The 92,021-nt window shown below is 61.1% G+C and carries 71 protein-coding genes and 1 riboswitch; of the genes, 34 read left to right on the top strand and 37 right to left on the bottom strand.

Annotation, left to right across the window (positions count from 1 at the left end; all coding sequences use genetic code 11):
• From U9R61_RS00815 to U9R61_RS00805, 3 genes are all read right to left on the bottom strand, one after another.
• On the bottom strand, positions 1 to 332 hold a 332-nt coding region (locus U9R61_RS00815; protein ID WP_322486927.1), incomplete at its 3' end, for an NAD-dependent epimerase/dehydratase family protein.
• Between the two features lie 79 nt (positions 333 to 411).
• The gene (locus U9R61_RS00810) at positions 412 to 1,428 is read right to left on the bottom strand and encodes an NAD-dependent epimerase/dehydratase family protein (protein ID WP_322486926.1); all 1,017 of its coding nucleotides are present in this window, start codon (positions 1,426 to 1,428) and stop codon (positions 412 to 414) included.
• Positions 1,425 to 2,558: a DegT/DnrJ/EryC1/StrS family aminotransferase gene (locus U9R61_RS00805; protein WP_322486925.1), complete on the bottom strand. Its 1,134-nt coding sequence runs from the start codon at positions 2,556 to 2,558 to the stop codon at positions 1,425 to 1,427. Before U9R61_RS00805 ends, U9R61_RS00810 begins: the two co-directional genes overlap by 4 nt.
• 170 nt (positions 2,559 to 2,728) lie before the next feature.
• On the opposite strand from U9R61_RS00805, the gene U9R61_RS00800 reads away from it, so the two are divergent.
• A complete protein-coding gene (locus tag U9R61_RS00800) occupies positions 2,729 to 2,911 on the top strand; it encodes a hypothetical protein (protein WP_322486924.1) in 183 nt (60 codons plus the stop codon).
• 62 nt (positions 2,912 to 2,973) lie between these two features.
• Here the strand turns inward: U9R61_RS00800 and U9R61_RS00795 are convergent, their stop codons facing one another.
• Positions 2,974 to 3,624, bottom strand: coding sequence for a Crp/Fnr family transcriptional regulator (locus U9R61_RS00795; RefSeq protein ID WP_322486923.1), 651 nt, complete (start codon positions 3,622 to 3,624; stop codon positions 2,974 to 2,976).
• 69 nt (positions 3,625 to 3,693) lie between these two features.
• Between U9R61_RS00795 and U9R61_RS00790 the strand changes: the two genes are divergently transcribed.
• On the top strand, positions 3,694 to 4,458 hold the full coding sequence (locus U9R61_RS00790; protein ID WP_322486922.1) for an alpha/beta hydrolase: 765 nt from the start codon (positions 3,694 to 3,696) through the stop codon (positions 4,456 to 4,458).
• On the opposite strand, the gene U9R61_RS00785 is transcribed toward U9R61_RS00790, so the two are convergent.
• From U9R61_RS00785 to U9R61_RS00775, 3 genes are all read right to left on the bottom strand, one after another.
• Entirely contained in the window at positions 4,432 to 5,727 is a 1,296-nt protein-coding gene (locus tag U9R61_RS00785) for a PQQ-dependent sugar dehydrogenase (RefSeq protein ID WP_322486921.1), read from the bottom strand. The two genes, U9R61_RS00790 and U9R61_RS00785, sit on opposite strands and share 27 nt — an antisense overlap.
• A 488-nt stretch (positions 5,728 to 6,215) precedes the next feature.
• The gene (locus U9R61_RS00780; RefSeq protein ID WP_322486920.1) at positions 6,216 to 9,029 is read right to left on the bottom strand and encodes a helicase C-terminal domain-containing protein; all 2,814 of its coding nucleotides are present in this window, start codon (positions 9,027 to 9,029) and stop codon (positions 6,216 to 6,218) included.
• Positions 9,030 to 9,094: 65 nt separating this feature from the next.
• Positions 9,095 to 9,958 (bottom strand): alpha/beta hydrolase, encoded by an 864-nt coding sequence (locus tag U9R61_RS00775; RefSeq protein ID WP_322486919.1) that lies wholly within the window; start codon positions 9,956 to 9,958, stop codon positions 9,095 to 9,097.
• Between the two features lie 303 nt (positions 9,959 to 10,261).
• Between U9R61_RS00775 and U9R61_RS00770 the strand changes: the two genes are divergently transcribed.
• Complete coding sequence (locus U9R61_RS00770; protein ID WP_322486918.1) at positions 10,262 to 10,843, top strand: PH domain-containing protein; 582 nt, start codon at positions 10,262 to 10,264, stop codon at positions 10,841 to 10,843.
• Entirely contained in the window at positions 10,833 to 11,426 is a 594-nt protein-coding gene (locus tag U9R61_RS00765; RefSeq protein ID WP_322486917.1) for a hypothetical protein, read from the top strand. The genes U9R61_RS00770 and U9R61_RS00765 overlap by 11 nt, the downstream gene beginning before the upstream one ends.
• Positions 11,427 to 11,435: 9 nt before the next feature.
• On the opposite strand, the gene U9R61_RS00760 is transcribed toward U9R61_RS00765, so the two are convergent.
• Entirely contained in the window at positions 11,436 to 12,575 is a 1,140-nt protein-coding gene (locus U9R61_RS00760) for a glycosyltransferase family 1 protein (protein WP_322486916.1), read from the bottom strand.
• A gap of 268 nt (positions 12,576 to 12,843) precedes the next feature.
• Here U9R61_RS00760 and U9R61_RS00755 point away from each other — a divergent pair, with 268 nt between their 5' ends.
• The 10 genes from U9R61_RS00755 to U9R61_RS00710 all read left to right on the top strand — a co-directional run bounded on the left by U9R61_RS00755 (position 12,844) and on the right by U9R61_RS00710 (position 22,573).
• Positions 12,844 to 13,149, top strand: coding sequence for a hypothetical protein (locus tag U9R61_RS00755; protein WP_322486915.1), 306 nt, complete (start codon positions 12,844 to 12,846; stop codon positions 13,147 to 13,149).
• Positions 13,146 to 14,066, top strand: coding sequence for a cytochrome c biogenesis CcdA family protein (locus tag U9R61_RS00750; protein WP_322486914.1), 921 nt, complete (start codon positions 13,146 to 13,148; stop codon positions 14,064 to 14,066). The genes U9R61_RS00755 and U9R61_RS00750 overlap by 4 nt, the downstream gene beginning before the upstream one ends.
• Before the next feature lie 6 nt (positions 14,067 to 14,072).
• Positions 14,073 to 14,513 carry an NUDIX hydrolase gene (locus U9R61_RS00745; protein WP_322486913.1) on the top strand — a complete coding sequence of 147 codons (441 nt, stop codon included), beginning with the start codon at positions 14,073 to 14,075 and terminating at the stop codon, positions 14,511 to 14,513.
• 211 nt (positions 14,514 to 14,724) lie between these two features.
• The gene (gene tig, locus U9R61_RS00740; protein WP_322486912.1) at positions 14,725 to 16,122 is read left to right on the top strand and encodes a trigger factor; all 1,398 of its coding nucleotides are present in this window, start codon (positions 14,725 to 14,727) and stop codon (positions 16,120 to 16,122) included.
• 10 nt (positions 16,123 to 16,132) lie between these two features.
• Positions 16,133 to 16,795, top strand: a complete 663-nt coding sequence (locus U9R61_RS00735) for an ATP-dependent Clp protease proteolytic subunit (RefSeq protein ID WP_066790546.1) — start codon at positions 16,133 to 16,135, stop codon at positions 16,793 to 16,795.
• A gap of 56 nt (positions 16,796 to 16,851) precedes the next feature.
• Entirely contained in the window at positions 16,852 to 18,141 is a 1,290-nt protein-coding gene (clpX, locus tag U9R61_RS00730) for an ATP-dependent Clp protease ATP-binding subunit ClpX (protein ID WP_322486911.1), read from the top strand.
• 67 nt (positions 18,142 to 18,208) lie between these two features.
• Positions 18,209 to 18,946 carry a response regulator transcription factor gene (locus tag U9R61_RS00725; protein ID WP_322486910.1) on the top strand — a complete coding sequence of 246 codons (738 nt, stop codon included), beginning with the start codon at positions 18,209 to 18,211 and terminating at the stop codon, positions 18,944 to 18,946.
• Between the two features lie 134 nt (positions 18,947 to 19,080).
• Entirely contained in the window at positions 19,081 to 19,713 is a 633-nt protein-coding gene (gene upp, locus U9R61_RS00720) for a uracil phosphoribosyltransferase (protein ID WP_322486909.1), read from the top strand.
• Between the two features lie 418 nt (positions 19,714 to 20,131).
• Complete coding sequence (locus tag U9R61_RS00715) at positions 20,132 to 21,247, top strand: MraY family glycosyltransferase (RefSeq protein WP_322486908.1); 1,116 nt, start codon at positions 20,132 to 20,134, stop codon at positions 21,245 to 21,247.
• A 510-nt stretch (positions 21,248 to 21,757) separates the two neighbouring features.
• A complete protein-coding gene (locus tag U9R61_RS00710; RefSeq protein ID WP_322486907.1) occupies positions 21,758 to 22,573 on the top strand; it encodes a hypothetical protein in 816 nt (271 codons plus the stop codon).
• A gap of 52 nt (positions 22,574 to 22,625) precedes the next feature.
• Here U9R61_RS00710 and U9R61_RS00705 read toward each other — a convergent pair whose 3' ends face one another.
• The 7 genes from U9R61_RS00705 to U9R61_RS00675 form a co-directional block, all read right to left on the bottom strand.
• Positions 22,626 to 25,307, bottom strand: coding sequence for a cation-translocating P-type ATPase (locus U9R61_RS00705; protein WP_322486906.1), 2,682 nt, complete (start codon positions 25,305 to 25,307; stop codon positions 22,626 to 22,628).
• 320 nt (positions 25,308 to 25,627) lie between these two features.
• Positions 25,628 to 26,755: an energy-coupling factor transporter transmembrane component T gene (locus U9R61_RS00700; protein ID WP_322486905.1), complete on the bottom strand. Its 1,128-nt coding sequence runs from the start codon at positions 26,753 to 26,755 to the stop codon at positions 25,628 to 25,630.
• 89 nt (positions 26,756 to 26,844) lie between these two features.
• Positions 26,845 to 27,597 (bottom strand): adenosylcobinamide-GDP ribazoletransferase, encoded by a 753-nt coding sequence (gene cobS / locus U9R61_RS00695; protein ID WP_322486904.1) that lies wholly within the window; start codon positions 27,595 to 27,597, stop codon positions 26,845 to 26,847.
• Positions 27,594 to 28,211 (bottom strand): histidine phosphatase family protein, encoded by a 618-nt coding sequence (locus tag U9R61_RS00690; protein ID WP_322486903.1) that lies wholly within the window; start codon positions 28,209 to 28,211, stop codon positions 27,594 to 27,596. Before U9R61_RS00690 ends, cobS begins: the two co-directional genes overlap by 4 nt.
• 150 nt (positions 28,212 to 28,361) lie before the next feature.
• Positions 28,362 to 29,132, bottom strand: coding sequence for a hypothetical protein (locus U9R61_RS00685; RefSeq protein WP_322486902.1), 771 nt, complete (start codon positions 29,130 to 29,132; stop codon positions 28,362 to 28,364).
• Positions 29,133 to 29,176: 44 nt separating this feature from the next.
• Positions 29,177 to 30,238, bottom strand: coding sequence for a prenyltransferase/squalene oxidase repeat-containing protein (locus U9R61_RS00680; RefSeq protein ID WP_322486901.1), 1,062 nt, complete (start codon positions 30,236 to 30,238; stop codon positions 29,177 to 29,179).
• 151 nt (positions 30,239 to 30,389) lie between these two features.
• A riboswitch (cobalamin riboswitch) is annotated at positions 30,390 to 30,531 on the bottom strand.
• Positions 30,532 to 30,653: 122 nt separating this feature from the next.
• Positions 30,654 to 31,700 (bottom strand): [LysW]-lysine hydrolase, encoded by a 1,047-nt coding sequence (locus tag U9R61_RS00675; protein WP_322486900.1) that lies wholly within the window; start codon positions 31,698 to 31,700, stop codon positions 30,654 to 30,656.
• A gap of 114 nt (positions 31,701 to 31,814) precedes the next feature.
• Between U9R61_RS00675 and U9R61_RS00670 the strand changes: the two genes are divergently transcribed.
• The 3 genes from U9R61_RS00670 to U9R61_RS00660 are packed head-to-tail and all read left to right on the top strand — an operon-like array spanning position 31,815 to position 36,960.
• Positions 31,815 to 32,228 carry an ATP-binding protein gene (locus tag U9R61_RS00670; protein ID WP_322486899.1) on the top strand — a complete coding sequence of 138 codons (414 nt, stop codon included), beginning with the start codon at positions 31,815 to 31,817 and terminating at the stop codon, positions 32,226 to 32,228.
• Between the two features lie 12 nt (positions 32,229 to 32,240).
• Positions 32,241 to 32,744 (top strand): YcxB family protein, encoded by a 504-nt coding sequence (locus U9R61_RS00665; protein WP_322486898.1) that lies wholly within the window; start codon positions 32,241 to 32,243, stop codon positions 32,742 to 32,744.
• Positions 32,728 to 36,960, top strand: a complete 4,233-nt coding sequence (locus U9R61_RS00660; RefSeq protein WP_322486897.1) for a DEAD/DEAH box helicase — start codon at positions 32,728 to 32,730, stop codon at positions 36,958 to 36,960. The genes U9R61_RS00665 and U9R61_RS00660 overlap by 17 nt, the downstream gene beginning before the upstream one ends.
• 239 nt (positions 36,961 to 37,199) lie before the next feature.
• Here the strand turns inward: U9R61_RS00660 and U9R61_RS00655 are convergent, their stop codons facing one another.
• Together U9R61_RS00655 and U9R61_RS00650 are read right to left on the bottom strand one after the other, a co-directional pair.
• Positions 37,200 to 37,634, bottom strand: coding sequence for a Uma2 family endonuclease (locus U9R61_RS00655; RefSeq protein ID WP_322486896.1), 435 nt, complete (start codon positions 37,632 to 37,634; stop codon positions 37,200 to 37,202).
• Positions 37,635 to 37,644: 10 nt separating this feature from the next.
• Positions 37,645 to 37,806, bottom strand: coding sequence for a hypothetical protein (locus U9R61_RS00650; protein WP_322486895.1), 162 nt, complete (start codon positions 37,804 to 37,806; stop codon positions 37,645 to 37,647).
• A gap of 410 nt (positions 37,807 to 38,216) precedes the next feature.
• Between U9R61_RS00650 and U9R61_RS00645 the strand changes: the two genes are divergently transcribed.
• The 6 genes from U9R61_RS00645 (at position 38,217) to U9R61_RS00620 (ending at position 53,205) form a co-directional block, all read left to right on the top strand.
• Positions 38,217 to 39,953, top strand: a complete 1,737-nt coding sequence (locus tag U9R61_RS00645; RefSeq protein WP_322486894.1) for a 2-oxoacid:acceptor oxidoreductase subunit alpha — start codon at positions 38,217 to 38,219, stop codon at positions 39,951 to 39,953.
• A gap of 75 nt (positions 39,954 to 40,028) precedes the next feature.
• Positions 40,029 to 40,877 (top strand): 2-oxoacid:ferredoxin oxidoreductase subunit beta, encoded by an 849-nt coding sequence (locus U9R61_RS00640; RefSeq protein ID WP_322486893.1) that lies wholly within the window; start codon positions 40,029 to 40,031, stop codon positions 40,875 to 40,877.
• A 231-nt stretch (positions 40,878 to 41,108) separates the two neighbouring features.
• Entirely contained in the window at positions 41,109 to 41,360 is a 252-nt protein-coding gene (locus U9R61_RS00635) for a (2Fe-2S) ferredoxin domain-containing protein (protein WP_322486892.1), read from the top strand.
• Between the two features lie 91 nt (positions 41,361 to 41,451).
• On the top strand, positions 41,452 to 48,933 hold the full coding sequence (locus tag U9R61_RS00630) for a DUF2298 domain-containing protein (protein WP_322486891.1): 7,482 nt from the start codon (positions 41,452 to 41,454) through the stop codon (positions 48,931 to 48,933).
• Entirely contained in the window at positions 48,930 to 51,401 is a 2,472-nt protein-coding gene (locus U9R61_RS00625; RefSeq protein ID WP_322486890.1) for a DUF2298 domain-containing protein, read from the top strand. The genes U9R61_RS00630 and U9R61_RS00625 overlap by 4 nt, the downstream gene beginning before the upstream one ends.
• Positions 51,402 to 51,543: 142 nt before the next feature.
• Positions 51,544 to 53,205: an NAD(P)/FAD-dependent oxidoreductase gene (locus U9R61_RS00620; protein WP_322486889.1), complete on the top strand. Its 1,662-nt coding sequence runs from the start codon at positions 51,544 to 51,546 to the stop codon at positions 53,203 to 53,205.
• Positions 53,206 to 53,391: 186 nt separating this feature from the next.
• On the opposite strand, the gene U9R61_RS00615 is transcribed toward U9R61_RS00620, so the two are convergent.
• Positions 53,392 to 54,399, bottom strand: a complete 1,008-nt coding sequence (locus U9R61_RS00615) for a glycosyltransferase family 2 protein (protein ID WP_322486928.1) — start codon at positions 54,397 to 54,399, stop codon at positions 53,392 to 53,394.
• A gap of 86 nt (positions 54,400 to 54,485) precedes the next feature.
• On the opposite strand from U9R61_RS00615, the gene U9R61_RS00610 reads away from it, so the two are divergent.
• Positions 54,486 to 55,229, top strand: coding sequence for a metalloregulator ArsR/SmtB family transcription factor (locus tag U9R61_RS00610; RefSeq protein ID WP_322486888.1), 744 nt, complete (start codon positions 54,486 to 54,488; stop codon positions 55,227 to 55,229).
• Positions 55,230 to 55,247: 18 nt separating this feature from the next.
• On the opposite strand, the gene U9R61_RS00605 is transcribed toward U9R61_RS00610, so the two are convergent.
• From U9R61_RS00605 to U9R61_RS00585, 5 genes are all read right to left on the bottom strand, one after another.
• Positions 55,248 to 55,574: a cupin domain-containing protein gene (locus U9R61_RS00605; RefSeq protein WP_322486887.1), complete on the bottom strand. Its 327-nt coding sequence runs from the start codon at positions 55,572 to 55,574 to the stop codon at positions 55,248 to 55,250.
• 145 nt (positions 55,575 to 55,719) lie between these two features.
• A complete protein-coding gene (accC, locus tag U9R61_RS00600; RefSeq protein ID WP_322486886.1) occupies positions 55,720 to 57,501 on the bottom strand; it encodes an acetyl-CoA carboxylase biotin carboxylase subunit in 1,782 nt (593 codons plus the stop codon).
• A 78-nt stretch (positions 57,502 to 57,579) separates the two neighbouring features.
• Positions 57,580 to 59,166, bottom strand: coding sequence for an amidase (locus U9R61_RS00595; RefSeq protein ID WP_322486885.1), 1,587 nt, complete (start codon positions 59,164 to 59,166; stop codon positions 57,580 to 57,582).
• A gap of 74 nt (positions 59,167 to 59,240) precedes the next feature.
• The gene (locus tag U9R61_RS00590; protein WP_322486884.1) at positions 59,241 to 60,527 is read right to left on the bottom strand and encodes an NAD(P)/FAD-dependent oxidoreductase; all 1,287 of its coding nucleotides are present in this window, start codon (positions 60,525 to 60,527) and stop codon (positions 59,241 to 59,243) included.
• A gap of 82 nt (positions 60,528 to 60,609) precedes the next feature.
• Entirely contained in the window at positions 60,610 to 62,070 is a 1,461-nt protein-coding gene (locus U9R61_RS00585) for an NAD-dependent succinate-semialdehyde dehydrogenase (RefSeq protein ID WP_322486883.1), read from the bottom strand.
• A gap of 612 nt (positions 62,071 to 62,682) precedes the next feature.
• Here U9R61_RS00585 and U9R61_RS00580 point away from each other — a divergent pair.
• Positions 62,683 to 64,770: an NAD(+) synthase gene (locus U9R61_RS00580; protein WP_322486882.1), complete on the top strand. Its 2,088-nt coding sequence runs from the start codon at positions 62,683 to 62,685 to the stop codon at positions 64,768 to 64,770.
• Positions 64,752 to 65,183 (top strand): cytochrome c, encoded by a 432-nt coding sequence (locus tag U9R61_RS00575; protein WP_322486881.1) that lies wholly within the window; start codon positions 64,752 to 64,754, stop codon positions 65,181 to 65,183. The genes U9R61_RS00580 and U9R61_RS00575 overlap by 19 nt, the downstream gene beginning before the upstream one ends.
• A gap of 382 nt (positions 65,184 to 65,565) precedes the next feature.
• Here U9R61_RS00575 and U9R61_RS00570 read toward each other — a convergent pair whose 3' ends face one another.
• From U9R61_RS00570 to U9R61_RS00545, 6 genes are all read right to left on the bottom strand, one after another.
• Positions 65,566 to 67,236 carry an alkaline phosphatase family protein gene (locus tag U9R61_RS00570; protein WP_322486880.1) on the bottom strand — a complete coding sequence of 557 codons (1,671 nt, stop codon included), beginning with the start codon at positions 67,234 to 67,236 and terminating at the stop codon, positions 65,566 to 65,568.
• Positions 67,233 to 68,708 carry a polysaccharide biosynthesis C-terminal domain-containing protein gene (locus U9R61_RS00565; RefSeq protein ID WP_322486879.1) on the bottom strand — a complete coding sequence of 492 codons (1,476 nt, stop codon included), beginning with the start codon at positions 68,706 to 68,708 and terminating at the stop codon, positions 67,233 to 67,235. The genes U9R61_RS00570 and U9R61_RS00565 overlap by 4 nt, the downstream gene beginning before the upstream one ends.
• A gap of 28 nt (positions 68,709 to 68,736) precedes the next feature.
• Positions 68,737 to 69,741: a glycosyltransferase family 2 protein gene (locus U9R61_RS00560; protein WP_322486878.1), complete on the bottom strand. Its 1,005-nt coding sequence runs from the start codon at positions 69,739 to 69,741 to the stop codon at positions 68,737 to 68,739.
• 1 nt (position 69,742) lies between these two features.
• Positions 69,743 to 70,861 carry a UDP-galactopyranose mutase gene (gene glf / locus U9R61_RS00555; RefSeq protein WP_322486877.1) on the bottom strand — a complete coding sequence of 373 codons (1,119 nt, stop codon included), beginning with the start codon at positions 70,859 to 70,861 and terminating at the stop codon, positions 69,743 to 69,745.
• A 98-nt stretch (positions 70,862 to 70,959) separates the two neighbouring features.
• Positions 70,960 to 72,351: an alkaline phosphatase family protein gene (locus U9R61_RS00550; protein ID WP_322486876.1), complete on the bottom strand. Its 1,392-nt coding sequence runs from the start codon at positions 72,349 to 72,351 to the stop codon at positions 70,960 to 70,962.
• Between the two features lie 37 nt (positions 72,352 to 72,388).
• Positions 72,389 to 73,273, bottom strand: coding sequence for a glycosyltransferase family 2 protein (locus U9R61_RS00545; RefSeq protein WP_322486875.1), 885 nt, complete (start codon positions 73,271 to 73,273; stop codon positions 72,389 to 72,391).
• Between the two features lie 228 nt (positions 73,274 to 73,501).
• On the opposite strand from U9R61_RS00545, the gene U9R61_RS00540 reads away from it, so the two are divergent.
• Both U9R61_RS00540 and U9R61_RS00535 read left to right on the top strand, forming a co-directional pair.
• Entirely contained in the window at positions 73,502 to 75,049 is a 1,548-nt protein-coding gene (locus tag U9R61_RS00540) for a hypothetical protein (protein WP_322486874.1), read from the top strand.
• A gap of 242 nt (positions 75,050 to 75,291) precedes the next feature.
• Complete coding sequence (locus tag U9R61_RS00535; RefSeq protein ID WP_322486873.1) at positions 75,292 to 75,855, top strand: hypothetical protein; 564 nt, start codon at positions 75,292 to 75,294, stop codon at positions 75,853 to 75,855.
• Between the two features lie 14 nt (positions 75,856 to 75,869).
• Here U9R61_RS00535 and U9R61_RS00530 read toward each other — a convergent pair whose 3' ends face one another.
• The gene (locus tag U9R61_RS00530; protein WP_322486872.1) at positions 75,870 to 77,387 is read right to left on the bottom strand and encodes a YifB family Mg chelatase-like AAA ATPase; all 1,518 of its coding nucleotides are present in this window, start codon (positions 77,385 to 77,387) and stop codon (positions 75,870 to 75,872) included.
• Between the two features lie 264 nt (positions 77,388 to 77,651).
• Between U9R61_RS00530 and U9R61_RS00525 the strand changes: the two genes are divergently transcribed.
• On the top strand, positions 77,652 to 78,353 hold the full coding sequence (locus tag U9R61_RS00525) for a hypothetical protein (protein ID WP_322486871.1): 702 nt from the start codon (positions 77,652 to 77,654) through the stop codon (positions 78,351 to 78,353).
• A 48-nt stretch (positions 78,354 to 78,401) separates the two neighbouring features.
• Here U9R61_RS00525 and U9R61_RS00520 read toward each other — a convergent pair whose 3' ends face one another.
• The 5 genes from U9R61_RS00520 to U9R61_RS00500 all read right to left on the bottom strand — a co-directional run bounded on the left by U9R61_RS00520 (position 78,402) and on the right by U9R61_RS00500 (position 83,169).
• On the bottom strand, positions 78,402 to 79,445 hold the full coding sequence (locus U9R61_RS00520) for an ATP-binding protein (RefSeq protein WP_322486870.1): 1,044 nt from the start codon (positions 79,443 to 79,445) through the stop codon (positions 78,402 to 78,404).
• A 330-nt stretch (positions 79,446 to 79,775) separates the two neighbouring features.
• Complete coding sequence (locus tag U9R61_RS00515; RefSeq protein WP_066783544.1) at positions 79,776 to 80,060, bottom strand: DUF503 domain-containing protein; 285 nt, start codon at positions 80,058 to 80,060, stop codon at positions 79,776 to 79,778.
• Positions 80,061 to 80,066: 6 nt separating this feature from the next.
• Positions 80,067 to 80,735, bottom strand: a complete 669-nt coding sequence (locus tag U9R61_RS00510) for an LON peptidase substrate-binding domain-containing protein (protein WP_322486869.1) — start codon at positions 80,733 to 80,735, stop codon at positions 80,067 to 80,069.
• Between the two features lie 2 nt (positions 80,736 to 80,737).
• Positions 80,738 to 81,934, bottom strand: a complete 1,197-nt coding sequence (argJ, locus tag U9R61_RS00505; protein WP_322486868.1) for a bifunctional glutamate N-acetyltransferase/amino-acid acetyltransferase ArgJ — start codon at positions 81,932 to 81,934, stop codon at positions 80,738 to 80,740.
• 32 nt (positions 81,935 to 81,966) lie between these two features.
• A complete protein-coding gene (locus U9R61_RS00500) occupies positions 81,967 to 83,169 on the bottom strand; it encodes a class I SAM-dependent rRNA methyltransferase (RefSeq protein ID WP_322486867.1) in 1,203 nt (400 codons plus the stop codon).
• 473 nt (positions 83,170 to 83,642) lie between these two features.
• Between U9R61_RS00500 and U9R61_RS00495 the strand changes: the two genes are divergently transcribed.
• The 5 genes from U9R61_RS00495 (at position 83,643) to U9R61_RS00475 (ending at position 87,960) form a co-directional block, all read left to right on the top strand.
• Complete coding sequence (locus U9R61_RS00495) at positions 83,643 to 84,623, top strand: aldo/keto reductase (protein WP_322486866.1); 981 nt, start codon at positions 83,643 to 83,645, stop codon at positions 84,621 to 84,623.
• Between the two features lie 52 nt (positions 84,624 to 84,675).
• Complete coding sequence (locus U9R61_RS00490) at positions 84,676 to 85,638, top strand: threonine/serine dehydratase (RefSeq protein ID WP_322486865.1); 963 nt, start codon at positions 84,676 to 84,678, stop codon at positions 85,636 to 85,638.
• 490 nt (positions 85,639 to 86,128) lie between these two features.
• A complete protein-coding gene (locus U9R61_RS00485) occupies positions 86,129 to 86,392 on the top strand; it encodes a hypothetical protein (RefSeq protein ID WP_322486864.1) in 264 nt (87 codons plus the stop codon).
• Positions 86,382 to 87,350 (top strand): ribosome small subunit-dependent GTPase A, encoded by a 969-nt coding sequence (gene rsgA / locus U9R61_RS00480; protein WP_322486863.1) that lies wholly within the window; start codon positions 86,382 to 86,384, stop codon positions 87,348 to 87,350. Before U9R61_RS00485 ends, rsgA begins: the two co-directional genes overlap by 11 nt.
• A gap of 61 nt (positions 87,351 to 87,411) precedes the next feature.
• A complete protein-coding gene (locus U9R61_RS00475) occupies positions 87,412 to 87,960 on the top strand; it encodes a GNAT family protein (RefSeq protein WP_322486862.1) in 549 nt (182 codons plus the stop codon).
• A gap of 333 nt (positions 87,961 to 88,293) precedes the next feature.
• Here U9R61_RS00475 and U9R61_RS00470 read toward each other — a convergent pair whose 3' ends face one another.
• Complete coding sequence (locus tag U9R61_RS00470; protein WP_322486861.1) at positions 88,294 to 89,565, bottom strand: glycosyltransferase family 4 protein; 1,272 nt, start codon at positions 89,563 to 89,565, stop codon at positions 88,294 to 88,296.
• A 242-nt stretch (positions 89,566 to 89,807) separates the two neighbouring features.
• Positions 89,808 to 91,901 (bottom strand): thioredoxin domain-containing protein, encoded by a 2,094-nt coding sequence (locus U9R61_RS00465; protein WP_322486860.1) that lies wholly within the window; start codon positions 91,899 to 91,901, stop codon positions 89,808 to 89,810.
• Between the last annotated feature and the right edge of the window lie 120 nt (positions 91,902 to 92,021).

The following is a 92,021-nucleotide window of genomic DNA, read 5'->3' as shown; positions in this document are numbered from 1 at the left end:
AAGCGCGCGCCCTGGGCGCGCGCTAAGCCCAACGCTTTGTGCGTGCCCAGAGCTCCCACCTTAAGGGTCTGGATTGGCAATTCGAGATAGTCAATCGGCGATGCCGGCGAGGCAAAGTGGAGGACAGCGTCAATCGAGCCTTCGATGTAAATATAGTTAGTCACATCGTGATGAATGAAGAGAAAGCGGGGATGACCAGCCAGATGGGCAATATTATCGGTGTTGCCGGTGATCAGATTATCCATCGCGATCACCGTATGCCCTTCGGCCAAAAAGCGATCGCATAGGTGCGATCCCAAAAACCCTGCCCCGCCAGTAATTAGTACGCGCATAGTTGACGTTCTCCTCTATTGGTATCGGCTTGCATTGTAGTAGTTGATCGTGAAGGTTTGATGAACATCCGGCTGCTATTTATTCACTTCCCGCAGCAGATGACTCCCAATAGTGTTGGTGATGCTCGCGATAGAAGGCAATGGTGCGCGCCAATCCGGTGCGCAGATCGATCCGCGGCTGCCAGCCAAGCATGCTCCGAATGCGGCGATCATCGGCGTAGTAGTCACCAATATCGATCGGCTTGCGATCGGGGGGATAGGGAATGATCTCAAAACTGCCGCTGCCCGTCACTTCGACCGTCAGCGCCGCCAGATCGCGCAGATTGATCACCTCAAGCCCGCCCAGATTGAAAATCTGGCCGGCTGCTGCCGGATGGACGGCGGCCAGCAACAGCGCCTCCACACAATCATCCACATAGGTAAAATCGCGCAATTGTCTGCCATCGCCCCACACCTGTATCGGCTTACCTTCAATGACATTCTTGATCCAAATGCCAAGGAAAGTTTGGCGCGCATCTTTCACCCGCATCCGCGGGCCGTAGGTGTTGGTCAGGCGCAAGGCGCAGGCGCGAATGCCGTAGACATTGTTGTAGAGGATGTGGTACCACTCGCCGGCCATCTTGTTGATCCCATTGACATCAACCGGGTGGAGGAGATGGCGCTCATCGACCGGCAGATAGTCGGGTTTGCCGTAGATCTGGCGAGTAGAAGCGTATACGATCGTAATCCGTGGATTGTTCTTGCGGCAAGCTTCGAGAATCGAAAGTTGCGCTCGACAATTAATATCAAGATCGACATACGGATTGCGCATCGAGTCGAGATGGCTGGTCTGACCGGCCAGATTAAAGAGAAAATCGTGCCCCTGCACCAGATAATCCATCGAGTATTCATCGCGCACATCGGCAATATTCACCCGCACCCGATCCTCGATCCCGGCGATATTATAGAGATTACCGCCGTATTCCGGGATTAGCGAGTCGACTAACGTCACTTGCGCGCCCAAATCAACCAAGCGATGGGCTAAATTTGAACCAATAAACCCCAACCCGCCGGTAATCAATACCCGCGCGCCGGCAAATGTCGTGCGATCAATCATACGAACCCCATGCGTATTGTTTCGGCGACAAGCATTACGTCGTCGTAGTTCAATTCCGGATACATTGGCAGCGAGAGAATCCGCCCGGCCAAATCTTCAGTGATCGGCAAACTACCCGGATGATAGCCAAGATCGGCATAAGCCGGTTGGAGATGGGTTGGCGCCGGATAATGAATATCGCACCCAATCCCGTGCGCTGACAGGTGTTCGCGCAAGCGATTGCGGGTCGCCCGATCGGCAAGCGTGATCACGTAGAGATGATAGACGTGCCCCGGCTCATCAACCGGCAATCCTACCGGCAGATCGGCTAGCGCGGCGGCGTACCAAGCGGCCCGTTCACGCCGCGCCGAATTAGCGGCGGCAAGATGCGGCAGTTTCACCCGCAGCAGCGCCGCCTGCAACTCATCGAGCCGTGAATTACGGCCACCCGCTTCGGTCGTATAGTATTTGCGCTCCCAGCCATACATCCGCAGCCGGCGCAGCCGTTCGGCAAATGCCGGATTGTTAGTAACAACCGCACCGCCATCACCCAACGCACCGAGATTTTTGCTGGGGTAGAAGCTAAATGCAGCCAAATGCCCCCACTGCCCGGCCATGCGCGGCGCACCGCCGGTGTCAGGCCGCCATGCGCCGTGCGCCTGCGCCGCGTCTTCGATCACGGTCAAACCATGCTGTTCGGCAATCGCCATAATCGCCGGCATATCGGCCAGCCGCCCAAACAAATGCACTGGGATGACGGCTTTGGTGCGCGAGGTGATCGCCGCTGACAACGCCGCCGGATCCATGGTTTGCGTCACCGGATCGACATCCACTAACACTGGCCGCGCGCCGGCTTGGAGGATCGCCGCGACATCGTACATACAAGCGTTTGCTACCGTGATCACCTCGTCACCCGGCCCGACCCCAGCCGTGGCTAACGCCAAATAGAGCGCTTCGGCACCGCTGGCGACGCCTACACAGTGCTCAACACCGCACAGCATGGCAAATTCGCGTTCGAAGCCGGCCACTTCGGCGCCCAAAATATACCAACCGCTTGCAATCACTCGCTCGGCAGCAGCAAGCAACTCGGCTTGCAAGGCTTGATGGCTGCGCTGCAAATCGCCAAACGGCACCCGCCACGTGATGGTCATACGCTTACTCCTGAGATGCAAACGGCGGCCTTTTCCTCGCATGCATCAGATTGCCACTTCTCAATCAGCCGGTACCATAGCGCAATAGTACCCGATTCTGGTTGCACGTTGCCAACTTTCTCAGTACAGTGGAGACATGCATCATTATGTAGAAAGGAGGTGAGAAAGAAATGAGTATCAACCATTGGCTCAAAGCCGTGCGCGTGGCTGTTACTCACCACGAGCGCGGACAAGGATTAGTCGAGTATAGTCTGATCATCATGTTAATTGCACTAGTTGTTGTTGCAGCAGTTAGCACTCTCGGCATTTCGCTGTCGGATATGTATAACATCGTCGTCGACATCTTCCGGTAAGGGTTTTAGCCGGCGCAAAGGGGTGAATGTCTCGCTTTGGTGCATGTACGCCTTTGCGTCAGCTATTCTTCCGCCACCTTAGCCAACCGCGCCCGATCAAGCACGATCACCCGCCCCCGCTCCAGCTTCACCAATCGCTCTTCAGCCATCTGGCGCAACGCTCGCCCAGCGATCTCGCGCACGGTACCGGTGCGCTCGGCCAGTTCTTGATGTGTCACTTCGGCAGCGCCTTCCGCCGCCTCGGCCAACAACAACCGCGCCAGCCGCGCCCGTACCGAACGAAAGGCGAGGTCTTCGACCAAGGTGACTAACTCGCGCAATTGGCCGGCCAAATCCGAAAGCGCGGCCAGTGCCAGATCAGGATGCTTGCGAATCAAGGCCAGCAGATCGTCACGGTCCAACAACAAACAGGTTACATGACTCATGGCCCGCGCTGTCGCCGGGCTCAAGCCACCATCAAAGATCGGCACTGCATTGAAATATTCCCCCGGCCCGGCCATCGCCAATACTTGCTCGCGCCCATCAGTCGCTGTGCGTGAGAGACGCACCCGCCCGCGCACCACAAAAAAGATGGCATGCGCCGGCTGATCTTCGTGTATGATATGTTGGCCGGGCCGGTAATGGCAAATATGGACGCGCCGCGCCGTGTCGGCCAGCGTCGTTTCATCAAGGCTGGCAAACAACGGAATGGCGCGCAGGTCTTCAATTGTCATTGCGCCGCTCTCAATCTTCGATCGTCGTTGGCTCCGGCATTGGTTCTCATCACCATTATAGAGACTTTTATGCTGCACAATGTTACGCTCCACGATGGCGCTCTTTTGGCGTATCACGATCTTGGCAGCGGCCCGCCGTTACTGCTCCTCCACGGCTTCACCGACACCGCTCGCTCGCACATGGGGTTGCTAATCGACGACCTCAGCCACGATTATCGCGTGATTGCGCCCGATTTGCGCGGCTATGGCGCTAGCCGCCCGCCCAACCGCACCTTCCCGCCCGATTTTTACCAGCGCGATGCCGCTGATATGGCCGAACTGCTCGATAGTATTCAGCCGGGGCCGGTGGTGGTGTTGGGCTTTAGCGACGGCGCCGAGAGCGCGCTGGTGCTGGCGGCGCGCCGGCCCGATCTGGTGCGCGGCGTGGTGGCGTGGGGGGTGGCCGGCGTGATGAGCCAAGCGATGGTTGATGCCGTGCAAGATTGGTTGCCGGTGTCGGCATGGGATGAGCGGCGCGCCGCGTGGCGGCAAGAGATTATCGAGCTGCACGGGCGCGAGCAGCTTGAACCGATGATTGAGGGGTGGGTGCGGGCGGCAGAGGCGATTGTCGCTGCCGGCGGCGATATTTGCTTGCGCGAAGCGCCGCAGATCCGTTGCCCGACGCTGCTGATCAACGGCGATGGCGAGCAGAATAATCTGCCGGAAGATGTACGACGGCTGGCCGCCGCCATTCCCAACTGCCGCCTTGAGTTTGTTACCAATAGTGGCCATAGCATTCAAGATGATCAACCGGCGGTGTTGATCCGGTTAATCCGGCAGTTTTTGACTAGCTAACCGGTAGACTCCACCCGCCCGATCCAGCAGATAAATCTCGCCCTCCTCATCCACCCCAAATGAGGTGGTCTGAATGGTGAGCCGCGCCACCAGCGCATGCTGCCATTCACCGGCATTCTCCCACAAGGCCCACAAGTTGCCGGTGCAGAAGTCGGCATAGAAATAGACGCCGGCCAGCGCCGGTTGGCGCGTTCCACGATAGACCTCGCCCCCAGTCACCGAGCACCCGCCGGTGGCGTTGTCGTGGCCGTACACCGCTGCCGGCAGCACTAACCCGCTTGGATCGCAATTGGTTGGCCGGTAGCATTGATCGCCCTCCATCAAGCGCCAGCCGTAATTGAGACCGGCCGCGTCTACCGGCGCGACATTCACCTCTTCCCGCGCATTTTGGCCCACGTCGGCGATGAAGAGCATGCCAGCCGCCGGATCAAAGGCAAAGCGCCATGGGTTGCGCAAACCGTAGGCCCAAATCTCCGGCAATGCGCCAGCGCGGTTGATGAACGGGTTATCAGGGGGAATAGCATACGGCTGGCCATTATCAACATCGATCCGCAACAGTTTGCCCAAGAGGGTATCAAGTCGCTGCCCGGCGTCGAGCGGGTCGCCGGCGCTGCCGCCGTCACCGGTGCCGATGTAGAGGTAGCCGTCAGGGCCAAACAACAGCAGGCCGCCATTATGATTCGCCGCCGGCTGCGCGATCTGCAACAGCACGCGCGCACTGGTCGGATCGGCCCGGTTGGGATCGGCGCTGACCCGATATTCAGCGACCACCGTATCGCCGCCGGTATCGGTATAGTTGACGAAGAAGCGGCCATTGGCGGCAAACTGCGGGTGAAACGCGATGCTCAGTAAGCCCTGCTCGTTGCCGCGCGATCCCACCAGTGTGCGAATATCGAGAAACGGTTCAGCCAGCCGCTGCCCATCCCGGAGAATCCATACTCGTCCTGCCTGTTCAACCACAAACAAGCGCCCGCTGCCATCGCCGGCGTGGGTCAGATGGGTGGGCCGGTTATAACCATCGGCAATCTGTTCGAGCGCGTAAGTCAGGCGAGTCGGGTCAACCATTGTTGCCGGCGTGGTTGGCGCCGGCGATGGTGACGGCACTAGGGTGGCAGGCGGCGTGGGCCGGGTCGTTGGCGTGAGTGGCGCCGGTGTGATCACCGGCGCTGTGGGGGGCGACGGCGCTTGCGCAGCCGGATTGCCGGTTGTGCTGGTGCAGGCCGCCAAACTTACGAGACCGATCAAGACGATCCATATCCACCGTGGCATGAGTTTCCTGTCTAGTTTAAGCATCGCCACAAAACGCAAAAAGCTTACTACTTTAATTCTTACCACACCTTGCCGGCGGCGCGCTACCTTGTGGCGAATGGAGGCGTGGGGCCAACGTTAAGGCGCAAAGTGAGCAAAGGCGCTAAGGGTCGCAGAGGGCGCAAAGGATGTGAACGCAAAGACGCCAAGAATGCAGAGGTCGCAAAGTGGGTTGAGCTGACTCTCATCCTCCGTGTCCTCTGCGCTCTCTACGGTAAACAACCTACTCCCTCCCCCAGCGGGGGAGGGTTGGGGTGGGGGGAACGATCACGCCGCCAAGCCAGCCAAGACGCAGTAAGGCCAGACAGCCGGCCGGCTCCGCAGCGGGCGCAAAGAGATTGTGGGAACAGCCACTAAAAGACACAAGAGTTTAGCATCATCCTTTTGTGCCTTTTGCGCGTTTTTGCGGCAATTTCTTTCCTTTGCGCCCTCGGCGGTAAACACACAGCTTACGCCCCGCCATTCTTCGCCTGCAAAAAGCGCGCGATCAACCCCGGCAGGTTGACCAGCGGCCCGGTGCGCACCCGCGTGTGCGGCAGCGAGTCGAGGAATTGCTGGCCGTACTTCTTGGTCAGCAGCCGGCGATCGAGCACCACCACGATCCCGCGATCGTCACGCGACCGGATCAGGCGGCCAAAGCCTTGCTTAAAGCGCAGAATGCTCTGCGGGACGCTGTACTCGCTGAAGGGGTCGGCGAATTGTTCGCTGCGCGCCGCTACAATCGGGTCAGTCGGCACGGCAAAGGGCAGTTTGGTAATCACCAGCACCGACAGCGCATCGCCAACCACATCCACCCCTTCCCAGAAGCTGTTGGTGCCGAGCAAGACCGAGCGGGGAAACTCTTTCAGCCGGTCTACCAGCGCCCGCCGCGACCCGTCGATCCCCTGCGCCATGACGCCGATCCCGTGATCTTCGAGCGTCTCTTGGATCGCGGTGTAGGTCTGGCGCAGCGCGTTCGAGGCGGTAAACAGCGCCAGCATCCTCCCGCCGGAAGCCAGCGCTAGATCGATGATCGCCTGTTCGATCATCTGCTGATAACCACGCTGGTTAGGTTCGGGAATATCGTTGGGAATGTACACCAACGCCTGCTGCTCGTAATTGAACGGCGAATCGAGCATCAGTTCTTGGCCCTCGGTGAGACCGATCCGGCTCTTGACAAACGCGAAATCGCCGGCGATGCTCAAGGTTGCCGAAGCGAGAATACTGGTCTGTTTCTGAGTAAAGAGCTGGCTTTGCAAGATTTCAGCCACGCTCAGCGGCGCAGCGGTCAGAGTGACCGTATCGCGCTGGCGGTCATACGTCAGCCAACAGATGCTGTCGTCATCGCCGAAAATCACGTGGCCGCTGCGCACGCGGGCATCGGTGGCAAACCGACGCAGCACCTCGGTGCGCACCAATACATCGTCAAGTTCGCCGCTCGTCTCGTTCAGCTCGCGCACCTGCTCTTCGATCACGGCCAGCTCGTTGCCGATTGCCGCCAGCATATCGCTCAAGTTCTGCCATGCCCGCTCGATCTCTTGCCATTCGGGCCGCTGCCGCACCCCCTTGGTCAACCGCAGCCGCGGGTCGTACTGGCCCCCAGCTTCGGTATCGAGCTGGACAAAACGGGTGAGCAGGTTAAAGCACTCGTACACTGCCGTACGGGCGCGGATCAAAGTCGGGCGCATACGCTCAATTGCCGCCGCAATCCGCTCGCCGGCTGCGCCCCCGCCTCCCAACTCGGTCAAGACCACCGGCAACTCACTGAGCAGGCCGCTCACCACCTGCGCGCCGCCGCTCTGGAACAGATCATCGAGAAACTTGAGCAAGCCGGCTTGATCGAGATTAAAACTGAGCTGGTCGGTGGCGACATCCTCTACATTGTGCGCCTCGTCGATCACCAGATGGTCGTAGGGTGGCAAGACTTGCGAAGCGGCGGCCAGATCGGCGATCAGCAAGGCATGGTTCACCACCACCATATGGGCCGCTTCGGCGGCGCGACGGGCGCGGAAGAAGTAACACTCGCGGAAGTGGGGGCAACGCGCGCCGGTGCAAGTCTCAACCGAAACATTTACCTTATTCCATGCCGCCTGCTCGCGATCAACCAGTGGCAGCTCGGTGCGATCGCCGCTGGCGGTCGTCGGCAGCCAGAGTTGAATCTTGAGCAGCGCGCGCACCTCTTCGATCGCCAGATTCTCGCTGCGGTGTAGCTCGTGATACCGCTTGAGACAGAGATAATTGCTGCGCCCCTTCAGCAACGCCGCCCGAAAGGCGGGCAAGCTAGCGGCGGCAAAAATGCGCTGCAAATCGGGAATGTCTTTGTTGTAGAGCTGATCTTGCAGGTTGATCGTGTTGGTCGAGATGACCACCCGCTCACCGCGTTGCACCGCGTACATCGTCGCCGGCGCCAGATAAGCCATGCTCTTGCCAGTGCCGGTGCCGGCCTCAACGATCAGCGGCTCGCTGCAGTTAAACGCCTTCGCCACGGCACGGGCCATCTCAACCTGCGGCGGGCGCGGTTCGTAACCGGGAAAAGCGCGGCCAAAGGGGCCATCGGGGCTGAAAAATGCGCCAATCGCCTCAAGGTCGAGCGGGCGGGCATCGCCGGTCGGGCGCAACGGCGGCAGATCAGGGGCGAGCGCCTCTGCCGGTTCGGGCGGAGCGGCGATCGGCTCATGGAACGCATTGCGCGCCTTCTGGCGCAACGCTTCTTCAAACAGATCGCGCAACGGCAAGCCAATCTTGCCCATCAACCGCACCATCTCGCCCAACGTTGCCAAATCGAGCTGCAGCATGCGCTCGGTCAATTCAGCAAAGAGCTGTGCCGTTACCTCAGCGTCGTTGAGGGCGCGATGGGCATCGGGATGGGGAATGCCGAGCCGGGCGGCCAGCGCCGACAATTTATAGCTCGTCGCCTGCGGCAAGAGCAGCGTTGCCAGATCGAAGGTATCGTACACCGGCTGGTTAAAACTCATGCCTTGCGCCCGCAGCATGGTCAGGTCGAAGCCAATCGAATGGCCGACAATCGGGCGATTGCCAATAAAACGGGCCAGTTCGGCGCCGATCTCGTTAAAGCGGGGCGCTTTCACCAACGCCGCCGGATCAATCCTGGTCAAGCGGGTAATCTTCAGCGGCACCGATTGGCGTGGGCGCACCAGCCGCTCGAAGCGGTCGAGAATCTCGCGCCCGCGAAACGTGACCGCAGCGACCTCAATAATTTCATCGAGGCCGCTCTGCAAGCCGGTCGTTTCGACATCGATCGCAACGTAAATGCGGTTATTCATGGGTACATCGCTCGTCTACCGGACAGATGATTGCCGGTCGGTTTAGAGCAATTGTACCACGAGGGTTACGGCGACGCTAAAAACGGCCCGACCTGCGCCATAAACGCTTCCGGCTGCTCGTCTTGCACCAGCAGGCTGGCTTGATTGATCGTGACCACCTTGGTCGCCACCCGCGTCCGTACAAAGTTGCTGGCTAACGCTAGCGGGCTGGTCTTCGCGTCACTCCCCCACACCACCAGCGTGGGTTGCGTCAGCGTCGCAAACGTAGGCGCGATATTGCAATTGAGCAGGCTGCTGAGAAAGCAGATCGGCGCATAGTACGCACCGGGGCTGCGACACGTCTGGTAGAAGCCTTCCAGCCGGTCAGGAGTGATGTTATCTGGGTTAGCGTAGGCTTGGTTGGCAAGGAAGATGCGGATACTGGTGCGAGTAGTGAGCGCCTCGTAGAGCACCCGCCCGAATGGGCTGCGCAACAACTGGTAGACTGTGTACGCCGCGATGCCGGGGCCGCGATCGAGCTGGCCGATCCCGGTCGGGCAAATCAGCACCAACCGACTCACCAACTGGGGCCGGCGAGCGGCGGCCAGCACCGCATAGGCCGCGCCGAGCGAACTGGCTACCAGCGCCGTTGGTTCGCCGATCCGGTCAAGCATTGCCGTGATCAGATCGACATATATCGCAGCGCGGTACCGCCACGGCGGGCGGCTCGAATTGCCATACCCGAGCAGATCAATCGCATGGACGGCAAACTGCCGGCTCAGCCGTTGAAACGGCTCGCGCATCTCGAATGTCGATGCCGCCGCATTGATGCTATGGATCAGCAGCACTGGTCTGCCAGCGCCCGCTTGATACGTAGCAATCTGTTGATCGCGCCAGCCGAAGTAGGTGGGGGCCACCGGTAACAGGGGTAACGCAGTATCTTGCGCCATAAAGTATCTTCCTGTCTGTTGGCTGCCGGGAGGCAAGAGTGCGGATCCCGCTTGCTATTATGCGCTGAAATCAAATGAAATGCAATGATTTGTTTTATATGCAAAGACTGTACAGGAAAGAAAGGCGGGGTATAATGCAGAGAGATGTAGCGATGTATGTTCACAACATAGAGGGTGGGCGTTGTTGGCGACCTGTATGCCGGCGAGCGGGGAGCGCGGGCCGCTGGCCCGCCTATCAGTCTGAACCGTCGCAAAACGATTCGCGCACGCAGGTCATAGACGAGTAAGATAAGGATTCGGGGTATGTCTTCGCCCACGCGCTTCGCGCCAGCGCCGCTCGACTCGTATGCCGTCAAAGTCACCTACGGTCTTGCGTATGTAGGCGGCTTGCTGGTATTGCCGCAATTATTCGCGTATCTCGCTAATCTCCGCTGGAACGGTTTGCAGGTGCCGCTGGGGTTAGCGTCGGCGCTGGCCTTGTTTCTCTTGCTGAGTTACGCCTTCCAACCCAAAGCGTACCGGATCGACCCCGATGCGCTGGTGATTGAGCGGCGCTGGGCGCCGGCAGTGCGCATCCGGTTTGATCAGATCAGCGGTGTGTCGCCGGCCACTGCTCTGGCCGATATGCCACGGTTTGGGTTGCGTTTCGCCTTCAACGCCGGTGTGTTCGGTTATCAGGGGCCGTTTCATCTTGACCCGTATGGCCGCGTGGCGCTTTTTGCCACCAACCGGCAGCGGCTGGTCGCGATTTCACGCTACGATGCGTCGGTGGTGATCATTAGCCCTGACCGGCCCCGCGATTTTATCGCTGCCCTCAATGAGCAACGGCTTGCTTCAGCCACTAAACGCTTGCAAGAGTTGGCGGAGGTGAGCAATGCGCTTTAGCGCTCTGAGCCAACTCCATCTGCGTTGCCGCTACGAGCAATTCATTCCCGGCGCGCTGCACCCCGATGGCCGGCGGTATCTGCCGCAGGTAGTGGTAACGCCGCTAGACGCCGGGCCTGACACTGCTTCAGACACCACGCTGTGGCTAGTCGATCGCCATCATCGCGTCGATCCGGAGCTAGCAGGTCAAGTGATCATTGCCCGCCTGCTCTGCGCGCTAAGCACGGTGCAACTGCAAACCCCGCCGTTCCGCGCCGGGTTCACGCCGCCGCCACACATTGCCCCGGCAGTGCCGTTACGCGAACCCATCGTCTATGGCCGGGTCGCTGCGGTCTTGGCATGGGAAGTGCAGCGCGAACATCTGCCGTTCGAGACGCTCTACACCGAGTTAGTGATTGCCTTGGCTGATGACACGGCGATCGGCTTGCGCACGACGCTCAGCGCGCCGCGGATCGCCGATCTGATCGGCAGTGATCACCTCACGATTGGCGATTGGATCGAGGTGCGCCGGTCACGGATCGACATTTTGGCGTTGGAACCTATCAGCGTCGCTGCTTCACGCCTGCCGCACACCCCGTCGTAGGAAACCTCATCACCGTACCGTTGCGCGCGCCACTCCACGCCGGCGCCGCATCGCATAGCCGTAATACCCCATCAACTCTTCCATCACGCTGGGCCACGAGCGGCGTTCGGCGGCGGCCCGGCCCGCCAACCCCTGCTCCATCCGGCGGGTATCATCGGCCAGCAACTCGCGCAGGCGAGCGCGCAAATCGGTCGCAACGCCGGGAGTAAACAGATAGCCATTCTGGCCGTGCTGCACCAGATCAATCGCACCGCCGGCCCGCGCCGCCACCACCGGCAGCGCCGAAGCCATCGCCTCTTGAATGACCTGACCAAAGGTGTCGGTGTCGGACGGGAAGACGAACGCATCGGCGCTGGCATACGCCGCCGCCAACGCTTCTCCCTTCAGATAGCCGGTAAAATGCACCGGCAGGCCGGCGCAGCGTCGCTGCAATTCGGGCCGGAAGGGGCCATCGCCGACGATCACCAGCCGCGTATCGGGCAGGCCGCGAATCGCTTCGGGCAGCAGTTCGACCCGCTTTTCGGCGGCGACGCGGCCAACGTACAGCACGATGCGCTCACCGGGTTGCGCGCCGACCGCTGCACGCCATGCCTCGCTGCGGTGGCGGGGATGGAACCGCTCCACATCAACTCCTCGTCCCCAAATCCGCAAGCGGCGGAAGCCGGCTGAGCGGAGGACGCGCAGCGTAAAGCTCGACGGGCAGAGGTTGATCCGGCAGCGGTTGTGGATCCAGCGCAGCCACGCATTGACGCCGTGCTGCAAAAAGCCGAAACCATAATGTCGGCTATACGCGCCGAAGTCGGTATGGTACGAGGCGATCAGCGGCAAGCCGAGGCGACGCACAATGCCGGGCACAATCGCCCCCAACACCACCGGCCCCACTAAATGCACCACATCGGGCTGAAAACTGCGCAGGCGGGCCGTCAAGCCGGGTTGGGGTGGCGTCAGTTTCACTTCGGGGTACATCGGCAGCGGCATCCCGCTCAACGGCACAATCTCAGCGCCGGCATAGCTCTCTGGCGCACCCTGCGGCGCAAACAGCACCGCCTCATAGCCGGCGCGCTGCACATGTTCCAGCAGCCGGCAGAGGGTAGTTGTCACGCCATTCACGTCAGGCAGAAACGTTTCCGCGATCAGCGCCACACGCATGGCATCAGCTCCAGACGAAGAGCGGACATCCTACAATGTTGCTGACATAATACAATGCGGGTGTTAAGCGGGTATGCGCTCAGGGTTAAGCGTGCGCTAACCGCCGGCTAAATCTCGTGCAGAGATAGCCATCCATGCCATCACCGGTTACGATAAGCCGGTATAATATGTAGGGGCGCATCATCCCTCGCCCCAGAGATACAGACACTCAACCGGCGAGGCTTCGCTCGCTCCTAAGTATGGTAGATTGGATGGAGGACACACCACTATGGCCGACGCGATGGCGGCTAGCCGCGACGCTTGCCACCAACGGCTGGCAACGATCTTTCCGGCCGGGGCGCTGGTCTGGATTGAAGCCGAAGAATATGATGCTGACGGCATGTTCTGGCGTGTAACCTTGCTCGCCCGGAATACATCTGGTCAATGGGAACGCCAGCGTTACCGTTACGACATACCGACCGAAGTGGTCTTCTTTATGGGTTCGACCCCCATCAGCGAGGAAGAAGCAGCTCGCATTCGACGCACTGCGCCGCGGCTGCCCACCGGTCGCACCCTGCAAGCGAGGGCCGTATGACCTTACAACCAATGGACTCACCGCGCCGGTTTGGCAAGCGCAGCCTGATCGTGCTCGCGGTACTGGGAGTGTTGCTCTTACTCATTTTGCTGGCGCTGAGTATGGATGCCGGCGAGCAGACCCGCTTCCTCACCGGCGGCGGCAGTGTGCTGGTGCTGGCGCTGCCCGCTTTTCTGGCCGGCGTGCTCAGCTTTCTCTCGCCATGTACGCTGCCCATCTTGCCGGCCTACTTTGCCTTCACCTTTCAGGCCAGCGGCCACGGGCGGGCGCGGGTCGCCACTATGGGCATCGCCTTCTTCCTCGGCCTTGCCACCACCATGACGTTGCTCGGCGCTAGCGCCACCGCCCTCAGCGGCTTGCTCTTCGCCAACCGCAGCACCCTCACGTTCTGGGGTGGGCTGGTTATCATCGCCTTCGGCATCATGGGCATGCTCGGCAAAGGCTTCGCCGGCCCGCAACTGCAAGAGCGTCCAGCCGCCACCTTCGCCGGTTCGTATCTCTATGGCGCGACTTTCGCCCTTGGCTGGACGGCATGCGTCGGGCCGATTTTGGGCGCGTTGTTGACCCTGCTGGCCGCCACAAGTGACGTTGCTATCTTGCAAGGAGCCGTGCTGGCGTTCATCTACTCGCTGGGGCTTGGGCTACCGCTCATTCTGATCGCCACCTTCTTCCAGCGGCTCGGCGCCGGTTCGCGCGTATGGCAATTCCTGCGCGGGCGCGGTTTCACCGTCAACCTGTTCGGACGCGAACTCTTCTTGCATACGACTAGCTTGCTCAGCGGTGCGCTGATGGTCGTTATGGGCCTGCTCTTGGCGACCGGGCGGCTGGAATGGATTTCTCAGCAAGCAAACGCCACCCCTATGGCGCAGTGGTGGGTCGAAATTGAAGCAGCGATTGGCCGGCTGTTTGGGCTTTGAGGACGTATGACAGATACACCCATTCGCGCTGCCGGTTGTGTTGTGCTGGCCCGTGATGAAACGGGCCGGCATCTTGTCTTATTGATTCAAGATCAACAAGGCGTCTGGACATTGCCCAAAGGCCACGTTGACAATGGCGAGAGTGATGAAGCAGCCGCAGTGCGTGAAGTCGCCGAAGAGACCGGGATCCATTGCTCGCTGGCCGAGCGGCTCGAACGGGTGACGTATCCGGTGTACCGGCGCGGGCGCTGGCGCGACAAGCAAGTCACCTTCTTTCTAGCCAGCGCCTCGCCCGAACCGCCGACCCCGGCGTTGGCTGAAGGGATTCGCGCCGCAGCATGGGTGCCGCTCAACGACGCCATCCGCCAGATCGGCTATCGCCAGTTGCGCGTGTTGCTCCAGCGTGTGGCGCGCCGGTTAGGGCAGGGAATGGGGAGTGATAAGTAGGGAGGAACGCATCCATCCATAATAGAGATAACCGTCTCTAACAACCGGTGAGCAATGTCGCCCTGCGAAATCATCTCACCCCCGCCCCTTCTCGCATCCCGCAAGCAGACGTGCTATAATGCAACATACAGCGCGCCAGCATGCCAGCGCTCAACGTTGAGCGCCAGCGCCTTGATTGTTGCGCAAAGCGAATTGTGTTAAGGATACCACCGTGAAAGTTACGACCGAAAAACTGCCAAAGAGTCTCATCTCATTGCAGATTGAAATCGACCAAGATCAGTTCGAGCGCGGCCTCGATCAGGCAGCGCGCCGTCTGTCGCAGAAGTTTCCCATTCACGGCTTCCGTCCCGGCAAAGCGCCGCGCTTTATTATTGAACGCACCTTCGGGCGTGCGGCGCTGATCGAAGAGGCCACCGAGGATCTGATCAATAACGCCTACAAGAAGGCAATCCAGCAAGAGCAGATCGAAGTGATCGGCCCGCCCTCCCTCGAACGGATCGACTCGCTGGAGCCGTTCATCTTTACGGTCAAGGTGCCGGTGCCGCCGACGGTTACGCTCGCCGATTACCGCAGCATCCGCGTGCCGCTGAACGTCGAGCCGGTGACCGATCAGATGGTCGAGCTTGAGCTTGAGCGCATGCGCGAAGAACACGTCATCTTGCAAGAGCTCGACGAGCCGCGTCCGACCCAGCAAGGCGACCGGCTGCGGGTGCTGCTCAGCACCAAGGTCGAAGGCGACGAGGATGAAGCCGAGGCCGGTGACGAATCTGAAGCTGAGTCTGAGGCTTCCGGCTCGGAAGAGCAGCTCGACCTTGAGCCGAACCGGTTGGTAGACGAGCTGTACCAAGGGCTGATCGGCATGAACGTGGGCGAGAAGAAAGAGATCGTTGCGACGATGCCCGACGATCATGCCGAAGAGTCGATCCGCGGCAAGAAAGTGACGTTCAAGGTTGAGGTGCTGGGTGTTCAGCGCCGGATCGTGCCGGCATGGGAAGAGCTGCCGGGGTTGGTGAATTTCACCGGCACGCTCGATGAACTCAAGGCCAAGGTGAGGGCTGATCTCGAAGAGGCCGAGCGCCGCCGCGCCGAGCAAGCGTTGCTTAACGCCTACCTTGAGCAATTGGTCGAGCAGACCACCTTCGATATTCCCGATGTGATGATCCGCGATCTGGCGCACTCGATGCTGCACGACCAAGAGCAGCAGTATGCGCGCTACGGCATCACCCTCGAGCAGGTGTTGCAGTATCGCGGCATTACCCACGATCAGGCGGTTGATGAACTGCTACCCGAAGCCGAGCGTCAGACCAAGGTGACGCTGGCGCTCAGTGAGGTGATTAAGCAGGAAGGGTTGACCGTCACCGACGACGCGATCGCAGCCGAGATCGAGCGCATTCTGGCCGACTACGAGGAGGAGCGGCGGCCGCAACTCAAAGAGATGCTCAACTCTCAACTGCGCTCCTCGGTCGCGAATGTGGTGCTTGATAAGAAACTTCGCGCTCGCCTCGCCGAGATTGCCCGCGGCGAACCGAGCGCAGCGCCGGACGCTGAACCGGCCACCGAAGCCACTGCAACGGATGATCAATCCAGCCGTGCAACAACTGAATCGTGAGGAGTACCCTATGAATTGGTCAACGCGCTATAGTCACGACTGGCGCAGCATGCCGAGCCCGGAATGGCTCTCGCAACGGCCGGAATTGCTGATTCCGATGGTGGTCGAGAGCACTAGCCGCGGCGAACGCGCCTTTGATATCTATTCGCGCTTGTTGAAAGAGCGGATCGTAATTTTGGGCACGCCAATTGACGATCAGATCGCTAATCTGATCGTCGCCCAATTGCTCTTCCTTGAGAGCGAAGATCCCGATCGCGACATTTGGCTCTACATCAACAGTCCGGGCGGGTCGGTCACAGCCGGTCTGGGAATTTACGACACGATGCACCACATCCGCCCGGATGTGGCGACGGTCTGTGTCGGCATGGCCGGCAGCATGGCGACGCCAATTCTAGCCGGCGGGGCCAAAGGCAAGCGCTACAGCCTGCCCCACTCGACTATTCACATGCACCCGGCCGGCGGCGGCGCCCGCGGCTACGCGCCCGATGTCGAGATCATGGCCCGCGAGCTGCTCCGGCTGCAACAGGTGGTGCGCGAATTGCTGGCCAAAGATACCGGCCAACCCATCGAACGGATCGCGAAGGACTTCGACCGCGACCTGTTCATGACGCCGGAGCAAGCCAAAGAGTACGGCATTATCGACGAAATCCTCACCCGCGAGGAAAAGAAGTAACGACGCCCGGGCGGGTGCGACCGCCAGTGCCCGCCCGCTCGTCTGGAGAATCCCCCATGACTCGTACCCGTAATCCCGGCCGTGATCCGTATGCCTGCTCATTCTGCGGGCGCGGACAGGATGAAGTGCAACGCTTGATCGCCGGCCCCGGCAATGTCTTCATCTGCGATGAGTGCGTCGCGCTGTGCAGCGCCATCATCGCCGAAGAGAGTGATCAGAAGACGCCGGCGTCGCGGCGCACGCCGCCCCCCGGACCCGCTCGCTTGCCGACGCCGCGCAAGCTCCGCGAAAAGCTCGATCAGTATGTGATCGGGCAGGATCGGGCGAAAGTCGCCTTGTCGGTGGCGGTGTATAACCACTACAAGCGCGTGCGGGCCGGCGCCCGGATCGATGATGTCGAAATCAGCAAGAGCAATATTTTGCTGATTGGGCCGACCGGCAGCGGCAAAACCTTGCTGGCCCAAACCATGGCTCGCATCCTCGACGTGCCGTTCGCGATCGCCGATGCAACTGCTCTGACCGAAGCCGGGTACGTAGGGGAAGATGTCGAGAATATCCTGCTGCGCTTGATCCAAGCTGCCGATGGCGATGTCGAACGCGCACAGACCGGCATTATCTACATCGACGAGATCGACAAGATTGCGCGCAAGTCGGATAACCCCTCGATCACGCGCGATGTGTCGGGCGAAGGGGTGCAGCAGGCGCTGCTCAAGATCCTCGAAGGCGGCGTTGCTCACGTGCCGCCGCTGCCCGGACGCAAGCATCCGCAGCAAGAGTATATTCCGTTTGACACCACGAATGTGCTCTTCATCTGCGGTGGTGCGTTTGAGGGGATTACCAACATTATCGCCAAACGGCTGCGGGGCAAGCAGGCGATCGGCTTTGGCAGCAATCCGGTGAAGACGATCGATGAAGAGGGGGCGTTGCTGGCCCAGATCACGCCCGACGATTTGATGCGTTTCGGTTTCATCCCCGAATTTGTCGGGCGGTTGCCGGTGATCGTCGCTCTCGATCCGCTCAGCCGCGAGGCTATGCTGCGCATCTTGACCGAGCCGCGTAATGCAATTATTAAGCAGTATCAAAAGCTGTTCGCGCTCGACCATTGTGAGCTGGAGTTTACGCCCGACAGCCTTGAAGCGATTGTCGATCGCGCTATGAATGCTCGCACCGGCGCCCGCGCCTTGCGCAGCATTGTCGAAGAGATCTTGCTTGAGGTGATGTTCGAGATCCCGTCGCAAGAGCATATCGGGCGTTGCATCGTCAACGCCGAGGTGATTCAAGGCCGGGGCCGGCCCATTCTAGTGCCGCGCGCCGATTATCGCCGCCGGCTAGATGAAGCCGTCTAGTGGAGAGCCGTATGGCGTGCGGCTCCTGCACGGCGTGCGGCCCAACGTGAACGAACGAAGTATCCGTATGCCATTATTTCATCGCACATCACAACGCGCAGCTGATCAACCGCCACCTAAACGTCGGATCTTAGTGGCCGACGACGATCCCTCGATTGGCCGCCTGATCCAGACGGCCTTGCCGGTGCAACAGTATGAAACGGTGGTGGTGGCAAATGGCATGGAGGCGCTGAACGCCTTCGAGAAAGACCAGTTCGATCTGGTCTTTCTCGATGTCATGATGCCCTTCGTTGACGGGTTCGATGCCTGCGAGCGCATTCGCGCCAAGAGCGATGTGCCGATCGTGATCATCACTGCCCGCGACGGCACCGATGATATTGTGCAAGGGTTCCGGCGCGGGGCCGACGAGTATATCACCAAGCCGTTCAAAGTGGCCGAGTTTGTCGCTCGCGTGGAAGCGATTTTGCGCCGGGTAGACATGCAAAAGGCGCGCACGGCGCCAACCTTCGTGCAAGTGGGTGATCTCGCTATTGATGCCATCGCGCACAAAGTATCGGTGCGCGGCGCCGAGATTAAACTGACGCCGATGGAGTTTGAGCTGCTCTATTTCCTCGCCGCCAACGCCGGGCAGGTCTTCACCCGCGAGGTGCTGTTCCGCGAGGTGTGGGGCTATGAATACGTCGGCGAGACCAATCTGGTCGATGTGTGCGTGCGCCGTTTGCGCGAAAAAGTTGAGGTGGAGCCGTCCAAACCGAAGGTCATTCTGACGGTGCGCGGCGTTGGTTACAAGCTCGAACGAGCATAGACCGGAGTGCGGGTTTATTCAAAGACGCCGAAGTGCAAAGAGGTTGATGGGCAAGCGCAGCGATCCTTTGGCCCGCAACACTCTTCGCAGCTTCGCGTTTTTGCGTCATCTGTATATGAAGGCAGGAACTGAATATGCCCTCCTCACATGTGTTTGTTTCGCGCCATCCGCTGGTGCAACACAAACTGGCGCTCTTGCGCAGCAAGTGGACTGAGCCGAAGAAGTTTCGCGAATTGGTGCGCGAGATTGCCCAGTTGCTGTTTTACGAAGCGACGCAAGATCTGGCGCTAGCGCCGCTGACCGTCGAGACGCCGCTGGCCAATTGCGAAGGGTTTGAAGTGGCCGAGCGGATCGGCATTATCCCGATTCTGCGCGCCGGCCTCGGCATGGCCGAAGCGATTGTTGACATTCTGCCGACGGTGCATGTCTGGCACCTCGGCCTCTACCGCGACCACGAGACCTTGCAGCCGGTGACGTACTACAACAAGCTGCCCAGTAAGCCGGATATTGACCTCTCCATTATCGTTGACCCGATGCTCGCAACCGGCGGCTCGGCAGTCGCAGCGGTGGATATTCTCAAGCGGTGGGGCGCTCAGCGGATCAAATTCCTCGGCCTGATCGCCGCCCCGGAAGGGGTGCGCGCGCTGTCGGAAGCCCATCCCGATGTAGCCATCCATCTGGCCGCAATTGACAACCACCTCAACGAGCGCGGCTACATCGTGCCCGGCCTTGGCGATGCCGGCGACCGCCAATTCGGAACGGGGTAGCGACCCTTGCCCCTGCCCCCTCTCCCGCGCTGGGGTGCCCCCTTGTCATTGCGAAAGGGCGCACCCATTTGTCATTGCGAGGGCGCGCAGCGCCCGAAGCAATCTCCCGCTGTAGCGAGCGGAATGCCTGCGCGCACCACTCCCGAGCTCGGAGGCGATTGGGTCGCCGCCTTGCGGCGGCTCACCATGACAGACAGGGGGTGGGGCGTGCGTAGCCCCCACTCCAACCCTCCCCCGCTGGGGAGGGAGCCGCATTGTCATTGCGAAGGGGCGCACCCATTTGTCATTGCGAGGGCGCGCAGCGCCCGAAGGAATCTCCCGCTGTAGCGAAGGCGCCTGTCGTTGCGACGTTGCATTTAGACGGCTTTCCTCATATCATAAGCGGGAGTTTCGCATTTTGAGGTAAAGCGACTATTGCATGCTTGTCACATTGGCCCTGCTCGGCGCGCCGCTGATCGCCTTCGCCGTCACGGCGCTGCTCACCCCGCCGCTGATCCGGTTGGCGCGCCGTGAAAGCTGGGTAGCCAAACCCGGCCCGCGCCACGTTCATCGCGAGCCTACGCCGGTGGTGGGTGGGTTGGCAATGATCGCTGGCTTAGTCGCTGCGATCGTCGCCAGTCTCGCCTTTGAATCGCTCGATCCTGCTTTGCGGCGCTCGCCATTTGAGCATCTGCGCATTGGGTTGCTCTTGATCGGGCTGTCCATCATTGCGTTTGTGAGCTTGCTTGACGACCTCTACGACCTGCCGGCGTTGCCGCGCCTCGGTGTGCATATCATCGCGGCGCTGGTGGCGGTTGGGCCGTATCTGTGGGATCACACCCTCTACCCCGATGCGCTCGGCCAGCCGACAGAGGCGCGCGGGATTATTCTGACCGCGTTCAACTTTCCCTTTGTGAACCAGATTCATCTTCATAACCTGAGCCCATGGCTGGCGATCGCCGCTACCGTTTTCTGGATTGTGGGTATGCAGAATATGGTGAACTGGATCGATGGCCTCGATGGGCTGGCAGCGGGAGTGACGTTGATCGCCGGGTTGGTGCTGGCGCTGCACACGCTCACCCTCGACCCGCCGCAACTGACGGTTGCGCTGCTGCCGCTGGCGCTGAGCGGTGCGTGTGCGGCGTTCCTGCTCTACAATACCCATCCGGCCCGCATTTTTATGGGTGATGTGGGGGCGATGACGATCGGCTACACGCTAGGCATCTGTGCGCTGATTGGCGGGGCTAAGCTGGCGACGGTCTTGCTGGTGCTGGGGGTGCCGATCGTGGACATGGTGTGGCTGATTCTGACCCGCACGCTGCGGGGTCGTTCGGCGGCGCAAGCTGGACGTGATCATCTGCACCATCGTCTGCTTGACCTTGGCCTCAGCCAGCGACAGGTGGTAGCCTGTTATTACGGCTTAAGCATCGCTTTTGGCGCGATTGGGTTGCTTGATTTCTTTACCCCGCTGATGAAATTGGTGGCGTTGCTAGTGCTGGCTGGGATGGTGCTGGTGGTGTTGCTGGTGTTGCAGCCGAAGCGCGGGCTGGCGTGATAGCGGAGAGGTTTTTTACCGCCGAGGGCGCGGAGGACGCAGGGGTACCTTACCAACTCTTTGCGCGACTTGGCGTATAGCCCCTCACCCCCAGCCCCTCTCCCACCTCACGACGGGCGAGGGGGAGCCGCATGGTTTGTGGGAAAGGCATGGGCGAGCGTCAGCAGCGCTTAGCTTCTGCGCTAGTGGGGATGGACTAGGGGGGAGAGGAACCGGTGTTTGCCGTTGAGAACGCCGAGGACTCAGGGGATGTCACCGGACGAACCCTTTGCGCCCCTTGACGTTCGCTGCGCCTTTGCGGTTCCCCCTCTGTGCCTTTGCTCGCTTTGCGGCTTAATAGTTGCCCCCCTTTCCCCTCCCCGCTGAGGGAGGGGTTTGCGGTAAGGGGATATACATCCGCCCTTAGCCGGTTGCTGCGCTTACCACAGCAGGTATCATACAGAGGGAAGCAGCGGTGATATCGCAGCAACCCATACGTAAACTATGCGCTAACCCAGACAGGCACTGCCTATGCGACGCTTTCTGGTGCTCGTCATTGCGCTCTGCCTGATCAGTGTGGATCATGCAGTCTTAGCCGTCTCGCCGCCAACGCGCGCGACGATGCCGCAGGCGCGCACGGCGCCGCCAACTCGCCCCGGCCCGACGATCGAAGCCTATGTGCGCCCCGAATTTGCGGCGCGGATGCGCCGTTTGCGCGGCTCGATCCTAGCAGCGGCGGCGCGGCATAATCACCCACAGTTGTCAGGGATGAGCAACCGCGAATTTGCTGAAGTGATGGCTACGATCCTCTACAACGAGAATTTCGGGTGGGCAGAGGAGCTGGCACCGCCGTTGCGCATGGTGACGCCGTGGTACCAAGTTGCCCAACAGCAAGCCAATTTGAGCGGCATGGGGGCCAATTTTAGCGTCTGGCCGGCCAATCTGCGGCCCTCGGTGGCCGCCGAAATACTGGCCGGCGAGGTGCCGCTGGCCGATGGCAGCGTGCTGCGGGTGCCGTTGCGGGTGGAAGGCAGCCGGATCGATCCGGCGCAGTTTGCCGATCAGCGTGCGCTGTTTGCCGCGATCACCGCTGAGATTAGCGACGATGAGCTGGCGATTAACTACCTTGCCGCCAACCTCGAACGCGGCATCTTGCGCGCGGTGATCGAAGGCCAGCCGATCTCGTGGCGCACGTTGGCGGCGTGGCACAATCAGGGCATCGTTGATCCGGTGGCGATCCGGGCCAACCTGACCGCTCGCGACTATGTGCGCCGCGCGTCGACCTACCTGCCGCTGGCGCGGGCGTTGTTCGCTGCCACTAGCCGGGCCGAAGCGCGGGCGGTGTGAGAACGTAGAGACGGACAACCGTCCGTCTCCATACCACGACGCCAAGCAGGCTCTACATTTTTTGCCGCAACACCCATTTCGCCGCTTCCAGCACCGGCACGACGGTCAGCGCTACCAGCACGACAATCAGCCAGTCATTCAGCGAGAGCGGGAAGGTGCCGAACGGTTCGTGCAGGAAGGGCAGGTAGACGACTCCTGCTAGTAGCAGCAGCTCCCAGAGGATGGCGAGGTTGAGCCAGCGGTTGGCGAAGGGTCGGTGGAAAACCGAGAGGTGATCGGAACGGAAGTTGTAGGCTTTGAAGAATTGGATGAGCACCAACGAGACGAAGGTCATGGTCATCGCCTCAACCATACCGCGCCCGCTCTGCAAGGCCCACACGAAGAGCGCGATGTTGACCAGCGCCGACCAGAAGCCGCCGATCATCATGAGGCCGACTACCGGGCGGGTGAAGATGCCGCGGCGCGGATCGCGCGGCGGTTGGCGCATGAGATCGTCGTTGGGCGGATCGACGGCGAGCGCTAGCGCCGGTAGGCCGTCGGTGGCGAGGTTGACGTAGAGGATTTGCACGGCGGTGAGCGGCAACGGCAAGCCCGCTAGCGTCGCGCCGGCCATCAACGTGATCTCGCCGATATTCGACGAAAGCAGGTACATCAGGTATTTCTTGATGTTGCCAAAAATGCGCCGCCCCTCTTCAACCGCGGCCACGATCGAGGCGAAGTTGTCGTCGGTAATGGTCATCGCCGCCGCTTCTTTGGTGACATCGGTGCCGGTGATGCCCATGGCAATGCCAATGTCGGCCTTCTTGAGCGCCGGTGCGTCATTGACGCCATCGCCGGTCATTGCGACGACGTAGCCTTTGCGTTGCAGCGCCGCCACGACGCGCAGCTTGTGCGCCGGCGCCACGCGAGCATAGACATCCACCGTCTCGACGATGCGGGCAAAGTCGTCGTCGCTGAGCGCGTCGAGTTCGCTGCCGGTCATGACCCTGCCGTGGCGCAGTAAGCCCAATTCGCGCGCGATCGCAGTCGCGGTTAAGGGATGATCGCCGGTGATCATCACCACCCGGATGCCGGCCTGCTGGCAGGTAGCGATGGCAATCTTCGCTTCGGGACGGGGCGGATCAATCATGCCCACCAGACCGAGCAGGGTGAGTTCATGCTCGGCATCGTCTAAGGTGGCCGGGGTTTTGATGGCGATGGCCAGCACACGCAGGGCAGCGCCAGCCATCTCTTGCGCCGCATTCAGCACTCTTGCCCGATCGGATGGGGTGAGCGGAGCGGGGCCAGTTGGCGCTAGCCAGTGGCTGCACGCCGGCACAATCACCTCCGGCGCCCCCTTCGTATACGCTACCGTGACGCCACCCATATCGTGGAGCGTCGTCATGCGCTTGGTTTCGGAGGAAAACGGGATTTCGGCCACTCGTGGCGCTTGGGCAACCAGTTCGTCAACTGCCAACCCGGCCTTGGCCGCCGCCACCACTAAGGCCGCTTCGGTCGGATCGCCCTGCGCTTGCCAGCGTTCGTCGCGATACACGATGCGGGCGTCGGAAGCGAGCGCCGCGCCGCGCAAGAGCTGGCGGACGGCTTCATCAGGCGGCGTAGGTCGATCATTCAGCCGGAACTCTCCCAACGGCGCATACCCCGACCCGGTGATGTCCCACCACTGGCCGGCCACAGACAACCGTCGCGCGGTCATCTCGTCTTTGGTCAAGGTGCCGGTCTTGTCGGTGCAGATCACTGACGTGCTGCCAAGCGTCTCGACGGCTGGCAAACGCCGCATGAGCGCATTACGCTTGACCATGCGTTGCACGCCAATCGCCAACGAGATGGTGACGACGGCGGGCAACGCTTCGGGCACCACCGCTACCGCCAGCGCAATCCCAAAGATAATCATCTCGACCAGCGGCTGGCCGCGCCAGAGACCGAGCACGGTAATCACAGCAACAATTACCAGCGCCGCGCGCGCCAGTGTATGCCCCACCCGGTCGAGATTCTCTTGCAACGGCGTGCGCCCGGTCTCGATCGTCTGCAACATGGTCGCAATCGTGCCGAACTCGGTCTGCATACCGGTCGCGACCACGATCCCGCGCCCGCGGCCATAGCTCACCGACGTGCCGGCATAGACCATATTCCGCCGTTCGGCGACCGGCGCCGTAGCCGGCACGAGCAGATCAATCGTCTTCTCGACTGGCAGCGACTCGCCGGTCAGCGCGGCCTCTTCGATCTGGAGATTCACCGCCTCGATCAGGCGCAGGTCGGCGGGCACCCGATCGCCGGCGCGCAACAGCACCACATCGCCGGGCACCAGATCGCGCGCCGGAATCGCTTGTTCGACGCCATCGCGCAGCACCGTCGCGTTGGGTGCAGCCAAGCGACGCAACGCCTCAATCGCCCGCTCGGCGCGGTATTCTTGGATAAAACCGAGCAGCACGGCGAAGAGCACAATCACCACAATCGCAATCGACTCGATGCCGTGGCCGAGCAGCAATGAGAGACCGGTGGCGATGAGCAGAATGATAATCAGCACATTCTGGAACTGGGCCAGCAACATCGCCCACGGCGACACCCGCGTCGCCGCCTGCAACTCGTTGGGGCCGTACTGGGCCAAGCGGCGGTCAGCTTCAGCGCTGGTCAAACCGGCAGGTGAACTGTCCAACTCAGTATAGATTTCGGCGAGGTCACGGCCATGCCACGGCAAGCGTGACTCGGTGCGAGACGGGGCAATGATGACCATAACGGACGCTCCTTCGGCAAACGCAAAGGTGCCTGAGGTGAGGATAGCACATCGTTGCAAACAAAACAATGATGAGGGGATAGCGGAAGGTTAATGAACTGCTCCCGCTTGGCGCCTTGTGTCGTTGCCCCCACCCCAACCCTGCCCCGCTGGGGGAGGGAATAGGTTGTGTACCGCCGAAGACGCCGAGGGCGCAGAGGATGAGAATCAGTTCAAACCGCTTTGCGCCCTCTGCGGTCTTGGCGTTAAGAATCTCTGCACCTTTGCTTGCTTTGCGGCTTGAGGGTGGCAGGAGATGGGCAATAGAGTGTGGCGAGTTCCTAATCAGCGAACGCGCCCTGTTGCGCGGCGGCGCGGCGGGCAGCGCGCCGATCGGCGACAATCCGGCGGGCGCGGCGCGGCAGGGGCGCGCGTAGCGGTAGGGCAGGTACGGCCAACAACACGATGGCGGCGCCCACCCGCAGATCAAAGGTGGGAACGGAAATGGTCGGGAAGGGGTAATAGACCAGCGCGGCTGGTTCGATCAGGCGCAACGCGGCGATGGCGATCAACGCAGTGCCGGCAGCGATGCAGGCGATGGTGTCGTGGCGGCGCCAGCGTTCACGCCGGTACGTGGTGCGCGGCACACTCCGGCTGAGTTGGCGAGCGGCCCAGCCGGTAAGCAGCAGACCGGCGCCGGCGAGCGGCGCCATCAGCGGAAATGCTGCCGAGCCGGTCCAGAGCCAGCCAATCAATGCACCGGCTAGACTGCTGAGGCCGGCCAGCAGCATCAGCATCCGGCCGGTGGCTGGGGTTGTAGCGAGCGTGCGCCCATAACCGCGCGCCTCAAGCGCCTCGGCCAATTGCAGCGCCCGTTCGAGGCTGCCGGCCAGCAGTGGCCCAGCCAGCGCCCACCAACTGCGTAAGCTGCCAAAGCGGTGACCACGCGCGCGTTGGGCAGCGGTGATGGTTTGGATGGAGCGCACTAACCCCGGCGCAAAGGCAATCGCGATCGTAACCGCTAACCCGGCGTGGAAGAGTGAGCGCGGTGCCAGTCGCAACAGCCGGTGGTGATCGACCAGTGCATTAAACGCGCCAAAGATCAGCAGCAAGGCCCACAACCCCAACCCGCGCGTCGCCCCCCACGCCAGCGCTTCGGCAGTGATCGGCCCACCCAACACAATCCCGCCCAACCAGACCGGCAATTGCAAGGCGGGCAACGCAACCAGCACCGTCACACCCCGCGGTCCGCCCACCGTCACCACGGCGAAGATGACATAGCCGAGCCAGATGATCGCTCCGGCGCGGGCAAAGAGTGAAAAGCTGCGCGCCAACGGGCGATCGTCGCGTCGGGCGGCAGCGACGTACGTTACCGCCAGCATCAACAAGATATGGTAGAGCGGGTGTGGGGCCAGTGTCGCGATCGCAGCGGCGGCGACCAACCACCAAAGCCAGGTGCGGGTATGCATAGCGAGCCTTTCTGCCACGCTGAGGCGCAACGCGGTTGGTTGAGAATGCCCGACGAGGCTATGACTCAACCGTGTGTTTTGATTCCCGTTTACATCCTGATCGTCAACGCCGCTAATGCCACAACTTCGCCGATCTCGCACAGCGCGCCGTAGGTATCGCCGGTCAGACCACCGAGATCCCGCACCCACCAGCGCGCCAGCAGATGCGCGACCGCCAGCACCAACGCCGCCGCGATGATCCCGGCCAGACCAGCGATCAGCCATGCGCTGCCCAGTATCAGCACTGACGAAAGCCAGAGATCGCGCTGCTGGACGTGTGAGTTAAACATCCGGCCCAAGCCGCCCTCGCGAGCGGGGGGGAAGCGATAGATGCCGTAGCAATCGGCCCAGCGGCCAAGCATCGGCGCTAATAGCAATGCCGGCCATGCCACGGTTGCGCTGGCGATGAACGCCACCTTCAGCAAGATGATCATAATCAGCGCAATCGCCCCCATCGCGCCGATCCGGCTGTCTTTCATAATCTCTAGCTTGCGCTCACGCGAACGCCAGCTCATCACCGCATCAAACGTATCGCTGACGCCATCGAGGTGCAAGCCGCCGGTGACAATCCCCCACGTCGCGACGACCAACACTGCCGCCACCAGATCACCCCAAAGCGGGCGGGCAACCGTATCAACGGCGACCATTGCGCTACCGATGATCAATCCGGCAGCCGGGAACCACGGGATCGCCCGCGCTACGCTCTGCTCATTCATCGGCGGTAGACCGGGTAGCGGAATAATGGTGAGAAAGCGGATAGCTTCGAGCAGGCCATTGGCGGGTCGAGCCGGCGATTCGCTCATAGTCGTCCTCCAAGAGGAGGCACGGTATTGACCGTGCGGATAATGATTGACGCACCGTAGACATCAAGCGCAGTGATACTACCCAAATCGATCCGCCAGCGCCAATGATCGGCGATCGGGGTATTGCAGCACAAACAGAGCACGAGCTGAATAGGCGTGGCATGCGTCGCCACCAGAATCCTGCCGCCGCGATAGGTCGCCAACAGCTCCTGCCACGCCGCCGCCACTCGTGCCACCGCCTCAGTCAGACTCTCGCCGCCGGTAGGCCGCCCGTTGACCCCTAGCGCCCAACGCGCTTGGGCATCGGCAGGAAAACGTCGCGTCACTTCGCGGTACGTCAACCCCTCCCACAACCCCTGATCAACCTCAATCCAGCGCGGGTCCTCCAGCAAGGGGGTAGAACGATGTTGCAGCAGGGCCTCGGCCAACGCGCGCGTGCGCTGGGTAGGGCTGGCAATGGCGTGCGTAAAGGGCAACGGGCGCAGCCGGTTCGCCGCCGCTGTGTGCTGGCGCAGGCCGTACTCGGTCAGCGGGCTATCACCGCGCCCTAGATACCGGCGCGCGCGGTTGGCTTCGGTTTGGCCATGGCGAACGAACCAGATACTGGTGCGCATAGTGGTGCAAACTCCTCAATCCTCGCCGTATGCCTAGAGCCGCACCGCCGTGCGGATCTCCTCCCGACCGTGCCATCGCTGCCGGCTTGACCGACCGGCACCCGTGCCGCATAGGTCCCGCTGCTGTAGGAAGCCACACGGCCTGCGGCTTTACTGTTGTGCGCCGGGATGGCGTCGTCTGACCGCCACGACAATACCGCCGATCAACAACGCCGCCAGCGCCGCAAAGCCGAGCCATTGCCCGGCATTGCCGGTCGCCGCCGGTGGATTGGATGCTGCTCCACCCGCTGGTGCTGCTGTCATTGTGGGCGCTGCCGTTGCCGTAAGTACTGCTGTCGCGGTAGACGCTGCGGTCGCTGCGGGCAATGGCGTCGCGGTAGGCGCTGCGGTCGCTGCGGGCAATGGCGTCGCGGTAGGCTCAGCCGTCGCGACCGGTTCCGCTGCTGCACTCCGGCACACATCGGCAAGTTCTAGACTAGGCGGCGCCGCGCCGCCGCTGGCGTCACCCGGCCCCCATGCCCACCCGTGCAGATCGCCATCGCTGACCCGCACGCTGCTCGCGCCGAGATTAGAGTAGCGCCACGCACCCGCTTCGCGCCGGTAGAAGGCCCAATACACTGCCCGGCCCTGCTGATCGCGGGCGCAGAAGCAACTGGTGGCCGGATAATCGCACCCTTCGCGCCCGATCTTGCACACCGCCGCGCCGATACTACTTTGCTGGCTAATCACCGGCAGGCCACTGCGTTCGAGCAGCTCTAACCCGCTAATCGACGGCTCGCTAAACTCGACGCACGCGGTGACGACTTCGCCATTGCCAAACCGCACGACCACCCCGGCGCGGTTCACCGCCGGTTGGGCGGCAGCCACGCCGGAGAGGAGCGCGATCGCAACCAAGACAATAAGTTGAAAAATCTGCTTCATCGCTGTACGGGCACAGCACTGCTGTGCCCTGAACGTCTTCTTCCTTATCCCGCCTGCGCCCGCCGCACCGCGACCCCTGCCGCAAGCGCCAGCAAGCCGGCCAACGCCAGCAGCGGCAACAGCGGCTGCGCTTCGCCTGCGGTGCGCGGCAACGTCGTCGCCGGCGCAATCAGGCTTTGCGCCGCCGGGATCGAGGCCGTCACCACCGGCAATGCCTTCCCGGCCAGCGCCGGAATGGCCTGATACGTTGCCAGCGCATTATCATCGGGCATCGCGTTCTGATAGCGGAACGCGCCGCTGCTGTTTTGGAAGGCGGCCAACGCGCTGAGCGGCGTTGCGTCGCCTTGCTTCCACGCTGCGCCGCTGGGATCTTCGCCGAGGGCAATGATCGCCATGACCACCGCTGCCGTCGAGTTGGCATCGCTGGCGTTGCCGAATGGCGACGCCTGCGAGTAGGGGAAGCCGCCGTCGGGGTTTTGCTGGCCGCGCAGGTAGGCGCGCGCTGCATTCAAGGCATCGGCGGCGCGGGCCCGGCCAGCCAGCGCCATCACTGCTAACGCTGTGGTATTCGTATCGCTGCCGGTCGCCGCGGCGCCGTCGAAGCTCCAACCGCCATCGCGCAGTTGCAACGCGATCAGCCGGTCAATCGCCGCCGCCGGCGGCTGCACTCCCATGGCCTTGATCGCCAGCAACGCTAGCGCATGGCCGTAGACATCGCTGCCGTACTGGCCGGTGGCTGAATTGTAAGCAACACCGAGCTGTTGGGCCAGATTACTCCCGCCAAAGTTGAGCGGATCGCTCTGAGCGGCGACGGCGGCCAAAATCAGTTTGGCCGTTGCGCCGGCGGTTGACATGCCGTAAGTAGCTGACTGTCCGGCAAGGTAGCTCACGGCATTGGCCGGCGGTTGCTGGCCGCCGGCGACAAAAGCGACGATCGCGTCAGCGGTATCGCCCGGCCCAAAACCGGCAAAGCTGCCGTCAGCCTGTTGTTGGCCGGCCACCCACTTCAGCGCCGATTCGACCGCCGTACCCTGCGCGGCGACCGGCAGCCAAGTGGCGATGCTCAACACGATAGCAAGGAATAGTGCAAGAACCCGGCGCATCATGCAGATCCCTTTCGTTCAAAACAACATTACCAAGACGATCGTTTGATGGTCCCAACAACAAAAACCCCTTCCACGGCTGTGGAAGGGTGTAACGACGAAAGCAAGACGGATGCCGATCTTGCGCGCGCCTCACCCCCTTTCCAGCGCGGGCGTGATAGCGAACAAGTAGGGACGGGCATTCTGGCTCGTCGCCAACGGCGACCTACAGTAGCGTGGACTGCGCCGGCCTTTGACCGGACTTCCCCCAATTAAGCCCTTCGCTTCCTCCGGGCTCCCTACTGGCGGGGTTGTTGCCCCGCAATTGCTTATATTCAATTGCGGCGATAGTACCACAATTGCTGCTGCGCGTCAACGAAGGCGGGAGTAGTGAGTAGGGATTGGGAATTGTCAATCTCCCCATCTCCCTACCTCCCCATCATCGCAATTGCCCCAGCACCTCGGCCAATACCGCAATCGCCCGCTCGTACTCGGCCAGCTCAACGTGCTCGTCGGGGGTGTGGTCAAGGCGCGAATCGCCCGGACCGTAGGCGACGATCGGGCATTGCCACGCTGGCCCGACCACATTCATATCGGCGGTGCCGGTCTTGTGCAAGAAAGCGGGTTGGCCGCCGTGTTGGCGAATGGCGCGCACAAAGGCGCTGGCCAGTGGCGTGGTGCGCGGGCTTTGGAAGGCCGGGCATGCCCCTTCAAACGTCACCTCAGCCGGGCCGGCCAGCTCACGCAGCCTCCCGGCCAGTGCGTCCGGATCGACGCCGGGCGGCAGGCGCAGGCCAACCGTCGCCTCGACCCATTCGGTGATGCCATCGCTGCCACTCTGCACCCGGCGCAACGAAGGGATTAATTGCTCGAACAACCGCTCGCGCCCGGCATTGACTGTCTGGCAATGGTGTTCAACCGCGTACCAAAAGTCGACCATCTGTTCCGGCGCGGCCCGCTGCTCGCCGGCGCTGTGAGCTGCCGGCTGGGCGTAGCGGTAGTGGGCAAGCAGACGACCTTTGTAGCCAAGCGTAATCCGATCCCAGCCGCTCGGCTCGCCGATCACGCAGAACGCCGGGCAATAGCGGTCGCGGGCGGCATGGGCGCCGCGCGAACTGGCCGCCTCTTCCTCGGTCGCGCCAACGATCGCGAGCCGGCAGTTGAGCGTGCCGGCCAATTCGGCCTGCCGCGCGGCCCACACAAATGTCGCTAGCGGCCCTTTGGCATCAACCGCCCCTCTTCCGTACAGTTTGCCATCTTCAATCCGCACCGGCACCTCACCCGGCACCGTGTCGATATGGCCGAGCAACACCACCAGCGGCCCGCTCGTACCCACATGCCCCACTGCGCTGCCCGAATCATCGACGAACGCCTCCCAGCCGAATGCCGCCATCTGCTCGACCATCACCTGCACCGCCGCCGCTTCGTGGCCTGACAACGACGGCGTGTGCAAGAGGCGAATGAGAAATTCAACAGACTCATGCATTATTTCGCACTCCTCAATCTTACGCCGATATACATTGCGCTATTCCCTATTTATTTCACCCTATGGTATTATGCACGATGTGTTTGCCGAGTTCCCAACTAGACCGGAGATGATATGTCCGCATCATTCGCTTTTAACGCCGATTTACGTACTCTCAAACAGATCCGGCGTTTCATAGCTGATGCGGCCGACAATATCGGCGCTCGCCGGGATAGCATCGACGATATTGTGTATGCGGCCAACGAGCTGATTTCCAATGCGATCACCTATGGCTACGGCGGCCAAGCTGGCCCCATTTGGGTCGATGTCTGGAACGATGGTGGTTCGCTGTGTGTGCGCATTTGCGATGCCGCGCCGGCTTTCAACCCGCTCAATGTGCCGCTGCCGCGCAATCTGATCGGGCGCGGCCAGCAACGCGCCGGCGGGTTGGGGCTGTTTTTGTCGCGCCATTTGCTCGATGATTTACAATATCGAGTATTGCCTGAGGGCGGAAATGAATTAATATTGGTGAAGTGGAATGCCTTTTAGCGGTAACTGGCTATGATTATCGAGAGCACGATTAGCCAACGCGAGTTTACTCGCCATGCACTGAGCCGTTATTTTCGCCGGCCGATTTTCTATGTGTTTGCGTTTGTCGCTGCTATCTTGACCGCATTCGTGATCTACGATTCGAGCATCCCGCAAGTGCCGGCCTTGCTCGGTGGCTGGATCCCGTTTTTGGTCTACGCCATCACCGGTTTCGTGCTCATCCAACGCCAGAGCCGTAACCGCGATCTGCCGATGTACCAGCCAACGCGCTACGAATTGGGCCGCGAGACGTTGATCGTCAGCGCGCGCAGCGGGCGCAGCGAAATCCCGTGGTCGAAGGTGCGTGCGTGGCGCAAGTTCGGCGGTGTGTACGAGCTGCAATTGATCAATGGGCAGGTGTTGCTGATCTCGGCCCGCGCGATCGGCCCGCGCCAAGTGGGCGCTTTCGAGCGCATGCTGCGTAACCGGATCGAGCCCAAGCCAGAACCGGGGGTGTTCGATGAACCGGCGGCTTGAGACGATCGACGATCACTTGCCGCCGTTGGCGCTTGATCCGGCCCAACCGCAGGCGATTTCTCCCACCGACCTCGCCCAGTATCTACGGCTCGATCAGTGCTGGCGCTATCTGCGCTTGCGCCTGCACGAACGCCGGAAGGAACTGAATTGGTTGCCTCGCTATGGCATGGCGCTTCAGCCTATCCCGCCGATGCTGACCATCGCCGGACGCCGGTTCGAGCAGGCGATCGAGGCGCAGGTGCGCGAGCGGTTTCCGCAGGCAATTCACTGCGCGCAGCGCCGCCAGCAGGGTGATCCGGCGTTTGTGACCGTTGATCACAATCACATTGTGCTTGCCCAAATCCAACAGCTCGCGCCGAACACGGCCCAAGTGCTGTTTCAACCGCGTTTGGCCTCCCAGTTGCACGGTTGGGCCATGAGCGGCGATGTCGATCTGCTGTTCCTATCCTGCGATGATGCCGGCGCTTGCCACGCCGTCATTATTGACGCCAAAAGTTCGGCGGCGGCCAAGATCGAGCACCGCTTGCAGTTGGCCTGTTACCAGCGCCTGCTCGAACAGATAACCGGCGCTGCCGGCGTGACGCTGGCCTCCATCCGGCTCGGCGTGCTCTACCGCGGTGAGTTACCGTCACCGCAGCAAACTCCTGCCGAACGGCGGCGGATCGAAAGTGAACGGCAACAGGCGTTCGATCTGCTCGGCGTGACCACGGCCCAGCTTGAGCTGCTTGCCGATCCGGTCCCCTATCTGGCCGAGATCGAGACCCTGCTGGCCGGGCCAGATTCGATCTTGGCCACGACCGCCGCCGCGCCGTTTGCCGAGCTGCCGTTTCACCTCACCGCCAAGTGCGATGGCTGTCTCTATAACGAGGTCTGTATGCGCTGGGCCGCCACCCATGATGACCTCTCGCTCATCCCGTCGCTCACTGAGCCAGAGAAGTCAGCCCTGCGCGCGCACGGCATCACCACCGCGAACCAACTTGCTCTGCTTAAAGAGGTTGCCGGCGAGCGGTTGATCACGCCGGAAAGCTATCGGTCCTTAGTCAGCCGGCTGCTCAGCCATCCCACGCTGGCCCCGCGCCTCGATGAGCTGATCCACCGTGCCCGCGCGTTTCGCCGCTGGCTTGGCAACCAGATCGCCACCACCTCCTATTTGCCCTATAAAGGCCATAGCTCGCTGCCCGCGGTAAATGCCGATCTGCATCCCAACCTGATCGCCATCTATATCGACCCGCTTTATGACCATACGCAGGGGATGCTGGTGTTGCTCGGCGCGCTAGTGGTGGGGTATGAGAACGGCGTGCCGGCCCGGCGTGAAACGGTGATCAAGCTGCTCGATCAGCCGCCGCAGTCGCCGGCTGATGAGGGTCGTTTGTTGGCAGAGTGGATCAGCGCGCTGTTGCAGGCGATCGTCAAGGTGGCCGCGCCTGACGCCGAGGGTCTCTTGCGTGCGCCCATCCATCTCATCGTGCCCGATTCGTTCAGTTTGCAAAACCTGCTCGACGGGCTGGCCCGCCAGCCGCACGTTTTCGGCTCGACCCCACTCTACGATCTGGCGGCGCAGAGCGCCGGTTTTGAAGCGCCCATGGTCACGGTGCTGATCAGCGAGCGCCGCCGTTTCCGCAACGACCCGCTGGCCTACGATTCGCTGGCGCGGCTGGCGCAGATGCAGCGGTTTGATTGGGGCGAGTATCGCCGGCTCTTTTACCGGCGCGTCTTCGACGATCTGAGCAATAACAAGCATTTGGGCTGGTATACGCGGCGGGTACGCTTCTACAATCAGATTCCGCTCGAGTATCTTTACGCAGCGTGGCAAGCGCTGCCGCCGCCGCCCGATCGCGGCGACGACGACCTGATCGATTACCGGCAGGTCAAACGCACGCATGTAATCGGCTTTGTCGAGCAGCGGCTGCACGCGCTCGAGCTGCTGGCCAATAAGCTGCCGCGCAACTCGCGCACCACCAAGCCGCCGTTCGATCTGTCGTGCATTGTTGGGTATTCCCGCCAAGCACGCACACTGGCCGATGCGCTGGCTGAGTTTCTGCTCATCGAGCGGTACGTGGCGCTGGTGACGTGGGGCCAGCAGCATCTACCGCCGCCTGAACAGCGGGTGCTGGCCGGCATGAGTTTGATCGTACGCTATGAGCTGGCCGATCAAGACCCGGCTTTGCTTGAGACGCTGGCCGAAAACGAGCGCCGGCAGGCGTTGAAGGCGGAATTAACCGGCGGGCGGAAAGGGGTGCGGTTGAAGGCTGAGCAGAAAAAACAGGTTGAGCCATTGCCGCCGCCCGATGTGCCGCTGCGCCTGCGGATTGATCTCAGCGAGGTTGAGTGCGACTTGGAAACGGCGTTGCGCCTGACCAGCCTCTCGCCCGGCGATAAGGTTATTCTCGCCCCGCGCTGGAGTGTTGATGAACGGTTGCCGCCTGATCAGCGCGAGCCTTTCACTACCACTGCCCGCCAACTGCTTTATCAGTCACGGGCGACGCTGGTGGCGATTGAACGGGAAGGATTGGTGTTGCTGAAGCCAGACACCCGCTACAGTAAAGGCGACCGGCGGTTCACCTTTGACAGCAATTGGCGATGGCCGCAAGCCGGCGAGATGTACACGATCGAATCCGATCCCAACGATATCTACGGCCAGCGCTGTATGGAGGTGGTGCAGGAATTGCGTCAAGGGGCCGCTAATGCGCTCTATATGCGCTTGATCGATCCCGCTGGGGGGCAGGTTGCGCTGCCGGCGGCGGCGCAGGCTGGCCATGCCCAGTTCGTCGCAGGGTTGCGCGCGCTGGCCGAGGCCGGCGTGCTGCACCCGTTCGATGAACACCAGATGGATTACATCGCTAACCATGGCGATGCTCCCACGCTGTTGGTACAAGGCCCTCCCGGCACCGGCAAGAGCTACACGTCGGCCTTTGCCCTGCTGGCTCGCATGCAAGGCTTGCTGGCCGCCGGCCAACCTTGCCGGGTGCTGCTCAGTTGCAAAACCCACGCCGCCACCGATGTGCTCTTGCGCAAGATTGCCGAGGTGCAAGCCAAACTGGCCGCTATCCGCGCCCAACAGCCCGATCTCTTTGCCGCCTATTTTGACGAACGATTGCTGGCCGTACACCTCTTCCGCGTCCGGCCCAAAGAGAGCACCGATTTGTCACCGGCGGCGCAGGTGATCGATAACATCGGCCCGATTGCCAACGCACCGGCCTGCTTCGTCGCCGCTACCCCCTTCGCCGTTGCGTCATTGCTCAAACGCGAGCAGCGCTACCACACCGAACCCTTCGCCGATCTGCTGCTGCTCGATGAAGCATCACAGATGAACCTGCCCGAAGCCTGTATGGCGGCGATGGCCCTCACCCCTGGCGGCAGGCTGATCGTAGTCGGCGATCACCGCCAGATGCCGCCGATCGTGCAGCACGAATGGCGCGGCGAACGCCGGCGCACCTTTCAAGCCTACCGCGTCTACGCCTCGCTGTTCGAGACGCTGCTTAACCTCGATCCGCCGCCGCCGCTGGTGCGGTTGGCCGAAAGCTTCCGGCTCCACCGCGATCTGGCCGCGTTTCTGCGCCGTGCCATCTACGAACAAGACGGCATTCCCTACTTCTCGCGCCGCAACACCACCTTGGCCGCTGCGCCGATCAGCGACCCTATGGTTGCTGCTGCGCTCAACCCGCGCCACCCGCTGGTGGTCATCGTCCACGACGAAGCGCAAAGCCAAGACAGCAATCCGTTCGAGGCCAGCCTGATCCGGCCCTTGATCGAAACGCTGGTGGGCCAGCTTGGCCTCGATGCCGCCACCGGCATCGGCATTGTGGTGCCGCACCGCGCCCAACGGCTGGCGCTGCGCGAACAACTGCCTGAGATCATGCAGGCGCTCTTGATCGAGCACGACGGCGCGACTGTCGATACCGTCGAGCGCTTTCAAGGTGACGAGCGCGACGTGATTATCGTCTCGGCCACCGAAAGCGACCCCGACTACCTGCGCGCTGCCAGCGGCTTCTTGCTCGATCCGCGCCGGCTCAATGTCGCCCTCAGCCGCGCGCGCCACAAGCTGATCTTAATCGCCGCCCGCACCGTCTTCCAGCTCTTCGCCACCGACGAAGAGATCTTTCAGCACGCCCAACTCTGGAAACGGCTGTTGCGCGACACCTGCCGCGTGCCGCTCTGGCAAGGCCAACGTGACGGCATTACGATTGAGGTTTGGGGGAATGAGGCGGAAACTTGATTTAGGGTGGGGAATAGCCACAAAAAGACGCAAGAAAGTTAACGGCGCATTATATGGTGTTCCATCAAGTTTTGTGCCGTTTGGATCTTTTTTGGCTATTCTAGACTTCCATCTGATTGAAACACGCTCTGGTGTGATCTACACTGTAGTGTAAGCGAGACCTCAACCACCGTGAGCCAGCTCAACCGTCTGATGCGCCGGATGATGCTTGAGGAACGCTACCGGCGCACCATATCGGATCAAGGTTCGGCCAAGATTGCTTGCAGCGGGATTGCTAGTTCCGGCAGTAATACCGACCGCACCGGTTCGCTCTGTGGGTAGACACCCGCTTCGTGATACCTGCCATCACGGAGCGCCAGCACCATGACGCGCTCGGCATCCGGTTCAACAATCCAGTATTCAGGAATGCCAGTCTCGGCGTAATCCGCTCGCTTGACCACAGTATCGCATTCTGGGTCGTCAGGATTGACGATTTCAACCACCAAATCGGCGCCCACCCAGTAGTGCGGTTGCCGGCGCGGATCATCACGTCGCTGCACTAGCACGAGGTCGGGTTCGCGAAATGTACCGTCCCGAAGCCGTAGCCGGAGCGGTGCGTATAGCACAATGCGGATGTAAGCGTGCAAGGCCAGAAAGAGCGTCTGCGAGATGACTTGATGACGGTCAGAAGGCATTGGCAAGACCTCAATCGTGCCATCCAACATACTCGACCAAGCGATGGCTCTGATCGGTGATGGCGAGGTATCGCTCGACCGTCCAGGGGTCTTGCAATGGCGCGAGTTCAACAATGGTTTCATCATCCTCCGTCGCAATACGGAGGCGCGGTGCCGACAATCCAGCGCTCATCGTAGGATTCCTGATCTCGTGTGGGTCAACCGTGCCATCAGTATACCGGCGTAATGCGCACATCGCAAGGGAATGCTGGTCTTCGCGAGCGGGCTAACAACCTTACATATAGTCTATCCAAAACGGACACATTCTGTAGTAAGTTCAACGTTTTTGCCACTATCTGGAGTGCGGTAGTTTGGCTGCCGCACTCCACAGCTTCTCTCAAGCCTCCCACCAATTCACTGCTACGACCAACCCTCGTTCCAACCCGATTGGCAACGCAACATTTTTGCACAAATATCGCACCGTCTATCACAAGAAAAAAGGCGTTGCAGTGACTGCACGCCAGTGCTATGATACCTTCACCATTCTCGTGTCGTTCTAGCGCCAACGGCGGCGCAGAGCAACGCAGCTACGGCGAGGTCGCCATGATCCAAAAAGAAGATGTCGTCATTCGCGTCGCTGGCGAAAGCGGCGACGGCAGCAGCGCCACCGGCGAGATGCTGGCGCAAGCGGCTGCCCGTTCTGGCCTGCACGTCTTTACCTTCCGCACCACTCCGGCTGAAATTAAGGGCGGGCCGGTGATGTTTCAGGTGCGCGCGTCCAACAGCCCCGTCCGCTCGATGGGTGATGCGGTTGATGTGCTGTTCGCCTTTAACCGCGAAGCGTGGGATCTCCACCACGCCGATATGGCTCCCAATGCCGTCTTGCTCTACGATCCCGAAGAGTTTGACCTCCCTGCCGAGTTTACCGGCATTGCGTACCCGACCCCGATTGGCCAGATCGCGCAATCTGCCGGCAACCGGCGCGGCAAGAATGTGACTGCGCTCGGTGTGGTAGCGATGTTGTTTGGTCTCGGCCTGAATAAACTCGAAGATATTGTGCGAGCCAAGCTAGGCAAGAAGGCCGAACTGCTCGAGTCGAATCTGGCCGCGCTGCGGGCCGGGATCGAGTATGCCCACCAGCTTGACAAACGCGATCCGTTCTGGATGGAATCGACCGGCGAGCACGATCGCTACGTGATGACCGGCAATCAGGCAATTGTGGCCGGCGCATTGCATGCCGGAGTCGAATTCTTTGCCGGCTATCCAATTACCCCTGCCTCTGACATTATGGAGGGCATGGCGGCGATATTGCCCCAGATCGGCGGCGGCTATATGCAGGCCGAAGATGAGATTGCATCGATTATGGCATGCATCGGCGCGTCGTATGGCGGCAAGCGCGCGATGACCGCCACCTCCGGGCCGGGCTTGTCGCTGATGAGCGAGGCGATTGGCTACGCCAGCATGACCGAGATTCCGGTGGTGATCGTTGATGCGCAGCGCGGCGGCCCTAGCACCGGCCTGCCCACCAAGATGGAGCAGTCAGACCTAAATATCGCTCTCCACGGCGGCCACGGCGATAGCCCGCGCATTGTGCTGGCGCCAGCCAGCGTCGCCGAGTGTTTCCATCTGGCGGTGTGGGCCTTTAATCTGGCTGAACAATATCAAACGCCAGTTATTGTGCTGAGCGACTATTCGCTCTCGTTCCGCACCGAGACGGTGGAACCGTTCGATCTGAGCAAATATCCGCGCATCGACCGGCTGCATCCCAACGGCGAGTTGGCTGCCAAACAGTATCGCCGCTACGAGCTGACTGCTCATCTGGTATCGCCAATGGTCGCTCCCGGCGTGGCCTATGCCCAGTACACCGCGACTGGCCTCGAACATAATGAGTTTGGCAACCCCGATTATACACCGGCGAACCATGCCATCATGACCGAAAAGCGTTGGGGCAAGCTGGCCCCGTTGCAGCAATCACGCGAGTATGTGCGCCGGTTCGGCGCCGAGCGGGCCAAAGTCGGGCTAATCTGTTGGGGCACCACCGCCGGCCCATGCCGCGGCGCAGTCTATTTGGCCGGCCAAGAGGATTTGCCGGTGGCGATGTTGCAAGTGCAGATGCTCTCGCCGCTGCCGGTTGACGCCATTAACGAGTTTCTCGAACAGGTTGAGATTGTCCTGGTGCCGGAGGTCAATTTCCAAGGCCAGTTCGCCAAACTCTTGCAGGCCGAACTCGGCATCAAGGTGCGCTCATTGACCAAGTATACCGGTATGCCCTTCTCGCGGCTTGAGATTCTGCGCCAGATTCACGCTCTGCACGGCCTCGCCGAGCCAGTGCAGGCTTGATTAGGCTTTGCCGCATTCAGTACGGGCAACACATCATGTTGCCCCAACAACATCAGACTCAACAAGGTCACGCTTATGACAGCCGTACCGATCACCACAACACCCGTCGTCTACAAACCATCCGATTACCGCAGCGACCTCAAACCGATCTGGTGTCCGGGTTGCGGCGATTTCGGCGTGTTAGCCGCGATTCAGCAGGCCCTTGCCGCCGCCCAGATCAACCCCAAAGATCTGGCCGTGGTCTCAGGCATCGGTTGTAGCTCACGCTTGCCCGGCTTTTTGCAGACCTACGGCCTGCATACGGTGCATGGCCGGGCGCTGCCGGCAGCAATTGGCCTCAAAACTGCCCGCCCCGATCTGACCGTGATGGCCGTCGGCGGTGATGGCGACTTCTTCAGCATTGGGTTGGGCCATCTGCCCCACGCGGCGCGGCGCGATCTCGATATCACCGTGGTAGTGATGGATAACGCGATCTATGGTTTGACCAAGGGCCAAACCTCACCGACCTCGCCGCGCGGCCACGTCACCAAGAGCACTCCCTACGGCCAGTCGGCCCAACCGCTGCATCCGCTAGCCATCGTACTCGCCAGCGGCGCGTCGTTCGTGGCCCGCGGCTTCTCGAGCCAGCCCAAGCAGTTGGCCGAGCTGATCAAGGCCGGTCTCGACCATCGCGGCTTCGCCTTTATTCACGTGCTCAGCCCGTGCGTCACCTTCTACGACACCTACAAGCTGTACAAGGAGCTAGTCTACAACCTGCCCGACACGCACGATCCTTCCAATCTCGATGCGGCAATGCACTACGCGCTGGAGAGCGAACGGCTGCCGCTCGGCATCTTCTACCGCCGCCCGCCGCTCGAACCGTTGCCACGCCCAACGTCTAAACCGTTCGATACCCAAGCCTATTTGAACCGGTTCCGGGCGTGAAACCGCAAGCAGGCAAAGGGGCGGGCCGCTGGCCCGCCTCTTGTCATTGCGAGCCGTCGTAGGGTCAATGCAGCGCATTGCTCAACGCGGCGAAGCAATCTCCCACGAGCACGGATAGAACCTGCACAGGGTTCGTTCTCGCTGAAGCGGGAGATTGCTGCGAGAGCTTTTAGGGCACGAACGTGTATAATGGTGAGTGCTTGCATTGCCCAATGTTCACGTGACACCTCTATGCCACGCCTTTATCTCTGCATGGGACCGCGTTGCCGCAGCCGCGGCGCGTCCGATGTGTACGCGGCGCTGGAACAAGCCCTCTGGCAAGCCGGTTTGTCAGGACAAGTAGAGTGTATTGCCAGCGGTTGCCAAGACCGTTGCCAACTCGGGCCGAACCTGCTCGTCCAACCGGGTGGACGGCGCTGGCACGGTCTCACCCCACGCCAGATCAGTGCCATCATCGCCCTTCTGCCCGATACGGGTGTATAATGCCAACGCACACAGCGTGATGATCGCAAACTATCACGCTCGCACGTTCATTCAAACAACATCGGGTTGCAACACATTCGTGAGAATCGCCGTGCGACAGGCTCTAACTCGACACCGCGCATGGGTCGTCCGCCTTGGGCTGGCGGCCACTTTACTGTTGGCACTCTATGTCCGCACCCTCAACCTGTTTGGTTGGGATTCCGGCACCGGCCAGCATCCCGACGAACGGTTCTTTACCTACGTGGCCTCAACGGTGCGTCTGCCGGGCACTCTTGGCGAATTCTACGATTCGAGTCGCTCGCCGATCAATCCGCGCAGCTACGAACAGTTTCCGCTCTACGTCTACGGGCCACTGCCCATTATACTGACGCGAGCGGTGGCGGTGATACTCACCCCGCCGGAAGCGTTGCCGGTGCAGGTGCTCTCGATCGAAGGGCCGCCCCGGGTAGGCGCTGATCCAACGGCGCCGAATGAACGGCGCACTGACTACGGCCCGCCTGTGCCAAACCCCGAATATCATTGGCCGCGCTTGCTCCCATTGATGCCGTGGCTTAACCCTGATGGCGTGAATCTGACCAGCTACGGCGAGATTGTGAAGGTCGGGCGTGGGCTGGCAGTGTTGTTCGATCTCGGTAGCGTTCTGCTCGTCTACCTGATCGGGCGCCGGCTGTTTGGCCGGCGCGTTGGGCTGCTCGCCGCGTTGTTCGCCGCGCTTACCGTGATGCACATCCAGCAGAGCCATTTCTTCGTTGATCCGGCCTTTTCCACCTTTTTCTGCTTGCTTGCACTCTATTGGACAGTGCGGGCGGCGCAGGGCGGCGGTGTGGCAGTCTATACCGCGCTGGGCCTCAGCATTGGTGCGGCTACGGCTAACCGGATCACGATGGCGACGATCGGCGGGCTGGCGATTGTCGCGGCGCTGATTGCCGCCCAACGCGCGCTACGCGGGCAGCCGTGGTCAGCCGTCTTCGACCGCTTCTTCCGCCGCGAGATTTGGCTGCTTATCTTGGCTGGAACGCTCACCATCCTAAGCTTCCGCACCCTTGCCCCCGACTCGTTCATCGGCTCGCGCACCGATTCGCCGCTGATCGAGGGGCCTTCGATCTTGCATGGCGCAGGCTTCTTTGATGTCAGACTTGACCCGCGTTTTCGCGAAAATCTCACCACCGTGCGCGCATTGGTGACGGGTGAATACGACTTTCCTCCCGGCCAGCAATGGGTAGGCCGCCCAGCCTACCTCTTCCCATGGAGCAATATGGTGCTGTGGGGGATGGGACCACTGTTAGGGCTTGCGGCATGGGGCGGTTGGTTGCTCTTTGCTGCCCGCTATGCCCGGCGCGGCTGGCAGTGGGCGCTTCAACCGTCACCCGTCGTTGGCCGGCCATGGCATCCGGCATGGGTCTTGTGGGCGTGGGTCGCTTTCTACTTCGGGTGGCAAGGTAATCAGTTTGCCGTCACCATGCGTTACCTGTTGCCGATCTACGGCGCATTAATCGTACTGGCGGCATGGGCGCTAATAACGGCAGCACGCTGGGGGCGGCGCTGGTTACAGGGCAACCCGCTTGCCCTACGGTACACAGGGTTATGGCCGGTATGGCGCGCGCGGCTAGGGCGCGGCCTGGCATGGGCGGCCCGGCTAGCGCTGCCGGCGGCGCTGATTGCGACCGCAGCTTGGGCCTACGCCTTCTCGCGCATTTATACCGTTCCCCACTCGCGGGTGCAAGCGGCCCAATGGCTGGCCGAGCACGCTTCACCCGGCAGTTATGTCATTTCAGAGCGGTGGGATGATCCGTTGCCGTTGCAGGCAACGACTACCGCGGCGTGGAATATCTCCTTCTTTGGCATCGACTCGTCGCCTTACGCCGAAGATGAGCCGGCTAAGTATTTTGGCAGCGGTGGCGAACCCGGTTTGCTCGATCAGCTCGACCGTGCCGATTACATTACCCTGACCAGCAACCGCGTCTACGATAGCACCTCGCGCTTGCGCATGCGCTATCCGGCGCTGATGCGGTATTACCACAGCCTGTTTACCGGCGAGCTGGGCTTTGAGCTGGCGGCAGAGATCACGTCCTACCCAACGATCCTTGGCATTCGCATTCCCGACTGGATGGCTGAAGAGGCATTTAGCGTCTACGACCATCCGCGGGTGTTGATCTTCCGCAAGACGTCGTTGTACAGCCGCGAACGGGCCGAACGCCTTATTACCAACGATATCGAATGGGGCGAGGTCTACAAGTCGCCGGTGCAGTTCGCCGATCGCAACCCGACCGCCCTCCGTATCACCGAGAGCGTCTGGCCACAGTACGCTGCCGGCGGCGAATGGTGGTCGTGGTTAGGCACAAACCCCTTCTCGCCGCTGCTCTGGGTGCTCTGGCTCGAGGCGCTGGGGCTGGCGGTGTTTGCCGTGATCGGCCCGCGACTGCGCGGTTTGCCCGACCGTGGCTTTACGCTGGCCAAAATCGTTGGCCTGTTGCTAGTCGCCTACCTTGCATGGCTGGCCGGCAGCCTGCGCCTTGCCCCCTTTGCGCCGGCCACCCTCTGGACGATCGGGTTGATAGTGTTGGGGATAGGAGCAGTGGTTGGCTGGCGCACTCGCGAGTCGCTGCGCCAACTCTGGCAAGAGCGTTCTATTGCGCTGTTCGTGGCTGAATTGCTCTTCATCGGATTTCTATTGCTCGGCCTCACCCTGCGCTGGTTCAACCCTGACCTGTGGCATCCGGCCCGCGGCGGCGAAAAGCCGATGGATTTCGCTTACCTCAATGCAGTCTTGCGCAGCGCAGCCTTCCCGCCGCTTGACCCGTGGCACGCCGGTGGCTATATCAACTACTACTACTTCGGGTTTGTACTGGTAGGCGCACTGATCCACCTCAGCGGGATTGCGCCGGCGGTCGGCTACAACCTTGGGGTAGCGACGATCTTTGCCCTTACCGCCTTTGGCGCCTTCGGCATCGTCTATAACCTGCTTGCCGCGCGCGCGCCATCACCGCGCCGTGAACAGACGGCGCTCGTCGCCGGTGCGCTTGCTCCCGGCTTGATGCTCCTGCTCGGCAATTTGGCGCAGGCCGGCTGGTTCCTCAACGGTTATGCTGCTGAGCAAGTCGCTAAAGGGCGCTATGAATGGGCTTTCTGGGATGCAACCCGGATTACGCCGGGCACGATCAACGAGGTTCCTTTCTTTACCTTCCTGTTCGCCGACCTGCATGCGCACATGATCGTTATGCCGCTCAGCCTTGCCGCGCTCGGTCTGGCGCTGGCATGGATGTGCAAGGGTTCAGCGCGGCAATGGTGGCTGATCGGGCTGCTAGGGTTGATGGCGGGCGCGATCCGGGCCACCAACACATGGGATTACCCCACCTTCGTTGGGTTGGCCGGGCTGCTGCTGGCGTTGGCCACCGGGCGGCGCTGGCGGAGGGCGGGGCGCGGCTGGCCGGCTACGGTCGCGGCGGCGCTGGCCGTAGCGATCACCCCGGCCCTGCTCGGCAACCTGTTCTTTGCGCCGTTTATCGCCAACTTTGCTACCGAATCGAGCGGGATTGACCTCTGGCGCGGGCCGGGCCTGACCCTGCTAGAGACGATCGTAGCCGCCGAACGCACCACTACCGGCCAATTGCTGCAAATCGGCGGCCATTGGCTGGCGATGTGGCTGGCCATGATCGGGCTGTGGGCATGGCGGCGCGGGATCAATCTGCTGATCGTGATTGGGCCGCTGGCGGTGCTGCTGGTGGCGTGGACGCTCGATTGGCCGGCCATCATCCCGCTCCTCGCCGTGCTGGGAGTGGCTGGCTGGATCGGATGGAACCTGCGCGCTCACCCGCTGACAACCCTCGTTCCGGTGTTGTTCGCCTTCGGCGGGATCGGGTTGTGGGCCATGGTTGAGGTGATCGTCGTGCGTGGTGACGTGGGCCGCATGAACACCGTCTTTAAGTTTGGCCTGCATGCGTGGATGTTGCTGGCATTAGCGACAGCAGCAGTCCTACCGTGGCTGTGGGCAGCAACGGGCCGGCTGTCGCGCCAGACGGGCTGGACGGTGCGGACCATTGTGGGAGTGTTGCTCGCAGCCGGGTTGGTCTACCCCATCACCGCCACGCCTGCCCGTATCGCCGACCGCTGGGATCCGGCGGCGCCGCGCATCCTCGACGGCATGGCCTTCTTTGCCAACATCACGGCGGCCCGCGCCGGCGCTCCCTACTCGCTCGATGAAGATGCAGCGGCAATCGATTGGCTGCGCCGCAATGCGCGCGGCACGCCGATCATCCTCGAAGCCCACCAACCCTCATACCAGTGGGCCGGGCGGATCGCCACCTTCACCGGTATGCCCACTCTGCTCGGCTGGGAATGGCACCAGATTCAGCAGCGCAACGCAGTCAACGCGCGAGCGGTGATCAACTACCGTCAGCAGATCATCGCTGCCATCTACAATACGCCTGATCCTGACACCGCGTTGGCGTCGCTCCGGCGCTACGGCGTTGAATACATCTACGTTGGCGGCGTTGAACGGCAACTCTACAGCGCCGAAGGGCTGGCTAAGTTCGCCACGCTGGTGAACCGCGGCGATGCCGATATTATCTTTCGGCAAGGCGAGAGCGTGATCTACTGGCTGCGCACTCCCGGCCAACCGCGCATGCTCACCAACGACCTGCCAATCCGCCCGCCGAGCACGCGCACCATCCCGGCCCTCGAATTGACGAAACCGGTGCAAGAGTTGCCGGCGACGGGCCGGCTGGGTTGGAATACGCTGCTGAGCGAACAGCAATGGCTGGCAGTCGCGGCATGGTTACTGGTCTGGTATCTGATCGCCGGCCTCGGCGCGCTGCCGGCGTATGCCGCGCTCGGTCGGGCCGGGCTGGTATGGGCGCGCCCGGTGGGGTTGATCATGCTCGGCTACGCGATCTGGCTCCCCACCAGTTTGGGCCTCTGGCGCTACGATGCAGTGGGGGTGATTGGCGGGCTGGCGGTAATGATCGGCATCACCATCGCGCTGTGGTTCCGCGGGGTGCGGCCCGATCGCACCGCATGGCGCAGTCTCATCCCCGGCGAAGCGATCTTTCTGGCCGGTTTTATCGCAATGGCGATCATCCGCGCGCTCAACCCTGACCTTTGGCATCCGGTGTGGGGCGGTGAAAAGCCGATGGAGCAGGGCTTCCTCAACGCCATCTTGCGCAGTCCGGTCATGCCGCCCTACGACCCGTTCTACAGCAATGGCTACATCAATTACTACTATTACGGTCTTTATCTGATGTCGCTGCCGATCAAGCTGCTCGGCCTCGATCTGGCAATCGGCTTCAATCTGGCGCTGGCCACCCTCTTCGGTATGGTGCTGGCCGGTGCGTATGAACTAGGGGCGCGGCTGGGCGGACGGCGGCGGTACGGAGTGATGGCGCTGGCCCTGATTGGGCTAGCCGGCAACCTCACCAGCCTGATCGCGGCGGGATGGTCGCAAGGTGCCAACGGCTTGCGCTTGCTGCTCAGCGGCAATCCCGGCCTGCTCGGCGACTGGTTTGTCGGGCCGAGCCGGGTCATCCCATACACCATCAACGAGTTTCCGCTGTTTAGCTTCCTCTATGCCGATTTGCACCCGCACCTGATCGCGCTGCCGCTCTCTCTGCTGACGATTGCCTGCGCGTGGCAGTTGATCTTCGGCAAGGGGCGCACGATCTGGGCCCTGAGCGCGCTCACCCTCGGCACACTGGCCGTCACCAACTCGTGGGATTTCCCGACGTATGGGTTGCTAGCCGGGATCGCCATCATTGCTGGCGCAGTGCGGCGGGCCGGCTGGCGCTGGCCAGCGATCACGCTGGCCGCGGTGAAAGCGGTTGGGTTAGGGATCGGATCGCTCACGCTCTTTGCCCCCTTCTTTGACCGCTATTGGCCGATGGTGGGCGGGATCGGGCTGGTCACAAGCCACGTCACCCTCCCGCTCGACTACATCTTGCTGTATGGCCTGCCGCTGACCATTGTCACGCCGGTCATCCTTGGTGCGGCGCTGCAACGTTGGCGCCGGTATCTGCCGGCACGATCGTGGACGCTGCTGCTCAGCGGCATCGGCATCATGCTCATCATCGGCGCGGCACTGCCCGAATGGGCAGTACGGATCGGCCTGTTTGCCTTGCTGGCGATGACGACCTTGCTGCTGGCGCGGCGGGCTGCCGGCGCACCGGCATGGTACGCACTGCTGCTGGCATGGCTGGCATGGGCCATCTCGCTCGGCGTCGAAGTGGTCTATATCCGCGACCATCTCGATGGCAGCGACTGGTATCGGATGAACACGGTCTTCAAGTTTGGCTTGCACGTCTGGGTGTTGCTGGGGCTAGCTGCCGCCGGTCTCTTGCCGCGCATGCTCACGTGGCTCAACCAGCGCGGCGGCCAGCTGGCAACGGCGGCAGCACTCGCCGTTATTGCCATTCCGGCATTGATCGCAGCTAGCTACTTGCCGGTGGCCGTGCCTTCGCGGCTCACGACCCGCTTCCCAATCGACACTGGCCCTACCCTCGACGGCATAGCGTTTATGGAGCAGGCCAGCTTCACGTATGACTGCACTGCCTTTGGCGGCTGCGCGCCGGATACCACGATGGTGCAAGTCGATCTGCGCGGCGACGCTGCCGCGATTCGCTGGCTCAACCAGCAGATCAACGGCACCCCGATCGTCGCCCAATCGAGCCTCTGGTTCTACCGCGCTTACGGCATCCGGGTGGCTGCCGCCACCGGCCTGCCCACTGTGATCAGTGCACTCCATGCTGATGAACAACGCGATCCGGCGGTCACCAGCCGGCGGGTGCGCGATATCGAGACCTTCTTTACCACCAACGATCCCGAAACCGCGCTGCGCATTCTCGCTCGCTATAATGTGGATTATGTCTACATTGGCAGTGTCGAGCGCGCCTTCTATCCACAGGGTATGGACAAATTCACCGTCTTGCGCGACCGCTACCTGCGTCCGGTCTACGAGCAAGATGGCGTCGCGATTTATCAAGTGCGGCCCTTGCCTGACAGCTACCGGCTGTTGCGCGCCGAAACGCCGCCGGCTGCTCAGCCGCCGCCGCCACCGCCTCCCACCGAACCGGCGATCGATCTGTCAGAGCTTGAAGCTGCCGTCGCTGCCCAACCCACCAATGCGCCGCTAGCCTTTGGGTTGGCCGATGCCTATCGCCGGCAGGGCCGCTTGATCGAGGCGGCGCAAATTTTGGCGACCGCCGCCGCCGCCAACCCCAACGACGTGGCGCTCCATCACCTTTGGGGCGACATTTTGGCCGACGCTGGTCGCTACGAAGAAGCGGAACAGGCCTATCTCGCCGCCGTGCAAGCCAGCCCAACCGCTGGCAACTACAACAAACTAGCGCGATCGCTCATTGACTGGGGATGGCTGGATAAGGCCGAGATTGCGCTGGGCCAAGCGATGAGTATCGATCCAGCGCTGCCTGAACCCTACTTCCAGCTAGCCCGCCTCTTCCTGCTGCGCAACCAGCCTACGCTGGCCCAAGACGCCCTCCGACGGTATCTCCAACTCGCGCCTGACGGGCCGTGGGCTGGGGAAGCGCATCGCATGCTGGTAACCCTGAATGGAGGGCAACCATGAGCACGGTTGCCGGCGAGGTCTTGCTCTGGTGGGTGATCGGTTTTATCTTCGCGCTGGCGGGTTGGCCGGCAGCGGCGCGTCTCTTCGGCCATTTGCCGGGTGCTAGCGCAGCCTTTGCCCGCCCACTGGGGTTGCTGCTCACCGGCTTTCTGGCATGGCTGTTGGCGATGTTGGGCCTAGGCCGCTTTGAGACGCCGCTGATCGTCATCGGTCTGGCGATCATTGCCGGCAGCGGCTGGCGCTGGCTTTGGCGCAGCGGCCAACGACGGCTGCCGCCGCTTGGGCCGGCGCTGGCCGGCGAAGCGATCTTTCTCGCCACCTTGCTCGGTGTGGTCTGGCTCCGTGCCCACGACCCCACCCCGTGGGGCACCGAACGCCCCATGGACTTCGCCTTCTTCAACGCGATCCAGCGCAGCGGCTTCTTTCCGCCCAACGACCCGTGGTTATCGGGCTACAGCATCAACTACTACTACTTCGGCTACCTGCTCATGGCCATCCCGGCCATGCTCAGCGGCTTACCGCCGGCAACCACCTACAACCTCGCGCTAGCTCTGCTGGCCGCGATGACCGCGCAAGGTGCGTTTGGCGTGATCACCGCGCTGCTCGGCTTGCTGCGCCGGCCGCCGCCGGCGGTGACCCGCGGTGCGTTGGGTGTGCTCGGTGCCGCAATTATTTTGTTAGCCGGCAATCAATCCGGTGCGATACAGGTCATCGTTGGTGACGAACGAGCGGTGGTACTCGATGACCGCCAGCTCCTTGCCGCGCTTGGGCAGGCCCTGCGCGGCGAGACCTTCATCACCTTGCCCTACCCGGCCCAAACCGCAACGTCCGATTTTAGCACGGTTGACGGGTGGCGGCGAGCCGATAAGTGGAACGATTTCAACTGGTGGTGGCCATCGCGCTCGCTCTGGGATAGTTATCGCGTGGCCGGCGATCCGCCGCGCCGCGAGCAGCGCTACACGATCACCGAGTTTCCCTTCTTCAGTTTTCGCCTCGGCGACATGCACCCGCACGTTATGGCGCTGCCCTTCGCAACGCTGGCGATTGGATTGGCGCTGGCGGTAGCGGCACAGGGAGGCTCAACTGGTTTGCCGAGTGATGGCGCACTCTTTCCCGCCGGACGATCCGGTTGGCTGTTGCGCGGGTTGCACGGAGTGATCCTCGGCAGTTTGTACGCGATCAACAGTTGGGATCTGCCCACGTACCTGCTGCTCTACTGGGGAGGGTTGGCGCTGGCCTGCCGGCGCGACGGTGCAGTGTTGCCGTGGCGGGCATGGCTGCGCGAGGCCGTGATCGTGGCAGTGCTGGCCTTTGCCCTCTTTCTGCCGTTTCACCTTACCTTTCGCTCGCCGGTGGGAGGGGCGACGCCATGGATCGACCTGCCAATTCTTAGCCGGCTCACTAGTATCATCGGCATCTACCTCGGCGAACGCAGCGGCTGGCACGAGTTTGTGATCATCTTCGGCCTGATGGCGCTGCCGATCATCGCCGGCAGCTATCTCTACCGCTCATCAGAGAACGAATCATTAGCCGGCTTAGCAATCCCGCGCTGGTTGCTGTGGCTGCCGCTCATCCTCTTCACTACCGGCTTGTTGATCGGCTTTCCATGGCTGGCGCTGGCCGGGTTGGCGCTGTGGATGGCTTGGCGGGCGCTCAACGCCGCCGAACCCGGTTTCCGCTGCGGGTTGCTGCTGGCGGCGTTGGGCAGCGCCATCTTGTTCGGGGTTGAGATCGTCTACATTCGTGACGTGTTCGAGGGCCTGTCGGCCCGTATGAATACAGTCTTCAAGTTTTACTATCAAGTCTGGCTGATCTGGGGGGTGCTGGCCCCGGTCGGGCTGTGGTGGGTGTGGGCGCAGGCGACGGGCTGGCGGCGGCTGGCGGCGAGCTTGATCAGCGCCGGCACGACCCTCTTACTGGCCGGCGCGCTGGTGTATCCCCTCATCGTCACCCGTGACATCAGCCGCGGGCCGGTGCGCGGTCTCAATGGCTACACCCCCCGCGAGCAGACCGCCGCCGGCGTGGCCTCACTGGCATGGCTGCGCCACAACGTGCCGGCGGGCAGCGTCGTGCTCGAAGCAGCGGCAGTAGAGAATGACGCGGCGGTCGCTGCCGGCAGCGAACCACCGCGTTGCGGCGGCTCGTACAACTGGCAAGGCTTTGGCGGGGTGGCCGCGGCCAGCGGGCATGCCACCGTGTTGGGTTGGGTGGGCCACGAAATGCAATGGCGCGGTGGCGACCCGGTGGCGCTGGCCGAACTCGGCCCGCGTTGCCTTGCCGTTGATGACATCTACCGCAGCGGCGATCCGGCCCGCATCCGCTCGCTCATCGACCAGTACGGCATTGATTACATTTACGTCGGCGCGCTCGAACGCGAGCGTTACCCCGCTGAACGGCTGGCGGCGCTGGCACAGGTGAGTGAGGTGGCCTTTGCCCAAGACGAAGTGGTTATCTACCGGGTGCGGTAGGTTGGCGCCGCCGCATGCGCGTAACCTCAGCGTTCGCGGTGGTTCCACGTTTCCCACTGCCATTCCCACCGCCCTACCCTACCGCCAATTGCCAAACTGAAGGTATACTACATCTGTAACGTGTTACAGATAGAGGGAAACCATGCCATCAGCAACCGATTACGACGTCATCGTCGTCGGCGGAGGCCACAACGGCCTTACCTGCGCCGGCTATCTCGCCAAAGCGGGGAAGCGCGTGCTCGTCCTCGAACGGCGACCCATCGTCGGCGGCGCCGTCTGCACCGAAGAGGTCATCCCCGGCTACAAGATCGATGTCGGCTCGTCGGCCCACATCATGATCCATCTCACTCCGATCGTGCGCGACCTCGAACTCGAACGGCACGGTCTCGAGTACATTGACATGGATCCATACGCCTTCTACCCCCTGCCCGACGGGAGCGGCGCGATCTACTTCTACCGCGATGTCGAGCGCACGTGCCAGAGCATCGCTACCGTCAGCCCACGCGACGCCGAAGCCTACCGGCGCTTCCTCGACTTCTGGACGCCGCTGAACGAGGCGGTGTTCGATGTCTTCCTCAATCCGCCTTCGGTGACGCGCCTGTTCGGCAAGGTGGCGTCGAGCATTCCCCACTTGCCCAAGGCCGAGCAGCAAGTGCTGGAAGTGACCCGCCGCCTCTTCACCAGCTATGCCCAGTTGATTGAAGAGACCTTTGAGAGCGAGGCGATGCGGGCAGCGATGACGTGGCTTGCCGCGCAGAGCGGCCCGCCGCCGGACGAGATCGGCGCCGGCGACTTTTTCGGCTGGCATGCGATGCTGCACTACAGCGGGGCCAAGCATCCGCGCGGCGGATCAGGCATGTTGACGCAAGCTATGGCACGCTCGCTCAAGGCTATGGGTGGCGAGGTTGTGCTCGACGCGCCTGTGCGCCGGATCATTGTCCAAAACGGGCGGGTGCAAGGGGTTGAGACTGCCGACGGCCAGCGCTACTCGGCTCCGATCGTAGTCTCGAATGCGCATGTGCTGACCACCTTCCTGCAACTGATCGGCCCCGACCACCTCAGCCCCGATCTGGTGCGCCGGCTTAACCACATCCGCATCGGCAACGGCTTTGGGATGACGGTACGCTGCGCCGCCGAGGAGTTGCCCGACTACACCGCTGCCCGCAGCTATGGTCGCCCGCACGAGAGTCATCACGGCTTGCAGTTGCTCAGCCCTACTATGAACTATGTGCGCCGGGCCTACGAAGACTATCTGCGTGGCGAACCGAGCCGCGATCCGGCGGTGATTGCAATGACCTTCTCGGCCATCGATCCCGATGTCGCCCCTCCCGGCAAGCACACGGTCTTCTTGTGGGCGCAATACTTCCCCTACAAGCTCAGCGATGGCCGTCAGTGGGATGATATCCGCGAATCGGTCGCCGACTCAATCCTCGAAGTGCTCTATCGCTATGCGCCCAATATGCGCGGTAAGATTATCGACCGCTTTATCCAAAGCCCGCTCGACCTCGAGCGGCGGATCGGGCTGCTGCACGGGAACGTGATGCATGTCGAGATGAGCTTTGACCAGATGTTCTTCTTCCGCCCGTTGCCAGAACTGGCCGGCTACCGCACGCCGATCCGCGGTCTTTACCTGACCGGGGCTAGCACCCACCCCGGTGGCGGCGTCTTTGGCGCGAGCGGCTATAACACGGCCCGCGTGGTGCTGGCCGACACCAAGCAGCGCCGCTGGGGGCCGCTGGTGTTAGGAGCAGGGGCGCTCGCTGCTGGTGCGGTGCTTGCTGGACGCCGGCTCTTGCGCCCGTAAGCGGATCATGAACCGCAGAGGACGCAGAAGAGGTCTTACCGCAGGGGGGCACAGAGGACGTAGAGGAGAACGTAACCCACTGCGCCCTCCGCGTCATCGGGGTCACATTCCCCCCCTGCGCCCCCCGCGTCCTCTGCGGTCACATTTCGCCCGGCGTCCTCCGCGTTCTTTGCGGTAAACTCATGACTACCCGCGTGTTTGACGGCCCCACCAACTACTGGCCCGTTCGGCGAGATCGCTGCCAAGCACGCGATCCAGCAACACGAGCGGCGTCTTAGCCAAGCGGGGTCGCCAACCGGCTAGCGTCAACGTGTATGCTGCGTAGCGCAGCGCCGCGCGCAGCGAGCCGTTGCGCGCTTCGAGGTTGGCCATCGCCGCGTAAATATCGGCCAACACCTCGCGCCGCGCCGGCGACAGCTCTGGCATCACGGTAAAACTCTGCTCGGCGATCTGTAACCACTCGCGGTAAAACCCGGCAAACTGCGCCACCGTCTTCGAGGCGGCGTGCAGCCGGTAGGTCGCAACCACGGTAGAAGTGGGTTGAAACGGGCCGAGTTGGGCCAACCGCACCCAATACGCGGTATCCAGCGCGTAGCGCATGCGCAGATTGAGCGGGCCGGCTAGCCCGACCGCTGCCCGGCGGATAAAGACCGTTGGCTGGATGGGGATGAGCAAGCGCAGCAGGGCGAGCGGATGGTAGGGGCGGGCCGCGATGGTGCGCAACGGCTGGCCCTCCGCATCGGTATAGAGCGCATCGGCGTAGACGGCGACCGCTGCCGGATGGGTTTGCAACGCCGCCACCTGCGTGGCAATCGCTTCCGGCAGGTAGGTATCGTCACTATTGAGCCATGCCAACACCGACCCGCGCGCCCGCGCCCAACCGCGGTTAATCGCATCGGCTTGGCCGGCATCCTTGCCCACCACCACCTGCACCCGCTCATCGCCGGCAAATGCGCGCAACACCTCTAACGTCTCATCACTGCTGCCGCCGTCGATCACCCACACGTCCAGATTGGGATATTCTTGCGCCAAAATGCTGCGCAGCGTATCGCCAATGTAGCGCCCTTGATTCAGTGATGGCACGACAATGCTTACCAGTGGCTGCGCCGGGTCGCGGATCACCGGCGGCGGCAGGTCAGCAGTGAGCTGGGCATAATCCGCCCAAAGCAGATATTCAGCCGCGAGCGGGAGCATCGGTTGCAACGCAATGATCCTTGCCGATCCTAGCGGTCTCTGGTACCATACCGACTACATTGATTCCGCTTGCCGGCTGCACGACCATGACCGAACAACAACCAGCATCAGCGTTGAACGGGTTGCGCCTATTAGCCGACGAAACCCGCTGGAAACTTATCACCGCCCTGCGCGACAGCGACCGGCAAGTCGCTGAGTTGACGGCGGCAACCGGGTTGGCCCAAAATCTGGTTTCGTACCACCTGAATATGCTGCGGCAAGCCGGGTTGGTCAACGCCCACCGCAGCGACGCCGATGGTAGGGTGATCTACTACAGCTTGCACCTCGCCGCACTCACGACCTTGCTCGCCCAAGCCGGGCACGAATTGGCCCTGCCGGAACCAACCCCGCCGCCGTTACCGCCCATCACGGTCGCGTTCTTGTGCCGCGCCAACAGCGCCCGCTCGCAGATGGCCGAAGGCTGGCTGCGAGCGTTGAGTGGCGGGCAGGTGCGGGCAGTGAGCGCCGGTACCCAACCACAACCGCTCCACCCGCTGGCAATCGCCGTAATGGCAGCGGCTGGCGTGCCTATCGATCAGCAGACCGCCAAACCGATTGAAGCGATCCTCGATCAGCAACCGCAGGTCATCGTCACCGTGTGCGACATTGCCCGCGAAGAGTGCCCGGTCTGGCCCGCCGCCGCTCGCCAGATTCACTGGAGCATCGCCGACCCGGCAGCGGCGACCGGCGACGATGATCAACGCTACGCTGCCTTTATCGTCGCGCGCAACGAACTGCGCGAACGGGTGCGCGGATTGTTGGCGCTGTTGCTAAAGTGGTTTGGCGTGTAGTGATGTGCAGATATCACCTCACTGATCACCATCGGCTGCCAAATAGTCGGCCCGCGGCGGGCTAAAGGTGTCGATCGCCAACGTTTCTTCTAACGTCCAGACCGCATGCGGCGTACCGCCGGGAATAGCGACCGAACTACCGGCAGCGGCTTCGAACAGCTCGTCGCCGAGCTGAAAGCGCAAACGACCGCTCACGATGTACGCCACCTGATCTTCGGGATGGCTGTGCAAGGGCACGTGACTGCCCTCCTCTAGCCGCACTGCCATCTGGTACATCCGCTCGGTCAAGGCAATGCGCCGCCGGAACACGCCGGGAAACAATTCGATCCATGGCCGTTCAGACATGGAGCCTCCTGTATTGGGGGGTGATCGCGTCAATTTGGGTATTATGATACCAAACAATATGGGGGGGCCGTGCGGCGCGATGGGTTGATCCAGATTGCGTTGATATATTGAGAGCCGCACGGCCGTGCGGCTCTACGGGGGCATTTTATCCGGTGGTTTGGTAGGTCGCCAACACGGCGCCGGCTTCGACCGTTGCGCCGACTTCGACCCGCACCTCGCCAATCGTGCCGCTGTGCGGGGCGGCGATCTCGTTCTCCATCTTCATCGCTTCCACAATAAACAACACGTGGCCGGCTTCGACCTGCTGGCCGTGGGCCACCCGCACTGCCACCACTCGGCCTTGGATGGGGCTGATTACGCCATCAACCGGCGCGGCCAGCGCCGCCCTTTTCGGCGCCACCCGGCGCGGCGCAGGGCCGCGAGCAGTGACTGCCGCCGGTTGGGCCGGCGCGAGACTCATACCATCGCCAAACACCGCCACCCCAAACCGCCGCCCGTTCACTTCCACCGTAAACCGGCGCGGTTCCGGGGCCGGCTCTGCCGGGGCCGGCGTTGCTGCTGGCGGCATCAGCTCCGCCGTGCGGGTGAGCAGCTCTGGGTGGCATGGAATGAAGTTGACCGTCGCCGCGCCAGCCACAAAGACCGGGTGTTCGAGGGCGGCAAGGTGGAAGGGAATGATCGTGGTGACGCCTTCGATGCGGTACTCAGTAAGTGCCCGCCGCATGCGCGCAATCGCCTCGTTGCGGTCGGCTCCCCACGTAATCAGCTTCGCCAGCAGCGAGTCGTAGTGCGATGGCACGTTGTAATTGGCCCGTACTCCGCTATCTACCCGCACCCCTAGACCCACCGGCTCGCGGTACTCGCCGATCGCACCTAGCGCCGGGCGGAAGTTGTGCAGCGGGTCTTCGGCGTTGATCCGGCATTCAATCGCGTGCCCGCGCGGCACGAGGTCTTCTTGCTTCAACCACAGCTTCTCGCCTTGGGCGATCTTGATTTGGGCCGCTACCAGATCGACGCCGTAGACCATCTCAGTCACCGTGTGCTCGACCTGAATGCGGGTGTTCATCTCAAGGAAGTAGTACCGTCCGTCTTGGTAGAGAAATTCGAGCGTACCGGCGCTGACATAACCGACCGCTTTAGCCAGACGCACCGCCGCCGCCCCCATCTCGGCGCGCAGCTCAGGGGTCAGCGCCGGCGAAGGGCACTCCTCGATCAGCTTCTGGTGGCGGCGCTGCACCGAGCAGTCGCGTTCGCCGAGCGCCACTGCATTGCCGTAGCCATCGGCCAGCACCTGTATCTCGATGTGGCGCGGGTCGTCGAGATACTTCTCGACGTAGAGTTCGCCGTTCTTGAAGGCGACCTCCGCTTCGCGGCGGGCCGCCGCAAACGCCTCCTCCACCTCTTCCGGCGAGCGCACCACCCGCAAGCCGCGCCCACCGCCGCCGCCAACCGCCTTAATCGCGATCGGATAGCCAAACTCTTTCCCCAACCGCTTCACTTCAGCCGCATCGGCTACCGGCTCAAGCACGCCGGGCACCAGCGGCACACCCGCCGCCGCCGCTTCGCGCCGGGCCGCCGTCTTGCCGCCCATGCGCTCCATCGCTTCCGCTGGCGGGCCGATAAAGACCAACCCAGCCGCCGTGACGGCCCGCACAAAGTTGGGGTTTTCAGCTAGAAACCCGTAACCGGGATGGATCGCTTCGGCGCCGGTGGCCTTGGCAGCGCGAATAATCGTTTCGATGTTCAGATAGCTCTCTGCCGGCGATGGCGGGCCAATCAGATAAGCATCGTCGGCATAAGACACATGGGGCGCATCGCGATCGGCCTCTGAATAGACGGCCACGCAGCGCAGACCCAATTCGCGGCAGGCGCGCATCACGCGCAAGGCAATCTCGCCGCGGTTCGCAACAAGTACTGTACGAAACATTGCAGCCGCTCCTCAATGCTGCTTGCGCCGCTTCAACATCGTGCGGCACGGGTGCCAATTGTAGCATAGCGCGCCGTGTTACAGAGATGGCGTCAGCCGGCCTAGCACCTGTTCAGCAGCGAAAGCCGCTCGCAGTAACAGCGGTTCGTTCCACGGGCGGGCCACCAGTTGCGCCGCGCGCGGCACGTCGTCATCACCCATCCCCGCCGGCAAGCTCAGCGCTGGCCAGCCGAGGAAGTTCCACGGCCCGGTGAATGAGGTCGGTGTTGGCACCCCCAACGCTGGCGCCGGGCCGGGTACAACCGGCGTGATCAGCAGATCGACATCGGCCAAGCGCGCTGCTACCCGTCGCCGCAGCGCCGCCCGCGCCTGCTGCACCCGTGTCACATCAGCCGGCGAATAGATAAATGCTGCCAGAATGCGGTGGCGCATAAACTCGCCATAGTCATCGAGCCGGGTGCGCAGCCACGGCAGATGCAGCGCCGCCGCCTCCATCGCCAGCAGCGCCTGATTGAGCAAGCGCAGCTCTTCCAGCTCAGGCACGTCGATTGGCGCCACGATCGCCCCTTGGCCGGCCAGCGCATCGGCTGCGCGCTGCATTGCCGCTAACTCGGCGGGGCCGGCCATCGCCTGCCCGCTGCCGTCGGCAGTGACCAGACCCACGCGCAAGTTACGCACCCCAGCCACCAATCCGCCGTCGGTAAAGTCGGGCGCCGGGCGCAAAGTGCGCGGATCGCGCGGATCAGGCCCGGCGATCACGCTCAACACCAGCGCCGCATCGGCGACGGTGCGCGTCATTGGCCCGGCGTGATCCAGCGACCACGAGAGGGTAAAGCCGCCAGCCAGACTCACCCGGCCATGGGTCGGTTTGAGGCCCACGATCCCGCAGTGGGCCGCCGGAATGCGGATCGAGCCGCCAGTGTCGGTGCCAATCGCGGCAAACGCCATGCCGGTTGCGGTCGCCACTCCGCTGCCGCTGCTGCTGCCGCCGCTATCGCGCTGGCGGTCGTAGGGGTTGGCCGTTGGGCCGTAGTGCGCATTGTTCGAGCCGGGTGAGTAGGCGAACTCCGACATGCGGGTTTTGCCAATGATCACCGCGCCGGCGGCGCGCAGCCGCTCGACGATGGTCGCGTCAGTCGCTGCCATCACGCCGGCGCGAATCCGCGAACCAGCCGCCGTCGGGTAGCCAGCTATGTCGAACAGATCCTTCACCGCCATCGGCACACCGTGCAGCGGACTACGCACCTTGCCCGCTGCCAGTTCGGCGTCGGCGGCGCGGGCATCAGCTAGCGCACTCTCGGCTATCACGATCTGGAAGACGTTCAAATCAGCATCATATTCGGCAATTCGCTCCAACGCCTGCTCAGCCAGCTCCACTGCCGAGACCGTTCGCCGCTGCAATTGGCTGGCTATGCCGAGGATCGTCGTTGGGTCATCGCTCGCCGGCAGGCCGCCGTTGGGCGGGCTGGCCGCTGGCGGCAGGCTGGCCGCATCGAGCATATCGGGCAACTGTTCGTGATCCACCGCGTCGAGCAGCCGTTCGACGTCGGGCAGGCGGCTGAGAAAGCCCTTTTCGATGATGCCGGCAAAATCGGATTCGGCGGCCGGAATGCCGGCGGCGCGCAATGCGGCCCGTAACCGGTCGATGATGGTGTCGTTGGGCATGCTATCCTCACATTGTCGTCATTGGCGGCGGAGTCGAGACGCCCGGCCGTGCGGAGACGCAGTGCCGTGCGCCGCTACGATTGTAAACACTCGTGGGCGGCCCGTCGCCCGCTGTCGATCGCGCCATGCACTGTCTGCGGGTTGCTGTCGTGGGCGGTAGCTTCGCCGGCGAAATGCAGATTGCCTTCCGCCGCCGCCAACACTGGTCGCGCCCACGCCATCCCTGGCGGCAGATGGGCATACCCGCCGCGCGCATATTCGTCAGCGGCCCAGCGGTAGCGCCGGAAGCCCACACAGTGCGCCGCTACATCGTCACGACCCAGCAACTGGCCTAGTTCCGCCAACCCCAACTCGCGCACCGCCTCGTCAGATAAACGGTCGAGCGCCGCCGCGCGTTCGGCGGTGACGTAACTGCAGAGCAGCGGCGCAGCCAGATCGGGATGGGCTGGCGTCCACCAGCGGGCAAAGAGGCCGTTATGGGCGGCGTAGGCAAAGCCGGCATCCCACAGCGGTGCATCGAACCAGAAGAAGTGTTTCGTCGCCGGGCGCGTGCGGAAGGCGGCGATCGCCGCCTGTTTGCTAGCCGAGAGCGGCGGGTCGAAACGGATCATCCCGGCGGCCAGTACTGCCACCGGTACGGTGACGATGCAGCGCCGTGCGGTGAACGTGCCAGCAGTCGTATCTACCATCACCTGGTCGCCGTGATCGCGGATCGCCCGCACCGGCTGGCCGAGGCGCAGATCGAGATCGCGGGCTAGCCACGCCAAGAGGGTGTCGTACCGTTCGCGCAGCCGGAACTCGCGCGGCCCGGCTCGATCGACCCGCTGCTCGCGGGCCGCATCGAGGCAACTGAGCCACTCGGCTTCGGTGCAGCAGGTCTGCGCCAGTACCACATCGGCAATCGCGATGGCGGCTGGGGGCAAACCGTTGTGCCGTAATTCATCGGCTAAGGAACGATCGTCCGCCCCATCGGGATAACGCGCCGCCAACGCGCCCCACACTACGCGCGCTTGTCCAATCGCCTGCCGCGCTGGATCGTCCGGCGGCAGCTCATTGACCGGACGGGCCGGCGCGCCCCAGCGCAAGCCGTTGTACCGATCCACCTCATCGAGCGTCAAGCCAGCCGCTTCCACCAGCTCGACCGTGCTCGTTTGCGCGCCGTGGATCAGCTCGGCCCCCAACTCAATCGGGTACCGCCCGCAACTGCGCTCCGTCCAGATTCGCCCGCCAATCCGGGGCCGCGCCTCGACCACCGCCACCCGCGCGCCGGCGTCGTGCAAGGTGCGGGCTGCCGCCAATCCCGCCGCGCCGGCCCCAATCACCACCACATCGAGGCGATCATCAGTTATTGTTCCGGCCATGCTTCTGTTTATCCCCAGTTTCCGTCTCTCGCATCGCTTGAGCAAAGGGCAGGTCTAGACTATCATCACCCACAATGCCCGCTTAAATCCCAATCGAAACGTATTTGATATCAAGATACTCATCAATCCCGGTCGGCCCGCCCTCGCGCCCAATTCCGCTCTGCTTGACGCCGCCGAACGGCGCTTGCGCAGTCGAGGGGATCGGATCGTTAATCCCGATGATACCGTATTCCAAACCTTCAGCCAACCGCCAGACCCGGCCCACATCGCGGGTGAACGCGTAGGCGGCCAAGCCGTAGGGCGTGTCGTTCGCCATCCGGATCACCTCCGCCTCATCAGCGAAGGGGATGAGCGGCGCGACCGGACCGAAGGTCTCTTCGCGGGCGACGAGCATATCGCTGCGCGCATCAAGCAGCACCGTCGGCAACCAGAAGTTGCCGCCGAGCGGGGCCGGGCCGCCGCCGACCACCACCTGCGCCCCGCCGGTGAGCGCATCATGCACGTGGCGCTCGATCTTGCGGCGGGCCTGTTCGTCAATCAGCGGGCCGATGTTCACCCCCGGCTGCAAACCGTCGCCAACCGTCAGCCGGGCCGCCTCGGCGGCGAACCGTTCGGCAAACTCGGCATAAATCGGGTGCTGGACGAAGATCCGGTTCGCGCAGACGCAGGTCTGGCCGGCGTTGCGAAACTTCGAGGCGATCGCGCCGCGCACCGCCGCATCGAGATCTGCATCGGCAAAGACGATAAACGGCGCATTGCCGCCCAACTCCAGCGACACCCGCTTGAGCGTATCCGCCGAGCGGCGCATCAGTTCCTTGCCGACTTCGGTACTGCCGGTGAAGCTAATCTTGCGCACGTGGGTGTCGGCGAAGATCGTATCGGCAAAGGGGCGCGGGTTGTGGCAGGTGATGATATTGACCACGCCGGGAGGCGCGCCGGCCTCGGTAAAGAGCTGGCCGAGCGCCAGTGCCGAGAGCGGCGTCTGCTCGGCGGGCTTAGCGATCACGGTACAGCCGGCAGCGAGGGCCGGCCCCAGCTTGCGGGTAATCATCGCGCTGGGGAAGTTCCACGGCGTAATCATCGCCACCACCCCTACCGGCTGGCGCAAGACCATAATCCGCTTGGTATTCGTCGAAGCCGGGATGGTCATCCCGTAGATGCGCTCAGCTTCGCCGGCAAACCAACTGAGAAAACTCGCTGCGTAGGCGATCTCACCCCGCGCCTCGGCCAGCGGCTTGCCCTGTTCGAGGGTCATAATCGTCGCCAGCTCTTGCTGCCGTTCCAGCATTAACCCCGCCACCCGGCGCAACAGAGCCGCCCGCTCGCCAGCCGGAATCGCCGCCCACCCCGGCTGCGCCGCCACTGCCGCTGCAATCGCCAGCCGCGTCTCGGCCACGCCAGCGTCGGGCACATACCCCAACACCGTGCCATTCGCCGGATTAACCACCGCAAAGGTCGCGCCACTCTCCGCCTCGCGCCACTCGCCATTGATCAACAAGTGAAACGGCAGCGTCGCCAACGGTCCCTCTCCCGCTACGGTCATCGTTCGCTCCTTCCCAATCGACACCAACGTTCGCAGGCAGTGCAGCAGCTTGGCTACTGCACTCGCTCATCGTATGAGATACTGCCCGCCGGATGAACTTCAATCTATTGTACCGCGCCTGCGGCAAGCGGTGCAGCCATCTCCCGTTCCCATGTTGTCATTGCGAGCCACGCTCTGTGCGGCGAAGCAATCTCCTGCTAACGCGGGAAGAGTGTGCTGAGCAGTTACCTTCGCTGAAGGGGGAGATTGCTTCGGGGGCTGCGCCCCCTCGCAATGACAACCAACCACGAAGCCGCTTCACGCCTGTCCTTAACCACTGCGCCGAGGGGCAGCGGCGGAAAGTGCCTTGCTCCCTCCCCCGGCAGGGGAGGGCTGGGGTGGAGGCAACCGGTTGACGCCATAGCGGATGCCGAGGCATGTGGCGTACAACCCATGCCAATCCCTTCTCGCTCTCTGCGTCCTTGGCGCCTTTGCGTTCAGACTCTCTGCGTCTTTGCTCGCGTTGCGCCCTCTCCCAGCGCCAATTCCTCCGCGAATGCGGTATCATACTCTCAGCCATCCTGAGCCGAACCGGCGCAGACTGCCATCAGGTCTACGCCTCATGAGCTGCCTATGAACCACACCCATCCTTTCCAATCGATCTACCGCCACGGCTTCGCCCGCTTCGCCGTCGCTATCCCGGCGGTGCGCATCGCCGAGCCGGCGTTTAACGCTGAACGCACCATCGCCCTTGCTCGCCGCGCCGCCGCTACCGGCGCAGTGCTCGTCCTCTTCCCCGAACTAGGGATCTCGGCCTACAGCAACGACGACCTCTTCCAGCAGACCGCCTTGCTCGACGCCGTTGAGCAGGCGGTGGCCGAGCTTGCCGCCGCTTCTAGCGAGCTGAACGCGCTGCTGCTGGTTGGTGCGCCGCTCCGCCACGAAGGCCGCTTGTTCAACTGCGCAATTGCGCTCTGCAACGGTCGCATCGTAGGAGTAACCCCAAAGAGTTATTTACCTAACTATCGTGAATTTTACGAAAAACGCCACTTCGCCGCCGCCCGCGACGCGATCAGCGCCACGATTCGCATCGCCGGCCAGACCGTACCGTTCGGCGCCGACCTGATCTACGAAGCGCCGGCTATTCCCGGCTTGGCCGTGCATGTCGAAATCTGCGAAGACTTGTGGACGCCGCTGCCGCCGAGCACCTTCGCCGCGCTGGCTGGCGCGACCGTACTTTGCAATTTGTCGGCTTCCAACATCACCATCGGCAAAGCCGACTACCGACGGGCCTTGTGTATGGGCCAATCGGCCCGCGCGATCGCTGCGTACCTCTATTCGGCGGCGGGGTTGGGCGAAAGCACGACCGATCTGGCGTGGGATGGCCACGCCCTGATCTGCGAAAACGGCGAGCTGCTGGCTGAATCGCAACGCTTCTGCGACGAAGCGCAGATCATTGTTGCCGATGTCGATCTGGAACGGTTGCAGCAAGATCGCATGCGCCAGACCAGCTTCAGCGACAGCATCGGCGACTACCGCGAGCGGTTGCGGGCAATGCGCAAGATCACGCTACCGCTCACGGCGCCGATCGTCACCGATCTGCGCCGTGAAGTGGCGCGCTTTCCCTACGTGCCCAACGACCCCGCCACTCGCGACGAGCGTTGCTTCGAAGCGTACAACATTCAGGTGCATGGCCTCATCCAGCGCATGCGCAGCGCCAAGGTAGAAAAGGTGGTGATCGGCGTATCGGGCGGTCTCGACAGTACCCAAGCTCTGATCGTAGCCGCGCGGGCAATGGATCGGCTCGGCCTGCCGCGCCGGAACGTGCTAGCCTACACTATGCCCGGCTTCGCCACCAGCAGCCAAACCCGCGCCAACGCCCATGCCCTGATGGCCGCGCTCGGCGTCAGCTCCCGCGAAATCGACATCCGGCCCTCGGCCTTGCAGATGCTGCGCGACCTTGGTCACCCTGCCGGCGAAGGCGCGCCGGTCTACGACGTCACCTTCGAGAATGTGCAAGCCGGCGAGCGCACCTCGCACCTCTTCCGGCTGGCCAACTACCACAACGCGATTGTCGTCGGCACCGGCGACCTCAGCGAGCTAGCGTTGGGATGGTGTACCTACGGCGTCGGCGACCAAATGGCCCACTACAACGTCAACGCTTCGGTGCCGAAAACGCTAATCCAGCACCTCATCCGGTATGTCATTCGCAGCGGCGAATTGGGTGAGGAAGCAAACCGCGTGCTGGCTGATATTCTCGCCACCGAAATCTCACCCGAACTGGTGCCGGCGACGGCCAACAACGACGACAAACCGGCCCAGCGCACCGAAGAGATCATCGGGCCGTATGCGCTGCAAGACTTTAACCTCTACTACATCACCCGCTACGGCTTTCGGCCCAGCAAAGTGGCATTCTTGGCCATGCATGCATGGGGTGACGCCAGCGCCGGCGCGTGGCCAGAAGGCTTGCCGGCTGCCGACCGGCGAGCCTACGACCTGCCCACCATCCTGCGCTGGCTGCGGGTCTTCCTCTACCGCTTCTTCCAAATCAGCCAATTCAAACGCTCGGCCATGCCCAACGGCCCCAAAGTCGGCTCAGGCGGCGCCCTCTCGCCGCGAGGAGACTGGCGCGCGCCGAGCGACGCTAGCGCCACCGTATGGCTAGCTGAGATTGATCGTCTGATTGCCGAAGTGGATGTGGGATGCGTGCAACATCGCTAGATACCAGCCGGAGGGGGGCAGGCCGGCAAGACCGTAATGCCCGTATATTGCGCCTTGGCGTGTATACCGCCTGCCTGATCGCCATCACGCTCTTCAGCGGCTGCAACCGGCCCGACCCGCCCGACCCGGTCGCCGAAGGGCAACGGCTCTACACCATCTACTGTCTCGGCTGCCACAGCCTCGATCCGGCAGGGCCAACCGCGCTCGGCCCGCCGCTCGCCGGCATCGGCGCCCGCGCAGCGAATAACGGCGAAGGTTTCAGCGCCGCCGAGTGGCTGCGCCGCGAGATTATCGATCCCGACGCCGTGCTCACCCCTGGCTACCCAGCCGGGTTAATGCCGCAGACCTACGGCAACGACTTCCGCCCGGCCCAGATCGAGGCGTTGGTGGCGTATTTGTTGCAGGTGGAGTGAGGTTAACGGCGCAGCATCACCGTCCGAAACAGGGTTTTGGTCGAATTCAGCGTATACCGCTAAACTATCGAGTCGCATGACACCATTCCGTCATTATGAGCCAACTACGCGCACCGTCCCACCGCGCCCCACATCAGGCTCGTCAGCCAGTTCTTACTCAGCTTCAGCGCCATCAATGCGCGTCAGTAGACCATGGGGACCGTTGGCGCTACCAGATGAGGTCACACGAATAGCGCTGAGTGGCTCGCCGCGCGATCGTCGATCGCAATATCGCGCTCATCGGTAGCCACTCAGCGGAACTCGGCTATGCCCTTACCGACGAGACTGTCACCCGGCCTTAAGCAAGACGTTGGGAGCGTAAGAGCAACGCTGGAATAAGACCTTAATCAAGATACCCAAGATTGCGCAAACGCTCCAAGACCTCTTGTTCGGCCTGTTCACTCTCCCAACTGACATCATTTAACGGTTGTCGATCGTGAGCCATCGCGGATGGAGTCTCATCTCCGCTGGTTGAGGCCATAGTTGCCGCGCCAGCGCTGAAAAACTCCGCTAGTACGCGCCCGTCCATCGCTTCAGGAACGGGTAAACCGAGCACGTGCAACACCGTTGGCGCTACATCGGTCACGTGAACTTCCGCTACTTTGCCGCGGGTCGCCACAGACGGCCCAGTCATAGCGAACAACCCTAGCGGGCGATGGATCCCGGTATACTGTGATGGCAGGGCAAACAGTTGTTGCCCTGCCGCTTCACGCCACGACTGTGCCACATAACTCATACCCCGCATAATCACGTTCAAATCCGGGCCATATTCAGCGTATGGCCCATGGTACAAATTGCGCCCCCGGTAGACGGCATCGACCACTGGAACCCCATTATCAGTGATGTTAAAAAGCGCCGCCGTAATATCATCAAGCAGCCGTTCGTACTGCTCGCCGGGTTCCACAATCCCTTGCGCTTCACGACCACGAAGATTTACATAAATTTGGCCGATATTGCCAAAACTGTACGCTTGGGTTTGTGACCAATCGACGACATCGGCCAACAAATCAGTTGCAGAAGGAACCAGCGCGCGTTGAACGGCTATGGGCATTCGCTGGCGCAGCCACAGCCAGAATGCGTTCTGTAATTTCGGTGAGAGCTGCTCACGCGCGAGCCGCAGCGCTGAAAGCGCTTGTTTGGCAAACTGCTTCGCGCGCGAAGCAGGACGTTTCTTCAACCATCCCTGTTGCTCTAACCAGACATTGAGAAACACTTCACGGTACAGCGGGCCGCCGCCGTGGTCAGAAACCAGCAAGACGGTTGTATCGTTATCAATAGCTCGCAACAGCCGGCCAATTTCTTCATCGATAAGGCGATGGACTTTCAAAATAGCCGGGCCAAACCGCGCTGCCTGTTCCGGATCGTGGAGCGGATGATTGGGGTCCATATGATGCCAGAAAAAGGCTTCGACTTCATCAATCGCTCGATAGACGATCATGGCTAAACGCCACGGCGAACGATCCATCAGGCGCAGCATCGCATCCGTCTGGCTCCGCGTCACAGCGGCAAGATCGATTAACCAACGTTGCTCTTGACCAGGCCGGCATTCCTCGTGCGGTTCAATCCGATACCCCCATGCCAACAATTCATTGCGCAGCTCCGCTGGATAGGCAAATTGACCACTCATGGGCGCGCCGATCCCAGCGACCATATAGCCATACACTGGCGTAGGCGGATAGGTCATCGGCACATTGAGACTGATAACCATTTGCCGAGCTGCGCTAGCGTAATCGAACATCGTCTTAAACGTCGTTTGGTCACGGCGAGTCGTAACCAGATGGTAAGTGTTAGGTGCAAACCGCACAAAATCAAAGATGCCGTGCTTCCCGGGATTCAACCCGCTAATGATTGAAGTCCATGCTGGCGGCGACATCACCGGCATCGTAGAACGCATGGGGGCGAAACCACCTTGGCGCAACAAGCGACCAATATTTGGCAACCAGCCAGCAGCCACCCAAGGCTCGATCAGATCCAGATCGGCAGCATCTAAACCTATAATCAGAACACGACTCATAAACGTTCTCCTGATGAATGAAACGATAAACGGTGCTGAATAGAATGAAAAATCGCCAACAACTTTGCTCTATCGATCTCACCATAGAAATACAAAACTACAAAATAAGCAATGATGCCGAAGATCGATACAATAATCCAATGCACATGAAGCCAATCAAGAACAGCAAACACCAACACAAACACCAATCCCGCACTCAACGCAGGGCGAACAAGCAGTCGAATGTCCCAACGATATAATTCTTTAAATACAAGGATAAGATGACCCCAAAAGATCACAGCCGTCGAGGCCACTTTTGCGATCGCTGCCCCAACCAGCGTCAACGAGGGCTGAAGGACAAGATTCAAACCAACATTAATGAGCATACCAATAAACTGCGGCAAAATGGCTTTATTCTGTAAGCCAGCCGTCAAGATCAACCTGCCATTCGGCACGAGCAGCATCGTCCAAAACCACGACCAGATCAGAATCTGCAATACAGGAATTGCTGCGGTAAAAGCATCTCGATACAACAAGAGCATAATATGATGGGCGTTCAGGCCAATCACCAGGCACAGCAACAAGGAGAGAAAGAGCGACCAACGGAAGGCAACGAGGTAGATCTGGATAGCATATTGGCGTTGCTTGTGATAATGTGCAGCCAATGACGACAGCAAAATTTGACGGAAACTGTTTGGGATAAGCGACATTGCGTTAAGCACCGAGTTAGCAGCGCTATATGCACCAACCAGCAGCAACGATTGCGCCCCTCCCATTGACATGAAGATGCTATCAAAACCGCGCTCCATTGCCACCATCAACGAAACAAGGATAATTGGCAGAGCGGTCTTGGCATACCGTATCCAGAAATCGCGATCAAATGAAATTCTTGGTCGCATAAACATGTGCCAAACGACAACCAGATAAAAGAAAGCAACCAACCAACTGACTAAGGTCGTCCAGACAGCTATCATCAACGCATTCATTGCAAAAAAGACGAACCCCAGCCCAACCAGCAAGCGCAATAAACCAAAAATAAGATTTAAAGTTAAAATGAATCCTACGCGACTCACTGCAATCAAAACAGATTGAAGCAGATTAATCACGCTCTCGGACACAATAGTTGTGCCCAGCGATAGGATCAAGAGGACGGTGTATGGATCAAACGCACCAAAATAGGCGACCCAGACGACCAATCCTATGAACAAACTTATCCCAACCAGCACACGGGCCAGCAGAAAATTGCCGAGTAGAAAGTTGCCTTCGGTGTTTTGCCCGGAAATCTCGCGGTTCAACAATTGCTCAAGCCCGCCAAGACAGAGCGCGGTGAGGAAACTGGCATACACAAAGCCGACACTAAATGCACTAGCATCGGTCGAACCATTTTTCCACGTGAGGAGAATAAAAAACAATACGTTTGACAACCGGATCACAAGATCGGAAATGATTGCGATACCTGTTTTCCAAATGATGGAACCAAAAGGGGGGTTCATGCTTTATTCACTAGATGATAGCAGACGCCTAACGGAACAACATTTCATACAACCATGGTGTGGTAATCCAGAGATGATACAGCCGTCGCGCTACCGGCATCGGCAACATAAACAAAAAAGCCCAGAGCCATGCCTTTACTCCGGGACGGAATCCGGCGACGTCTTGATAACTCAGGCGATTTCCCGTCCACAAAGCATGCATACATCGATATTGACCGGTGCAATAGTTCTTGATTTGTTCATAATTTATTGACATTTTTCCATGAAATCGTTCAGTAAACAAAAATTTATCTGCTAACAAGTTTTCTAATTTTAGAATATGCCGTTCCATTGTAGTTGGATCAAGGAACGCATTCGCACCGGTCAGATTAGCGCCATGTTGCCGCCAAATGCCAAGAATCTGCGCAATTGGCTGGCAATACGTAATCATCGTAGCGCGTTCATGAAGCACAGCATCTGCCAAATCACGGAATGATACCGGCAACGGAAACACCTGATCGGCGACCGATCGATGCAACGCGAACGAAGAGGCGGTTGCATACGTTGACACCCACCGCTCAGCCAGCAACTCCCACAACCGACCTTCCACCAACCGCTTCGGATAGACTCGCAGGATCTTTCCTGCGCTATTGGTAATATTCACTTGGTGATAGACAAAACCAGCGATTGGTGTGCGGCGCAAAGTAGCTACTACTGCCGCCAATTTCTCAGGAAACCATTCATCATCAGCATCGAGTAGCGCAATAATATCGCCACGGGCCTTGGCAAACGCCGTATTGAGCGCGGCGGCTTGCCCGCCATTCGGTTGGGCAATCACCGTAATCCGTTGATCGCGTGCAGCATAGGACTGGATGACATCGAGTGAATGGTCACGCGATCCATCATCGCAAATAATGATCTCAAACTGTTGATAGGTTTGTTGTAAGACACTTTCAATCGCGCGCCCAATATAACCGGCATAGTTGTAATTAGCAATTAACACCGAGACGAGCGGATGTTCTGGTAATGGATAGAGCGGTACTGGACAAACCATACTATCTCGCAATTTCTGTCTCGAAGATTTTCAATGCTCGCGCAACAACCTGATCCATATTATAATATTTATATTCAGCAAGCCGACCGGCAAAAATAATGTTACTATATGCTTGTGCTTCACGCACATATTGTTGGTAGAGACGGCCATTTTCATCACAAGGAATGGGATAGTATGGATCATTCAAGCCGGGTTGGTACGCTTGCGGCGTTTCAACCGCAATCGTGGTAGCGGCATGCGACTGCCCGGTTAATAACTTAAACTCCGTCGTCCGTGTATATTGATGATTGGAAGGATAATTAATCTGCGCCACCGGCTGCAGTTGCGGAATTGCATGATGTTCAAACCGGAAGTCTAGACTTCGATAGGGCAGGCATCCATAGGAATAACCAAAAAATTCATCAATAGGCCCAGTGTATATCATCCGCTGGTAGCGAATCATACCAGCAATCTCGGTATAATCGGTTTTCAATGCAATCTTGATATTCTTATGGCTGAGCAAACGCCGAAAGAGGGCGCTATAACCCTGTTTTGGCATCGCCTGATACGTATCTTGGAAATAGCGATTATCGTAAGAGAGCCGAATCGGCACCCGCGACGTCACTGAGGCGTCTAATTCCTCGGGAGACATTCCCCATTGTTTGACAGTATATCCATGAAACACATGGTGATACACATATTCAGCAAGGACACGAATGTCAGGATCTTCTGATTGGCGTAGCTTCAGAATGGGTATTTTTGCTTCAAAGCCGTATTGGCGCAATAACTTATGCTCTATCCGGTTAGCAAGTCGCTCGGGAAAGAGCATTCGCAGCGAGTTAAAATTGAAGGGAAGGGGAACGAGCTTGCCTTCGACGAGCGCAAGCACATGATGGTAATAGGGACGCCACTCAGTGAATTGGGAAAGATAGTCCCATACTTTCGCGCTATTGGTATGAAAAATATGGGGGCCATAGCGGTGAATGAGCACGCCATGGGCATCATATTCATCGAAGGCATTCCCAGCGATATGATCGCGGCGATCGATCACTAAAACGGTTTGCCCTAATTGCGAAGCGATGCGTTCAGCCAGCACAGCGCCAGTAAAGCCTGCCCCAACAATCAACCAATCTACAAGCATTTACCTTCCTTTACCTGTTATCGCATACTGGATCATCCGAAACTGTCACATTATTTAGCTTGGCTGTTCTGTCGCCCTTACCCATCCGGCATTGTACTCTATGAAAAGTCAAACGGTCTCCCGATCATGTAATCAGGAATTGGTTGATTAAAATAATTCAAGATCGTAGGAGCAACATCATAAATACTAATGTCACGGTACCGCGCCGATTGACGATGCCGTGGATCATAGAAAATAAACATGCCAAACTGCGCATGGTTGGCTTCGTCAGGGCCGGTATCGTTTTCAAATGTATAGATATCAGGATACCCCACACTACCTACCGAGCGCCAATCAAGATCGCCGAAATACACCAAGAGATCCGGCGCCACGCCACGCACCTGACGATAAATCTGTTCGGGTTTGAACACCCGGTTGTTCATGCGTTGGCCGGTATGATCAACCATCGCGATCAATTTGGCGCTGATCTCATCACGCAATGACTCATACCCGTGACGCGTCACGATACCGTAAGGTTCACGTCCGGCAACGTTAACGAAGATACGGCCATAGTACCCTCCTGACCCCCACGCTCGTGTTCGCTGCCAGTTGATCCGGCAGCGTTCGAGCGGCGCCGGCTGGCGCGGCATCTCTTCTAACACGAGATAGCCTTCGCGTATCAGCCATTCGTTCAGACATAATCCGCCTTGGATGGGCTTTCCGCCATGATCGGAAATGATTAATACTGCCGTATCCTCGTCAATAAATGACAGCAATTCGCCAATTTGACGATCAATAAATGCATAGTAGTCAAAGATAGCATGAGCAAAAGGACTGTTTGGAATATATTTTGGATGGGCAGGATCCATATCTTTCCAGAACCCATGATGGATCCGATCAACTCCCATATCAACCATCATCAAGAAATCATACGATTGGCGTTGTAAGAGATTGCGGCAGATCACAAATCGTTGTTCCGCCATGCGATAAATATCGCGTAAAACCCGCTCTTTATCGGTGGTACGAAAGTTGGGGACATCAACTAAGAAATCACCCCCAATCCAGCTTATAATATCGTTGCGCAATTCGGGGGGATACGTAAACTGGCTTTGCGCATTGGGGGTAAGGAAGCAACTGACGAGCTCGCCATTGATGGGAGCAACCGGATAGGTTAGCGGCACGCCGATCACACCCACTCGCTTCCCAACCGCTCCCAGCAGATCCCACAATCGCGGCACGTTGATCGAGCGGGCATTAGCCGTCACCATAGCATCGTAACTATAGTCAGCCCGATTGCGAAAGCCATAGATGCCCAATTGGCCGGGATCTTGGCTGCTCATCATGCATGCCCACGCCGGAACGGTAATCGCCGGAATACAGCTCTCCATCCGGCCATACGTCCCCTTTTCGATCAATGAACGCATAACCGGCAATTGATCGAACCAGCGCGAGAAAATGAGTTCAGGTGCTGCACAGTCAAGGCCTATTACGAGCAGTTTTGGAGTATTCATCTACGTCTGTTTCGTCAATCGAGCGTGCCCTTGAACGCTATGGCCGCCGCTGAGCAAAGAGCGCTTCGGCATATCCCCAGTACCACGCACTTTTTCCCCAGACCATACCGGGCAGGCACTGCCAGTATTGACGAATTTGGGGATAATGCCTGTACATCTTGAACACATCAAGGGTGGCGAGAAAAGGGGCAGCCGCTATGAGCAAAGCGGCCCACGAGTGTAAGTCGATCGCGTTTACCACTCGGCTTTTTGCATTGTACGTTCGATGCATTATAGCATGAATGCGCCCAAAGGCTCGCAGATGTTGAGCGACAGTCGCTGGATTACTGCGCATAGGCCGGTGCGACACCTGAGCATCAGGCGCGAAGATCAGCGGATACCCCCGCTTGCGCAGACGGAAGCTGAGATCAACATCCTCCCCGGCAGCGCCGGCGTAGCGTTCGTCAAAACCGCCGACTTCGGCAAAAATGGCGCGGCGAATGCTCAAGTTCAGGCTTGGCAGATAGTCGCGCTGGCCGGGTGGCATGGTCGAGAGAAAAGGGGTAAAGGTCAGCACATTATCACAGAGCCGCCAATATGCATCGGGTTCTTCGATCGCTACGCTGCCGCCCACCACGGTATAGCCAGCCTGTTGTTGGCGGAGATGGCGCTCTACCAGTTGGGGATGCGCAATGCAGTCAGAATCAATGAATAAGAGAATATCGCCGCTGGCATGCCGAGCGCCTATATTGCGCGCTACTGCTGCTGCCACTGGACGTTCCGTTACGATAAGCTGAGCTGGCGGTGGTACTAGCGCCGGATGAGTCTGGCCAACGACGATGATCTCGGTTATCGCCTCAGCTGCACGTTGCCTTGATAACGATTGCAATACTTCACCAAGCAACGGCGAATGGAGCGTTGGTACAATGACGGATACCTTCATACTCGACGCATTCATCGGCGACACGGGTTTGCCTCAATCGTCTCGCGCAAGTCATTATAGTCAAAATTTGAACGGTAGTAACGTAATTTGATCCTTATGGGCCAAGCCAAATGGTCATGACTAATCCTTTAGTGGTATTGATAATCGTGTGTATCTGCAGGTACGCTGTGCCTAAATCGCTACCGGTTGCGTTAGCGTATTATCGGCCTAGTCAAGGAGCACGAAGTCATGAGCCGAAAGTATTTCGCCACTGGAGTCGCCCTCATCATTATGTTATTTGTGACTTCGGTCGTTGGGGCGCAAGCCCTGCCCGGTTCCGGATGGTATTCGTCGGTCGTGATCCAAAATGTCGGTGCAACGGCGATCGACGCTAACGGAGCGCGGATTGACGTTTACACGAGCAGCGCCACTCCGTCTAGCGTTACGTTCGGGCTTGCCGTTGGTCAGTCGAGAACGTTTATCGCCGGCAGCAACGGTCAGGGCGGTAATCTCGATGTGTCGCCACCGCTACCGTCGGGTACGAATGGTTCGGCGGTCATTTCGGCGCCTCAACCAATTGTCGCCATTGGCTCCATTCAGAACAATCAAATCCCCGGTATTAGTGGCCCCGGTGTATCGGGAGGCAACGCGAACGGCCAGTTCCGCGGCGCATCGCAAGGGAGCACCTCGATCTTTTACCCGGTAGTCAAGAATAATTACGTCAATCGTAAGACGGTGTTCTCAATCCAAGCTGTTGGTGGTGATGCCACGATTACGGCCTCGATCCGGTCGTCTACGGGCCAAACCTACAACTTTGGGCCAACGACTATCACCGCTAACCGCTCGATCATTCTCGATCCGAGTTCGTTCAGTCCGCCAATGCCAAGCACTAGCTGCGGCAACGTTATTGCCACCTCACCCTGCTTCGGCGCATTAACGGTCACTGCATCATCAGGCCAGATCGCAGGCACCTATATCGAATTTCAGGTTGGTCAATCACCGGCCCAGATCGTGCTGGCAGCGTCAATGCTTAGCGCTGACGACGCGGATGATCAGATCTATTGCCCCAATATCAAGAATGAGTACGTCCGTCGTTCAACGGGTATGAGCGTCTTCAATACCTCGACCTCGCCGGTTCGGGTTGATGTGACATACAAGGTGACTGATGGGCCGAATGCTGGATCGACATACACGCGCAATGACGTGGAAATCCCGGCGCGAAGCTCCGTCGTGTTCTCCCGCTTCGATACGGGTACCCTCGGTGGAATGCCTGAAAATAATCTGGCCTCGGCAACGATCAAGCTCCGCGGTTCAACCAATGATGTGTTGCTGGCAGTGGTGAACGAGGCGAACTTGCTCGATGGCCAACGGGTGCGCGCAACGGCATATACTTGCTTTGGCGCGAAATCGGCTACCGCCAAGATCGCTGCCCCCATTTTCAAGCGCGACCTCGCGGGTGTGACCAGTGGCTTGGTGGTGCAAAATGTCTCTGACCAAGCCTTCACGCTGCGGGCAACGTTCACCTGCGGCACGACGACCCCAACGACGGTGACCATTAACACGCCCTCTCCAGTGGATCCCGGCGCAAGCTACCTCTTTAGCGGCTTCGTCCGTGATGATAATCGCATCCTGATGAGTGGCGTGCCGTTCCGTCAGCTCTGCTCAGTCATCGTTACCGGCGGCGATGGTTCGAATCCAAATTATAAGATTGTCGGTATCGCGCAGGAAACGGCGCAGTTCGGTACAGCTCAGCCCAACCTTGACAATAAGAACTACGAGGCGTTTAACTTGCCGTGATTCGGATGTTCACCCCTCAGAGGTAGACAAAATAAGCTTCACTAGCGAAAGTGATGAGACACGAACTGTAAAATGCAGTTCGTGCCTCATCTATTCATAATATCCAACATGTAATCAACTAAAAACTAAACAACATTGTTATTTAACAAGAAGACCATTTTAGTGTAAAAACTCATACAGCGTGCCTTCACCTCAGTGTGCTATAATATCTAAAAGCTCATAGGTAACCTAAGGAGGTTATTGTGCGCGTCTTTCAATTTGCCTATCGGTCGATCCTTTTCTTGATTTTCGGATTGATGATCATAGGTTGTGCCGCCGAACAACGAACAGTAACTGAGCCAACAGCTTCTCCTACTGCTGCAAATCCTATTTATCCGGCTCGACCCGGATATCCAGCTCCCAATCAAGCATATCCTGTACCGACGGCGCCACCTATTTCTGACACCGCCTCAACAGGCGCGTATCCGGCGCCTGACACCTCGAATCTCCCCGAAGGCCCGCAATTCACCATTAATCAACCTGTACGTCTCTCGACGGGGCAGATCACCGGTACTGGCCCTGCCGGTGTGCCAATCCGGATCGTGAATATTACCCGCGGCGCGATTGATATTGCCACCGTAACAATTGGTGCTGACGGTACGTTTAGCGCACCACTCCGCGAGACCTTCACCGGCGATCGCGTGGCTATTATGCTCGGCAATGTAGACGGCGCCGGCTTAGACCGCAACCAGTTCCTCCGTGGGCCTGGATACGAAGACTGGCCTCTGATCGGAGTCCTGTTTGCCAGCGCTATTGTTGAGGAGTAGACCAACGATCCGCTTCACTCCCCTTGCCGGGGCCGGTATTGGATCGCTTCGGCTACGTGCGGCGCCGCGACCTGCTCGGTGCCAGCCAGATCGGCGATGGTTCGGGCCAGCCGCAATACCCGGTGGTAGCTGCGCGCCGAGAGGTTGAGCCGCTGCACGGCGGCTTTGAGTAACGCTTGGCCGGCGTTGTCCGGGGTGCAGAAGGCGCGGATCTCGGCTGGGCCGAGGTCGGCGTTGCTGTGGCAGCGCGGGTGATCGCGCAACCGTTCGCTTTGACGGCGGCGCGCAGCGATCACCCGCTCGCGCACGACTGCCGATGGCTCGCCGGGCAGGTGGTGGCTCAGTTTGTCGTAGTTGATCCGCGGCGCTTCGACGTGGATATCGATCCGGTCGAGCAACGGCCCGCTGACCCGCCGTTGGTAACGGTTGACCAGCATCGGCGGGCAGTTGCAGGTGCGTTCGGGGTCGCCGTGCCAGCCGCAGGGGCAGGGGTTTTGGGCCGCGACGAGCATAAACGATGCCGGGTAGGTGACGCTGCCATGGGCTCGGCTCAGCGTCACGACCCGATCTTCGAGCGGCTGGCGCAAGACTTCGAGCCGGTGGCCGAATTCGGGTAGCTCGTCGAGGAAGAGAATGCCGCGATGGGCCAGCGAGATCATCCCCGGTCGCACCCGGCTGCCGCCACCCACCAACCCGGCGGTTGAGACGGTGTGGTGCGGCGCGCAGAAGGGCCGTTCGCGTATGAGTGGTATGTCGCGTGGCAGTTGCCCGGCGACGCTGTAGATTTTGGTCACTTCGAGCGCCTCGGCAAAGCTCAGCGGCGGCAAGATTGAGTGCAACGCCCGCGCTAGCATCGTCTTGCCCGATCCCGGCGGCCCGCTCATCAGCACATTGTGCCCGCCGGCGGCAGCGACCTCTAAGGCCCGCTTGACGTGCTCTTGCCCCCGCACATCGGCAAAATCCACATGCGGTTTGGGTGGAGGCGGGGTAAAGCCAGTGACTTTCTGATACGGCAGGATCACTCGCTCGCCACTGAGATGTTCGATTAATTCACGCAGCGAGCGCACCGGCATGATCCGCAACCCCTCGATCAACGCTGCCTCGGCGGCGTCTTCCACGGGCAGGTACATGGTGGCAATGCCGTGGGTGCGGGCCACCGCCGCCATCGGCAAAATACCGTCAGTATGGCGTAGCATGCCGTCAAGCCCTAACTCGCCGACAAAGACGGTATTGCTCAGATCGGCGTCGAGCTGGCCGGTGGCGATCAGCAGCCCGAGCGCAATCGGCAGATCGTAGGCCGGGCCGGCTTTGCGCAGATCGGCTGGCGCGAGGTTGGCCGTGATCCGGCGCATCGGGAAGCTCAGGCCGCTGTTGCGAATCGCCGCCCGTACCCGCTCGCGGCTCTCTTGCACGGCGGCATCGCCTAACCCTACCACGTTGAAGGCGGGCATGCCGGTGGCGACATCGACTTCTACCGCAACGATTATGCCGTCAAGGCCGATCACGGCGCAACTATGGACTTGGGCGAGCATAGTTCCTCCAACCTCAAGGCGCAGCGTGAGCAAAGGCGCGAAGGGTGTAACGCAAAGGCGCAAAGAACGCGAAGGTCGCAAAGGGTTGTTTTATTGTTTACGGGTCTCTACTATAGATACCGCGCGAGATCGGCAAAAGATTCGCGGTGAGATAACATTTGCCAATTCTTTTCTGGTTATGCTACCCCTATCTTGTCAATTGGTATGATATGCAATATAATGAACGCACATGTCAAGAGCTATTGAGTGAGCGGGAGGCTTGCGATGGAGATGGAATATTCGCTGGCGCTGGCGCTGGAGGATTACCTCCCGGTGATCTTTTCGCTGATCGGGGTGTGGTTTATTGCCCGCACGGTGTACCAACTCGACCGGGGACTGGGGATGATGGCGTTTGCCGGTTTGGGCTTGTTGGCGGTCGGCGGCGTTCTCAAGGCGACGTGGAAGTTGCTGATGGCGATTAACGGCACTGATATTCCGCTGTTCAGCCAAGCCCTGTTCCCAATGATCGCCCCCGGTTTCGCCCTGATCTCAACCGCGGTCTATGGATATACGCGCCAGTTGCGCGGCAAGCCTGCTATTGGCTGGCTATGGCTGGTGCCAGTGATCGTGATTACGCTGTTTGTGGGTGGTTCGGCGTTAATTGCATCGAATGGCGGGCCGTGGCGGGTGCCGCTGATTATGCTGGCGACGATCGGCAATGTGGCGTTGCTGCTGATGCTGGCGGTGGGTGCGTGGCGGCGCAATATGCGTGGCATCGCGGTGGTGTTTGTGGTGGTGTTGCTGGTTGTGATCGGTATGTCGCAGATGTCCAGCAATGTGCCGCAGACAATTGCGGTGCAGTGGTTTGAGCAGATTGCGCAGACGCTGGCCCAGTTGGCGTTCTGTCTGAGCGCATGGCAATTGACGCAGCGGATGGCGCAAGAGGTGCCGGTGCGCCGGCTAGCGGTGGGGATGGCGTCGTCGTAGGGGTAAGGCATGCGCCGTCGTCGTAGGGGCGCGGCATGGTCACCCCTATCACGATGGCGCCGTTTCGATCTGCCGCACCGTGCTGCGCCGGCTCCGCCGGCGCGGCTGGTCTTCCGGCGGGAACAAGGCGTCTAACGCGGCGGCAATGGCTGCGTGTTCGGCTTGCACCCCGGCGGTATGCTGCTCGAACCAGTCGCTATGCCGCCACGTGAGCGCTAGCGGCGCCACCTGGCGGATGTCTTCGGTGTTGACGACACTGCGGAAATCGGCGGCAGCGCGGGCCCGCGCCCCTTCGAGCAAGGCAATTTCGGCCCGGTGCGAGGGAATGCCCAACTGTTGCACTAGCGCCAGCGTCTGCTCTTCGAGTTCAGGCGGGATGGTCACGTGGGGCAGAATTTCGCGCGCTGCCATAATCTCTTCGGCGAGTGCGGCAGTCTGGGCAGCGTAAGCTTGACGGAAAGCCACCGGATCGGTGCGAAAATCGCGCGCGCGCCGGTAGATTTCCAGCCGCGCGCGGTGATCCGTCACCGGTGCGACCCATACCCGCAGGCCGAAGCGGTCGAGAATCTGGGGCCGCAACGACCCTTCTTCCGGGTTCATCGAGCCGATTAACACGAATTGGCTAAGGAAGAGACGCACCATCGCGCCGCGCCGCACAAAGGTGCGGCCTTGCGCCGCTGCGTCGAGTATGGCATCCACTACTGCTTGATCGAGTAGGTTGATCTCATCGACGTACAAGACGTTGCTATGGGCGCGCGCGAGAATTCCCTCTTCCAACCGCACCACCCGTTGCTCAAGCGCAATGCGCTCGTTGATCCCTCCCACCACATCTTCTAGCCGGGCATTGAGCGGTAGCTCGATCAATCGCATCCGCTCGACTACCGGCTGGCCTTCGCCGTCAGCCGGCTCACGAGTGACCAGCGGCATCAAATCGAGCAAGCTGCGAACTGCCGTCGTCTTGCCGACGCCGTACGGGCCACTGAGCAGAATGCCGCCGATCTGCGGGTTGATCAGACCGAGGATGAGGGCGGTTTTGAGTTCGGTCTGACCAACCATTGCCAGCAGCGGAAACGGATGGATGTCGTCGGTCATGGGCTTATCCGGCTACACATATGTCTTCTGTCGTTAGCGCCTCTTACGATATTATCGCACACTCGCGGGAGCGATGCGTTGCGGAACTGCTTCTACTCGCCGCTTGTCATTGCGAGCCGCCGGAGGCGGCGAAGCAATCTCCCCCGAGCACGGGAGCGGCCCCTTTCCGCCAAAGTGGGAGATTGCTGCGGGGCTATGCCCCTGCGCAATGATATACAGGGGCGGGAGGAATGTGCTGAGGGGATCCTTGTGCTGAAGCGGGAGATTGCTGCGATCGGGCGACACCCCGCTGTGCGGAGTGCCGCCGCTCCCTCGCAATGACAAGGGGGGTTACAACATCTCAATCTCGTAGGTCAAGAGCGGGCAATCGGGCCGTTGGCGCTCGATAAAGCTGACCACGGCTTCGAGCTGGCGCTGGGCATGCACCTGATCGGTCGCCACCACCGCCACGCCGAGCACTGCGCTCTGCCAGCGGTTTTGATCATCGACTTCGGCCACCGAGACATTAAATTCGTTGCGGATGCGGGCAATCAGCGAACGCAGCACCTGCCGCTTCTCTTTCAACGATTGGGCCGCGGCAATGTGGAGATGGATAGTGCAAGAACCGATAATCATCGCTGTTCAATTAAGACTATTCCAACCGCCTAACATACTCTGCGGGTCAACACCCTGCGGGCCGCGCGGCAGGATCGCGAGTTCGGTGCGTAGGGCCATGATCAGGCTCCGCAAACGGGCAGTCACATCGGCTTCGAGCCAGCGTTGCTTCTGGGCCGGATCGATCTGCAACCGGTCGGCAAGCGCATAACTGAGCCGGATCGGCTCGAGCGGCAACTCTTCAACTTCGATCTCAACCCCGGTAATGGCGGCGACCCGCTCCCAATAGCGCCGGTAGACGGCGCGCAATTCGGTGGCGGCAGCAAGGGTTGCGCCATCAACCCGATCGGGCAACAGCTTGACTTGCGTCACCAGATAGGGCGCTTGTTCGACGATTTGGGTGATGCGGAAACGCTGCTGTCCAACCACTTGCAACAGATAGCGGCCATCTTCAAGGCGGAGATGCTCTTGAATCACAGCTACGGTGCCGACATCGTATGGTTCGGGGGCAATTGCCATGCGCCGGCCCTCGATCACCTCATGGCCACGCCGCAGCAAGACAATCCCGAATGGTTGATTGGTCGATAAGCAGCGCCCTATCATCAACCGGTAACGCTCCTCGAAGATGTGCAAACTCATTGTGCCGCCGGGGAAGAGCAGCGTGCCGAGCGGAAACAAGGGCAAGGTCTGTTCCATAATTACCCATCCGTCCACGTGCAGGTCCAGACGGTGGTTTCAGCCAGCCCAAGGTTGAGATCGATCACTAATTCAACCTCTGGGCCGGACATCGTCTGCACCAAAGCGGTTGCGTCAAACGGCGCTGGCGCGCCGCGCAGCATTACCGGCACGGTGCCGATGCGCAGATCGAGCAGGTCGGGGCGCAGTTCGACGGCGCTGGCGCCGATAGCGGCCAACAATGCCCCCCAATCTGACGAATTGCGCCGGTAGGCCGCGCGCACCGAGCCAGATCGAGCCACTGTGTTGGCAATGGTCTGCGCGGTCGCTTCATCAATGGCACCTTGCACCACTACCTTTATCACTTTACCAGAACCGGCGGCATCGCGCACGATTTGGCCGGCCAAATCGGCGCACAGATAATCGAGCGCCTCTTGGAAGAGACCGTATTCCCACGAACTCGAGTCAGTAATCGGCGGATGGTCGATCGCGCCGTTCGCCAAGATGATTACGCTATCGTTGGGACTACAATCGCCATCGATATTGAGCCGGTTAAACGAACGTGACACGCTTTGGTGAAGGGCGCGTTGCAAGAGCGGCTGGCTGATTGCCAGATCAGTGGTAATCAGCACGAGCAGCGTTGCCAGCCGCGGGTGGATCATGCGCGTGCCTTTGGCCATGCCGGCGAGGGTAAAACGCGGGCCGTTGCGCAGCGAACCGCGCAACACGCGCTCTTTGGGGCGCGTGTCGGTCGTCATGATCGCCAGCGCAGCGCGGCGACCACCGTTGCTATCCAGCTCGCTGACGGCACGGCGGATGCCGTTGCGCATGCGTGGCATCGGTAACGGCACTCCAATAATGCCGGTTGACATCACTAACACCGAGTCGCGCGGCACTTCCAATTCATCGGCAGTGAGCTTGGCGCACTCGATGGCGTCATTCAAACCGGCTTGGCCGGTGCCGGCATTGGCCTGTCCGGCGTTGATCAGCACCGCCCGAATCGCGTCGTGGTTGCGCAGCAAGATGGCTTGGCTGAGGAAGACCGGCGCCGCCTTGAAGACGCTGGTGGTAAACAGCGCCGCGGCCCGGCACGGGTACTGCGAATAGACGAGCGCGAGATCACGCGCTTTGCTGCCCTCTTTGAGGCCAGCCGAGACGCCGGTCGCGCGAAAGCCGGTCGGGCTAGCGATGTGGCCATCTTCAAAAATGGTGAAGTTCATAGCTACTCTGCATCAACAAGAACAGCGTTAGTTTACCACACCCGGCAGATCAATCCTTTGAGGTATTCAGATTCAGGAAAACTGAGCAACACCGGATGATCGGGCGCTTGGGCCAGCCGTTCGAGAATCTGCACATCACGGCCAGCATCAATCGCAGCGCCAAAGATGATTTTTTGAAAGAGATCAGCAGAAACGAGCCCTGAACAGCTAAATGTGGCGAGGATGCCACCTGGCCGGATGAGGTGCAAGGCTTGCAAGTTGATATCTTTGTAGCCGCGGGTGGCGCGTTCGAGATGAGCTTGCTGATAGACAAACTTTGGCGGGTCGAGAATGACAACATCGAACTGGCGCTGCTCGGCTCGGTAACGGCGCAGGACGTGGAACGCATCACCCTCGACAAACTCAGCCGGTGGTGTCACCTTATTCAGGCGGAGATTATCGGCGGCCAGCGCCAGTGCATCGGCGCTCGCGTCAACGAGGGTCAGGCGCGTCGCACCGGCTTTGGCGGCGGCCAGCGCAAAGCCACCGGCATACGAAAAGCAATCGAGCGTATCGGCGGCGGCGCAATACGCCCCTACGCGGGCATGGTTGATCGCCTGATCGAGATAGATGCCGGTCTTTTGGCCGGCGGGCAGATCGGCGAACATGCGCACGCCGCTGGCCGGCTGGCCAAGCGCCGTGATTGGCGTCACCGGCAAGCGTGGCGGCATTTCGCCCCAGCGCAAGCCAACCGCCGGCGGCAAATCTTCCTTTTCGCGCACCTCAGCATCGCTGCGCTCGTAGATGCCGCGTGGTGCGAGCAAATCGGCTAATGCCGCCACTACCTGTTCGGCGCGCACCGCCATCGCCTGAGTCAGCAGTTGGATGGCAAGATAGCAGCCGTAGCGATCGACGATCAAACCGGGCAACCCATCCGCTTCGCTAAACACCAGCCGGCACGCAGTCGAGGGATCGGTCAGCCAGCGTTCGCGCCCGCTCACCGCGCGGTCGATCGTCTCGCGCAGCCACGTTTCATCGAGTGACTGGGCCTTATCCCACGTCGCTAGGCGTACCCGCAGTTGCGAGCGTCCGCTCCAGAAACCGCGCGCAAGCCAACTGCCATCGCTGGCGCAGACATCAACCACGTCGCCGGGAGCGGGGTTGCCGCGCACGTGGGCGATCGCACCAGAGAAGACCCATGGATGCCGTTGGATGAGCGGCCGTTCACGGCCAGCATGGACGGTAACAGTTACCATAGTAGACTAACTCTATCACGCGCCTGCGGCCCGGTCAAGCGGCAGGCAGGGCCGGTTGCTTGACCGCCGGGGGCGCCGAGAGGTTTTTTACCGCCGAGGGCGTCGAGGACGCGGAGAGGAAGGGGGCAAGGAGCGCGGGCTGCTGACCCACTGGGCAACGTTACCGTCGAGATTGCTGACAGCGTGCTGGGCTATCGGTTCCGCTCGTGCTGTTCCTCTGGGCTAAACGTGGTCTTCGCGTTTGTTGTTGCGCAGGCAACGCTCCCGCTCGCGCAGGGGATTGCTACGGGCGCTCCACGCCCTCGTAATGACAGAGCAGGCCGAATCCGTTTATGGTTATGGAGTGTGGCAGTTGTACTGCCGCACAAGACCGGCCATACCCAACGCCCCCCCGCTCCGCTCAACATCAGACTCATCAACTTTTGTTATGATACAGGTATCACTCGCGGTTGCAAACGACAGGAGCTAACCATATGCAATATACCCGCTTTGGTTCGACCGGCATGCAAGTGTCGCGCATCTGCCTCGGCTGTATGAGCTACGGTTCGCCGGCGTGGCGCGAATGGGTGCTCGACGAAGAGGCGAGCCGTCCGTTTATCTTTCGCGCGCTTGAACTCGGCATCAACTTCTTTGACACTGCCGATATGTACTCGCTGGGGGTGAGTGAAGAGATTTTGGGTCGCGCCATCCGCGATTCGGGGGTCAGCCGCGACGAGCTGGTTATTGCGACCAAGGTCTACCAGCCGATGAGCGACCGGCCCAACGACCGGGGCCTCTCGCGCAAGCACATTATGCAGGCGATCGATGCTTCGCTGCGCCGGTTGGGTATGGATTATGTTGACGTGTACCAGATCCACCGTTGGGACTACGAAACGCCGATTGAAGAGACGCTTGAGGCGTTAAGCGACGTGGTGCGGGCGGGCAAGGCGCTCTATATCGGCGCGTCGAGCATGTTTGCGTGGCAGTTAGCGAAAGCGCTGGGCATTCAGGAGCGGCGTGGCTGGGCCCGCTTCGTCTCGATGCAAAATCATCTCAACCTCGTTTACCGCGAGGAAGAGCGCGAGATGTTGCCGTTGTGCCGTGATGCCGGCTTGGCCGTCATTCCGTGGAGCCCGCTGGCGCGCGGTTTTCTCACCGGTAACCGGCCCCAAGGCACCGGCGCGGCGACGGTACGCGGTCGTTCCGACACCATTTCGCACGCGATGTACGATGCCAGCGACTACGTGATTGTCGAGCGGGTGAGCGAGATCGCCCGCGAGCGCGGGGTGAGCAACGCCCAAATCGCGCTGGCGTGGCTGTTGCATAAGCCGGAAGTGACAGCGCCAATCATCGGCGCAACCAAGATGTACCAGCTTGAAGAGGCGGTTGCGGCACTTGACGTACAATTGACGCCAGAGGAGATCAAGCGGTTGGAGGAACCGTACCGCCCAAAGCCGATCCGCGGCCATGCGTGAGCGCGCGCGGCAGTTGCACTGACGCACGCCACATTGTTGACAGGCTTATCCTATGCAATTACCCATTCCTCCCGCCGGCATCTTGGCCGCTCGCCGCCGCATTGCCGGCATCGCCCAACCGACACCGCTCGAACTCAGCCGGCCACTGAGCGCACTGATCGGGGCTGAGGTTTGGCTCAAGCTGGAACTAGCGCAAGTTACCGGCAGTTTCAAGCTGCGCGGCGCGGCCAACGCCCTGCGCCAACTGCCGCCGGACACGCGCATCGTGGCCTGTTCAGCGGGCAACCATGCCCTCGGCGTCGCCCATGCTGCCGCGATGACTGAACATGCTGTCACGCTGGTCGTGCCGGCTACCGCCTCACCGGCCAAGATCGCCGCCTTGCGCCGGTATCCGGTTGACCTGATCTTGCATGGCGATGGCTATGCCGAAGCTGAAGCCGAGGCGTTGCGGCTGGCCGACACCCACGGTTGGCAATTCGTTTCGCCCTACAACGATCCGGCTGTGATCGCCGGCCAAGGCACGCTGGCGGTCGAAGTGTGGGAAGAGTTACCGACTACCGACACGGTGATCGTGGCGGTCGGCGGCGGCGGGTTAGCCAGCGGCGTGGGCATCTGGGCCAAAACGATCAATCCGCGCATCCGGGTGATCGGCGTGCAAGCGGCGGCATCGGCGGCGATGGCGGCAGCCTTACGCGCCGGCAAGGTCGTTCCTGTCCCCGACGAACCGACTTTGGCTGATGGACTGGCCGGTGGGATCGATCCGGGTACTATCACATTGCCGATCTTGCAGCAAACGCTCGACGAGATGGTGCTGGTGGACGAAGCCGCGATTGCGCGCGCAATGCGCTGGCTGCTCGACGAACACCACCTGATCGCCGAGGGTAGCGCTGCGGCGCCGCTGGCCGCTCTCTTGGAAGGTCAAATCAGTGATCTACGCGGGCGGCGGATCGTCGCGCTGATCTGCGGGCGTAACATCGCCAGCGCGACCTTGCAGCAGATTGTGATGGCCGGATAAGCTGTTCGCATTCGGGCCTGATTTAGATGAATGGGACACGGATTGGCCCGGATTAAGACGGATCAACACGGTGTTTTCGAACCGTGTCAATCCGTGTCCTCTTCCTATCACCCTGCCAAAGTTCAGTCTAACGACTGAGCCAACCTGCATTGACAGACGCTTGCCGGCATGCTATGCTGCACGGGCAAGAATTCATTTCTATTCCGGTCAGAGGAGGCAGCCATGACACACATCTATCACGCACTCTCACTTACAACGGTCGTGATGGTGTCGAGCGACTCCGCTGGCACAGGAGGGGCTTCGCACAGCGCAGGCTAAACAGGCATCCACCTGTTATACCGGCGGGCTGTGGGAAGCTGACCAAGCGCCTACAGCCCGCCTTGTTTTGAGGCTGTGGCGCAACCGGCAAACCACAGCCTCTTTTGTTCCCTCCACCCAGCGGGCGTTCGACGGAGCGGGTTCTCGCAGCAAGCGTGAAAGGAAATTTGAGATGACGGATCACAACGCCATCGTTACTACCGCCGATCGTAACCAACCGTCAGAGGTGGAGGGAACTGCCGTGATTATTCTAGAGCGTGATGGCTCGTTATCATACCATCCGCCCAAACGCGGACGGCAACAACAAGCATTCACAACCCTAGCCGCAGCGACGCCAGCCGAACTGCCGCCGGCGTCGTTGATCGAACGGATTGTGAGCATGGCCTTTGATTTACTGGGGGTGAACCGGCTGGAGGTGCGCATCGATGAGTCGTAAAGCAGCAGAACTGATCGAACCAGCGCCGGCCACCGCCACCAACCGGCTGATCGGCGCCGTCTTGCGAGCGCAAAGCGGTTTCTTCTGGGTCAAGACCGAGCAGGGCATCCTTGAATGCCGGCTACGTGGGCGGCTCAAGAAAGAGCGCCAAGCAACCGATCTGGTCGTGATCGGCGATCAGGTCGAAGTGACACCGGTCGGCAACGGCCAAGGCGCGATTGAGGCGGTTTTGCCGCGGCGTAGCCGGCTGGCGCGCCGGGCCGCCGGGCCGCGCGGCGCGTACAAGGAAGACGTGATTGTCGCGAACGTCGATCAGGTCTTGCTCGTCTTTACCTGCGCCAAACCCGAATTCACGCCGCGCATGCTCGACCGCTATCTGGTGATCTGCGAACACAGCGAATTACCGGTGATCATCGTCGCCACCAAGATCGATCTGGTCAAGCGTGAAACGGCGGCGGCCATGTTCAAGCCCTACGAACAGATCGGCTATCCGGTCGTCTACACAAGCATCATCAGCGGCGAAGGCATCGCTGAACTACGCGAGCGGCTGATCGGCAAGATCAGCGTTGTTACCGGCAAGTCAGGCGTTGGCAAGAGCAGCTTGCTCAACGCGATCCAACCCGGCCTCAACCTGCGCATCGGCGAGGTGAGCGAGCGATTGACCAAAGGTCGCCACACTACCACCGTCGCCGAGTTGATCCCGCTCACCATACCGGGGGGCGGCTACGTCGCCGACACGCCGGGCATTCGCGAGATCGGGTTGTGGAACTTGCCGGCGGAAGATTTAGCGTGGTGCTTCCGCGAATTTCGCCCATTTTTGCGCGATTGCTATTTTGCCGGTTGTACGCACCTGCACGAACCGCATTGCGCCGTGCGCGAAGCGGTCGAGCGGGGCGAGATTTCGGCAGCGCGGCACGACAGCTATGCGCGTTTGATGACTAACGAGGACACTCCGTAGGGATGCTTCCGTATCCCGCCAGCGCCGCTTGACCGCTTGGCGTTCATAACAGGTGCGCACTATGAGCGAACGATCACGACCCGTCATTATGGCCGGCGAAAAAGTCTTTCTCAGCCACGTCTTGGCGGAAGATGCATCACTCTTGGCGCAGTGGTTCGCCGATCTGGAATTCACGGCACTGTTGGGCCAACAGGGGCGCAGCTACACTCTCGAACAAGAACAGCAGTGGATTAGGGAAAACGCTACCGCATGCGATGATCAACGCACCTTTGCGATAGTGCTGCGCGACGGCGAGCGGCTGATCGGCACGTGCAGCCTGTCTAACATTAATCTGTTGCACGGTATTGCCGAACTCGGCATCGCGATCGGCGATAAAACGGCGTGGGGGCAAGGCTATGGTCGCGAAGCGGTGCGGCTGCTGGCAACCTACGGCTTTCGCTACCTTAACCTGTACAACATCCGTTTGTGGTTGCATAGCTTCAACGAACGGGCCTATCGGTCCTACCTGCGGGCCGGCTTCCGCGAAGCTGGCCGGCTCAGTGGCGCAACGCTGTTCGATGGCCGGCGCTACGATCGGATTTTGATGGAACTGGTGCGGGAAGAGGGGTAAAGGGGTAGCGGTCAAAGTTGGCGCGGTTTCCCTCTTGTCATTGCGAGGGTGCAACCTGCCCCCGAAGCACACCCCTCCCCGCCTATCATTGCGAGTCGCGTTTGTACCACTGCCGAGAGGCAGTGTACGTGCCCCCGAAGCACACCCCTCCCCGCCTGTCATTGCGAGGGGTCGCAGCCCCCGAAGCAATCTCCTGCTTCAGCGGAACACATGCCTGAGGGGATGCAATCCGTGCTCGTGGGAGATTGCTTCGCCGCACTTCGCGCGGCTCGCAATGACAGAGAGGCAGGAAAACCGCCTCACCCTTGCGCCCACCTCTGCGCAACCACTCCCCTACATCCCTGTATTAACCCTCTCATCATACAACGGGCGAATCCGGCGGTAGACCGCATCCCACGTCAGTTCGCGCCAAACCCGCGCCTGTCCAGCGGCTCCCATCGCCCGCGCCAGCGCCCGATCACGCAACAAGCGATCGATAGCGGCAGCGATTGCCGTTACGTCACCAAACGGCACCAGCAAGCCATCAACCCCGTGCCGGATGACTGCTGGCACACCGCCGGCCCGCGCGCCGATCACCGGCACGCCATTGCACCACGCTTCGAGGTAGGTAATGCCAAAGCTATCGGTGCGCGAGGGTTGCACGTAGACATCGGCGGCGGCCAGCGCGTCGCGGCGGGTAGCGTTATCGACATAGCCGAGCACCCGCACCTGCGCCTGCTCGGCTGGCGTGAGCGCCTCGACTGCTGCCTGAAAGCCGCCAAAGGCCGGGCCGCACTGTACCCACACCGCATCGCTGCCCTGCTGCCACAGTCGCTGCATCGCCGCCAGCGTATGCACCGCTCCCTTATCGAACGCCGCTACCCCCAAACTCAGCACGACCGACCCGGTAATCCGGTGCGCAGCGCGAAACCGCTGGCCGTCACCGCCGGTCACTTCAGCGGGAGTCACCCCCGCGCCAACGGTGACGATCCGCTTAGCAGGCACCCCGCGCCGGATGAGATAGGCTCGTTCGATATCGGTCATCGTCGCCACTCGTGTCGTCTGCCGCAACAGGTCAATTTGGTGTGGCATCGCGTAGTAGCGCACCACCTGCTCGCTTCCCGGCTCACCCACATGCACGAACGGCGTGCAGAGATGGGGAATGCCGCGCTGCCGCGCCCACCGCGCTACCGGCAGCAGCGCAAAGTCGAGGGTAATGTTGGTGGTATGCAACACCGCTACATCGGCCAACGCCGGATCGGCCAGCGTTGCGGCCAGATCGGGCAACTGCGGGGTAAGCGTGGCTAGCCGGCGCAAGAGCGGCACACTGGGGCGGCCCAGCCGGCCCATTTCGACCATCAGCCGGCGAATGATCGGGTAGAGCAGGGCCGGGCCGGGCAAGCGCCGCACTGCCAGCCGCCGGATCTGCACGCCGTCGTGGGCGCCGGTTGGCTCGTCGATCCGCCGTTTGCCAGCCATCCAGAGGTATTCAAGGTCGAAGGCATCGGTAGCCAGTACCGTCACCTGATGGCCTTCGGCTGTCAACCGCGCACCGATCTCTTGAAAATAACGGGCCGCGCCGCTCGGCGCTGGCCAGTAGAGCTGCACAACGTGGAGAATATGCATGGAAGTTGGATAGCCACAAAAAACGCAAAGAATGCTGACAAGATTACAGTTGTCATGGCGAGGGGGCGCAGCCCCACCCCGTTAGCGCCAGCAACCGCTCAGCGCACGGATCCCGTGCTCGCGGGGGATTGCTTCGCCGCACTGCGCGCGGCTCGCAATGACCGTAGGACAGCGGCGCTCAATGACAATCCGCCCCCTATTCTACCGCGCTATCGCATCGCCGCTGCCCACACCGTGGTGGGTTAGCCCTTCGCGCTCATAAGCTGCTGGCGCAACGCTTCCGGCATGGTGACGGGCAACAAGCAGGTGAACTGCTCGCACATGTAGGCGGTGGGTTGGCCGTCAATCATGCCGCGATCGGCAAATAACGGGCTCAGCGCGGTGACGGGATCGCCGGGTTCGGCGCGGGCGATCACCAGCCGGGGCCGGTAGCCGGCGCGCGCTTCGGCGACTAGCGCCTGCGTGGCCGGGTGCGTTGGCGGGCCGATGATTGCCAGTTCGCGGGTCGGGCCGATCGCGAGATCGGCGGCGCACAACATGCGGCCAAAACCGAGCGGGAACTGGCTGAGCATCGGGGCGACTTGTTGCAAGACCTGCTCGGCCCGCGTGGCGTAGATTTCGCGCCCGGTGATGGCGTATAGCCGCAGCAGGGCCACCGCTGCCGCCGATGAACCCGACGGGACGGCGTTGTCGCTCAGGTCGCGCGGGCGGGTGACCAAGGCCGGCTGGTCACTGCCGGTATCGAAGAACATCCACGCCTGCGCGTCCCAGAACAGATTGAGCATCGCGTCGGCCAGTTCGACTGCCGTAGCGAGATAGCGCGTCTCGCCGCTCGCGGCGTGCAATTCGAGCAGCGCATCGCACAGCAGCGCGTAATCGTCAAGGAAACCGGCTGGGCCGGGCCGGCCATCTTTCCAACTGCGCAACAGGCGGCCATCGGCCCGGCGCAGGTTGGCCAGCAGAAAATCGGCGCACTGCTGAGCAGCCGGCAAATACTCTGGTACCCGCGCGCTGGCCGTCGCCAAGGCCCGGATCGCCATCGCATTCCAAGCCGTGATAATCTTCTCGTCGCGGAAGGGGCGGGGCCGCCGTTCGCGGAAGGCGCGCAGGATGGGGCGGGCGCGCGCTACCGTTGCCTCCAGCCGCTCGACCGGCACCCCAAGCATCGCCGCCACTGCCGCCGGCGGGCGTGGTACGTACAACATCGACTTGCCCTCAAAGTTGCCCTGCCGCGTCACCCCATAGTACGCGCTGACCAGCGTCGCATCGTCGCCGAGCGCCAACCGCAATTCATCTGGCGTCCAGACGTAGAACGCGCCCTCTTCGGCATGGGCTGCGCCGGGAGCCGGCAAGCTATCGGCGTCTTCGCTACTGAAAAACGCACCGTCGGGGTGGCGCAGATCGCGCAGCAGATAGGCAAAGGTCTCATCGGCGATGCGGGCCAAGAAGGGGTCGCCGGTTACCAGCGCCGCCAGATGGTAGACCTCGGCCAGCAGCGCGTTGTCGTAAAGCATCTTCTCGAAGTGGGGCACCAACCAGCGCGCATCAACGCTGTAGCGGTGGAAGCCGCCCCCCACCTGATCGTACATCCCGCCGCGCGCCATCTGTTCGAGGGTCTGGTGGAGCATCGGCAAAGCCTGCACATCGCCGCGCAGATGGGCGCGCAGCAAAAACTCCAGCACCAGCGGCTGGGGAAACTTTGGCGCATCGCCAAACCCGCCGTACTGCGGATCGAAATCGCGCCCGATCTTCTCGGCGGCAGCCATCACGAGCGCCCCGTCTACTGATGCAGTTTCGGGCAAGGGCTGGGCCAGCCGCTTGATATGGTCGAGTAACTCGTAGGCGGAAGCGGTGACGTCAGCGCGACGGGTGCGGTACGCCTCGGCGATCGAGAGCAACACCTGCCGCCAGCTTGGCATGCGGTAGCGGGCCGCCTTGGCGTCGGGCGGGAAGTAGGTGCCGGCATAAAACGGCGTGCCGTCGGGTAAACAAAAGACATTGAGCGGCCAGCCGCCGCTGCCGGTCAGAGCTTGCGCCGCGGCCATATAGATACTATCGAGGTCGGGCCGCTCTTCGCGATCGACCTTGATATTGATAAAATGCTCATTCTGGATCGCCGCCACCTCTGGGTCAGCAAAACTCTCGTGGGCCATCACGTGGCACCAGTGGCAAGCGGCATAACCGATGCTGACCAGAATCGGCTTATCTTCACGCCGGGCGCGTTCAAGCGCCTCCTCGCCCCACGGATACCAATCGACCGGGTTATCGGCGTGTTGTTGCAGATACGGGCTGGCCTCGTTCGCCAACCGGTTGAGCGGGCGCGCGCCGGCGTCCATGATTCCTCCTTTCAATAGCAGATACTGTCTGAATTGTAGCATAGATGCGAGGAATAGAACATCTTTTCGTAAACGTTCGACAAAACCGCCCGGATCGGGTATAATACGAGATAGCAAACA

This window comes from Chloroflexus sp. (assembly GCF_034431535.1).
Lineage (GTDB): Bacteria > Chloroflexota > Chloroflexia > Chloroflexales > Chloroflexaceae > Chloroflexus.
This window is presented reverse-complemented; position numbering and strand designations above follow the sequence as displayed.

What these genes read in the sequence shown, in the direction of transcription:
- clpX (WP_322486911.1), top strand. Translation starts at nt 16,852, where the DNA reads ATGACTCGTACCCGTAATCCCGGCCGTGATCCGTATGCCTGCTCATTC.
- U9R61_RS00640 (WP_322486893.1), top strand. Translation starts at nt 40,029, where the DNA reads ATGACAGCCGTACCGATCACCACAACACCCGTCGTCTACAAACCATCC.
- U9R61_RS00500 (WP_322486867.1), bottom strand. Translation starts at nt 83,169, where the DNA reads ATGGTAACTGTTACCGTCCATGCTGGCCGTGAACGGCCGCTCATCCAA.
- U9R61_RS00665 (WP_322486898.1), top strand. Translation starts at nt 32,241, where the DNA reads ATGATTATCGAGAGCACGATTAGCCAACGCGAGTTTACTCGCCATGCA.
- U9R61_RS00560 (WP_322486878.1), bottom strand. Translation starts at nt 69,741, where the DNA reads ATGGTTTGTCCAGTACCGCTCTATCCATTACCAGAACATCCGCTCGTC.
- U9R61_RS00755 (WP_322486915.1), top strand. Translation starts at nt 12,844, where the DNA reads ATGGCCGACGCGATGGCGGCTAGCCGCGACGCTTGCCACCAACGGCTG.
- U9R61_RS00635 (WP_322486892.1), top strand. Translation starts at nt 41,109, where the DNA reads ATGCCACGCCTTTATCTCTGCATGGGACCGCGTTGCCGCAGCCGCGGC.
- U9R61_RS00530 (WP_322486872.1), bottom strand. Translation starts at nt 77,387, where the DNA reads ATGCTCGCCCAAGTCCATAGTTGCGCCGTGATCGGCCTTGACGGCATA.
- U9R61_RS00525 (WP_322486871.1), top strand. Translation starts at nt 77,652, where the DNA reads ATGGAGATGGAATATTCGCTGGCGCTGGCGCTGGAGGATTACCTCCCG.
- U9R61_RS00645 (WP_322486894.1), top strand. Translation starts at nt 38,217, where the DNA reads ATGATCCAAAAAGAAGATGTCGTCATTCGCGTCGCTGGCGAAAGCGGC.
- U9R61_RS00565 (WP_322486879.1), bottom strand. Translation starts at nt 68,708, where the DNA reads ATGAACCCCCCTTTTGGTTCCATCATTTGGAAAACAGGTATCGCAATC.
- U9R61_RS00595 (WP_322486885.1), bottom strand. Translation starts at nt 59,166, where the DNA reads ATGCCCAACGACACCATCATCGACCGGTTACGGGCCGCATTGCGCGCC.
- accC (WP_322486886.1), bottom strand. Translation starts at nt 57,501, where the DNA reads ATGTTTCGTACAGTACTTGTTGCGAACCGCGGCGAGATTGCCTTGCGC.
- U9R61_RS00810 (WP_322486926.1), bottom strand. Translation starts at nt 1,428, where the DNA reads ATGATTGATCGCACGACATTTGCCGGCGCGCGGGTATTGATTACCGGC.
- U9R61_RS00765 (WP_322486917.1), top strand. Translation starts at nt 10,833, where the DNA reads ATGCGCTTTAGCGCTCTGAGCCAACTCCATCTGCGTTGCCGCTACGAG.
- U9R61_RS00625 (WP_322486890.1), top strand. Translation starts at nt 48,930, where the DNA reads ATGAGCACGGTTGCCGGCGAGGTCTTGCTCTGGTGGGTGATCGGTTTT.
- U9R61_RS00590 (WP_322486884.1), bottom strand. Translation starts at nt 60,527, where the DNA reads ATGGCCGGAACAATAACTGATGATCGCCTCGATGTGGTGGTGATTGGG.
- U9R61_RS00465 (WP_322486860.1), bottom strand. Translation starts at nt 91,901, where the DNA reads ATGGACGCCGGCGCGCGCCCGCTCAACCGGTTGGCGAACGAGGCCAGC.
- U9R61_RS00570 (WP_322486880.1), bottom strand. Translation starts at nt 67,236, where the DNA reads ATGAGTCGTGTTCTGATTATAGGTTTAGATGCTGCCGATCTGGATCTG.
- U9R61_RS00725 (WP_322486910.1), top strand. Translation starts at nt 18,209, where the DNA reads ATGCCATTATTTCATCGCACATCACAACGCGCAGCTGATCAACCGCCA.
- U9R61_RS00670 (WP_322486899.1), top strand. Translation starts at nt 31,815, where the DNA reads ATGTCCGCATCATTCGCTTTTAACGCCGATTTACGTACTCTCAAACAG.
- U9R61_RS00520 (WP_322486870.1), bottom strand. Translation starts at nt 79,445, where the DNA reads ATGACCGACGACATCCATCCGTTTCCGCTGCTGGCAATGGTTGGTCAG.
- U9R61_RS00790 (WP_322486922.1), top strand. Translation starts at nt 3,694, where the DNA reads ATGCTGCACAATGTTACGCTCCACGATGGCGCTCTTTTGGCGTATCAC.
- U9R61_RS00580 (WP_322486882.1), top strand. Translation starts at nt 62,683, where the DNA reads ATGAACCACACCCATCCTTTCCAATCGATCTACCGCCACGGCTTCGCC.
- U9R61_RS00510 (WP_322486869.1), bottom strand. Translation starts at nt 80,735, where the DNA reads ATGGAACAGACCTTGCCCTTGTTTCCGCTCGGCACGCTGCTCTTCCCC.
- U9R61_RS00575 (WP_322486881.1), top strand. Translation starts at nt 64,752, where the DNA reads ATGCGTGCAACATCGCTAGATACCAGCCGGAGGGGGGCAGGCCGGCAA.
- U9R61_RS00760 (WP_322486916.1), bottom strand. Translation starts at nt 12,575, where the DNA reads ATGCGTGTGGCGCTGATCGCGGAAACGTTTCTGCCTGACGTGAATGGC.
- U9R61_RS00610 (WP_322486888.1), top strand. Translation starts at nt 54,486, where the DNA reads ATGACCGAACAACAACCAGCATCAGCGTTGAACGGGTTGCGCCTATTA.
- U9R61_RS00710 (WP_322486907.1), top strand. Translation starts at nt 21,758, where the DNA reads ATGCGACGCTTTCTGGTGCTCGTCATTGCGCTCTGCCTGATCAGTGTG.
- U9R61_RS00745 (WP_322486913.1), top strand. Translation starts at nt 14,073, where the DNA reads ATGACAGATACACCCATTCGCGCTGCCGGTTGTGTTGTGCTGGCCCGT.
- upp (WP_322486909.1), top strand. Translation starts at nt 19,081, where the DNA reads ATGCCCTCCTCACATGTGTTTGTTTCGCGCCATCCGCTGGTGCAACAC.
- U9R61_RS00800 (WP_322486924.1), top strand. Translation starts at nt 2,729, where the DNA reads ATGAGTATCAACCATTGGCTCAAAGCCGTGCGCGTGGCTGTTACTCAC.
- argJ (WP_322486868.1), bottom strand. Translation starts at nt 81,934, where the DNA reads ATGAACTTCACCATTTTTGAAGATGGCCACATCGCTAGCCCGACCGGC.
- U9R61_RS00490 (WP_322486865.1), top strand. Translation starts at nt 84,676, where the DNA reads ATGCAATTACCCATTCCTCCCGCCGGCATCTTGGCCGCTCGCCGCCGC.
- U9R61_RS00770 (WP_322486918.1), top strand. Translation starts at nt 10,262, where the DNA reads ATGTCTTCGCCCACGCGCTTCGCGCCAGCGCCGCTCGACTCGTATGCC.
- U9R61_RS00785 (WP_322486921.1), bottom strand. Translation starts at nt 5,727, where the DNA reads ATGCCACGGTGGATATGGATCGTCTTGATCGGTCTCGTAAGTTTGGCG.
- U9R61_RS00715 (WP_322486908.1), top strand. Translation starts at nt 20,132, where the DNA reads ATGCTTGTCACATTGGCCCTGCTCGGCGCGCCGCTGATCGCCTTCGCC.
- U9R61_RS00615 (WP_322486928.1), bottom strand. Translation starts at nt 54,399, where the DNA reads ATGCTCCCGCTCGCGGCTGAATATCTGCTTTGGGCGGATTATGCCCAG.
- U9R61_RS00475 (WP_322486862.1), top strand. Translation starts at nt 87,412, where the DNA reads ATGAGCGAACGATCACGACCCGTCATTATGGCCGGCGAAAAAGTCTTT.
- U9R61_RS00540 (WP_322486874.1), top strand. Translation starts at nt 73,502, where the DNA reads ATGAGCCGAAAGTATTTCGCCACTGGAGTCGCCCTCATCATTATGTTA.
- U9R61_RS00660 (WP_322486897.1), top strand. Translation starts at nt 32,728, where the DNA reads ATGAACCGGCGGCTTGAGACGATCGACGATCACTTGCCGCCGTTGGCG.
- U9R61_RS00515 (WP_066783544.1), bottom strand. Translation starts at nt 80,060, where the DNA reads ATGATTATCGGTTCTTGCACTATCCATCTCCACATTGCCGCGGCCCAA.
- U9R61_RS00620 (WP_322486889.1), top strand. Translation starts at nt 51,544, where the DNA reads ATGCCATCAGCAACCGATTACGACGTCATCGTCGTCGGCGGAGGCCAC.
- cobS (WP_322486904.1), bottom strand. Translation starts at nt 27,597, where the DNA reads ATGAGCGAATCGCCGGCTCGACCCGCCAATGGCCTGCTCGAAGCTATC.
- U9R61_RS00585 (WP_322486883.1), bottom strand. Translation starts at nt 62,070, where the DNA reads ATGACCGTAGCGGGAGAGGGACCGTTGGCGACGCTGCCGTTTCACTTG.
- rsgA (WP_322486863.1), top strand. Translation starts at nt 86,382, where the DNA reads ATGAGTCGTAAAGCAGCAGAACTGATCGAACCAGCGCCGGCCACCGCC.
- U9R61_RS00470 (WP_322486861.1), bottom strand. Translation starts at nt 89,565, where the DNA reads ATGCATATTCTCCACGTTGTGCAGCTCTACTGGCCAGCGCCGAGCGGC.
- glf (WP_322486877.1), bottom strand. Translation starts at nt 70,861, where the DNA reads ATGCTTGTAGATTGGTTGATTGTTGGGGCAGGCTTTACTGGCGCTGTG.
- U9R61_RS00550 (WP_322486876.1), bottom strand. Translation starts at nt 72,351, where the DNA reads ATGAATACTCCAAAACTGCTCGTAATAGGCCTTGACTGTGCAGCACCT.
- U9R61_RS00545 (WP_322486875.1), bottom strand. Translation starts at nt 73,273, where the DNA reads ATGAAGGTATCCGTCATTGTACCAACGCTCCATTCGCCGTTGCTTGGT.
- U9R61_RS00680 (WP_322486901.1), bottom strand. Translation starts at nt 30,238, where the DNA reads ATGATGCGCCGGGTTCTTGCACTATTCCTTGCTATCGTGTTGAGCATC.
- U9R61_RS00795 (WP_322486923.1), bottom strand. Translation starts at nt 3,624, where the DNA reads ATGACAATTGAAGACCTGCGCGCCATTCCGTTGTTTGCCAGCCTTGAT.
- U9R61_RS00685 (WP_322486902.1), bottom strand. Translation starts at nt 29,132, where the DNA reads ATGAAGCAGATTTTTCAACTTATTGTCTTGGTTGCGATCGCGCTCCTC.
- U9R61_RS00605 (WP_322486887.1), bottom strand. Translation starts at nt 55,574, where the DNA reads ATGTCTGAACGGCCATGGATCGAATTGTTTCCCGGCGTGTTCCGGCGG.
- U9R61_RS00805 (WP_322486925.1), bottom strand. Translation starts at nt 2,558, where the DNA reads ATGACCATCACGTGGCGGGTGCCGTTTGGCGATTTGCAGCGCAGCCAT.
- U9R61_RS00495 (WP_322486866.1), top strand. Translation starts at nt 83,643, where the DNA reads ATGCAATATACCCGCTTTGGTTCGACCGGCATGCAAGTGTCGCGCATC.
- U9R61_RS00675 (WP_322486900.1), bottom strand. Translation starts at nt 31,700, where the DNA reads ATGCATGAGTCTGTTGAATTTCTCATTCGCCTCTTGCACACGCCGTCG.
- U9R61_RS00780 (WP_322486920.1), bottom strand. Translation starts at nt 9,029, where the DNA reads ATGAATAACCGCATTTACGTTGCGATCGATGTCGAAACGACCGGCTTG.
- U9R61_RS00485 (WP_322486864.1), top strand. Translation starts at nt 86,129, where the DNA reads ATGACGGATCACAACGCCATCGTTACTACCGCCGATCGTAACCAACCG.
- U9R61_RS00735 (WP_066790546.1), top strand. Translation starts at nt 16,133, where the DNA reads ATGAATTGGTCAACGCGCTATAGTCACGACTGGCGCAGCATGCCGAGC.
- U9R61_RS00775 (WP_322486919.1), bottom strand. Translation starts at nt 9,958, where the DNA reads ATGGCGCAAGATACTGCGTTACCCCTGTTACCGGTGGCCCCCACCTAC.
- U9R61_RS00705 (WP_322486906.1), bottom strand. Translation starts at nt 25,307, where the DNA reads ATGGTCATCATTGCCCCGTCTCGCACCGAGTCACGCTTGCCGTGGCAT.
- U9R61_RS00750 (WP_322486914.1), top strand. Translation starts at nt 13,146, where the DNA reads ATGACCTTACAACCAATGGACTCACCGCGCCGGTTTGGCAAGCGCAGC.
- U9R61_RS00650 (WP_322486895.1), bottom strand. Translation starts at nt 37,806, where the DNA reads ATGAGCGCTGGATTGTCGGCACCGCGCCTCCGTATTGCGACGGAGGAT.
- U9R61_RS00690 (WP_322486903.1), bottom strand. Translation starts at nt 28,211, where the DNA reads ATGCGCACCAGTATCTGGTTCGTTCGCCATGGCCAAACCGAAGCCAAC.
- U9R61_RS00700 (WP_322486905.1), bottom strand. Translation starts at nt 26,755, where the DNA reads ATGCATACCCGCACCTGGCTTTGGTGGTTGGTCGCCGCCGCTGCGATC.
- U9R61_RS00655 (WP_322486896.1), bottom strand. Translation starts at nt 37,634, where the DNA reads ATGCCTTCTGACCGTCATCAAGTCATCTCGCAGACGCTCTTTCTGGCC.